The organism is Kribbella swartbergensis (assembly GCF_054784135.1).
Genome location: NZ_BAAGPM010000017.1, coordinates 55,755 through 166,326 on the forward strand (window position 1 = coordinate 55,755; position 110,572 = coordinate 166,326).

Genomic DNA, 110,572 nt, shown 5'->3' on the forward strand with positions numbered 1-110,572 from the left:
CTGTGTTGCACTGGCTCCAACTGCTGAACCTTCAGATTCTGCTGACGTTGGCATGTGCCATCGGCATCGCCTCGGTGCTCTTCGACGTCAGCTGGATGTCGTACGTGCCGACGCTCGTCAAAGATCCCGCGCAGTACGTCGAAGCCGGCGCGAAGCTGAGTATGAGTTCATCCGCTGCCGACGTTGCCGGTCCAGGTCTCGCAGGTTTGCTGATCGGCGCAGTGACAGCACCGGTTGCGCTGCTCGTCGATGCCGTCTCCTATCTGGTTTCGCTGGTGTCCCTAGTCTCGATCCGTACCCCGGAACCTCGTCCGGCAGTGAAGAGGAGGCGGGTCAGAGCGGAACTCGAGGACGGCCTGCGCTGGGTTTTCGGCAACCCGGTACTTCGAGCCCTGGCCTTGATCGGATTCTGCTGCAACTTCTCCATGATCACCGTCTGGACGATGTTTCTCCTGTACGGCACTCGCGACCTGGGGCTGACCTCGACCGTCATCGGCGTCATCTTCGCCAGTGCCTCGGTCGGTGGTTTGATCGGAGCCGCGCTCTCCGGCCCTGTCATCCGGCGGTTTCCGCTCGGTCGCGCCTACCTGTTCACTCAGTCGATGCTCCTGCTCGGGCCGATTTTGTTGCCGTTGGCTACCGGTCCGGCGCCTCTCGCGGTCGCGCTGTGTATCGCGTCGTTCTTTCTGACCTACCTCGGCCTCGGCGTTGCCGGCGTGATCATCGTCAGCCTTCGGCAGACTGTCACTCTCCCGTCCATGATGGCCCGAATGACAGCTGCCTTCCGCACGCTCCTCTTCGGCGGCGGTGCTCTTGGAGGACTTGCCGCAGGCATACTGTCCGACGCGATCGGTCCTCGATCCGCCTTGTTTGCCGCAGCCGCCGCGTCGGCTGCCGTCCTCGTACCCCTCTTCCGCTCCCCGGTAGGCCGGTTGACCGCCCTTCCTGAGCCGGTGTCTCAACTGAGCCGGGATGCGGCTTCGGTCAACTCCGACACGGATGCCGCGGCGGCGAAGTTGAGTCGTAAGTAGGCGCCGGGGGACTCGGCGGGGAAGAAGCGGTCGCCGGCATCGACGAGTACGCCGCGGGCTCGGATCGCGTCGGCGGCAGCACGCGCCTGGTGGTCATGAGGCAGCCGTACCCAGAGATGCAGTCCGCCGTCCGGGACCTTCGTGATGGTGAGGTCGGGCGCCGCCTGCGCCAAGGCGTTGACCAAGACGGTGCAACGGGCGCGAAGTGCGGCCGACAGAGATCTCAGGTGTCGATCCCACGCCGGAGTACTGAGCAGTTCGACGGCTGCCTCCTGCAAGGGTCTGGCGGTGAAGAAGTCATCGACGTACCGCATGCCGAGCAGGCGACGCATCACAGGGCCACGGGCGATCACGGCGCCGATGCGCAGGCTCGGCGAGGCGGGTTTGGTCAGCGAGGTCAAGTAGACGATCGTCCCGTCGTCGTCGTTGTCGACGAGCGGCCCGGGAACCGTGCGGCCGTGGCTGAGGTATCTGGCGAAGTCGTCCTCGATGACGAACGCGTTGGCCGACCGGGCGACCTCGATGATCTGGCGGCGCCGGTCGGGGGCGAGCACGACTCCGGTGGGGTTGTGAAAGGTGGGCTGGCAGTAGAGCAGTTTGGCGCCGCTCATCTCGAAGGCGTCGGCCAGCAGGTCGATCCGGATCCCTTCGTCATCCATCGGGACGGGAAGAGGCCTGAGCCCGGCGGCCCGCGCCGCCGTCAGAGCGCCGGGGTAGGTGGGCGATTCCACCAGCACCGGTCCGCCCGGTGCGACGATCGCGCGGAACAACATCGACAATGCGCCCTGACCGCCACCGGTGACCAAAACGTCCTGCGGGGTGACCGTGCCTCCGGCCATCCGGGCGAAGACGGCGCGCAGTGGCTCGAGACCGGCGGTCGGGGCGCGGTGCCATGCGTCCGGGCGGCGGGCTGCACGGGCAAGAGCGGTACCCAGCGATCTCGTGGGCTGCAGCGTCTCGTGAAGGTAGCCGCCGGACAAGGAGATGCCGCCGTCGGCCGGTGGATGAGCTGCCTCGACAGCGTTTGCGGGGTCGTACTCGCGGCCGGCCAAGGCGACCTCCTGCCACGAGGTGTCGCTGACGACAGCTTCCCGGGACACCTGTGGTACGACGAAGGTGCCCACGCCGGCGCGGGTCACCACGGCGCCTTCGGCGGTCAGAACGGCGATCGCACGCGAGACCGTGCCTGGTCCGACTCGGTAGCGCTCCATGAGTTCGCGGCTGCTCGGTAGCCTCGTCCCGGGCTCGAGACCGGCGACGACCGCCCGGAGATGCGTCAGCAGCGTTCCAGTAGTGCTACCAGCCTGCATGGTCAACCATGGTAGCTCTACGGTGCCACCTCACCGACCCGTGGCTACGTACGGTCGACAGGCGAGTTGGGGACGGTTGCTGGATAGGGTGCAGAGTCGTGGAGATTCAGGAGTTGGGACGACGGATCTATGCGGCATCTCATCTGACCGGCGAGTTCGTACTGCGGTCGGGGCAGACGTCGGGGGAGTACTTCGACAAGTACAGGTTCGAGGGTGATCCGGTGTTGCTCGACGCGATCGCGGAGGCGATGGTCGCGCTGGTGCCGGCGGACACCGAGGTGCTGGCCGGGCTGGAGATGGGCGGGATTCCGGTGGTGACGGCGCTTGGTCGTCATACCGGCTTGCCGTGCGCGTTCGTACGCAAGCAGGCGAAGCCGTACGGAACGCGTCAGCTCGCCGAAGGCGCCGAGACCGCCGGCCGTCGCGTCACCATCGTCGAGGACGTCGTCACCACCGGCGGACAGATCGTCCTCTCCACCCAAGAACTCCGAGCCCAAGGCGCCCACATCACCCACGCCCTCTGCGTCATCAACCGCAACCCCACCACCCCCAAAACCCTCACCCAAGCCGGCCTAACCCTCCACCCCCTCCTAACCTCAACCGACCTTTCCCCCCAACCCCACCCCACCTAACCACCGGCACACCGACACCCCACCCCGGCTGACCACCGTCGTCCCGTCGCCCCGCCCGAGCCCGACGTCTGCCCCGCCCGGCTGAGTACCCGCACCATCTGCCCAATCCTGTCCGGCTCAGCACCGGCACACCCACAGCCCAACCCGACTGAGCATCGTCGCCCCGACGCCTGCCCCGCCTGGCTGAGCACCTGCACCCATTCCCCCAGTCCTGTCCGGCGCAACACCGGTGCTGGGTCAGGCCGCTGATGCGGGCCGGGCAGGACGTGCCGCCGGAGGCCCATGGCCAGCCGGGCAGGGCCTGGGCGGGGTGCGCGTTGATCGACGTACCTGGATGGTGCGGTTGGGTGATCGGGTGCCTGGGCGGTCGGCGTGGCTGTTTGCCCGCTGTGGGTGGGCGCCGGGGTGTCGGGTGGTGTGCCGGATCAGGCAGTGAGGTTGAGCAGGACCAGGGTCCCGGCGGTGGCCGGTGGGGGCTAGTCCTGGTTGTCGGCGGTTTCGCGTTCTATTTCGAAGCGGAGTTGTTTGCCGGAGCGGATGCGTTCGATCGCGGCCAGGCAGGCGGCTTCGCTCATGCTGACGCCGATCTCGCCGAGTTTGTGGCGCAGTACCAGGGCTGCGTCCTCCGCGGACCGGGAGCTGGACTCGTTGATGGCCTCGATGGTTGTCGCGGTGAGCTTCTCGCGGATGTCCGGGTGAACCTCGTGGATCTCGTGCGTGATTCTGAACTCCGTCATCGCGACTCGCGCTCCCTTCGCCCGTGTGGACCTGCCGCTGGTTCCAAGCGTAGTTCCTGGTACCCACTCCGGAAGCTAGGCGAGAACGCGATTTACGAATCCTTCAAGTCGCGTGGCCAGCCGCTCGGCCCGGACCTCGGGGGAGGCGGTTTCACCCTGCGGAACCTCCACCTCGCGAAGACCGCGCAGGTACAGCGAGCAGGCGAGATCCGCGCAGATGTACGTGCCTACGGTGTTGCCCTCCCGGCCGGCCGCGCCGGCTCGCCGGGCCGCGAAAAGTGCTACGTCGGTCACATGGTGGGCGGTGTAGCACAGATCGCACAGCCCCGTGCCTCGACGCGGTTTGCCGGTGGCCTGGGTGTTCAACGCGATGCCGGTGACGCCGCCTTCTCGCGGTACGACGAGGTACCCGCGGTTGGGCGCCTTCGGGTCGCGCCAGCCGAGGAAGTCCAGTGACTCCCACGGGAGTTCCGCGAACCTTTGGGGCAGCGTCATCGCCTTGACCTGGCTCTTGGACGAGTTGACGAATGAGCGCCGGATCTCTTCGACGCTGAGCGGTTGCACGACAATCCTCCGATCCTTCGACCACACATCACACCTGGCGGACCGGCGTACCGCAACCAAATATCCCGCTGGTTGCCAGCGGCAACGGTCGGCCGTCGGCGGCGGGTGGTGCGGGTCTCGTCACGGTTGCGGAGGGGTGGACATCCGAGCGCATTGGGTGAAGAGTGGACTATGCAAAGTTCAACTATACCTTCCTCTGGAGGAGTGCTTCATGGCTAGCGAGTACGCCGCTCTGACCGGTGACTACACCATCGACACCGCGCACAGCCGCGTCGGGTTCGTCGCCCGGCACGCGATGGTGACGAAGGTGCGGGGGTCGTTCAACGAGTTCGAGGGGACCATCCACCTCGACGGGGAGAACCCGGAGAACTCGTCGGGACGGGTGACGATCCAGGCCAAGAGCATCGACACGCGCAACAGCCAGCGGGACGAGCATCTGCGCAGCAACGACTTCCTGGACATGGACAACCACCCGGAGCTCACGTTCGTGTCGACGTCGGTCAAGCAGAACGACGAGACGACGTTCACGGTCGTCGGCGACCTCACGGTGCGCGGGGTGACGAAGTCGGTCGAGATCCCGTTCGAGTACACCGGCTCGGCCACGGACCCGTTCGGCAACCAGCGGGTTGGCCTCGAGGGTTCGGTGGTGATCAACCGCAAGGACTTCGGCGTCAACTGGAACGCGGCCCTGGAGACCGGCGGCGTACTCGTCAGCGAGAAGGTCACCCTCGAGATCGAGATCTCGGCAATCAAGAACACCTGATCACCGAACAGCCGATCAGCCGGAGCGGTTGCCGGTCGGCGACAACGGCTGACGACCAGGTGCGGCTGGTGATGAGGAAGAGCTGATCAGCAGGCCCGCCCGTCCGGACAGCGCTCGACGGGCGGGCCTGGCTGGTCAACGGGTTCGGATGGTCGATAAGACAGTTGACGGATCGCTAAGCAGCCTGACAGCGGGAACGCTGGACTGGCGCGAGTGCCTGGGGAGGGGCATCGGCTGGGACTCCGGGGCTGGGGAGCAAGCCGCTCGCCGGAGCCCACGAACAGGTCGAGGTGGCTGGCGCGGATGGCTCGTTGGCTGGGGTGGCCGTCTGCGCGGGCTGGGGAACAAGCCACTCGGCGGAGCCCGCGAACAGGTCGAGGTGGCTGGCGGGGATGGCTGGTTGGCGGGGACGGCCGGTCTGCGCGGGCTGGGAGCAAGCACCCCTTGGCGCGGCTGGCGAACAGGTCGTGGTGGCTGACGAGAGTGGCTGGTTGGCGGGGGTTGGCCGGTTTGCGGGGCTGGGGAGCAAGCCGCTCGGCGGTGCCTGCGGACAGGTCGAGGTGGCTGGCGGGGATGGCTGGTTGGCGGGGTGGCGGGTCTGCGGGGGCTGGGGAGCATGCCGCTCGGCGGAGCCCGCGAACAGGTCGAGGTGGCTGGCGGGGATGGCTGGTTGGCGGGGGTGGCGGGTCTGCGGGGGCTGGGGAGCAAGCCGCTCGGCGGAGCCTGCGAACAGGTCGCGGTGGCTGGCGGAGTGGGGTGGCTGGCGAGGGTGCCTGGTTTGTGGTTGATGGGTGCGAAGGCTTGATGTTGTGTGTTGGAGGATTCCTCGGGGGCTATTGGTCGCCACGGGGGGTCCTCTTGTTTTGGGGGTTTGTGGAGGTGGGGTCACGATCGGGGCGGGGCGGTTGGGTGGTGGGGCGGAGTGGGGAGACTGGGGGTAAGTGCCGGCTAGGTCGAGGGGTCCGCCGATGATCGACACGAGGTTGGGGCGTTGGTTGGCGCCGCTGTTCGGGCGGCGGCGTGGTGGACGGCGTACGCCTGAGGCGTTCCGGCCGCGCGGGACGAGTTCGCGGGTGAGCCGGTTGGCGGCGCGGTACGACGCCGACGTCGATGCGGCCTTGCGGCGGCTTTGGCCGAAGGCGCGGATCTACCGCGACCGGGAGTTCACCCGGGACCGGGCCGACTTCCTGCTCGTGGTCCGCGGACGTGGCGTGATGGTCGAGACGAAGGTGAAGAGCGATCCCGGGGTGTTCCGTGGTTCGACGCTGCCGCCGCTGCTCGATCGGTTGCAGCGGGACGGCCGCCGGCTGGTCGTCGTACTGAACCAAGGAGATCCGACGCCGGCTCGGGAGATGGTCGCCGGCAAGCTTGGTGACAGAGGCTGCGTCGTCGTGTGGTCGGGGCCGGAACACGACGACGATCTACGTCAAGCAGTCGAGGCAATGCTCAATCAGACGGTCCGCCACCACCCGTGAGCTGACCAGGCAGCTAGGGCGATGCGGCGCGGTGTGCGGCCGCGCGGAGACGTGGTCGTGCCGCCCTGCCGCCGACTGACGCTGTCGTGCCCACTGCCGCCGCCGGACGTCTCGTGCTTACTGCCGCCGACGGGCGTGTCGTGCCGTCTGCTTCTGCCGCCGACTGGCGTGTCGTGCCCTCTGCTGGCAACTGGCGTGGCTGCGGGCGCGGCTACGGCGTGGGGGCACGGGGCAGGCGGGCGGTGGGTGTGGGTTAGCAGGCGTTGGGGGTGGTGCGGCCGCCGTCTACTACCCAGCGGCCTTGGAGTTGTTGGACTCGCATTTCGTCGAGCCAGCGGGTGGGGGTGGTGGCGGGGAGGACGGAGCGGCCCTTGGCGTCGACCGTGCGGGCCGCGGTGGTGTCGTAGCAGGCGCTGACGATGACGCCGTTGGAGGCGAGGGTGCGTTTGGCCCAGAGCACCTTGGTGACGCCGGTGTTGTGCAGTTTCTTGGTGCGGAAGTACTTCGCCTGCGCGCTGATCGACTGGAACAGGGCCGGCGTCATCACCGGCGCGAGTTGCTTCGTCTTCCGGCCGCCGCTGCGCATCATCTGATCGAGCGCGATCCGGTACTCGTAGTACGCGTTGACGACCGGATCGGCCTGGCCGGCGGTGCCGATCTGCTCGGTGAGGCCGTTCTTCGACGCCTTCTTGGCGCCGGGGGTCGAGGCGGCGACATCGGACGACGAGTCGTCGCTACCGCATCCGGTGAGCATCAAAACCGGGATCAGCGTGGCGGTCACCGCCAGGTTCCGAATGCGCATGGTGTCCGAACCTCCTGTCGGGCGCGGCACGGCCGCTTGCGCCGTCGGGCACCCAGGATGCACTGAAGCAGTACACGCCGTCCGGCACTGACCGTGTAACGGCGTGAAACGGACGGTGGTCACTGTGAGCTGGGTCACAGGCTGCCCCTACCGGGGTACGGGGTGCGGTTTGGCTCCGTGGCCGGATGTACGGCGGACCGCTGATTCCTAGCCTCGATCTCAGGCGATGAGACCTGAGGAGACGATATGGCGGACACTCGCACGCTGCGCCGGACCGGCGCGGGCGGACCGGCATACGGGACGTTGACGGCCCGGCTGCTGCGGTCGATCTGGTACGACGTACGGCTCGTATGGCTCGGCGCCCAGACGATGGCCGACGCGGTGACGGGTCAGGAGCGTACGGCGGAGGCGCGGTGGGAAGTGTTGGCGAGGTCCCAACGACTGGACCGCGCCAAGGCGCGGCGCGCGAAGGTCGGGCGGGAGGCGGGGGTGGTGTTTGGGCATGGGGTGGTCAGTTCGGGGCTGGGGGTGGTGAGTTGGTTCTTGGTGGGGTTGTTGGTGATGGCGGTGGTGCGAGGGCCGCTGTACGGGGTTGTGGAGCATGGGCCGGTCGGGGCGGGGACGTGGGGTGGGCCTACCAAGGCGGGGGCTTGGGCGGTGCATGCGGCGGTTTCGGTGCCGATCGTGCTGGGGTTGCTGTTCGGGTTGCGGGGGATCCAGGTGCTGCATGAGGCGTTGGTGCGGCGGCTCTACGGGATGGCTGGGCCGTGGGTGCTTCCGGCAACCATCACCGTGTGCGGCGGTGGGCTGGTGCTGATGTGGTCCTGGATCCAGCAGCTGTGACCAGCTCGCGGACTAGGGTCCGGAACGTGATCGCCAATGGATGGCCGCGCGGGCGTTGGGCCTCGGGTGCCGTCCTGGGAGTCGCGGCCCTGGCGTTCCTCACGGTGCTGGATCTGGCTCAGCACTATCGCGCGCCGCTCGGCGCCGTACTCGGGCTCGGCCTGGCGCGAGGGCTAGGGCTGGCCCTGGTATGGGTCCGACCTCGGGCGGCGCTGCTCGTGTCTGTGCTTGTCACGGCGATCACGGCTGCGACGACGGTACCGGTGTCAGCGAGTGAGCCTTGGCCGTGGGGTACGACGGCGGCCTTCGGTACGTCGTTCGTGGTGGCGATCGCCGGTGCGCGCGGGGTGGGCCGGGGTGAGTTGCTGACGTGGTGGCTTGTCATACAAGCGCTCGGAGTTGCCGCGATCGCTTGGGCACCTGACCGGGGTGACTGGGGTGGGTTGCTCGTCATGGCGGCGCTGTCGGGCGTCGCTGTGGTGGTCGCGGATCTGCTGAGGTCACGGGCGGATACGCGTCGCAGGTTGGCTGAGCAGGAGGTCGTCGGCAAAGAGGAGCGGGCTGCGCGGGCGCGGCTGGAGGAGCGGGCGCGGATCGCGCGGGAGCTCCATGATGTCGTCGCACATCATCTCTCGGTCGTCGTGGTTCGCGCGGACAGTGCGCCGCATCGCTTGGCTTCGCTGCCGGACGACGTACGGGAAGAGTTCGCGGAGATCGCCGATGCGGCGAGGGCGTCGTTGACGGAGATGCGGCGGGTGTTGCGGTTGCTGCGGGATCCGTCCCCCACGCAGCCGCCGCTGGGTGAGCTTGGGCCGCAGCCAGGGTTGGAACAAATCGAGGAGCTTGTCGAGACGACGAGGCAGGCCGGCGCGGATGTGCGGCTGGACGGCGGGGTGCCGAGTGGGCTGGATCCTGCGGTGGAGTTGGCGGCGTACCGGGTGGTGCAGGAGGCGTTGACCAATGCGGTGCGGCATTCGCCGCGGTCGGTCGTGCGGGTGACGGTACGGCGAGACGGCGGTGAGCTGACGCTGAGGGTGTGGAACGGGCCCGCGGCGGCTGGTGGGGAAAGTGAGGGCGGGGCGGCAGAGCAGGTGGCCCGGGATGGGCATGGGTTGGTGGGGATGCGGGAGCGGGTGGGCCTGCTGGATGGGACGGTGAGGGCGGGGGCGACCCCAGGAGGGGGTTATCTGGTGGAGGCTTTGATTCCGGTCGGGGAGGAGGTGGTGGGTGGTGATCAGGGTGTTGGTGGTTGACGACCAGGAGATGGTCCGGGCCGGGTTCGGTGCGTTGCTGGATGCGCAGGCTGACATCGAGGTCGTCGGCCAGGCCGCGGACGGCGCCGAGGCGGTCGAGCTGGCGGCGGAGTTGCGTCCGGACGTGATCCTGATGGACGTGCGGATGCCGGTGATGGACGGGCTCGCCGCGACCCGCCGCATCCTTGCCGCCGATCCGCCGGACGGGGAGGCATCGGCGGTGCCGCGGGTCGTGATGCTGACGACGTTCGATCTGGACGACTATGTGTATGCCGCTCTGCGGGCGGGGGCGAGCGGGTTTCTGCTGAAGCATTCGACGCCGGACGAGTTGGCGAGCGCGGTTCGGGTCGTGGCGGCTGGGGACGCGTTGCTGGCGCCGTCGGTGACGCGTCGGCTGGTGGAGGACTTCGCGCGTGCGCAGCCCGTGGTGCCGATCACTCCCGTCCACCTCACGCCGCGGGAGACCGACGTACTGCGGCTGGTCGCTCGCGGACTCTCCAACCGGCAGATTGCCGACGGACTCGTGCTCGCCGAGCAGACCGTGAAGACACACGTGAGCAACATCTTGACCAAGCTGGATCTGCGGGACCGCGCGCAGGCCGTGGTCTACGCCTACGAAGCCGGCGTCGTGACCCCTGGTCCGCGCCACTGAAGGAGGACATATGGAGGCGCTGGAGCGGTTGCGCGAAATCTGTCTGGCGCTGCCGGAGACGACCGAGCGGCTCAGTCACGGGGAGCCGACCTGGTTCGTCCGGGACAAGAAGGTGTTCGTGATGTTCGCGAACCAGCACCACGACGACCGGGTCGCGCTCTGGTGTGCCGCGCCGCCGGGCGTCCAGGAATCGCTGGTCGAGGAGGACGCGGAGCACTTCTTCAGGCCGCCGTACGTCGGTCATCGCGGCTGGCTCGGCGTCTACCTCGACGTGGAGGACGTGGACTGGGACCACCTCGAGGATCTGGTCGAGAGCGCGTACCGGCAGATCGCCCCCAAGACGCTGATCGCCAAGCTGGACGAACCCCGCCCATAACCCGGTCGGGACATCACAGCCGGCCCTGGCGAGCGTGACCGTCGGCAACTCGCCGTACGGGTGCTTCAGTAGAGTGAATTCGGTGAGGCATTCCGTGGTCGTCGTCGCCCATCCCCGCCCCGCAGCTTCGTGCACGCCCTGGCCGAGACGGCCGCGTCGGCGCTGATCCACTCACCACGCAGTACCGTCACGAGCTCGCCACGGCCGACACGCTCGTGGTGGCCCATCCGAACTGGTGGGGCAAGCCGCCCGCGATCATGGCCGGCTGGATAGATCGCGTCATCGTGCCCGGAGTTGCCTACGAACTGGTCACCGCCGAAGGTGAACCGACGTGTCTGCTTCGGCTACGCCGACTGGTGGTGCTCAACACCGGCGACACGCCCCCGGAACGCGAAGCCGAAGTCTTCGGCGACCCGCTCGCAGCGATCTGGGAACGCTGCGTCGGCACCTACCTCGGCGACGCCACCGTCGAACGACTGCTCGCAACCCCCTTGGGCGGTTCCACGCCCGAACGACGCCAGGCCTGGCTCGACCAAGCCCGTCGACTGCTGGCAGAGCCATCAGCCTGATACCGGAGGTCGATGTCGGCTGAGGCCGACCAGCGCCGCCGCCTGGCCGACCGTCAGCTCGTCGTGTTCGGAAGTCACCGCGTCAGTCTGGCGGGGCGACGTCGACTGCCGAGGGTCGCTCGCAAGTTCGTACGCCGACGTGTGCAACCGAACGAGTGGTGGTTGGACCGACAGATAGGGTGACGCGGTGAGCAACGGGCATGTGGGGTCGCGGCTGGCCATCGGGTTGGCGTTCGGCAGTTCGGCGGCCGTGATGGTGCTGGAACTCGTTTCGCTGCGGCTGGTGGCGCCGTACATCGGCCTGACGCTGGAGACGAACACCGCGGTCATCGGTGTCGCCCTGGCAGCGATCGCGACCGGTGCCGCGCTGGGCGGCCGGTACGCCGACGCCGTACCACCGCGCAAGACGCTGGGCCCGCTGGTGCTGATCGCCGGGGCACTGGTGATGCTGATCCTCCCGGTCGTGAGGTGGACCGGTGAGTCGCTGCGTGGCGGCGGCACCGATCTGGTGTTCCTGGTCCTCGCGGTGGCGCTGTTCGCTCCGGCGTCGCTGCTGGCGGCGGTGACACCCATGGTGACGAAGCTGCGCCTGGCCACGCTGGCGGAGACCGGTACGGTCGTCGGCCGCCTCTCGGCGTACGCCACGGTCGGTGGGATCGCTGGGACCGTGCTGACCGGGTTCGTGTTCGTGTCGAAGGTCCCGGTGAGCACGATCCTGCTGACCCTCGGCGGCCTGCTGGTGGTGTCGGGTGCCGCGCTGACCGTCGTACTGCGTGGTGCTCGATCGGCTGTGAAGCCGGTGGCCCTGGCACTCATCGGTGCGACCTTGACCCTGGTCGCTCCCCGGCCGTGTGAGGTGGAGACGGCGTACCACTGCGCACGGGTGGTGGCCGACCCCAACCGTGAGAGCGGGCGCACGTTGTACCTGGACCAGTTGCGGCACTCGTACGTCGACCTCAAGGACCCGACGTACCTGGAGTTCGACTACATCAAGAACTTCGCCGCCGCGATCAACGGCACCTGGCCGGACAGCCGGCGGCTCGACGCGCTGCACATCGGTGGCGGCGGCCTGACCATGCCGCGCTACCTGACGGCTACCCGGCCGGGCAGCCACAACAAGGTGTACGAGATCGACGGCGCGGTCGTCGATCTCGACAAGGCGGAGCTCGGCGTACGGACCGGTCCGGAGCTGGACATCACGGTCCGCGACGGCCGGCTCGGGATCCGGGACGAGGCGACCGACAGCGACGACCTGATCGTCATGGACGCGTTCAGCGGGGTGTCCGTGCCGTGGCACCTGACCACGCGTGAGCTGGTCTCCGACATCCGCCGGGTACTCCGTCCGGACGGCATCTACCTGGTCAACGTCATCGACTTCGGCAACCTGGCCTTCGCCAAGGCGGAGATCAGGACGCTGCAGGCGGAGTTCGCCCACGTCGCAGTGATCGCCCGCGCCGACGAGCTCGCGGGGCGGGCCGGCGGTAACTTCGTCCTGGTCGGCTCGGACCGGCCGATCGACGAACGGTCGATCGCCTCGCGCCTCGGGCCGGGCATGGAGATCCAGGGCCGACTGGCCGATTTCGTCGGCGACGCGCCGGTGCTGACCGACGACTACGCCCCGGTCGACCAGCTCCTGACGCCGTACTCCAGCTGACCGCACCACCCCCGGAGTTGTGATCTCGGGCCGGGGATTGTTGCATGTCCCCATGCACCCACGCGCAGGTCAGCCCGCTCAGCCCGAGGACCTCGTCGACGTCGACGCGCTGCTGAAGGCGTACGACGAGATCACCCCGGACGTGCAGAACCCAGCTCAGAAGGTCGTCTTCGGTACGTCGGGACACCGCGGATCGAGCCTGGACGGCGCCTTCAACGAGGCGCACATCCTGGCCATCACCCAGGCGATCTGTGAGTACCGGGCCGGCGAGGGGACGTCCGGCCCGCTCCTGGTCGGCCGGGACAGCCACGGCCTGTCCGAGCCGGCCTGGCGGACCGTGCTCGAGGTGCTCGCGGGCAACGACGTCGAGACGCTGGTGGACAGCGCCGACCGGCTCACGCCGACCCCTGGCGTCTCGCACGCGATCCTGCGGCTCAACCGCGGTGCCGGGGCCGGTGCGGACGGCATCGTCATCACGCCGTCGCACAACCCGCCGCGGGACGGCGGCATCAAGTACAACCCGCCGCACGGCGGGCCGGCCGACTCGGACGCCACCGGCTGGATCGCGGCGCGGGCCAACGAGTTGATCGCGGGCGGCAACCGTGAGGTACGGCGGAAGCCGTTCGAGCGGGCCCGGTCGCAGGCGGGGGAGTACGACTTCGTCGGCCACTACGTCGACGACCTGCCGTCGGTGCTGAACCTGGACGCGATCCGCTCGGCCGGGGTGAAGATCGGCGCGGACCCGCTCGGTGGGGCCAGCGTCGACTACTGGGCTGCGATCGCCGAGCGGCACCGCCTCGACCTGACCGTGGTCAACCCGGCCGTCGACCCGGCCTGGTCGTTCATGACGCTGGATCACGACGGCAAGATCCGGATGGACTGCTCGTCGCCGTCCGCGATGGCCTCGCTGGTCGCGCAGCGGGACCGGTACGACGTGGCCACTGGCAACGACGCGGACGCGGACCGGCACGGCATCGTCACGCCGGACGCCGGGCTGATGAACCCGAACCACTACCTCGCCGTCGCCATCTCGTACCTGTTCACCAACCGGCAATGGGGTCCGGACGTCGCGGTCGGGAAGACGCTGGTGTCCTCGTCGCTGATCGACCGTGTGGTCGCGGACCTGGGCCGGCGGCTGTGGGAGGTGCCGGTCGGCTTCAAGTGGTTCGTACCGGGCCTGATCGACGGGTCGGTCGGATTCGGCGGCGAGGAGTCGGCCGGAGCGAGCTTCCTGCGTTTCGACGGGACGGTGTGGACCACCGACAAGGACGGCATCCTGCTGGCGTTGCTGGCCAGTGAGATCACCGCGGTGACCGGTGAGACGCCCTCACAGGCTCACGCCAAGCTGGTCGAGCGTTTCGGTGCGTCGACGTACGCGCGGGTGGACGCACCGGCCACGCGCGAGCAGAAGGCCAAGCTGTCGGCCCTGTCCGCCGACGCGGTCACGGCGACCGAACTGGCCGGTGAGCCGATCGTGGACCGGTTGACGAGTGCCCCGGGCAACGGAGCCGCCATCGGCGGGCTGAAGGTCACCACGGAGTCGGCGTGGTTCGCGGCGCGCCCGTCCGGGACCGAGGACCTCTACAAGATCTACGGTGAGTCCTTCAAGGGTCCCGAGCACCTCGAGCAGGTTTTCGCCCAAGCCCGGGAAGTGGTCTCCACAGCGCTGGAGAGCTAACGCACGAAGGCGTCGAGCAGCCGGTCCAGGTCCGCGGCGGGGTCGTTGGTGAGCCCGCTGTGGATCGGACCGGGGTGTACGACGGTACTGCGGGGCGCGGCCAGCCACCGGAAGCGCTCGCCGATCCCGGTCGCCGCGGCCGGGCCGCCGTCCGGGTCGCCCGCGCAGATGGCCCGGATGTGCTCCAGCGACGCGCACACCACGTCCACGTCGACCGCGGGGTCGAGTGCCTTGAGCCTGCTCGGCTCGACGTCCCAGGCCGCGCCGAGGAAGTCCAGCGCGCGGCAGTACAGGACCGCGCCGACGTTGACGAACTCCCCACGGTGGATCCGTGGCGCGGCCCGCAGGATCACGTAATCGAACGGCACAAGCTCCGCCGTCACCGCACACCTCCCGGCAGCCAGGCGGTCCGGTTCTCCAGCCGGGCGACCAGATGACCGAGGTAGCGGTCCCGATCCCCGTCCTCGATCCACTCGTCGGGAACCAGCCCGATGACTTCCCGCAGCAGTGACGGCGTGATCGCGGCCGCCAGGTCAGCGTCCACAGCCGGTACGTCGGGTCCGGCGACGGAGAACACGTGGTCGGAGGCGTCGTACGGGAGCGCGGCGAACTTCTCCGCGGACATCCAGGAGTGGTGGAAGTACAACGCGGCTCCGTGGTCGATCAGCCAGAGGTTCTTGTGCCAGACCAGCATGTTGGTGTTCCGCCACGACCGGTCGACGTTGGCGACGTACGCGTCCAGCCAGAGGATCCGGGCCATGCCCTCGTCGCCCGGGTTGCCGGCCGAGCCGTCGTACCCGAAGGCGCCGGGCAGGAAGTCGACGGCCAGGTTCAGGCCGGCGCTGCGGAGCAGCAGTTCCTGGATCTCGAAGTCGGGCTCGGACTTGCCGATCGCGGGGTCGAGCAGCATCAGCTTCAGCTCGGGGACGCGCAGTCCGAGCCGGCGGAACAGTTCGCCGACGATCACCTCGGCGACCAGCGCCTTCGGTCCCTGGCCGGCGCCGTGGAACTTGAGCACGTACGTGCCCAGATCGTTGCCCTCAACAACTCCCGGGAGCGAGCCGCCCTCGCGCAACGGCAGCACGTAGCGGGTCGCGGTGACGGTCGGAAGGCTCACGTCGCAGAGCCTAGTGACCTCGTTTCCGCGACCGGCCGACCGGGTACCGGCGAACGAGTGAAGCACCCCTCTTTCGGAGTCGAAGAAGAGCTGTTGCTCGTTTCCGCCACCGGCGATCCTCTGCCGCGCAGCAAGGCTGTGCTCGAGGATCTGGACGACCTGGACGTGGCACTGGAGCTGACCAGGGCTCAGGTCGAGATCAACAGCCCCGTCTGTCGGACCGCCACGGAACTGCACGGTCACCTGACCGAGATGCGCCGCAAGCTCGCTGCCGCCGCCGAGGAGGAGGGCGGCCGATTACTCGCTGTCGCAGTACCTCCGTACGGCAAGGCGATTCAGTCCATCACCAGGAAGCAGCGCTACCAGGAGATGGCTGCACGGTACGGCCAGTTGGCGCGTGAGCAGGCGGTGTGTGGATGCCACGTGCATGTCGACGTCCCCGACAAGGAGACGGCGACGCGGGTCAGCAACCATCTACGGCCGTGGCTGCCCGCTCTTCTGGCCCTGACGGCCAATTCACCGATCTATCTGGGCGAAGACACCGGGTTCGCCAGCTGGCGATGGCTGATGTGGACGCGGTGGCCGTCTTCCGGCCCGCCGCCCTACCTGGAGTCCGCCGAGCACTATGACGCGCTGGTGGCGATGCATCTGGCGGCAGGCACTCTGATGGACGAGCAGATGGTCTATTGGGACGTCCGGCCGTCGTCACATCTGCCGACGGTGGAGGTTCGGGTCAGTGACGTCCCGCTCACTGTGGACGAGACGGTGCTGATGGCGACGCTCGTCCGCGCTCTGGTGATGACGGCGCTGCAGGACGGCACAAAGGGCCCGACCTTGGAGCCCGAGATTCTGAAAGCCGCGTACTGGCTGGCGGCACGAGACGGGATCACAGCCGACGGGTTGGGAGTCCGGACCGGTGAGCGGCAGCCGATGCCACAGATCCTGCAGGCGCTGCGCCGACACGTCGAACCGGCGCTGCAGGAACTCGGCGCCGCGGACTCGGTTGAAGAGGGGCTGCAACGGGTAATGGCTGACGGCAATGGAGCCGTCCGCCAGCGCAAGGCCTTCCGTGAGGGCGCCAACCTCATCGCCCTCACGGAAGTCAAACCCTGAGCCTCAGCTGCGCAGGAACGCCTCCAGGCCGTGCAGGTCGTCGGTGTTGATGTGGTCGACCTCCGCAGCCTCCAGCTCGCTCCATAGCGCCTCACGTGCCGCTCCGCGCACGTCCGGCGTCGCCCAGAAGCGCACCCGGTAACCGGCGTCGTGAGCCGTCTCCACGATGTCGCGCAGCTTCGTCCGTTCGGCGGCCGGCATCGGGCCGACACCGGTCCAGGTGAAGTGCTTCGTCCAGTTGTCGCTCACCAATGGCATGAGTGACGCGGGCATCCCGGAGTGCAGGTCGGCGAGCCGCCCGTCGTAGCCGGCGTACCTGACCTTCTGCGCCTTCAGGACCTCGAGCGGCCGGTTCCCGCTGATCACCGACGTCACCGCGCCCTTCAGCACCCGGCCATTGATGAAGATCGTGCTGATCCCGCGGTACTTCGTCAGCACCTTGTCGATCGCGGCGTACGTCGTCGGGCCGTCGCTCTTGATGTCGATGAGCAACTGGAAGTCGCGTCCGTGCTTGTACACCCGCCCGTGGTTCTCCCGTACCCGGTCGGCCAGCGGCTTCAGGTACAGGCTCTCCAGGGTGCGGCCGGGCACGGTGTCCTCCAGGTCGTGCGCGACCCGCAGCTCGCCGTCGACCAGCCAGACGTCCGCCTCGACGCTGTTGAACCCGCGGTCGAGTGCGTCCTGCAGCGGCCGCCGGTGCTCGTAGTCGTTGTGCGCGTGCGCCGCCGGCAGCGCCCGTACGGCGGGAGCGTCGTACGACCGCGGCAGCTTGAAGCCTTCGGAGCGTACGACGTCACGCAGCCGGTCGGGGTAGTCGGTGATGATCCCGTCGACACCCTTGTCGATCAGCGACTCCATCGTCGCCGGGTCGTTGACGGTCCACGGCACCACCTTCATGCCGGCCTGGTGCGCGGACTCGACCATGTCCGCCGTGACGTACGGGCGGTAGTCCGGGTCGGTGATCTTGCCGCCCTGCGGGAAGCCGTGCACGGGCGAGATGGCGGAGGCGCCGAACGACTGCGTCGCCTTCACCAGGTCGCCGCCGAAGTCGTCGATGTCGAGTCCGCCCAGCCACGGCGACTTGCCGGGCTGCCCGACCTGCAGGAAGTCGTAGTTGGTCAGGGCGACCAGCGGCAGCTCGGGCGCGACCTGGCGCATCCGCATCAGCGCGCCCCAGTCGAAGCTCTGGATCGTCACCTGCCGGGCGATCCGGGCCGTGCGGACCTCCTGGGCGACGACCTGGACGAACTGCTCGCGCGGCGCGGTCTCGGACGGCGCGCCGGCTTCGACCTTGGTCTCGATGTTGAGCTTCACGCCGTACGCGTGGAACCGGTGCACGAGCGCGAAGACGTCGCGCAGTTCCGGCATCTGGGCGCCCGGGTCGGGCTGCTGGCCGGGGTAGTTCGGCAGCGTCTGCGAACCGCAGTCGAGCTGCTTGACCTGCTTCAGCGACAGCGTGTTGATGTACTTGCCGACGTACGGGTATTCGGGATCGCCCGGCGTGTACGGCGCGGTGTCCTTGCACTTGCTGCCGGAGATCCGGCGGTCGTGGGTGACGACCACGTGACCGTCCTGGGTGATCTGGACGTCGAGCTCGAGCGTGCTGACGCCGAGTTCGAGGCCGCGGGAGAACGACGCGATCGTGCTTTCCACCGTGAGTCCGAGGCCGCCGCGGTGGGCCTGGATGTCGAAGTCCCCGCGGGAGGCCGCGGCCGGTGTGGCCGGCAGCAGCCCGGAGACCATCCCGGAGATCATGGCGAGCGGAAGCAGCGCGCGGGTAAGGCGGCGCATGAGGGTGTCCTTCCGGAGGGTGTGGGCGGATGACCCCGAGGCTGTCGGCCTCAGGGATACCTCTGCCTTCGAGAAGGTAACCCAGAAACGGCCGCCCGGTGACTGCCGCGTGTCGCACGCCTCGGGAGGGTCAGATCCAGCCCCGTCACGCAGACCCTGACCCGTTTCTACGGAATCCGCTAGAAACCGGAAACGCCCCGGCCGACCGGCCGGGGCGTTTCACACAGTCACAGGCCACGAGGACCGGTGTGAAGGCTGTGGCGTCGGACCGGGAAGCGCCTCACGGCGCGTGGCCGCTCGTAGCGGCTATTTTTGGGACCCGGGGCTTACGCCGGCCCGACACCTCGAACAGTGTAGCGGGTGGCGAAACCCCTTGTCCTGTGGGGATCTCGGACCGCAAGACGTCATAGCATCCGCTGCCGGAGTCCGCAACTACCAGAGTTGCCCGGCGCGTTCCGTGCGTGCCGCGGTCTGCAACTGATCTGCCATCTCGACCAGTTTCGACGCCGCCAGCACCTGGTCGTGGCCGTCGTCCGCGAGGTGCACCCGGCCGGTCGCGACGATCCGCGCGAACGCAGCCGCCCGGTCCAGGGTGGTGGCGAAATCCCCGGTCGCGACACCGCGCAGTACGGCGTCGACCATGTCCCGCACCTCGGTCGGGCCGGGCGGCTCGGCGACACCCGCGACCACCGCGTGCACCTCGGCGTACTTGCGCCCTGTCGCGAACTCACGGGACACCTGCTCGGCGTTCGTGTGCACCCACGACCGCAGCAGGTACAACCGCCAGAGTGAACCGGGCAGCGAGTCGGACGGCGCGTCGGACCAGAGCTCCGCGAGTTCGTCGAGGCCGTAGTCGTCGGCCAGCTTGACCACCCGCGCGTGCACCTCGGCATCCTCGGAGTCGCGGGCGCCGCGCACCAGCAACTCGGCGGTCCGGTGCGCGACCTCGGTGGCGACCGCCGGGTCGACGGCCCCGGGGAGCGACTCGAACAGCTTGTTGCCGGGCATGATCGGACGGCGCGGGTTGGGCGTGGTCACGCGCTCCATGGTGCCTGACACGGCGAACCTTCGCATGCCGACCCGGCACAGTCAGTACGCTCGGCTGTATGGCAACGGCAGGTGGCGGACGGGGCAGGCTGGCCAAGAACCTGATCAAGTACGGCGTGCGCTACGGCCCGCTCGCGGTCGAGGCGGTCAAGCACGGCCGCGAACCGGCCCAGCAGGCCGTCCAGGCGGCGATGGCGAAGCGCTCGGCCCGGAAGAAGGCGATCGAGCATGCGCTGACCGTCCGCGACGGCTCCTTGCTCAAGGTGATCAAAGACGGTCAGGCGATCTTCTTCGTCTTCTCCGGCGACGCGATCGTCACCACCTACCCGCCGGTCCCGCCGAACACCTACCCGGAACTGCTCCGCCACGCCGACCTCGACAAACGCGAGCCGGCCGTGGCGCTGGCCGCCCGGCGGCCGAAGATCGGTCCCCGCCTGCCCAAGATGCGCCGCCGGTAGCCCGATCACCGGCGGCACGGAAGGTTGACGCGGGCGTAACATTCCGGACCCGGTTGGGCAACACCTCCACCGCAGAGTGGAAGGACGTTCCAACGAGGGAGGGCGTCCGCATGCTCTGGAAGATCAGGACCGAACTCGCCGATCGGCCCGGTGCGCTGGCCGAACTCGCTGCACGCTGTGGTGCGGACGACATCAACATTCTGAGCCTGGAGGTGTTCACCACCGAGACCGGCGCCGTCGACGAACTGGTGGTGTCCACCGGCGTCGGCTGGACCGCGGCCGACCTGACCGCACTGGTCGCCGAGGCGGGCTGTGTGCGGACGACGGTCCGCCCGTGCCAGGCCGACGTCCTGAGTGACGGCCCGACGCGCTACCTGCGCGCAGTACTGCGGCTGATCGACGACCCGGTGTCCGTCGACGAGGAACTCGGCAACCTGCAGGGGTTCGAGGAGTACACGCCGGCCGAGTGGGCCCGAGCCGACGCCCTCGTGGAGATCGCCGGCCGGCTGGCCGAGCGGTACGAGGGGGCCGTGATGGACGGTCCGCGTCCCGGCAGCGGCCTCCCGGACCTGCGGAAGGCAACGGTCGAGGACGCCGAGGCGGTCGTCGCCATGCACGAACGGTGCTCGTACGAGAGTCGCACCCGGCGCTACCACGTGCCGATGCCGAAGCTGACGACCCGGACCGCCCGGCACCTGGCCGCGCCGGCCGGCGGGATCTCGATCGTGGCGGCCGTCGACGACGCCGTCATCGGGATGGCGACGGCCGCGCCCTGGGAGGAGCTGGGCAGTACGACGATGGAGGTCGCCGTACTCGTCGAGGACGGATGGCAGGGACAGGGCCTGGGCCTGCAACTGCTCCGCCGGGTGGTGATCGAAGCCCGGGCGCTGGGAGCCGACCGGGTGGTCTGCGTTGTCCAGCCGGAGAACCAGGCGATGCTGCGCACCCTCGAGCGGTTGCGGATGCGTTCCCGGGTCGACCAGGACGGCGACAACCTGATGGTCACCGTCGCGCTCTCCGACCAGAGCCTGTCGCATTCCGTGGATCGACCACCGGTGCAATATCGTCGGACTCGTGCCACCCCTTCCCATCGGTCGCAACCCGCACGGGCTGCTGGTCAACCTGCCCGCGAGCACTCGCTCGCCGCTCTTTCAGCTGTTCCTGCGGTTCCTGGTCGCCCTGGGGCTGCTGACCCTGATGGTGCTGATCGTGGTGGTCGACCGTGACGGCTACAAGGACAGCTACGACGGCACTGTCGGCCTGATCGACGCGATCTACTACGCGACCGTCACCCTGACCACCACCGGGTACGGCGACATCACTCCGGTGACGCCGACGGCCCGGCTGGTGAACGCGTTCGTGGTGACGCCGTTGCGGATCTCCTTCCTGGTGGTCCTGGTCGGCACGACACTGGAAGTCCTGGCAACCGAAGGTCGTCGCATCATGCGCGACACGCGATGGAGGAAGCGCATGAAGGACCACACTGTCGTTGTCGGCTACGGCACCAAGGGCCGGTCCGCCGTCCAGACGCTGATCAGCAACGGGGTGAAGCGCGAGAACATCGTCGTGATCGACCCGCGCGCGCAGGCGATCGGTGACGCGGGCAACGACCAGATGGCCGCGTTCCACGGCGACGCGACGAACCGGACCGTGCTGCGCCGCGCCGAGGTGATGACGGCACGCGAGGTGATCGTCACAACGGACCGCGACGACGCGGCGGTCCTGGTCACGCTGGCGGTCCGGCAGCTGAACCCGGACGCGCACATCGTGGTCGCGGTCCGCGAGGAGGACAACGTCCCGCTGCTGCGGCAGAGCGGCGCGGATGCGGTCGTCACGTCGTCCGAGGCGGTCGGCCGGCTGCTCGGCCTGTCGGCGGTCAGCCCGAACCTCGGTGAGGTGATGGAGGACCTGCTGACGTACGGCGAGGGCCTCGAGGTGGCCGAACGGCCCGTGCTCGGCCGCGAGGTCGGCAAGCCCCCGTCGGCCGTGCCGGACCGGGTGGTGTCGGTGGTCCGCGACGGCAGGGTGCACCGGTACTACGACTCCAGCGTCTCGGTTCTTGCCGCCGGCGACAAACTCATCGTCGTCCGCCCGGCCAAGGAAACCCCGTGGGCCGAGCGTCCGGGCGCCGACGAAGACGACGAGTGAGCTCTTCCGCTGGACGCGTGTGAGTGCTTCCCTCGGATGAGGCGGGGACGGAACCCGCCCGAGGGGTGAGGCATGATGCGGTGGAAGAAGACTGTCGGTGTGGCTGCCGTCGTACTGTTGCTGTGTTCGGGAACGACCGCGGCGCAGAGTCAGGCGATCTCGCCGGGTAACGAGTGGGTCGGTCCGTGCACTCCCCATGACGCCGGCGCGCACGCGCGCGGCGGACCGGAGCGGGAGCCGGACCTCGGACAGGTGCACGAGGATCTGCCGGCCTCGGCGAAGGGGAAGGCAGGGCCCGGGTTCAAGGTGACCGTGCCGGTGTACTTCCACGTGGTCACCGACGGATCGATCGGCGCGGTCACGACCGCCCAGATCAACGCGCAGATCGCCGTACTGAACAACACCTTCGCGGGTGGTGAAGGCGGCGACCAGAGCGGCTTCAGCTTCCGGTTGGCCGGCGTGACGCGAACCGACAACGCCGCCTGGTTCTACGCGAACCCGGGCGGCACGAACGAGCACAGCATGAAGCGGGCGCTGCACACCGGGGGACCGGGAGCGCTGAACTACTACTCCACGACCGCGGGTGCCTACCTCGGCTGGGCCTACCTGCCTGACATCGTCACCAAGCCCGGGCAGGCCTATCTCGACGGTGTGGTGGTCGACTGGGAGTCCATGCCGGGTACGTCGACGACGTACGAGGGCCGCTACGACCAGGGCGAGACGGGGACGCACGAGGTCGGCCACTGGCTGAACCTCGAGCACACCTTCTACGGCGGATGCAGTGCGCACGGCGACTACGTCGACGACACCCCGGCGCAGAAGACCCCGACCAACGGCTGCCCCGAGGGCAAGGACACCTGCAAGGCACCTGGACTGGACCCGATCCACAACTACATGGATTACTCGTACGACTCCTGCTACACCGAGTTCACTCCCGGCCAGTCCCAGCGGATGGCCGACGCCTGGCTGCATTACCGAGCCGGCTAGCCGGTAGCAACCTCGGACACCATCCCGGGACCTCGGACATCTGGTCAGATGTCCGAGGTCCCGTTTGGTGTCACGGCTGCCCGGGACGAGTGGTCACGGTCCGGTTTCGGGGTGTGGTCGGCGCCCGCGCGGTGTTGACGGCTACGGGAGGGCGACTTTAGTGTCTGATCTGTAAACGATTACAAGAACGATTACAGGAGGCGGGCGTGAGCCGTCCGACGATCGCCGGAGTGGCCCGGGCAGCCGGGGTCTCGGTGGCGTCGGTGTCGCGCGTGCTGAACGGGTTGCCGGCCACGGACGAGATGGTCGAGCGGGTGCAGCGGGCGGTCGAGGAGCTCGGGTACGTGCCGGACGCGCGGGCCCGGTCGCTCAAGGTCGGGCGGACGTTCCAGCTGACGCTGGCGGTCGCCGATGTCGGCAACCCGGTGTACGTGACGATGATGCGGGCGGTCGAGGAAGTGGTCTCGGCGGCCGGTTACCGCCTGGTGGTGACGACGACCGGGCCGGACGTGGTGGACGAGGTCGCGCTGGTTCGGGGGATGGCGCGAGGGTACGCCGACGGTCTGGTGATCAGCCCGCTGCGGGTCGACGACGACCTGATCAAGTCGATCCGTGAGTGCGAGGTGCCGGTGGTCGTCGCCGGTAACGTCCCGGCCAGGGCGGGTGTCGACACGGTCCGGGCGAACTCCCCGAAAGGCATCATGCTCGCCGTCGACCACTTGGTCGCCCGCGGCCGCCGCCGGATCGCCTTCCTCAACGGCCCCGCCGACACCGTCCCCGGCACCGCCCGAGCCAAAGGCTTCGCCGACGCCCTACGTGCCCACAACTTGCACCCGGCCGCGCTCGCCGAAGCAACAGACTTCACCTTCCCCGCAGGCCGCGCCGCCGCCCCGGCCCTGTTGGCCGCCAGCGGCCTGGCCTCCAGCCAGTCCCCCCGGCGACCCGGCGCTACCGAACCGGCCAGTTCCCGCCCGGAGGGCGGTGCTGTGGCGCCAGCTTCCACCGGTTCCCGCCCGGAGGGCGGTGCTGAGGCGCGGGCTTCCGCCAGTTCCCGCCCAGGGGGCGGTGCTGGGTCGGCTTCCACCGGTTCCGGCCCGGAGGGCGGTGGGTTTGATGCGGTGATTTGTGCGAATGATTTGTTGGCGGTGGGGCTGATGCATGAGTTGGCGGCGGTGGGGCTCGAGGTGCCTCGGGACGTGGCTGTGGTCGGGATGGACGACAGCGAGCTGGCCGAGCAGAGTTTTCCGCCGTTGACGAGTGTGAATCTGGGTTCGGCCGAGCGGGGGCGGCGGGCCGCGGAGTTGCTGCTGGCAAGGATCGAGGACAGCACCCGGACACCCCGGCGCATTGTCGTCCAGCCGTCCCTCAGCATCCGGAGATCCACACCATGAGCGCGACCTTGACGGCGCCCCCGCAGACCCCGGCAAAGAACACCGGCAGGCCGAAGCAGAATCGGGAGGCGATCTTTCTGTTTCTGCCGGCGCTGCTGCCGGTGCTCCTGCTCAGTGTCTACCCGCTGGTCCGCGGGATCGCGCTCGGCTTCACCGACGCCCGCGCCGGCCTGAACGTCGACACGAACTTCATCGGCTTCGGCAACTTCGAGAAGCTGTTGCAGAACGACCTGTTCTGGTCGTCGTTCCGGATCGGCGTGGTCTGGACCCTGTCGGTGACGATCCTGCAGTTCGTCGCCGCGCTCGGCCTGGCCCTGCTGCTGAACACGAACATCAGGTTCCGCGGCGTGGCACGGACGCTGGCGCTGATCCCGTGGGCGATGCCGCCGGTGGTCGTCGCGATCATGTGGCGGCTGCTGCTGCACCCGACCAACGGCCCGGTCAACGAGGTGCTGCAGACGCTGCGGCTGACCGACCAGCCGATCAACTTCCTGGGCGACTTCGGTACCGCGCTGCCGGCCGTGATCGTGGTCGGCATCTGGGTCGGCATGCCGATGACCACGGTGACGCTGCTGGCCGGGATGCAGAGCATCGACCGGTCGCTGTACGAGGCGGCCGCGGTCGACGGCGCCGGCGCGTGGAGCCAGTTCTGGAACATCACGCTGCCGCAGCTCAAGACCGTGATCGTCGCGATCACCAGCCTGGACATGATCTGGAACTTCAACTCGTTCGGCCTGGTCTACGTGCTGACCGCCGGCGGTCCGGGCGGCAAGACGATGCTGCCGATGCTGTTCGCGTACAACGAGGCGTTCCGGTACGGGAACTTCGGCATGGCCGCCGCGATGGGTGACGTGATGGTCGTGATCATCATCGTGTTCCTCGGCTTCTACCTGCGCAACCGGCTCAGGAGCCAGGCATGAGAACCCGTCCGCTCGCCCGCGTCCTGCAGTACGCCGCCGTCGTCTGCTACCTGATCTTCCTCGGCTTCCCGCTGCTCTGGCTGATCTCCAGTTCGCTGAAGTCGCCGCGGGAGTTCGCCAGTGTCACGCCGACGCTGTTCCCGAAGGACCTCGACTTCTCCAACTACACCGCCGCGCTGGAGGAGCAGGGCCTGGTCAGGTCGATGGGCAACAGCCTGCAGATCTCGGTCGCGAGCACGATCCTGGTGCTCATCGTCTCGCTGCCGGTCGCGTACGCGCTGGCCCGGTTCCGCAGCCGGCTGCGGCCGGTCACCAACGGCTGGATCCTGGTCAGCCAGGTGTTCCCGGTGATCCTGATCGTGATCCCGCTGTTCATGATCCTGCGGCCGTTGCACCTGACCAACACGATCCCCGGTGTGGTGATCGTCTACATGGTCTGGTCGATGCCGTTCGCGTTGTGGATGCTCCAGGGGTACGTCGCCGCCGTACCGCGGGAGCTGGAGGAGGCCGCGTCGGTGGACGGGGCCGGGCGGCTGCGCACGATCGTGTCGATCGTGATGCCGCTGCTGCGGCCGGGGCTGATCGCGACCGCGATGTTTACCTTCATCTCGGCGTGGAACGAGTTCTTCTTCGCTCTGGTCCTGTTGCAGGACCCCGAGCTCAAGACGCTGCCGCTGGTCCTGGCCCGCTTCGTCGGCGCCGAGGGCCAGGTCCAGTTCGGTCCGCTCGCGGCTGCGTCCGTCCTGGCCACGGTGCCGAGTCTTGTCTTCTTCGCCTTCCTGCAACGAAGGCTTACATCCGGCCTGCTGAGCGGCGCCGTCAAAGGCTGAAAGAACAAACAAAAAACGTTGTAGTGGGCAATGAGGAGAAACCATGAAGAAAGTAGTGACCGCACTGCTGGCGGCCGGCGCCCTGGTGACGCTCGCCGCCTGCGGTGGCAACAGTGACGAGGGCTCCGGCGACTCGGGCTCGTCCACCGAGAAGGTGACGCTGAAGTTCCAGAGCCTCGCCTTCCAGAAGACCACCGTCGCCGCGACCAAGAAGATCGTGGCGGACTGGAACGCGGCCAACCCGAACATCCAGGTCGAGTACGTCCAGGGCAGCTGGGACTCGGTGCACGACCAGCTGGTCACCCAGTTCCAGGGTGGTACGGCGCCGGACATCATCCACGACGAGTCCGCCGACCTGAGCGGGTTCATCAACCAGGGTTACCTCGCCGACCTGTCGCCGTACCTGAGCCAGCAGACGAAGGACGCCGTACCGCAGGGTGTCTGGGACACCGTCTCCAAGGACGGCAAGGTGTACGCCGCGCCGACCCTGCTGCAGTCGTACGTCGTCTTCGGCAACTCGGCGCTGCTCAAGCAGGCCGGGATCACCACGACCGGTGACTCGCTCAGCTGGGACGACCTGGCCGCGAACGCCAAGAAGCTGACCGCCGCCGGCAAGTACGGCCTCGGCTGGGGGCTGAAGAGCCCGACCGCGACCGTGCTGAACCTGGGCATGAACTTCGACGCACAGTTCTTCGAGGGCTCCGGCCGGGACGCCAAGGCGAAGATCGGCGACGCCGAGCTCGAGGTGCCGAAGCGGATCCACGCGATGGCCTACACGGACAAGTCGATCGACCCGACCTCGCTGACCCAGAGCGGTTCCGACGTGCTCCCCGGCTTCTTCGCCGGCAAGTACGCCATGGTTGTCGGCGGCAACTACGCCGCGCAGCAGATGGTCGAGCAGGCGCCGAAGGGCTTCCAGTGGGAGGTGCTGCCGCCGCTGAAGGGCACCAGCACCAAGCAGGCGGCGAACCCGCAGACCCTGTCCGTGCCGGCCGAAGGCAAGCACATCAAGGAGGCCGCGCAGTTCATCGACTACTTCATGAAGGCCGAGAACCTGGCCGCGGTCGGTCAGGGCGACTGGCTGATCCCGACCACGCAGGCGGCCCGGGACGCGATCCTGAAGGCGACCGGCGGCAAGAACGGCTGGGAGCAGACCCTGGCCGGCGCGGTTGAGCTGACCAAGGCGCCGTTCCAGAGCGTGGAGAACTACCCGAAGTGGAAGGACCAGATCGCGACACCGGCGCTGCAGGAGTTCCTGGCGAACAAGACCGATCTGGCCACGCTGGGCAAGAAGCTGAGTGACGGATGGGGCCAGGTCAACAGCTGATGTCCCTGCTGGAGGAGAAGGCGACAGGTGCCCTCGTCGGTTCCGCGGTCGGTGACGCGATCGGAGGCGCCGTCGAGGGCTGGACCCCGGAGGCGATCCGGGAGCGCCACGGCGGCTGGGTCACCGGCATCGTCGGCCCCTGGTACGACGACTGGCGCACGGCCCGGCCGATCGCGCCGTATCACAAGGGCGACGGGCACATCACCGACGACACCTTGATGACCCACGCCCTGGTCGAGGTGTACGACGAGCGCCGGACCCACCTGGACGCGTACGCGATCGCGGACGCGCTGGTGCCGAAGATGCTGAACGGGCCCCGCTGGGTGCCCGAACTGGAGACCGAGGCGCTGCTGCTGCACCGGGTTTTCCTGGCCGAGAAGTGGCTGGTCACCCGGTTGCACTACGGGCACGTCGATCCGCGCGAGGCCGGCGTCGGCAACATCGTCAACTGCGGTGCGGCGATGTACGTGGCGCCGGTCGGGATCGCCAATGCCGGCGACCCGGAGGGTGCGTACGCCGAGGCGATCGACCTCGCCGGGGCGCATCAGTCGAGCTACGGGCGGGAGGCGGCCGGCGTGTTCGCGGCCGCCGTCGCCGCCGCGATGACGCCGGGGGCAACGGCCGCGTCAGCCGTCGAGGCGGCCCTGGCGCTGGCCAAGGACGGCACGCGGAGGGCCGTCGAGACGGTGGCCGAGGCAGCGCACGGGGTGACGGACTGGGAGCAGGCGATTCCCGTGCTGCGCAAGGCGATCGAGCCCTACGACACGGTCGGGCCCGACTACCGGGACCAGCCGCTTGATGCCCGGCGGCCGAGCCGGACCAAGGCGATCGAGGAACTCCCGGTGGCGCTCGGTTTCGTGCTCGTGTCGGAGGGCGACGTACGGCGTGCGGTCCTCGGCGGCACCAACTACGGCCGGGACGCGGACTCGATCGCCTCGATGGCCGGTGCGATCACGGGCGCGCTCAGTGGCCTGGCCGGTGTGCCGGCGGACTGGGCGGCGGATGTCGCCGAGGCGAGCAAGACCGACCTGGAGCGGCCCGGGCGCGTGATGGCGTCGGTGGCCGTGGACATCCGCGCGGCCGACGCCGAACGCTGGGCGCGGCGGACGGCCGCCTTGGACGCACTGGTCTGAATGTCACGTGCTGTAGGCCTCGAGTTCGACGATCCGGGAGTACCCGTGGTCGTTGGAATCCCGGATGACAACGCGTACTGCGTCACTTGCTTGACACGACGCGACCGCGATCGTCAGCGCGGGCTGCTCGGTCGGCGCGGGCGCTGTTCGCGTACGGCCGACCGGGCTGATCTGACCGTTGGCGCGGAAGCGGTAGAAGTAGTGCCGCCACGGACGCAGGCCGCGGACGTCGACGTGCACGGTGTGTGCGTACTCGGGACGGGCATGCGCCGTGCCGCGTCGTACCACTCGGCGGAACGACTCGTCCTCGGCGACCTCCCAGTCGACCTTCACCATGCGGTCGTCCATCCCGCCGAACGGCTCCAGCGGTCCCGGTGCGAGGCGAGTCCAGATCACCACGGCCTCCGGCATCGGGTCGCCCGATGCGACGCCCAGGGTGAACAACGGCCGATTGTCGGTGCGCTGCGGTATTCCTGTGGGACCAAGTTCAGGGAGGTTGCCGGTGAGCGCGAGAGCGGCGGCGGCGCCGGTCGCGGTGAGGAAGCTGCGGCGGGTGGGCATGTGACGGAGTATCGGGCGCGTGCGACACGAGGTTCCAGGGACGCGTTTCGCCTGCTGCAACAAGGGAAGGAAGGACCCGGATGAGACTGACCTGGGTGCAGCCGGAGGATCTGCTGCCACACCAACTGATCCAGTCGCGCGCCGAGGGTGTGGACGTCGCCGACGTCGAGGCGCGCTGGCGGGAAGCCGGTGGTACGACGGACGCCCCGGCCTCGGGAGCCTCGGACGAACCTGCCTCACCAGAGCTGCGGTCCCTCGCCCGCGAGCTGATCGCGGAGCTGGACGCGCGGGCGGGGGAGTGGCGGGAGCCGGGGATCCCGGAGCTTCCGCCGGTGCGGCCGGCCGGAGATCTCGAGCAGCGGACGCTGAACGCCTGGCTCGGGCGGGCCGCCGGGAACCTGCTCGGCAAGCCGGTGGAGAAGATCCCGCGCGAGGGCATCCGGGAGATCCTGCAGACGTCGGGCCAGTGGCCGCTGACGCAGTACATCACCGCGGCCGGCGTACCGGACGAGGTGCGGAAGCGCTGGCCGTGGAACCGGCGGTCCGAGCCGACCAGCCTGCGCGAGAACATCGACGGCATGCCCGAGGACGACGACCTCAACTTCGCGATCCTCGCGCTGCAGTTGCTCGAGCGGCACGGCTCGGCGCTGACCACCGAGGACGTCGCACAGGCGTGGCTGAGCGACCTGCCCGCCGGCCGCGTGTTCACCGCCGAACGTGTTGCCTACCGCAATCTCCTCGAAGGCGTCGAGCCGTCCCGTGCGGCGGTGGTCGGCAACCCGTTCCGCGAGTGGATCGGCGCGCAGATCCGCACCGACGCGTACGGCTGGGCGCATCCGGGCGACCGTACGGCGGCCGCCCGGCTGGCGCTCGTCGACGCGCGGTTGAGTCACACCGGGGCAGGTGTCGACGGCGCGCTCTGGGTCGCCGCGATGTCAGCGGCAGCGATGATCCTGGACGATCCGCGCGAGGTGGCCGTCGCCGGGCTCGAGGTGGTCGCGGCCGACGGCGCAATCGCACAAGCGGTTCGGTTCGGACTCGCCCTCGCGGACACCGGGCTGGACGAGGCGCTCGATGCCTTGCACACGGAGTACGGCGACCTGCACTGGGTGCACGCGGTGAACAACACGGCGCTGACCGCGTACGCTCTGACCGCTCCGAGCTTCGCCGACGCGATCGGTCGCGCGGTGATGGGCGGGTGGGACACCGACTCGGTCGGCGCCACGGTCGGTGCGGTGTTTGGTGCCGTCCGCGGGGTTCCGGCAGAGTGGTCTGCACCACTGAAGAACCGGGTGGCCACGAGCCTGCCGGGGATGAACCAGATCGCGATCGACGAACTGGCAGCAAGGACTGTGGAGGTGGCCCGGGGTGGAGCCTGATGTCGTCCCTGACGTTGTCGTCGTGGGCAGTGCGAACGTGGACCTGGTGCTCCCGGTCCAGCGGATCCCGCGCCCCGGCGAAACCGTGCTCGCGGGGGTGATGAGCCGCGGTCCGGGCGGTAAGGGAGCCAATCAGGCGGTCGCGTCGGCGCGCGCCGGTGCACGAAGTGCAATCGTTGCCTCACTCGGCGTGGACGACGCCGGTGAACTCCTGCGCGACGCGCTGTCCGGCTCCGGCGTCGACCTCTCCCTGGTCTCGTCCTCGGCCGGCACTCCGACCGGTACGGCGATCATCACCGTCGACGAGTCCGGCGAGAACTCGATCGTGGTCGCGCCGGGTGCCAACGGCGAGCTCACCCTGTCCGCGGACGCGGTCGAGGCCGTCGGGAGAGCGAAAATTGTGCTTTCCCAACTGGAGATCCCGTTCGGCACCGTCCAGGCGGCGGCCGCGGCGAGTTCGTACTTCATTCTCAATGCGGCTCCGGCGGCCGAGCTGTCCGACGAGTTGCTCGCGCACGTCGACCTGCTGGTGGTGAACGAGACCGAGGCCGAGGTGATCGCCGGCGCCGACCGGTCCGCGCTGCTGAAGCGCGTGCCGGCCGCGGTGGTCACGCTCGGCGGTGCCGGAGCCGTGATCCTGACCCGCGGGCACGACGAGATCGTCGTTCCCGGCGTACCGGTCGACGTGGTCGACACCACGGCCGCGGGCGACACGTTCTGCGGGGTGCTGGCGGCAGCATTGTCTGCCGTGTCAGCTGTCGACGCGATCACGCCGAGCGACCTGACGAATGCGGTCCGACGCGCTAACGTTGCTGCTTCATTGAGTGTTCAGGCCGCGGGGGCGATTCCCTCGGTGCCTCACGGGGATGCAATCGACGCGCGTTATGCGGAGGTGTACCTGTGAATCCGCTCGAGCCGCGGCCCATCGATCTGCCCGCCACGGTGGATCTCGGCCTGCGGCGTGATCTGTCGTACCTCGACGACGCCAAGATCCTCGGTGCGCCGGAGGATCCGGCCGACCTGCCGCGGTGGCGCGGCAAGCTCGCCGAGTGGCTGATCGGTGCGTACGACCGGACGCCGTACGACGGCTCGCACTACGAGGTCCCCGGCCGGGAGTGGACCCAGACGGCGTACTCGGTGGCGCTCATCTGGCTCTGGGACGACCTGCTGTACGACGTGGAGACCGGGAGGTTCACCCCGGAGAAGTTCGTCCGGCACGGGGTCGACGAGTTCGGCGGGTACGACGCGGTGGTGCTGTGGCACGCGTACCCGGTGATCGGGATCGACTCGCGCAACCAGTTCGACTTCTACCGCGACGTACCGAACCTGCGGGAACTGGTCGACGACCTGCACCGGCTCGGCCTGAAGGTGTTCTTCGACTACAACCCGTGGGATGTGGGCACGCGTCGGACCGCGCGGTCCGACGCCGACGAGTTCGCCGCCCTGGTCACCGACTACGCCGTCGACGGCGTCTTCCTGGACACGCTGAAGGAAGGCGACCCGGCCTTCACACGCGCGCTGCACCAGGCGAACCCGGCGATCGCGCTCGAGGGCGAGTCACGGTTGCCGCTGGCAAGGGTCGGCGACCACGCGCTGTCCTGGGCGCAGTGGTTCGCCGACACCAGGGCGCCCGGCGTGCTGCGGGCGCACCTGTTCGAGCGCCGGCACATGATGCACCACACCCGCCGCTGGAACCGCGACCACAGCGACGAACTGCAGTCCGCCTGGGTGAACGGCGTCGGCATGCTGGTGTGGGAGTCGGTCTTCTCGTCGTGGGTCGGCTGGAACGCGCGGGACCGTGCAACGCTGCGCCGGATGGTCGCCGCGCAGCGCGCGTTCGCGCCGGTGCTGATCAACGGCGACTGGATCCAGCTGACCCCCGAGGTCCCGGACAAGGCCCGTGACCACGGCGTCTACGGTTCGCGGTGGGACCTGGCCGACATCACCTTCTGGACGCTGATCAACCGCGACGAGGAGGACTTCGAGGGCATCGTGCTGCGTTCGGAGGACCAGGTCGGGGACTGGTACGACGTGACGTCCGGGGTGCCGATCACCGCGGACGACGACGGGGTTCACCTGGTCGTGCCGGGGCGTGGTGTGGCCGGGATCGTCCGGGTCGGCGCGACCGCCGGCGCGAGTTGCCGGGCGACGGCGCGGCGACTCGGCACGATGCCGCGACCCCACGTCAAGGACTCCGCGTTCCCCGCCGCACCGGCCCGGCGGGTCGAGGTGCCGGCCGTTTCCGGTGACGCCGAGATCGGCCCGGCGGTCGACGTACCGGCGGGGGAGCGGGAGTTGGTCGTGCGATACCGGCGGCGGGAGACCGGGCTGTACGACCAGGCGCCGTACGTGGAGGAGTGGAAGCCGCTGCCGCCACGGCTGCACGACATCCAGACCATCACCCGGTCGGTGAGCCTGCCGGGGATCTCGGTCGCGGTGTCCGAGGTGACCAACGCGCAGTACGCCGAGTTCCTCGCCGCGACCGGCTACCGGCCGCGCGTGGCGAACCGGTTCCTCGCGCACTGGGCCGACGGTGCGCCCGTCCCCGGGACCGAGGACCAGCCGGTGACGTACGTCGACCTGCCGGATGCGCGCGCGTACGCGGCCTGGCGCGGCGGGCGGTTGCCGACCGAGGACGAGTGGCAGGTCGCCGCCGAGCTGGACGGATTCACCCGGGCCGAGCCGCTGGTGTGGAACCTGACCGAAAGCGAGCACCGCGACGGCCGCAGCCGCTTCTGCATCCTCAAGGGCGGGTCGCATCATGTTGCCGAGGGCTCGGACTGGTACGCCGACGGCGGACCGAAGGACCCGGACGTGAGTTTCAAGCTGGTGCTGACCGGAGGTGGTCTCGATCGCGCCGAGACCATCGGTTTCAGGATTGCGGGATGAGGACTGCTCCACTCGACGGCGTGAAGGTGCTGGAGGCGGCGACCCTGTTCGCGGGACCGCTGGCGGCGACCTTCCTGGGTGACTTCGGCGCCGACGTCACGAAGATCGAGCACCCGGCCCGGCCCGACGCGGCCCGGACGCACGGTGCCTCGAAGGACGGCGTCGGCCTGTGGTTCAAGACGCTCGGCCGGAACAAGCGGCTCGCGACCCTCGACCTGTCCCGCGGCGGCGACGTCTTCCTGGAGTTGGTGCGGCAGAACGACGTACTGATCGAGAACTTCCGGCCGGGGACGCTGGAGCGATGGGGGCTCGGTCCGGACGTCCTGCTCGAGGCGAATCCGCGGCTGGTGATCGCCCGGGTGACCGCCTTCGGGCAGGTGGGTCCGTGGTCGAGGCGGCCCGGGTTCGGGTCACTGGCCGAGGCGATGAGCGGCTTCGCCGCCGTGACCGGTGAGCCGGACGGCCCGCCCACGCTGCCGCCGTTCGGGCTGGCCGACGGGATCACCGCGCTGGCGACGGCGTACGCCGTGATGGTCGCGCTGCGCGAACGGGATCGGTCCGGCCAGGGCCAGGTGATCGACATGGCGATCATCGAGCCGATCCTGATGATGCTCGGCGGTGGCATCACGGCGTACCAGCAGACCGGTTACGTGCAGCCGCGGCTGGGGAACCGCTCGTCGAACAACGCGCCGCGCAACGTCTACAAGACCGCCGACGGCCGGTGGGTCGCGGTGTCGACGAGTTCGCAGAGCATCGCCGAGCGGGTGATGACCCTGGTCGGCCGGCCGGACCTGGTCGAGCAGCCGTGGTTCCGGACCGGTCGTGAGCGGGCCGAGCACGCCGACGAACTCGACGACGCGGTTGGGTCGTGGATCGCGGAGCGGTCGCTCGACGAGGTGATGGCGGCGTTCGAGAAGGCGGAGGCGGCGGTCGGGCCGGTGCACGACATCCGCGGGATCATGACCGACCCGCAGTACGCCGCTCTGCACACGATCGTCGCCGTGGACGACGAGGAGCTGGGGGGACCGGTGCAGATGCAGAACGTGTTGTTCCGGCTGTCGGAGACGCCGGGATCGATCCGCTGGGCCGGCCGGCCGCACGGCGCGGACACCGACCAGGTGCTCGCGGAGATCGGCGTGACGGCCGAGCAGCTGGCGGCGCTGCGCGAAGCCGGCGTGGTCTGAATGCTGACCGCGCTGTATGTTCCGGCGAACCGGCCGGACCGGTTCGCGAAGGCAGTCGCCGCGGGCCCCGACCTGGTCGTGTTCGACCTTGAGGACGCGGTAGGCGTCGACGACAAGGCGGACGCGCGCGGCTGGGCGGTGGCGTGGATCGCCGCGAACGCCTCGGGTCCGGTGGAGGTTCGGGTCAACGCCCCCGGCACGCCGTGGATCGAGGACGACCTGGCCGCGGTCGCCGCCCTACCCCGGATCCGGATCCGGCTGCCGAAGGTGGAGAGCACGGCCGATGTGCACGCCGTCCTCGAGAAGGTGCCGTCGGCAAGGATCACCGCGCTGATCGAGTCACCGCTCGGGCTGGAGAGGGCGTTCGAGATCGCGTCGGCGGATCCGCGGGTCGTCGCGGTCGCGCTGGGGGAGGCGGACCTGGCGAGTTCACTCGGGGTGGACGGCCCGGCCGGACTGGCGTGGGCCCGCGGCCGGCTGGTGTCGGCGTCGCGAGCCGCCGGCTTGGGCGCGCCGATGATGTCGGTCTATCCGCACGTGAACGACGTCGAAGGGCTGCGGCGGACGAGTCTGGAGGGCCGCGCGCTCGGCTTCGTCGGACGGACGGCGATCCACCCGAGGCAACTCCCGACGATCGTCGAGTGCTTCACCCCGACCGCCGTACAGGTCGCCGAAGCCGAGGCTCTGCTCGCGGCCGTCGAGAAGGCCGGGGTGTCCGAGGGCGGCGTCATCGTCCTCCCGGACGGCCGTATGGTCGACCCCGCGATGGTGGGGCGCGCCAGGGAAGTGAGCACCCTCATGCGGCAGATAGAGGCCCGGCAGAGTTAGGGATGCCACCCGATCCCTTGCGTGTTGCGCGGCACCTGCTCGCGACTGCACGGGATCGGGCGGCATGCCCTAAGGTCGTAGGCATGCTGCCGCGCAGTGTTGATGCCGTGGTGATCGGGTCGGGGCCGAACGGGCTGGTGAGCGCCATCACTCTCGCCGACGCGGGCTGGGACGTGCTGGTGCTGGAGGCCGCGGAGGTCCTCGGCGGTGCGGTCCGGTCGACCGAGAGTGACGGCTGGATCAGTGATCGTTTCAGTTCGAACTACCCCCTCGGCGTGGCGTCACCGGTGCTGCGCGCGCTGGAACTGGAGAAGCAGGGCCTGAAATGGGCCTACGCCCCGCTCCCGATCGCCCACCTGATCGACCCCGACGGTGGCGCGGTCGCGATCCATCCGGACCCCGAGGACACCGCGAAGTCGATCGGCGCGGACCACCCCGGTGACGGCGAGGCCTGGTTGCGGCTCTACGAGCAGTACGTCCACATCCGCGAGCCGCTGCTGAAGGCGCTGCTGACGACCTGGCCGCCGATCGTGCCGGGGGTCAAGCTGGCGCGGAAGCTGGGTTCGGTCGGGGAGTTGCTGCGGTTCGCGCGGTTCATGGCGATGCCGATGCACCGGATGGGACAGGAACTGTTCGAAGGTCCGCGCGGCCCGGCGTTGATCGCCGGCAACGCGCTGCACGCCGACGTGCCGCTGTCCGGCAGCGTGAGCGGCACCATGGGGTGGCTGCTGGTCATGCTCGCGCAGGACGTCGGGTTCCCGGTGGTGGCCGGTGGCTCCGGCGGGCTGTCGGCTGCTCTGGTCAGCCGCGCCGAGCGCGCCGGCGCCCTGCTCGTCTCCGGGACGCCGGTGACCGCGATCGAGGTGTCGTCCGGACGCGTGACCGGCGTACGGACGGCCTCCGGTGAGACGGTCGTGGTGAAGCGCTCGGTGGTCGCCGACGTGTCCGCCCCGGACCTCTACACCAAGCTGTTGCCGAGTGCGACGATTCCGGCCGGGCTGCGGCGGGACCTGGACGAGCGGTTCCAGTGGGACTACCCGACGGTCAAGGTGAACTTCCGGCTGAACGGCCCGATCCCGTGGCTCGCGGCCGAGGCGCGGTCCGCCGGCGTCGTCCACCTGGGCGGGACCGCGGACGACCTGGTCCACCTGTCCGCCGATCTCGACACCGGCCGGATGCCGTCGCAGCCGTTCATGCTGATCGGGCAGACCACCAAGTCCGACCCGAGCCGCTCGCCGGAAGGGACCGAGGCGGTCTGGGCGTACTCACATCTGCCGCGCGGCATCGGGGACGACGAGTCCGCGGTGCGGCTGGCCCATCGGATGGAGCGGGCGATCGAGCGGCACGCCCCCGGTTTCACCGAGCTGATCATCGACCGTGACGTGCAACGGCCGACCGACCTCGAGTCCGGCAACGCGTCCCTCGGTCTCGGCGCGGTCGGCGGCGGCACGATGCAACTCCAGCAACAGCTGGTGTTCCGCCCGACCATCGGACTCGGCAGCCCGCGCACCTTCGTCTCCGGCCTCTACCTCGGCAGCGCGGCGATCCACCCCGGCGGCGGCGTCCACGGTGCCTGCGGTCACCTGGCCGCCCGCACCGCGCTCCGCGACGCCTCTGTCATCGGCCCACTGACCCGGGCTCTCCCGACCGCGGCGCTCCGGCACCTGCAACGCTGACGTGCGACTCGACGAAGCCGACTGCAGGGCGCGCGTCGCGGCGGCGCGCGTGGGGCGGCTGGCGACCGTCGGGGCCGACCTGCGGCCGCACGTCGTACCGGTGACGTATGCGGTGCACGCGGACGAGGTGTTCGTCGGGATCGACCAGAAGCCGAAGACCACCACCGCGCTGAAGCGGGTGCGGAACATCGCGGAGAACGAGCGGGTGGCGATCCTGGTCGACGAGTACGACGAGGACTGGACGCATCTGTGGTGGGTTCGGGTCGACGGAGTCGCGCGGGTGCTGCCCGAGCTGCCGGCCGCGGTCGAGTTGCTGCGCGCGAAGTATCCGCAGTACGACGATGATCCGCCGCGCGGGCCGGTAATTGTCGTCCGCGCGGACGGCTGGTCCGGCTGGTCCTACGCCTGACCGGGGGAGGCCTAGGGTGGAGGGGTGCGTGTGGATGACGGAGTGAGCGTGGAGGGGACGCTGCGGGAGTTGGCGCCGCAGGTGCTGGGGTTCCTGGCGCGGCGGTACGGGCAGTTCGACCTGTGTGAGGACGCCGTACAGGAAGCCTTGCTGGCGGCTGCGACGCAGTGGCCGGTGGACGGCGTACCGGCCAATCCGCGGGGGTGGTTGATCACGGTCGCGACCCGGCGGCTGACCGATCAGTTCCGTAGCGAGAACGCCCGGCGGCGGCGTGAGGACTCGGTCGCCGCGATGGCCGGGCCGGAGGAACTGGTTGCCCCGGGCGCCGACGCGGACGCGACGCCGGACTCCGACGACACGCTCACGTTGCTGTTCCTGTGCTGCCATCCCGCGGTCACGCCGGCCTCGCAGGTCGCGCTGACGTTGCGCGCGGTCGGCGGTCTGACGACGGCGGAGATCGCGCGGGCGTTCATGGTGCCGGAGGCAACGATGGCGCCGCGGATCAGCCGGGCGAAGAAGAGCATCAAGGCGGCCGGGAGCCGGTTCGTGATGCCGCCGGAGGAGGAGCGGGCGGACCGGCTGCGCGTCGTGCTGCAGGTGCTGTACCTGATCTTCAACGAGGGGTACACGGCCAGCTCCGGTGCGGAGTTGCAGCGGATCGAGCTCACCGCCGAAGCGATCCGGCTGACCCGGATGCTGCACGACCTGCTGCCTGACGACGGCGAGGTCGGGGGCCTGCTGGCGTTGATGCTGCTGACGGATTCCCGTCGCGCGGCGCGTACGACGGCCGACGGCGGACTGGTCCCGATCGACGAGCAGGACCGGACCCTGTGGGATCGCCGGCAGATCGAGGAAGGCGCCGCGCTGATCCTGCGGACCTTGCCCCGGGGTGAGGTCGGGCCGTACCAGCTCCAGGCGGCGATCGCGGCGATCCACGCGGAGGCACCGAGCGCCGAGGACACCGATTGGCGCCAGATCCTCGGTCTGTACGTGCTGCTCGAGAAGCTCGCGCCGAACCCGATGGTCACGCTGAACCGCGCGATCGCCCTCGCCCAGGTGGAAGGACCCGAGGCCGGTCTCGACCTGCTCGCCACCCTCGACGACGACAAGAACCTCACCGAGACCCACCGCCTGGACGCCGTGCGCGCCCACCTGTTCGAACGCGCCGGCGACCTCGCCAAGGCCCACGAGCACTACCTGGCCGCCGCCCGCCGCACCACGAGCCTCCCTGAACAGCGCTACCTGACCACCAAAGCCGCCGCCATCTCGCAGCGAACCGGCAGCTGAACTAAGGCATCAGGCGGTAGAAGCGTAGGTAGTCGTGGGGGATCGACAGGGTCTCCAGCTCGCGGAAGCCTGCCTCGATGGCGTAACGACGCAGAGTGGACGGGCGCATCACCGCTCCGGTCGCCGCAGTCTGCGGGTCGCCCATCGCGTCGGGAAGGCAGGACAGGACGCTCCAGCTGTAGTGGTATCGCTCGGTCTCGGGGGCCGGAGCGGTGAACTCGTCCGCGACGAGTTCGTCGGCGACCAGGACGGTTCCGCCCTCGGCCAGCATCGCCCGGACGGCTCGCAACACCTCCACCGGGCGCGACATGTCGTGCACCGCCTCGATGATCGTCACGAGGTCGTAGCCGCGAGTCTGTGGCAGCTTCGCCGCGTCCGCGACGGCGAAGCTCACCCGATCGGTCAGACCGGCCTCCTCGGCATGCTCCCGCGCCGCGACGACAGCGTCCTCGTCGAGATCGAACCCGTCCACCGCGACCTGCGGATAGGCCTGCGCGATGGCGATCGTCGCCCAGCCGGTGCCGCAGGCCACGTCGGCGACCCGGGCCGGTGGGTTCGCCCGGAGCCGGCGATCGATCTCCGGGATCGCGGGCAGCCAGTGTTTCGCCAGCAAATTCAGGAAGAGCGGCCGGTTCCACTCGGCCCGGCCTTCCGGTTCCCAGGGAAGCGGAGGCGGCGCGCCGCCGGTCCTGAAGGCCTCGACCAGCTCGGGCAGACGTCGCCCGGCGCGGGCGATCTCGACGCCCTGGTGGGCCTGGTACCGGACGTCGTCGGGGTCGGCCAGGACCGGGACGTGCTCGGACGGCAGGCTGTAGCGCCGTACCTCGGGTTCGGCCGAGGTGTCGTCGACGTCGATCAGTCCACTGGCCGCGTGGTGCTCGAGCCATTCCCGCAGGTAACGCCGGGCGACGCCGGTGTGTTCGGCCAGCTCCGACTCGGTGGCGGGACCGCGGTCCACGAGCGCCTGGTACAGGCCGAGTCGTTCGCCGAGATAGATCGTGTAGAGCTCCAGGGCCGCGCCGGCGTTCCGGAGGAGCCGGTCGGCGAGGGCCTGCGTTCTGTCGTCCGAAGCCATGGTTGGGATGGTAGTGGTCTCTATCACGTGACCTGGGTTGTAACTTCGGTTTACAGTAGCGGGTATGAGCCTCCAGGAACGGACCAAGGGCCGGCGGGACGCGATCGGGGTCGGTGTGGCGCTGCTCAACCGGCTGGCGAACTCGCGGGCGATCGACCGGCTCGGCCTGCGGAAACCCACCGAGCGGGTCGTGTTCGAGGCGACCAAGACCGGTTTCCGGACGGCCGGCGCGCTGACCCGGAGTTTCGCCGCCGCCGCCAAACTGGCACCGAAGCTCGCCACACCGGCGCGACTGCCCGCGGCGAAGGGGACCGGACGGTTCGACCTGACGCCGACCGAGGACCAGCAGACGGTGGTCGAGGTCGTGAAGGAGTTCGCCGCCGAGGTACTGCGTCCGGCCGCGGCCGACGCGGACACGGCCTGCGCGACCGACCCCAAGGTGCTCGGGCAGTCCGCCGAACTCGGCTTGAGTCTGATCGAGGTCCCGGAGGAGCTGGGCGGCATCGTCACCGAGCGCTCCGCGATGACCGGCGTACTGGTTGCCGAGGCGATGGCGCACGGTGACCTCGGACAGGCGGTCGCGTGCCTGGCGCCGGCGGCGGTGAGTACGGCGATCTCGTTGTGGGGTGACGAGACGCAGCAGGCGACGTACCTGCCCGCGTTCACCGCCGGCGCGGTGCCGGCGGCCGCGTTGGCGATCCTCGAACCGCGGCCGCTGTTCGACCCCTTCGACCTGAAGACCAGGGCGACGCGGCAACGAACCGGCCATCTCCTGAACGGCGTGAAGTCGCTGGTCCCGCGAGGCGCCGAGGCCGAGCTGTTCGTGATCGCGGCCCAACTGGAGGACCAGGGGCCGGCGTTGTTCCTGGTCGAGTCCGAGCATCCCGGCGTGACGATCGAGGCCGAGCCCTCGATGGGTCTGCGCGCCGCGTCGCTGAGCCGGGTGATCCTCGAGGACGTGCCGGCCGTCCAGCTGGGCACGCTCGACGACTACGCCGAGTGCGTGCGGCTGTCCCGGCTCGGGTGGTGCGCGTTGTCCCTCGGTACGGCGAAGGCCGTGCTCGACTACGTCACGCCGTACGTGAACGAACGGACCGCGTTCGGTGAGCCGATCAGTCACCGGCAGTCGGTGGCCTTCATGGTCGCGAACATCGGGATCGAGCTGGAAGGTATGCGCCTGGTCACCTACCGGGCCGGGTCGCGGGCGGAACAAGGACTTCCGTTCGCCCGCGAGGTCGCGCTGGCGCGGCGGCTGTGCACCGACAAGGGCATGCAGATCGGCACCGACGGCGTCCAGCTGCTCGGCGGACACGGGTTCGTGAAGGAGCATCCGGTGGAGCGCTGGTACCGCGACCTGCGGGCCATCGGCGTGATGGAAGGCGCGGTGCTGGTCTGATGATCAACCTCGAGGTCCCCCGCAAGTTCCGGGCGTTCGTCAACCAGGCGCACCAGGTCGCGGCGGAGATGCTGCGGCCGAACTCGCGCAAGTACGACCTGGCCGAGCACGCCTATCCGGTCGAGCTGGACATGCTGGCCGCGATGGTCGACGGATTGGGTGCCTCGGGCACCGGTTCGGGTGCCGGTGCCTCCGGCGTACGGCGTACTGACGACTCGGCCGACTCCGGATCGGTGAAGAACGGGTCCAACCTGTCGTCGGTGCTGTCGATCATCGAGATGTGCTGGGGTGATGTCGGGCTGCTGTTGTCGATGCCCCGGCAGGGTCTCGGGAACTCGGCGATCGCGTCGGTGGCGTCGGACGAGCAGCTGCGGCGGTTCGAGGGGCTGTGGGCCGGGATGGCGATCACCGAGCCCGGCTGCGGATCCGACTCGGCGAACATCCGGACGACGGCGCGGCGCGACGGCGACGACTACGTCATCGACGGCGAGAAGATCTTCGTCACCGCGGGCGGTCGCTGCGACGCGGTCGTGGTGTGGGCGACACTGGACACGTCACTCGGCCGGGCCGCGATCAAGTCGTTCGTCGTACCGAAGGGAACCCCCGGGATGACGGTCGAGCGGCTCGACCACAAGCTCGGCATCCGTGCGTCCGACACCGCCACGATCCGGTTCGAAAACTGCCGGGTGCCGGCCGCGAACCTGCTGGGTTCGCCCGAGATCGACACGGACAAAGGCTTCGCCGGCGTCATGCAGACCTTCGACAACACCCGTCCGCTGGTCGCCGCGATGGCAGTCGGCGTGGCCCGGGCCTCGCTGGAGCTCACCCGGGACTTGCTGGCAGAAGCCGGTGTCGAGGTCGACTACGACCGGCCCGTCCACCTCCAGCCGGCCGCGGCGGCGTCGTACCTGGCGATGGAATCGGACTGGGAATCCGCCTACCTGCTGACCCTGCAGGCCGCCTGGATGGCCGACAACGGCCAACCCAACTCCCTCCAGGCCTCCATGGCCAAAGCCAAGGCCGGCCGCACCGCCAACGACATCACCCTGCGCTGCGTCGAACTCGCCGGCACCCTCGGCTACTCCGAACACCACCTGCTCGAAAAATGGGCCCGAGACTCCAAGATCCTCGACATCTTCGAAGGCACCCAACAGATCCAACAACTGATCGTGGCCCGCAGGCTCCTCGGGAAGACCTCAGCCGAGCTGAAGTAGCCTTGGTTTGCAGGGTTTTGCGAGTGCTGCCTCTCCGCTCAGACCAATCCCGGACCGTGATGGAGGTCCTCTGGATCCGGGCCGATTTCCGTCCTGCTCCGTGACTGCTCCGTCAGCCGTCGAGCAAGTCGCTCAAGACGCCGGTCGACTGCCTGCCGGGCGCGGTCGTAGGACGACGGGAGCATATGCGTGTACATCTGCAGCGTGAACCCTGGGTCGTGGTGCCCGAGGTACTCGGAGAGCTCCTTGATGTTGACGCCGTCCGCCAGGGTGATGCTGGCGAAGTAGTGGCGTAACGCGTGCAGACCGGTCGTCCGGTCGGTCTTGAACCGTTTACGCCCGCGGCTGTCCTTGTACGGCGGCGGGATCACGCCGGCTGCGGCGAGTGCAGGCTTCCACACGAGCTCGTCGTACAGACGCGCCTGGAGGTGTCTGCCGTCTGGCCAGCAGAAGATCAGGTCATGCTCTTGGACTTCCCCGTCCAGCCGCTCCCACGGCAACGAGACGGTGGTCGCTCCGAAGCGCTCGATGTGGCTCTTGACTGCCTGCGCCAGCACCGGCGACATCGGTACGAAACGTTCCTTGTCGCTCTTGGGCAGCGCGTAGACGAACTTCTTCCCGAGTCGCTTCACCTGGCGCCGAACTCTGATCAGCATCAAGCCGAAGTCGAAGTCGTCTACCGACAGCCCGAACATCTCGCCCTGACGAAGGCCGGACGCCGATCCGATCGTCGGAAGCAGCCTGAACCGCTCAGGATGGGCCTCGACGATGCGCTCCACCGTGTCGTCCGACCAGGCAACGACCTTGGAGAACTGCCTGCTCGGCTTCTTGACGATCTTCGACTGACCCGGGTTGCGCTTGATGAGCTCATCAGCGACCGCGAGTTCAAAACAACCGTTGAGCACCAGGAACGCGCTTCTGGCCGTCGACGGTCCGTAGGCGCACATGAGCTCGGTCAACCAAACCCCAACCTCCGACGGCAAGATGCTCTTGACCATCCGCCGACCGAACGTGGGCTCGACGTGCAGCCGCCACTTCGACTCGTAGTGGATCTCACTGGCCGGATCGATCGTCCGGGACTTCAGCCACCGCGGCCAGATCTCCTCGAGCCGCACCTTGCCTGCGTTCGGATCGAGATAGTCACCCCGATCCCGATCCGTCTCCTTCCCCGTGGCGTACCGAAGCGCCTCAACTTTCGTGTCGAACGCCTTCGACCGCTCGTCCCCGTTCGGATCAGTCCAAACCCCCAACCACCGCTTCCCCCGCCCCCACCGCTTCTCGTTCCGCTCTCGAGTCACCTTCCCATCGGGTTGAGTGACAGCCTTCGTCCACTGATCCTTCGCAAACGCCACCTCTGCCCCCTCGGCCCAGAAACACAGACCGAGATCAACGTTTGAGGCCTCGAGACTTCGGGTTAGCAGTCGCGACGGTCGCAGCCTATCGAAGACTCGGGGGTTGATCGGCGAGCCGAGACTCACGTCAAGCGTCGAACCCGAACCCGCTGATAATCGGGCTGATCTACTCGACGATGCGCCTTGTCGCTCGGAAGCCCTTTATTTGGAGGGCATCGGCGGCGTGGTGGTCGCTCGTCGCTGCCGCCCGGCTCCGGTCATTGCCGTTGAATCCCGCCCCGTAAGTCGTCCCAATTTCATCGTGGCGCTTGTCTCACATGGCCGGGCCCGCGTCGAGTTCGGGCGGTATCTCTCCGTGCAGGTCTCGGTAGGTTCGGGTGACCTCAGACTGGGTGGTTCGAACCGTACGGATCGCGTCGGCGGTGGCGGCGAGAGCGGCTTGGCGGGTCGGCGCTGTCGGGTCTTCATCGTTGGACTCTGCCAGGGCGAGTTCTTTGATCCGGCCCGTCAGTTCTGCATTGCTGTTGGCCCAGGCGAAGAGGGCATCTCTGAGGCTCGGCTGGGACATCTGTTCCACCTATGGTCGTCGCCGGTCGTCCACAGTCTTAAGTTGACAGCTACGTGTCAACTGTCCGGCCAGACTTCGACCGGAGGGTTCTCGTCACGTCAAGCCATTACGTTCACCGCTCTGAGGCCGAGCACGCCTAGCGGCGAGCGCGTGAGCTATTCGGATCGCGCGAGCGATTCGGATAGAGAGGATCTAATCCGATACCGAACCGCGGGCGCCGCCGCAGCGTGTCTCTTACTAGTCGGGTTAGTCCCTAGGTGAGCGGAACGCGTCGCCCGACGCCCATCTCCCCGGCCTCGTCATCAGTGACGATCGCGAAGACGCCCCGCGGAACGCCGGGGAGTGCCGCCACGTCCGCGGCCACGGCGAGAAGGGCCTCTTCGCTGGCGCCGGTAATGAAGTAGAGGTACGCGTCGCCGAATTCTTCGCCCTCGTCATGTACCTCGATTCCACCCTCTTCTGCGCGCTCGGCGAGGTACTCATCGACCTCAAAGATCCATGGACAATCGAAGTCGTCCGGGATGTCCGCTGAGCTCCTCGGCCAGGTGGTGCCGACTGGTGCCCCCGTAGAAACGAGCGGAACGTGAATCTCAACGACAAGCTGCGCCATAGCAGAAGTATGGGTGTTGGCCTGGTCGTAGGGCGGCTTCGTTCAGGCGCGCCAGAACAGGCGACGAGATCCTGCGACCGGTGAGCCGGCCGCTGCCGACCCGGCTCCACTGTTGCTCGACGCTCGCCTAAACCTGACTTACCCCGCAGATCTTCCGCGCTTGGTGGGGTGGTGTGCGACGGACTGTCGGTCTATTGGGAGGTGAGTTGAGATCTGGCGTCGATCAGGGGTCCGGTGATGGCGATGCCGGCCGCGCTGTGCTGCTCATCTCATACCGCTACTCCATCGTGCGAGCTGCGGACCGCCTCTGCGTAACGCGCGACGGCCAGATCGTCGACCACGGCGGCCCCGACGAACTGATGGCCGCGGGAGGTCACTATGCCGAAGTGTCACCCTCCAAGCTGCCGCCTACACCAACAGCAAGCAGCAACGCACCCCCGACGAAGACCTCACTTCATCGACATCATCACCGGCCCTGCTTCGGTCGTCCCGTGACTTGACTCCGTAGCTGGGACCGGGGTTCACGATGGATACATGCGTACGCGCAGCTCGTCAGCTAGGCCGGACTGATCCGGAGGCGCTGCGCTACTACAAGCGTCGCGGCGGTCGAAACGGGCGCCGCGCACCGGTCGCTACCCGACGATCCGCCTATCACGGTGGAGCTGCACTTAACCAAACGCTCGCACGAGCGCGGCTTCATCCTCGACGAGCTGGTGCACCCGAACCACAGCGGGACCAGACAGCTGTGACGCGGCGCGGACGCTGGCCAGGCCACCTGGCCGATCTGGAGGTCAGGCAAGTGAGCAAAGCCGTGCGCGTGATTCAACGGCGGCCGGGTATGGAGCACCGGCGGGGCTGTTTCGGAGGTGGGTACCGGAGCCGCGGAAGGGCACCGCCATGACCGATCCTGACGTTACGGGTATGCAGTCCAGTCATCACAAGGTGGATCCAAGGACGGTCACCAAGTTGCCGCTCCCCAGCCATGTGACGGTGTTGGTTGATGGCCGCTGGCGGCGGGGTTGGCTGATCGGCAGATCCCACGAGCCCGGCGGCTGGGTGGGGTACGTCCAGTACGACGACGACCAGGGACGTGAAGTCACGGCGGAGATCCCTGCCGACCACATCGCTCCAGCCGAATGCTGGCTCCTCGACGATTGACCGGGACGGGCCGGTCAATCGCCGAGGCATCGCGGGTAGTGGCGGGCCGTCGTAGTGCTCTGCCGGTCCTGCCGGGCAACGCACCGGTGTGGTGGCTCACAGTCGCGGCGCGGGCCAGCAAAATGTGTGCGGTGCCAACGCCAGGTTGTGTCACCGGCCGTCAGTCGTACCGCCGTCAGTGAAATGGGGCCAGTAGAGCTGGATGGCCAGCGCGTAGCCGAATGCTTTGGTCGCCGTAGAGACAGCCCTGCCCAGTAGTCATGTCTCCCCGGTGTTTTCGACGACCACGGCCGGGCCATCAATTGGTGCGTAGGGTCTCGAACCAGTGCTACGGCGTCGGGTGGGTCCAGGTGCCGGTCCGGAGATGGACGAAGCAGACGACGCTGCCGTGGTTAACGGCGTTGAAGACATGCGAGACAGGGCGCCGGCGGGATCATTCCAAAAGATGATCACCCGAGCTCCGTCGCCGGCGGCCGCCAGAGTCCGGATGATGGCGTGGACGCCGCCGATCGTCTGCCATCGGGCGCCCAGCATGGCGACCGCGTCGGCGATGCGCCTACGCCAGTCCCCAGTGAAGATGTCGTTCGGTGTGCCGAAGCCAAGCGTGGCATCGGCGTCGCGTCGTCGCCGCGGAGCACGCGCTCGGCAGTCACGCAACATGCCTGGTAGTTGTTCCACCACTCGGGTGTGCGGAAGCTGTATCCCAGATTGCGGCCAGTCAGGTCGCCGAACTCGCCATCTACGATCGACACCCTGTCGATGTAGTAGTTGCCGAAACAGCTGGCCACCTGCACCCGCGGTTGATGCCCGCTCCCGCCTGGCCGTGGGTTTCCGCATCGCCCCGCTAGCAATCATGGGAGGGGGGTCCGGCCCGGCGCGCGTCAAGGGGCCTCCGGCGTCGCAAGCGATCGAGCAAGCTCGACCCTTGACTCAGGGCCAGCAGCTATCGGGGCGATGCGGGAGGACTGCCCACGCGCTTGACACGTAGCCGTCAAGCGCTACGAACTTCTGGGCGCGTTCTGCTTCTCCTGGCAGCGAAGGCCCGCCACGGTGATGGCACCTGCGGCTGAGACGAACGCGACGGCGAACCATCCTGCGGCCCGTATCACCGAATTGTTTGCTTCGATTGCCTGAGTGGAGAACAGCGACAGAACGACGCCCAGGATGGTGAAGCATGCTGCGGCCCGGGGCGCGATTTCGATTGCCTTCGGCTGTCGTGTTGCTGCCTTGGGCTGTCGTGTTGCGAGATAGAGCGGCAACCCCTGGAACGGGAGCACATATCCGATCGCGACGAACACCGACGTTGCCCCAAACGCAAGGTAGGCAGGAGCGTCGAGAACGACGGCCATCACGCCCAGGACAGCTGCACCGATCACACCGGCAGCGAGAACCACCATCTTCTGAGGCACACGGCAGACGGTACGTGTCATCCCGGCATGTCGCCAAGATCGAGCCGCGACGTCACGAGCTGGCAGGCCACCGGACCGCATCCATGAGGGCGAAGGTGCCTCGTGGTAGGGAATGAGCACCGTCCCGCGTAGGCCATCAATCCGACCCCCGCCCATGGCGTGGAAGGAGTCAGGGATGATCGAAGCGACGCGGAGAGCTGCCGCGATGCTCAGACGTGACGTCGGTTTGTGGCGCGAGTCCCCGCAGGATCGGTCACAACTAGCCTCATGCATTGGTTGCTCCGGGCTTGGCGACGCGGCTGGTTGGCCCCGGTCTTCCTCGGGGTTGCCGCAGTTGCATTGGCCGGTGGATTCATGGTCAACGTCATAGACGAGTACGACGCACGATCAATCCTCAGGGCCAGAGGCCAGCCGGTGACGGCCACTGTAACGGAGGTGACCGCGTACAGCAGATCAAAGCAGTCGCTTGCCGTTCGCGCAGCCCTGCCGGATGGCCGGCTAGTCGATGTGGACTTCGCCGAGAGCAACCAACTCGGCGCCACGGTCGGACAGCCCGTCCAGGTCACAATCGACCCCCGTGACATACGCACCAGCATGCCCACTGACCAGTTGAACAACGGGCAATCCTTCGCGACCGGGCTGGCTGCGGCAAGCGGCCCCTGGGCTGTCTTCGCAATCGGCTGCTTTGTCTTCGCCTTCATCAGAGCCAAGGAGGCAGCCCGCCGCACTGCTACGTAGGCGTGCGCTATCGCTGGACCGACCGCCGACCAGGGGTGCGGGCTCGGCCCTGTAGCTCAGTCCTCTCGGTTGCAATTCCGGTTGTAGTTCGGCCGCGTTCAGTCTCGTTCGGCAAAGTGCAGTGCAGGCGGCGGAGGCCACGAACCCCTGCGGATCGCGCCGAACACCGCCAGGTCGAACTCGAACCTTGCGGCCGAAAGGCATACGGTTCGAATCCCGTCCCGGGCACATCACCGCTTGACCTGCGTGGATGTTGCAACGGAAATTTTAGCCACATCCTGATGAGTCGGAGAGTGGAGTTGCGGCTATGACCGGCTTTACGGGTCGTCCTGCAGATCGCAGACGACATCCGCAGCCACCTCGAGGGCACTCTCGAGGCTGGAGACCAACTGCCGAGCGAGCCAGGCTTCATGGCCGACTACGGCGTCTCTCGAATTGTGGTCCGGCAGGCACTAGATGTGCTGCGTTCTGAAGGTCTGATCGTCAAGCACCAGGGGCGCGGTTCGTTCGTTCGCGCACTCCAGCCCCGAAGCGTCGAGTGTTAAGCAGTCTTTACTCTGAGCGCCCAACATCATCGCCCTTCGCGGCTGCTGCATCGGCCGACGCCCAGGTCCCGGAGTGGACTACCAGAGTCGACGTATGACTGCATCTAAGGCTATTGCCGATCGACTCAACATCCAGCAAGGCGATCCTGTGATGCGCACCAGCTATCGCTTCATGGCCGACGGAGAACCTGTGATGCTCTCCACGTCATTCGAGCCTCTGCGCTCACAGGTGGCACGCCGATCGAGAATCCCGAAGGTGGTCGATCACAGGGGTAATCCCCAGGATGCACAGCATCGGAGTGCACATCACCCACGTGGGGGAGGATGTTGCGGGTCGCGCTGCACGTCGGCACGAGGCTGAAACTCTGACAGTGCGGGCTGGAGTGCCAGTGCTCGTCATCGAGCGCACCTACTACGAGCGGGACCCGCCTGGTAGAGACAGCGGACATCGTGGTCTCGTCTGAGCGGAACGTGCTGTCTTATCGCTTGCCCATCCCTGGTCGGTAGTCGCCCTACACGGCTCGTTACTCCTCCATTGCCGACATGGACGCTGCAATCGACTCGCGCGAGGTGATCGCCTCCACGAACCAGAAGATGCTGCCCGACTCATCTTGGATCGGGCCCGCACTCAGGATCCGATTGGCGTCGCGGGCATCCTCAGGAATTGGCAGCGTCAACTTGTCCGGCGTGGGGTGGATTGATTGAGAACGGCGGTAGGACGTTGCGGTTAGCCACATTCCGGATCCATTGCGCAGGGGCCCAAGTCGCGAGTTGTCGCGCAGCGAATCTTCCCCAGCGGGCCAAATCGGCTGGTCGTAGGAGACGACCAGGTCGAGATCGGCGGCTTCATCGGGTCGTAACCGGATGCGAATTGCCCTGCCTGATCGATTGCCCGAGATATCTGGCAGAGGACCAGATACCGCCGCATGCTGGAACTCCGGACGTTGCAGATCTCCAAGCCAGCGTACACGGGCGACGCGAAAGACGCCCGGTGCGAGTTCTTCACCGTCGACAGGGTAACCCTCCGGGGGAAGGCTGTGCAGTATGAAGTCGCCCCGGGCCCTGATGGCGTCAATCGCCTGCTGAGCAGGCTTGATGTGGAAGCGGTGTCCTCCAGGTTGCGCTCGTTCGGACCGTGGACCGAAAGATGGAAAGCCCCATTGCGGCTGCGAGTATCTAAATAGAAGTCCGTCTTCTTGGCCGTAATGCGCCAAATGTGTCCGAGCGCCGCTGGGTCGTCAGAGGTGAACGCAACAAGGATCTCCTCCTTTGACTGGCTTTCCTGAATCCCGGTCGTCTGGCGATCGTTGTTCACTCGACTAGAGTAGGCCGAAGGGCCCCCCATGTCCCTGTCCCGAGCGATCAACACACGAGATCCGCCCATCTCGGCGAACTGTATCCGCCAACACATGCGCGACACATGTCTGCCAACTGATGTGCGACATGTGGGCTAGGAAATTGAGGTTGCGATCCGCGGTCGCTGGGCTCTGATGCTACGCCGGTGAGGGAGTGGACAGCGCCACTCGGACTTGTGCGGTGACCCATAGGTCGTCTGGGTTGATCTGTGTCACGGCCTGCAGCGTGACCGACGTCGGTTCGGTGAGAAGTGTGTGTGCCTCGCGGTATTGGTATCGGAGGTGCTGCGTCCAGGCCGTGGATAGAGCTGCCTCGACCTGTTCGGCGGTGACGCCGGGCTTTGCGGTCGCCGAGGCGTCTATCAGCCACTCGCCTCCTTCGTTTCGCTGGACGACGGCGTCGTCCCACAACTTGTGTGGTTGGTCGGCGTAAGTCGTGTCTCCTAACCAGGCGAGAAAGTCGATCTCCATGCCCAGGAGGTCGTCACCCTCGCTGGGCGGTCCGGATCGGCAGATCACTCGTCTTTGCTCGGCGAAGGCCGCTGGGCTCAACATGCCCAATAGTCTGCCGGGTTCGCGTGACAGGTGGGCCTACGAGTTGGGCGTCGCGGTGCGGGGTCGCTGGCCTTTGATGCTGCGCACTGGCTGGGTGGTGGTGCGGCGGACGATCTGGGTGTCGGTGTCGGGGAGCTCGATGGCGAGGGTGGTTTCGGAGACGAGCACGGTGACGGTTTGGTGTTTGTGTGCGCGGCCGAGGGCGACCTTTTGGCCGCAGACCATGATCACGCCGGAGTTGCTGGCGCGGCGCTGCACGCGGACGGGCTCGAGCGATGGTCGTGGCGGTGGGCCTGCGGGCCGGCTGCCGCGGAGTCGGTGGGCCTGGTCCATGGCCAGTGGGTTGGGCCGGACGCGGAGCAGTTCGCGGGTGTCGAGGTCGTAGAACATCAACACGTTGGGTTCGATGCGGATCCCGACCCGGCAGCCGCCGAGGATCTCCGCGGCCAGCAAGACGTGTCCGGCCAGGGATACGGTGCCTGCGCGGGACACGATCCGCTCGACCTCGATCGCATCGCTGCCCTCGATCTGGGGCAACGGTGAAGGACCGGCGTTGACCGCGCCGTTGGCGAGGAGGCTCGCGAGGTCGTTCACGGTGAGGTGCGAGCGGACGGTCTTGATCCTCGCGCCAGCGACGAGCAGGTGGATCAGGTCGAGATCCGCCCAGAACCGCAGCGTCTGACCGGCCCGATGCGGGCCGAGCCAGAACTGTTTCCCGGCAACGGCCAGGTTCCCCGACGGTGGGACGACTCGGTCGAACTCGATCGGTCCACCGGCCCAGAACTCTCGCACCGGCAAGAGGTCGGCGTTCCCGCTGCTGTCGGTCGCGTCGGTTACGTCTGCTTCGGCGACGGTCGCCAGTTGCGGCGGCAACCACAGCTCGACCAGTTCACGTTCCTTCGACGGCACGGGCCGGAACCTGTCGGCTGGTGTCACCGGCGTGTTCTGGTCGAGTGCTTGGTGCGGCCGGTTGGTGTTGTATTCGGCGACGTAGGTGTCCACTGCTGCCTGTGCCAGTTCAACCGAGGTGAATGGATCCGCGGCGTCGAGGAAGTCGGGACGGAAGGTGCCGTGGAATCGCTCCACTTTCCCGTTCTGGTTCGGTGACGCCGGCGCGGTGAGCCGGTGGGCGATCCCGTTGCGGCGGCAGATCTTGTCGAACAGCACCTCGCCGTTGCGGGCGCCGTTGCGTCCGAATCGGTCGGTGAACTGCTTGCCGTTGTCAGTGATGATCTCCTCCGGCACCCCGAACCGCACCAGCGCCTCAGCCAGGGCCAGACACACCGCCCGCGCGGTGGCCCGCTCGACGACCTTCGCGATCACGCAGTACCGGGAATGGTCGTCGACCGCGGTGACCACCTTGGCCTCACGCAACTCGCCCGTGAGCGTGTTGACCAGCTGGATGCCGCCGACGATGTCCATCTGCCACAGCTGCATCGGTCCCGGCCGTTCGTACCGCACATACGAGTCCCTGGGCCGCTTGCGAGGACGAGACCGCAACAGGCCATGCCGAAACAGGATGCGGTCGATGGTGCGCTCCGACGGGACCGCCAGCTCTTCGTTCGACCATGGGCCAGGCCTGCGCAGCATCTCCAACCGGATCCGCCGCGACCCCCACCGCGGATGCTCTCTGCGCATCTCCGCGACCGCAACCTCCACCACCTCGGCCACCTGAGCAGGCGACACGTGCGGGCGACGAGAACGATCGGCCAGACCCGCCAACTGCTCGGTCAAATACCGCGCGATCCAGCGATGCAGCGTGGACCGGTGCACCCCCACCCGCGCAGCGACATCGATGACATCCGCCCCGGCAAGCACCGCACGAACCGCGTCAAGACGTTGCTCGACCACCGACAAGACAACCAGCGCCAATCCCGGCCTCCCCAGTCCCGGACGCCCCGCGGAGACGTCAGAACCAGACTGCCGAACCAGCCACTGTCGCAGATCACCTGGCGGACGAGTGTCGCGCATGTATCGACGGAGGACACCCATCTCGGCGAACGGTGCCTGACAAGTTTCTCTACGTCTTCAAGGCGGGCCCCGTGGGCCCGAAGCGCGCCGCCACCGGAGGGCGGGACGCCTGCCCACCACTCCGCTTCGCTGCGCTCGGGGCGCGTCCCTTGGCTTGGCGCACGTGCCAACAGGGTGCCGAGCCGAAGACAACAGAACTCGCCGCCAACGCTCGACACCCTGTCGATTCCGCACTCGCTGAAACGGCCGGCCACCCGCCGTCCGCCGTTTGCTGTACGCTCCCGTCTACCGGTGGGCTCCCGCATCGCCTCGCTAGCAATCATGGAGGGGACGGTCCGGCCCGGCACGCGTCAAGGGCGCCTACGGCGTCCCTCCGGGATCTCCGACCCTTGACCCGCACCGCACCGAACCTAAGGTCGGCAGCTATCGGGACGATCGCGGGAGGACTGCCCGCGCACTTGACACGTAACCGTCAACTGCTGCCATCAGGTGACTCTTCGCCGGACTCGTCTGCGGCATCGGCAATCGCTTTGTCCGCATCGGTGGGCTCTGACACCTCGACTATAGATTCATCCCCAACTCGACGCTTAAGTCCAGCTGCATCAAGAAGGATTTGCACACATTCATCGACACAACGGGCCTTATAGACAATTCCGAGATCGATTGGTTCGTTGAAGCTCGCAATTAATGCAGTGTCTACGACTTCAACCTTGCCGTCAACTCGGCGCGTGTGCACTGCGGCCAATACTCCAAGAAAGATGGCCCGGGAGCCAATCACCGATGCGCCCTTGCGATCGGTGTACATGCCCCAATTGGCGATGAATACTGGGCTTCCGCTAGATCCGCCGAAGACCGAGGCATCAATCAAGAATGCTGGCGCACCCTGATAGTCCACCTCAATCGGAGTTGCTGTAGTACCCCGCCTTGCAATGGGGAGGAGGTTAACTCTGTCGTAGATGCCATTCGGATACCCGATAAAGGTCACCTGTTCGACGGCGTCCAACTCTGGCTCAATAGCCACGCCGTAGACTATGTCGGCGCCAACAGCGCGAAAGAAGGGCGTCTCGTCCAGCTTGATCATCTCGTCTAGGATGCTGTAGAACGGCATGACGGCAACATCAACCAAATCATTAGGGTGACCAACCCAAATTGATGCGTTGAAGTTGGTGATCCGCATCCGCGAAGGAGTACCCAAGAGCGGACCTCCGTCAGCGTCGCGTCGCATCATCTGAATGACGAGTTCATTCGCGCCCGCAAGGACATGCTTGTTCGTCACCAGAAAATGAGCAGATCCACGGGTGGTATCGACGGAATACAGAAAGCCAGTTCCTGTCCAACCATCTCCGTTGCTCTTGATTGCCTGCAGATGAACGGTGGTGAAATACAATTGTTCGGCGAGTGATTCGACCTTCACGCTTCCCCCTCGTAGATCCGTGCTCGCGAATTGCTGCGGCTGAGCTGGCGTTGAAGCGTAGCCCAGAACGCTCTCGAGGCGAGTCGATGACGTGGACGACCTCCTCGACGCCTCTAACCTGTCGAAGCCGAGCCCTCGGCGGGCTGTAGGTCGGTGCCCACCAGGTAGCAGACGGCGCACCTCGTCCGGACGATCAGCACCCGATCCCCCGATCCACACGCGAGGACCGCGCGGTTGCAATTGTGGTTGCAGTTTCGGCACGTTCGCTCTCGTTCGGCCGGGTCGCCCCGCTGGGCGGTGAGGGCTACGTGAACCTTCGCGGATCGCGCTGGACACAGCCTGGTCGAACTTAAACCTCGCGGCCGAAAGGCATACGGGTGGCTGCGGAGGTTTCGTCCGACACCGCTTGTTGGCGAGTTCTGACACCGCCGGGCACGTGTCGGTGCCGCGGATGTTGGTTTGCGTCGACACCGCTTCCGCGCCCGACGGGTGTCAGGTTGTCCGCTGCTTTGTGGCTTGGGCCAGACGGTAGGAGTCGGTGCCGGTCTCGAGGATGGTGCCGCCGAAGGTGAGTCGGTCGACGATGGCTGCGCATAGCCGGGGGTCGGTGAAGGTCTTGGTCCAGCCGCCGAAGGACTCATTGGACGCGATCGCGACCGAGGCCTTCTCCTCACGCTCGGTGAGGACCTGGAAGAGGAGTTCCGCGCCGCGGCGGTCGAGTTGCATGTAGCCGAGTTCGTCGATGCACAGCAGGTCGACGCGGCCGTAGCGGGCGATGGTCTTGGCGAGTGCCATCTCGTCGGCGGCCTCGACGAGCTCGTTGGCAAGCTGGGTCGCCAGGGTGTACTTGACCCGGTAGCCGGCCATGGCGGCCTCGGTGCCGAGCGCGATCAGCAGATGGGATTTGCCGGTGCCGGAGTCCCCGATCAGACACAGCGGCTGGCCCTTCTGGACCCATTCGCACTTGGCGAGGGTGTGGATCACGGCGGGGTCGATGTTGGGATTGGCGTCGAAGTCGAAGGCCCGCAGGGACTTCTCGCGAGGGAACTTGGCTGCCTTGATCCGGCGTTCGGACCGGCGTCGGGCGCGATCGTCGCATTCAGCGAGTAGTAGTTCGGCGAGGAACCCGCGGTAAGACATCTGCTCCCGCCCTGCCGGTCGGCGTAGTCGGTGGAGGAGTTGCGGATGGTGGGCATTCGCAGCATCCGGCAGGCCTGGTCGATCGCGGCGTCGGCTGTTTCTTCGGTCATCCCTCGGCGCTTGGTGGTCACGGTGCGGCTCCTTCGTTCGGGGTGTCACGTCGGCTGGCCAACAGCTGGTCGTACTTCTCCACGCTCGGCAGCGGCCGAGTGTCGGCCGGGATGTGGGCGCGGAGCCGGCGCTCGGTCAGCGATCGCACGGCAGGGATCTCGCCTTCTCCGCGTGCCCTGTCGCCGCTCATCAGGGACTGGTGGTCCGCTGTCGTGTCGTCGGCTCCGCCATCTGCTGTGTCGTTGTACTTGCGCGCTTCCAACGCGACAGCGTCCGCGGTGAGCGCGCCTGCACGCAGCGCCGTCGCGAGTCAAGCGACGACGTGGTCGTGTGGAAGGTGCCGGTGCAGCATCAGGACCTCAATGAGGGCACGGGTGCCGTCGGCGTCACCGTGGGCCTTGCAGGCCGCGGCCCACCAGGCGTCGTGAACGGGCGTGAACCGCCCGGATGCCCTGGCCTGCTCCAGCGCTTTCGCACCGGGTAGCGCGCCCGGTTTGCGGAGGAGGACCTCGAGATAGTGGTCCAGGTCGACCCGGGTCGAGCCCTTGGTCATGAGCCGTTCGTGGCGGGCGATCTCGGTCCTGCCGTCGAACACGACCAGGTCGCTGGCGTTCAGGAGCACCCGGGCTTGACGGCCGACCATGCGCGCGGGCACGGAGTACTTGTTCATCCGGACCGTGACCTGGGCGTACCGGTCCACGCGCGGGGTGAACCAGCGGCCGGTCTCGAACGGCTCGGTCGGAAGGGGCGCGAGGAGTGGCTGCTCGGTGGCGAAGTGTTCCCCGACCGTGCGGGCGCGGGACCCGATCCGCCGGGCGTCGTCGGCTTCGTCCCAGGCGTCGACCATAGCGTTGAGCTCGTCTAGGGAGTCGACTTCTGGGATGGGGACGAGGTGGTTGCGTCGGAACCAGCCGATCTGCCCCTCGACGCTGCCCTTCTCGTGCGCACCTTGGATTCCGGGCTGACAATAGAAGGCTTCGATGCCGTAGTGGGAACGGACGGCGGTCCACCTGTCGGCCTCGACCCGCTGGCGGGAGAACCCGATCACGCTCGCGACGGCGGCCTTGAGGTTGTCGTAGCGGATCTTCCCGGTCGGCACCCCGCCGAGCACGTTGAAGGCGTGGACGTGACCCTCGAAGAAGGCTTCCTGCCCAGCCGAGGCACTGACCCTGTGCACGGCCTTGCCCGAGTAGGAGAGCCGAAGGCTGAACAGCGCGCAGGTTACGAGCTCGCCGCGCAGGTGGATGGCGACGTCGCCGAATTCAACCTCGGCCCCGCGGCCCGGGAGGTGTTCTTGCGGGATGAACGCGTTGGCAGGTTCCCGTCCGACCTCGACGCGAATCTCACGGCGTCGGGTGGCGACGTACTCGCGGACCATCCAGTACGACACCACCCCGGCCCCGTCATGTTCGTCAAGCAGTCGATCGAAGATCCGCTTCGCCGTGTGTCGCTGCTTCCGCGGCGCGTCGAGGTCCGAGCGCAGCCAGTCGTCGATCACCACTCGGTACGCGTCAAGCCGTGAGCCGCGTTTGGGCGGTTGCTTTCTCTCCTTCGGCCATGCAGATTCCAGCGCCGCTGTCACGGTTCGGAAGCCGACGCCGTGCTTGCGCTGCAGCGCGCGGTTGGACATCCCAGATCGGGCATCCCGTCGGATCGCCGCGTACAGGTCGACCCGGGAACGCGGCTGCGTCATCGGTGGCACTCCTGACGTGAGCACGCCGTGGGCACGACTTTCGGCACCGGGCCACCGCCCGGGAACGGTGACCGCATGCGACCACAGCCCGGAATCACTGGCCCTACCGAGGTGCCTGGTCATGTGCTGCGCAGGGCTTCGGTGGGCGGTATTGAGTCGGCCCGGAGTGCGGGGTACGACCGACGACGGAGCCGATGAGCAGCGAGTAGGCCAGGTCGAGTCCCACTGAAGCCCAGGTCAGTACGACGGCCCGGCCTTGCGTGGTGACGAAGACGTTGGTGACGAGCACGCCCAGGATCAGGCCTGTGATGCCGCCGACGACATCAACCTCGACACCACCTGTCCGCCCCGTGTCCCTGGCGCGACGAAGATCTGCTTGCGCGGTGTCTAATCGGTCTTCCCGCAACACCTCGCGGGCCCCTCAGTGTTCGCTGCTGAAGAACCGTAGCAACAGCGGGCCGACGGTCTGTGGGTCGACGACGTGATCCGGCCCTTCGAGGGTCTCCCGTTGAGCGTGGGGTAGTAGGTCTGCAAGCGCGTCGGCTGCGCGGTCGAAGAAGTCCGAGGGCAGGCCTGCCAGGTAGGGGGACGAGATCGGTCCTCCGGTGATGACCAGGACCGGTTGGGTGACCGTTGCCAGGCGATCGGCCGGCAATTGGTAGCGGTTGAGGAAGACGCTGTCGTGGACCAGCGTGGGTGCGAGGGCGACCGAATGCGCCCAATGCGGCGTCTGCTTTGCCGCGGTCGACATTCTCGAACGCATCATCGCCCCTGCCGCGATGTCGTCGTCGGAGGCGCCGGTCACGCGCATGAACAGTTCGAGAACCTCCTCGTCTCGCCCGGCGTCGAACGCGCGTCGGGTGTCCGCGATGTACTTCTCGAATCGAGGGCGTATGTCATCCCCGACCGCGTAGGGCACGTCCCACACGGCGATCGTGTCGATGGTTGACCCGGCCGCGGCGGCTTCCATCGCCAGCGCACCACCAGAGGACGCCCCGAACAGGTGTGCCGAGCCGCCCGCCGCCGCGATCAACGCATCCAGGTCCTCGATCTCCCTTTCCACGGCGTAGGGCTCGATGAAGCCGCTCGCGCCGCGTCCCCGACGGGCATAGTTGTAAACCGTGAAGTGCTCGGCGAGAGCAGGTACCAAGGGAGCGTTCTCGGCTCCGTCGTCCAGTCCGCCGCCTACCAGGACGACAGCCGGGCCGCTTCCCTTCCGGTCGTAGGCGATGGCGGTGCCATCGTTTGATGTCACGCGAAAGGCCATCTCGTTCATCTCGCATCTCCGTTCGAGAGGTTTGTCTCAGCGCCTGAGCAGCGTGCCGACGACGGCCTCGGTGCGCGTCCACCGCGCCCTTGCGATCACGGCCGCCACGACGAGACAGGCGAGCGGCAGCCAAGGGCTCTGCTCGAGCACGAACTGATCGGTGATGACAGCACCGGTCAGCAATGCCGCCAACGCGAGACTGGCCAGGCCCGCCAGTGCCGGGATCAGAAGTCCAACCCCTCCCGCGACCTCCAGCGCTCCGACCAGGTACCGGAGCCACTGGCCAGCCCCGATGTCGGCGAACATGTCCACCATGACCGGGTCGCCGGCGAGCTTCGAGATTCCGCCGCCGGCGATTATCGCCGCCAGCACGACTTGCAGAATCCAGACCCCGATGCTGCTCGCCCGCCCGGGCGTGTGCGCAACGGTTTCCGGGTTGTTCTTGGGGATGGTGCTCATGCGTCTCTCCTTGTCGTGTCCGGGCCTGGTACCGGTGATGGCGTTGGCCGAGTGGGCCGGATTGTCGGAGTTGATGTCGACCAAGTGCTCGCGGTAGCGGGATCTATTTCTTGTTGCGGTAGAGGACCATGGTGATGGGACCGAAGACCGCGACGAGAAGTACGGACGAGACGAGCACCCAGCCGATTTCCCCGGCGGGCACCGAGCCGTGCATCAGGCCGCGTACCACGGTCGCCAGGTGGGTGATCGGGTTGACCTCGACGACCGCCTGAAGCCATCCGGGCATCGTCTTCGGGTCCACGAAGATGTTGCTCACGAACGTCAGTGGGAACATCACCATCATGCTGACTCCCGCCACCGAGTTCGGCGTGCGCAGGATCAGGCTGAGCATCGTCCACAGCCACGACAGGCAGAACGAGAACACCAGCAGCAGCACCACCGAGAGCACCACGCCGACGGCGCCACCCTCCGGCCGGAACCCTAGGACCAGGCCGAGCGTGATGACGATCGCCGACCCGATCGAGTAGCGCATCACATCGCCGAGCAGGGCGCCGACCAGCGGGGACGGTCGCCACACCGGAAGTGACCTGAACCTGTCGAAAACGCCTTTCTGGATGTCGGTGTTCAGCGTGATGCCCGTGTTCATGGTGATCATGACGTTCGCCTGCACCAGGATGCCGGGCAGCAGGAACTGCAGGTATTCCTGCGTCGACCCGGCGAGCGCGCCACCGAACAGGTAGGTGAACATCAGCGTGAACATGATCGGGAACATGGTCACGTCGACGAGTTGCTCCGGGACGTGTTTGATCTTCAGCAAAGCGCGCCAGCCGAATGTCAACGAGGTGAGCACCGGACCGGGGCTAGACGGCCGCTCGCCGGCCAGCACACCGCGCAGCGCGTCCTCGGTGACCGGCGGCGACGCCTGCTCCGCGGACGTGGCATTCATGTGGCATCCTCCTTGGGTGTCTCCTCGGCGGCGTGTCCGGTCAGGGCGAGGAACACCTCGTCCAGTCTCGGCTGACCGAGCGCGAACTCGGTGACGTCGATGCCGCTGCGGGACAGCTCGGCGAGGGAACGGGCGACCCGCTCGGGGTCGGAGATCCTTGCGGACAGCGCGGCCGGGTCGGCGGACGGCTCGGCCGGCACGTCGAGAGCGGCGGCGAGGACCCGTTCGGCCTCGGCCCGCTGCTCGGGCGCACGTAGCCGTACGTGCAGCGAGCCGGCGCCGACCGATGCCTTGAGCTGGCCGCTCGAGCCCTCGGCGATCACCTTCCCGTGGTCGATCACCGCTATCCGGTCGGCCAGCTGGTCGGCCTCGTCGAGGTACTGCGTGGTCAGCAACACGGTGGTGCCCTCGGCGACCATGCCCCTGACGATCTCCCAGACCTGGTTCCTGCTGCGCGGGTCGAGCCCGGTCGTGGGCTCGTCGAGGAAGATCAGTTCGGGGGTGACGACCAGGCTCGCCGCGATGTCGATGCGCCTGCGCATCCCGCCGGAGTACTTCTTCACCTGCCGGTCGGCCGCCTCGGCAAGACCGAACGCGTCGAGCAGGTCGGCCGCCCGCTCCCTGCCTCGGCGGCGTGAGTAGCCGAGCAGCCTGGCGAGCAGCAACAGGTTCTCCACCCCGGTGAGGTCTTCGTCGACCGACGCGAACTGCCCGGTGAGGCCCACCCTGCTCCGCACCGCCCGGGCGTCACGCACGACGTCGTAGCCGAGCACTTGCGCCTCTCCGGCGTCGGGGCGCAGGAGCGTGGCGAGCATGCGGATCGTGGTGGTCTTGCCCGCCCCGTTCGGGCCGAGCACGCCGTACACGCCACCGGCGCTCACGGCCAGATCCACACCGGCGACCGCGTGGGTCTTGCCGAAGCTCTTCTTCAACCCTCTCGTCTCGATCGCGAGCTTTCCCATGGGTTCGAGTCCTTCTCTCGGTGTTGCGAACGGATTGGTTGAGCTAGTCAAGTTTGACTACTTGGCCAGAGTGCACGAGCAGGAAACGTCTAGTCAAGGTTGATTAGAAGCGCATCTTGAGGGGATCGGGGACCGTTCGCCACGAACCCGGATCATCGGCCATGGTGTAGGCGCCCTCAGACAGTCGTTTGCTCAGGTTCTTCGCCCACTCCAGTTCGGTGCGTGCGTGTCCCGCCCACAGTTCGGCCTGATCGCGGACGTGTTCGGGAATGTCGGGGTTCGGGTTCTCCCACCCCTTGGCCTGCCCTACGAGCTCCGCTTCCAGGCGCGCGACCCGCTCGTTAACGTGCGCGATGGCATCTGTCCTGGTCAGCATGGGCAACATGGCGATGGCCGCGTTGAGCATGGCCGGGTCGTGGGTGCGCCGCAGACCGTCGCGGACCAGTTCGACTATCTCGTCACGTCCCCGAGCTGTCGCGCGGTACAGAACGCGCTCCGGCCCGGAGTTGCCCGGCTCGGCGTGTTCGGTGAGGAGGCCATCAGCCGCCGCCTTTTTCAGCGCGTGATAAATCGAGCCGGGCTTGATCTTGGCCCAAATCTCCGCACCCCAGCTCTGCAGTTCGGACCGCACCTGGTAGCCATGCGCGCCGCCGGAGAGGTGCACGATACCGAGTACCAGGAGCTTCGTCGCCGACATGCGCCCACCTCCGCTCAACCTGCTTGTCTCGATCGCGAACTTTCCCATGGGTTCGATTCTTCTCTCGGTGTTGCGAACGGATTGGTTGAGACTAGTCCAGTTTGATTACTTGGCCAGAGTACGCGAGGAGGAAACGTCTAGTCAAGGTTGATTAGAAGCGCATCTTGAGGGGATCGGGGACCGTTCGCCACGAACCCGGATCATCGGCCATGGTGTAGGCGCCCTCAGACAGTCGTTTGCTCAGGCTCTTCGCCCACTCCAGTTCGGTGCGTGCGTGTCCCGCCCACAGTTCGGCCTGATCTTGGACGTGCTCGGGGGTGTCCCGATTGGGGTGCTCCCCGCCACTTGACCTGCTCTACGAGCTCCGCTTGCGCGCCCGCCAGGGTGGTGTCAACTCCCACCAACACTAGGCTGCCCTCCTGGTCCGGGTGGTGTCAGCACTGACCTACAAACGGTGCTGGTGGAGACCTCCAAAATCATCAACACAATCATCAGGCACCGCAGAGATGCCCGATGCAGATGCGACCATCGGTTCCATGGGTGAGCAGCAGGAACCGGAGTACCGGCAGCGGCCAACCTCGACCGAGGTGATCGCGGCACTGCGGGACGCGGGATGGCTTCTTGAACAGGACACCGCTAGGACTCTGGAAAGGAGCCGCTTCCATGTAACGACAGCCAAGGCATTCCCAGATCCGGACGATCCGTCCGTTTCCCGCGAGATCGATGTCCATGGGTATCGAGAGGTGTTCCGCAGTGATGAACTCAGCTTCAGCGTCGGCGCGAGGATCCTTGCCGAATGCAAGCAGAGCTCGATGCCGTACGTAGTCGTGGGAGGTCCGGCCACAGCGCACGACCTGGATGAGGCTCGTCTAGAACAACAGTTCCGTTTTCCAAGCGTCGAAACTGGGCGCACGGAGCTAGGCGATGGCCGGTCGCTGCTTCACCAGACCTCCGCCCGGCAGTATCTCGGTCTGGACGCATTGCCGGGTAGCCCTTGGGACGGTGGCTTCCTCGGCAACCAGATGACCCGGCTGGACCGGAAGAAGACTTGGCTCGCCGACAATCGGGGAATCTTTACATCACTCGTGTACCCGCTGGCGAAAGCGCTCACCTACTTCCGTTCGCAGTCGAACCGGAGCTCCTACGTCATGCACAGGCCTGGGCAGGAATGGGCAATGATCCAGTTCTACTACCCGCTTGTCGTTACTTCGGCGCCCCTCTTCGCCGTCGATGTGACTGCGACTGATCTGGAGGCGGTTGAAGTGCCGTGGGCGACAACAGCACGCGAGATCAAGTCGGCCAAGATCGATGGCCGATTCCGTATCGATGTTGTCAACTCCGCCTCGCTCGGGCAGTACCTCGACGAGCGAGTCAATACCTTCATGTCCGCCGTCGGGGCACTCGCCGCGGGAGACCCGAGGCGCTTCGTCACCCACCAGGATCACGGCTACAACCGGCCAGGTGAGTCGGATGACGGAGAACGTCAGACACCGTAGGTGAACAGCTCAAATGCGAGCCGACGTTGCGGAATGTCGGGGACGCCGGGCTCATCACAGGCGGTCTTGTTGAGTCGCAGGCGACCGCAATTGGTGCACCTGTGGATGGGGACCCAGCGGTCCGCGCCGCGGACCGTAACCGCGATCGGTTCCTGCCGCCGTAGTAGTCGGCGTTGCGATCGCCCGGCACATCGGGTCCAGGTGGCGCGATCACAGGCAACTCGGGCAATGGTCGCGATGGGTGATTCCGGGGGCGTCGAGGGAAACCCTCCACGCCACTGTGCTCCCAGCTGAACGAACGTGCGAATGCCAAGCCGAGGATCTTTCAGAGCACAGCTGCAGGACAGAACAGACATCCCAGTCCACCTTCCGGTGCGCGGCGGCCCGTCCGGCGCACCTCCGCACAGCAGATCTGCCCGTCGCCGACCGTCAATCGATTAACACCCCGTCCAGACGGCTTGACCTTGACGCGGGGTCAACCCCGCAGGCTGATGCGCATGACAGTTCAATCGATCGCAGACCCGGCGATCCACGTCCGCGGTCTGGAGAAGTCGTACGGGAAGAAGGCCGTCCTGCGCGGCGTGGACTTCGACGTCGCGCGGGGCAGCATCTTTGCGTTGCTCGGCTCCAACGGGGCAGGCAAGACCACGACGATCAGGATCCTCTCGACACTCCTCAAGTCGGATGCGGGGACGGCCGCCGTCAACGGTTTCGAGGTTGCCACGCGGCCGGCCGACGTACGGGAGTCCATCAGCCTGACCGGGCAGTTCGCCGCCGTCGACGAGATCCTGAGCGGCCGGGAGAACCTCGTCCTGGTCGCGAAACTGCGGCACGTCGAGAATCCGCGCGCGGTCGCCGACGAATTGCTTCGTCGATTCGCGCTGACCGATGCGGCCGCTCAGCGCGTGTCGACGTACTCGGGCGGAATGCGCCGCCGCCTGGACATCGCGATGAGCCTGATCGGCGACTCAGCGGTGATCTTCCTCGACGAGCCGACCGCGGGGCTCGATCCCGAGGCACGGATCGAGGTCTGGCACACGGTCAAAGAACTCGCTGGCCACGGTACGACGGTGCTGCTCACCACGCAGTACCTGGAAGAGGCCGAGCAGTTGGCCGACCGGATCGCCATCCTGCACAACGGCCGGATCATCGTCAACGGCACCCTCAGCGAGCTCAAGCAGCTACTTCCACCCGCGAAGGTCGAGTACGTCGAGAAGCAGCCCACTCTCGAGGATGTCTTCCTCGCCATCACGAGCACCGAGGTCCAACGATGACCACCTACTTCTTCAGCGACGTCGGCGCTCTCACCGGCCGGACGCTGCGCCACGTCACCCGCAGCCTGGACACCATCATCACCACCGTCCTCACACCGATCGCGATGATGGTGATGTTCGTCTACGTCTTCGGCGGCGCGATCGACACCGGCCCGGACGCGTACGTGAACTACCTGCTACCCGGCATCCTGCTCATCACGGTCGCGTCGGGCGTCGCGTACACCGCGTTCCGAATCTTCATGGATCTGAAGAGCGGGATCTTCGAGCGGTTCCAGTCCATGCCGATCGCGAGGTCCGGCGTGCTCTGGGCGCACGTCGTCACCTCACTCGTCGCCAACCTGATCTCGCTCGCGGTCGTCGTCGGCGTCGCGCTGATCATGGGCTTCCGCTCGGGGGCGAGCGTGCTGGACTGGCTCGCTGTCGTCGGAGTCCTGTTCCTGTTCACGCTGGCCCTGACCTGGATCGCCGTGATTCCCGGCCTGTCCGCGGCGACCGTCGAGGGCGCGGGCGCGTTCGCCTACCCGCTGATCTTCCTGCCGTTCGTCAGCTCGGCGTTCGTCCCAACGCAGACGATGCCCGGCCCCGTGCGCTGGTTCGCCGAGCACCAACCGGTGACGTCCATCGTCGACACGATCCGGAACCTGTTCGCGCAGCAGCCGGTCGGCGACGACATCTGGACCGCGCTGGCGTGGTGCGTCGGCGTCCTGGTCGCGGCGTACGTCTTCGCGATGGCTGCCTATCGCCGGAAGGTCGCCTGAGGCAGGCTGAGACCTATGCTCACGATCAGCCAGCTGGCGGCGTACGCCGGGGTGACGGTCCGGGCGGTCCGCCACTACCACAAGATCGGGCTGCTCCTGGAGCCCGATCGCGACCGGTCCGGGTACCGCTCCTACAACGCGGCCGCCGTCGTACGACTGATCCGGATCCGCACCTTGGCCGATGCCGGCGTACCGCTTGCCCGGGTGCAAGAACTCCTCGACGCCGCCCCGGACGAGTTCTCCGACGGCGTCGAGGAGATCGACAAGCAGCTGCGCGCCGAGATCCGGCGGTTGCGCGACACCCGCAAGCGCCTGGCCAGACTTGCCGCCGGCGAAAACCTGACCCTGCCGCAGAGTGTCGTGGACTACCTCGACCGGCTGCGCGGTCTCGGACTCGACGAGCGGTACATCGAGATGGAGCGAGACGCCTGGATCATGGTCGCCGCCCAGATGCCCGATCTGGTCGAGGCCGTGATCGTGAAGAAGCATGAGGCGCTCCAGCACCCCGACATGATCAAGCTCTACAGCATCGCGAACGAAACGCTCGACGCGCCTCTGGACGACCCGCGGATCGTCGACCTCGTCGACACCCTGGAGCGCCTGATGATCGCCGCTGTGCAGGCCGGTGAGGCGGGCACGTACGGCCTCGACGACAAGCTGGTCGCGCTGATGGACGCGGCCGTCCTCGAGTCCTCCCCCGGCGCCGAACGCATCCTGGCCCTCCTGGAGGAACGAGGATGGAAAGGCTGGACCCGCATCGAACGAGTTCCCACAGACAGGCTCGACGAGCTGAGCCGCTGACAACTGCTCCTGTTCGCGAAGCAGCACGACGTCGATCTCCCGGCCGACAGCAAGTGGCTGGTCTACGAGACCTGACGCGGCGCGCGGGCGTTCAGGGCCAAGGCGGTGAGCAGACCGATCGTGATCACCGAGTCAGCCAGCAGGATGAGCCACATCGGGGGCTGGAAGAACACGTCCAGGAACAGGGCCGCGGCGTAGCCGATCGGCCAGGTCAACGTGCCGATCAGCTTCCAGATCGCGGTCCAGCGGTTCGAGGTCCAGAGCAGTCCGACTCCGATCGCCCAGCCGATCACGGCCACCAGCCAGCTGAGCGACAGCAGGTACGGCGCGACCAGCAGCAGTCCGAGCGCGACGAAGTCCCGCGGGCGCAGCCGCGGCGGGAGCTCGACCCGCACCAGGCCGTCGGTGGCGGCGGCAACGATCTCACTCGGCCGGCCGAGCCGCTGCAGCACCTCGCGGAGCTCGTCCTCCGACGTCGCACCGCCCGCGCGCGCCTCGGCGATGTGCGCCTTCAGGTCGGCGAGCAACTCGTCGCGCCGCCCGGCCGGCAACTCGGCAGCCGCGGCGGCCAGCTCGTTCAGGTACGCGTCGACCAGGCGATCGCTGTCCAGTTCCCTGTTCATCCCCGTCTCCCACTCTGCAAGATCTTGTCCACCGACAGGCAGAACCGTTGCCAGTCCGCGGTGAACTCGGCCAGTGCCCGGCTACCTTCGGGCGTCGATGTGTAGTAGCGCCGCGGAGGGCCGGACGCGGACTCCTGCCAGCTCGTCTCCACCAGACCCTCACGCCGCAACCGCGCGAGAAGCGGGTAAATCGTGCCTTCGGTGGTGATCAGTCCGTCGACCTCACCGAGCGCCTTGACCAACTCGAAACCGTAACGGCGCTCTCCCTGCAGCAGCGCGAGCACGCAGTACTCCAGCGTCCCGCGGCGCAGCTGCGTGAACACCTTTTCCGCTACCATGCGACACAAGGTACCTGTTCGCGCCATGATCCGGCAAGAATGCCCTCTCAGGTGTGGGCTTCGGGCCGGTGCCCGATAGACGGTGCGGCAGCGACGGAGCGAGATTGGTGATGCTGAGCAAGGACGCGATCGCCGACGTCATCGAGACGTTGCGCGGCACGGACTTCTACCGCCCGGCGCACGAGATCGTCGTCGACATCATCACAGACCTGTGCGCCGCCGGCCGACGCGATCACGGTCGCGGCCGAGCTGAACCGCCGGGGCGAGATGGCCCGGATCAGCGGCGCGCCGCACGCCGCGCCATTCGGGCCGTCTCCACCCCTCAAGCCGGTGCAACGGGGGCCGCCGGCAGGCGACGGCAGACCCCCGCGGTCCACTAGCTTGGCCGAGGTGATCAGCTGGATGCGCGCTGGTCTATCAGTGGGCTTCGGCGGCCTGCTTCAGTGTGGTCAATGACTCCGCGAGGACATCGTCAAGCTTCTTGTTGTTGAAGAAGAGCCCGAGCAGCGGGCCTGCCATCGACTCCTCGACAACCACGCGTGTGGACTCGTCGTCGATCGGCTCCAGCAGGAACCGGTGTACGACCTTGGCGCCGAAGGCACTGCCGGTCCAGGCGATCTCATGCGGCGCGTCGATGACGGCAAAGCGGGCCCGCATCCGCGCTCCGCTCCGGGTGCGGGTGAAGCGGCCGTCCACCGTCACTCCCTCGTCCAAATGGATGTCTCGGACACCGGGTTCGAGGTTGTCACTCCAGCGCGGGACATCGGAGAGCAGTTGCCAGACTCGCTCGATCGGCGCCCCGATCCGGATCCCGCGGTGGCCCTGGATTGCGGCACGGTCATCGATGCGGTGCTTCTTCGCGTACTCCTCATGCAGCAAGGTGATCGACGGGCCGGTGTACAAGAGCGAACTGAACATCTGCCATCCTCAGGTAAATGCAACTTGCTGTTGCGTTTACGATAGTGCCACCCCGATGCAGGCCGGCACAAATGACGTGGGAGGTCACGTGAGCAACACCGGCTCCGCTCGCCCCGGCGGCCGGACCGCACGTACCCGGGCGGCGGTGTTCGAGGCCACCGTGGCCGAGTTGGCTGCGATCGGCTACGACCAGACCAGCGTGGAGGCCATCGCGCAGCGTGCGGGCGTGCACAAAACCACGGTCTACCGGCGCTGGGGCAACAAGGACCAGTTGGTGGTCGAAGCGCTGGAGGCGGCTGCCGAGGTCTTCATCGACATCCCGGACATCGGGAACATCGAGTTCGACCTGCGAATCCTCGCCCGCAACGTCAGGGTCCTGCTGGCGAGCACGGTCGGTGTCGCCGCCGTGCGGGCGCTGGTCTCCGGGGCCCAGTCGTCACCGGCCGTCGAGCAGGTGCTGCGACGCTTCTGGGCCAGTCGCTTGGCCCGGGTCGCTCCGATCGTGGAACGCGCGGTCGCTGATGGCCAGCTGCCGGCCGGAACCGACCCGCTCGAGGTGATGAAGCACCTGGCGGCGCCGCTGTTCCACCGTGTGCTGGTCACGGCCGAGCCGGTGACGGAAGCCGATGCGGACCGTGCGGCTGCCGCCGTACTAGCCGCTGCCCGAGCCGGGGTCTTCTCCGCACGATGAACCGTGCCCCGGCGGTCGGCGCCACGGCAGGCGAACATGGCCGGCCACCTCGGCCACCTCGACGCCATCCGCGAGATCCTCGAGGGGTGCACTTGGTTCGGCCAAGACGAACTTTTCAGACCGGCGACGATTGCCCCCACTGCAATCGGAAAACGCGATGGTCGTCAGGACTCGTCATAGCGATCATTAACGGCGCTTCAGGGTCGACGTTTACAGAGCCTGGCACTTCGCTGGGGCGGACGCCCACTGCGCCCACGGAAGGTCGAGTTCCATCCTCAGATTCTCAAGGCACGCTGGCAGCGACGTGTTGCTGGTTGAGCAAACGATCGATTCTCAACACCTCATCGCGACCGGACTTGTAGTCCGGCCATCGGATCTTCACCGGGAGTGCTCAGGTCGCCGGCATTTCCGCAGGTCACACCGAAGACGGGTTTCCGGTCGCCGGTGAACGCGCGGCCAGATCACTCTGGCGGTGATCACCGCATTGATCTCACCCGATCCCAACCAGTCGGCTGTGCCACTGGCCGCCCTCGTAGTACGTCTCGACGTCGCCGGTCGGCACGGCGATCTCTCCCCGGCGGGAACATGATGGCGTACCTTGAAGGTCCCCCCAACGTGTGGCGCCTTACCCCCCGGCCCACACGGGACGGGTGCCCCGACCCCTAGGCCGGGGCACTCCGTTCGCACGGAGGCCAGCGGAACGCGCCTCTTGTCCGGAATCCGACGCCGCCCATGTCGGAGTTCCGGTCATGTGTGGGCCCCGGCGCTGCATCGGTTGAACGCCGGGGCCTCAAGCATCCGGGTTCTCGAATACCCGGGGCTCGTGCCGGTCCGGTACCCGCTGGTGATGATCGACCGGCCCCGCGGTGTTGTGAAGTCGAGGAGCAAGCCGCACGATCCGGCATGGTCACCTTCCGCGTCCCGGTCCCGGTCCGGCTCAAAGAGCCTCCGTCGCCGTCTCCGGACGACCCAGCGGTGCCTGTGTTCCGCGACAAGCCGGATCTTGGTCAGAGGTTGCTCGATGCCTTGGGCACGTTCGCACTGTTCGGTTCCAGCGCTCCACCGAGCAGCCCTCCGATCTCATGGATCGACGAGCTGAGCTTCCATGTCTACGTCGTCATCCCGGCGGCCGGCACGGTCGGCGTCGGGACGACTGCGGTGAGGCCGCCCGCTCCGCACGAAGGCCGCCGAAGTCTTCCGGTCATGGAGGAGATCCCCCGTCACACCTACCAACTTCTAACGAAGAGGCCTCGGCGTGCGGCCCGGATGGCAGACGAGTGCCTTGGCCAAGCAATGTCTGGCTCGGAGTCAGCGTTGAGTCCACGGATCAGCTGTGGCGGATTGATGGACGTGGTCGCTGGTGCCTTCAGGTGAGGTACGCGGTCACCCGCGTTCGCACGAACGTGCAGCCTCGCCAGCTCCGTCACTGCTCCGTGGGAGGGTGACAAGCGTCGATCAGCGTCGGGTGTCGTTGAGATGTAAAACCGCAGGTCAGGGTGCAGATTGATGGTTCCGGCTGCTCGTGGTGGTGAGCACCAAGAAGATCCTCGACATCTTCGAAGGCACCCAACAAATCCAGCAGTTGATCGTCGCCCGCCGCCTCCTCGGCAAGACATCTGCTGAACTGAAATAGCCATGCGGAAGGGATTCCAGCTGGTGCCAACGCGACTTCCACCCTCGAGCACTGGGATGTCGTTCAGCGGTCGCGCCATCTGAAGTCGCAAATGACCGGTCGATGGTCGGAGGGAAAAATGCCATCGACGGCTTGATCCATGGTGACGGCCGCATCGACGTTGACAAGCTGGTCCTCGTGTCCGGGGCGGTAGAAGATGTGGTCGATCCGCTGGTCGACGAGTTCCGGACCCGCCTCAAGGGGTGCGGACGGATGGGTGGACGGCAGCGTCACGGTGTCCGGCCTGCCGTTGCCCGCAGTCCAGGCGTCGGTCAGTACGTCGCGCAATGGGCGGAGTACGGCGCTGTCGGGCGCGGCGTTGAGGTCGCCCATGACCAGCGACGGACACGGTCCATCGTTGTTCGGATCGGTGGCGAGGTCGGCCAGTTGCGCGGCTTGAGCGATGCGATCGTCGCTGTAAACGGTCGCGTACTCGAGGCAGGCGACCTGTATGGACAGGGGTCCCGCAGGATGCTCCACCGTGGCGCTGAGGATCACTGGCTCCCAGGCGCGATGGCGCGCGGGCATCACGATCGTCTCGCGTCTGGTGATGGGCCATCGACTGATCAGTCCGATGCCGAGATCGACCCCTTCCTGATCGGGGTCGTCCGGCGCGTCCGGTGGGGATGGGTACGACGGTGACGCGAAGGCGGCCTGGAAGCCGAGAGCGTTCGCCCACTCCTCGGCTTGGCTCGTCCCCTCCGCTGCCCAAACCTCCTGAAGTGCGATGACGTCCGGGGAGAATCGCTCCAACGTGGCGAGCAGTCCGGGCTGGCGTTCGCGCCATCGAGGGCCGAACCGCCACCACACGTTCCAGGTCATGGCTCGAAACTGGTGTTCCGGCACAAGTCTCCCTTCCTGGCCCAGCGGTCTGCGGATGGTCCTGAGTTGCCGTCTTGGTGCCCGGAACTCCGCGACCTCATGCGCCACTGCTTGGTCGTGCGCGACCTGACCGGGGACGAGTTCGGTCCCCTCGTACCGACATGTACACCTCATCGCCGTCATGAACCGCAGGCTCGATGGCTTGGCGTGCGGCAATCCGACAAGGTGATGCACCTGGCGCTCGGGTTGCGTTTCGCCACGGCTCCGCTCGTACTGGCGCCATCAGGGGTCCGTCATCGCAGCGAAGGGTTGCTGCGGCACACTTGGCTGATGTTGATGAAGCCTGGCCCTGGTGAGCCCGTCGCTGGTCCTTGGGTGGCCGTTGGTTTGGACGACTTCGCCGCGACGATCGTCGACGCCGCGGGGACTTCCACAGCGCGTCCGCGCATCGTGGCAGTCGACGGCCGGAGCGGTGGGGGCAAAACCACCCTCGCGAAGCAGCTGATCAGCGCTGTGCCGCGAGCCGCGGTCGTTCACGTCGATGACGTGGCGTGGAATGCCCCGATGTTCGGATGGGCCGACCTCCTGGCAGAGGGTGTGCTCGAGCCCCTTCGACGCGGCGAGGCGGTGTCGTACCGTCCACCCGCCTGGGATACGCATGGCAGGCCCGGTGCCGTCGAGGTACCGGCTGGTCTCGACCTGGTGGCCGTCGAAGGAGTCGGCGCCGGACGACGCGAACTCGCCGATCTCATCGATGCGCTGGTGTGGGTCCAGTCCGACTATGCCGAGGCCGAACGCCTCGGAATCGCCCGCGATATCGCCTCTGGCGTGAACGGCGACGCACAGGCGTCCGTGGACTTCTGGCACGACTGGATGGCAGCCGAGATCCCCTTCTTCCACCGCGACCGGCCCTGGGAACGCGCCACCATCATTGCCGCCGGCAACTCCAAGCATCCGAAACAAGCCGAAACCATCCTGATCGCGCCGCCGCCGAACGGGAAACGATCCCGGATAACACGCGCCCGCTACTGACCTGTTGCGTGTGTGCGCCACCTTCACATCGTCGTCGTCGTGGGTGGAGCCAGGGGTCAGGCGGCGGAGCGTTCGGCGACGAGTCGGCGGCGCAGGCTTACGTTTGTTATGGCCGGGGGTGTGTAGGCCGCGTCGTTGGGGCCGGCGTCGGTGCCGGGGGGTGCGATCTGGTCGATCTGGTCGAGGATGTCGTCGTCGAGGGTGACGTCGGCGCCGGCCAGCAGGTCGTCGAGTTGTTCCATGGTGCGGGGTCCGATGATTGCCGACGTGACGCCGGGGTGGGCGATGGCGAACGCCATTGCGAGGTGAGTCATGGGCAGGCCGGCCTTGTCGGCGAGCGGGATGAGCTGCTCGACGACGTCGAGCTTGCGCTCATGCGTGAAGTGCTGCGGCATCAGCTCGGCTCGATGGGTGGCGCCGATCTGGTCTCCCTTGCGGTGCCGTCCGGTGAGCAGGCCCTGGGCCAACGGGCTCCAGACCAGGGTGCCCATCCCGTAGCGGCGCGCCACGGGCAACACGTCGCGCTCGATGCTGCGGTTCAGAATCGAGTACGGCGGCTGCTCGGTGCGGAAGCGCTCCAAACCGCGTCGTTCCGCTACCCACTGCGCTTCGACGATTTCGGCGGCGGGGAAGGTCGACGACCCGATCGCCCGGACCTTGCCGCTGTGGATCAGGTCGGACAGCGCCGACAGCGTCTCCTCGATGTCGACCGTCGGGTCCGGGCGGTGGATCTGGTAGAGGTCGAGGTGGTCGGTTTGCAGGCGGCGCAGGGAGTTCTCGACCGCGGTGATGATCCAGCGCCGCGAGTTGCCGCGGTGGTTCGGATCGTCGCCCATCGGGTAGTGCACCTTGCTGGCCAGCACGACGTCGTCGCGGCGGCCCTTGAGTGCCTTGCCGACGATCACCTCGGACTCGCCGACGGAGTACACGTCGGCGGTGTCGAGGAAGTTGATCCCCGCGTCCAGGGCCCGGTGGATGATCCGGATCGATTCATCGTGGTCGGGGTTGCCCATGGCTCCGAACATCATGGTGCCAAGGCTGTAGGGACTGACCTGAATTCCGGTGCGTCCCAGCGTGCGGTACTTCATGCCACTTCTCTCCCCGAGCACAGCGGCTCGGCACTCGAATAGTTGTTGCGAGTCACTGCGCCCGGCCGGCCGCCGCCTGGATTTGTGGGTCGTCGAACACGATCTCGACCAGTGGGCTGTGCGCCAGCCACACATTGACGTCCTGGCGAGGAACGCCGCGCGCCGCGTAGGCAGGCCGGTCCTGGAGGGCGACCACAGCAGGGATGACTCGTTGCCGGGTCTCCTCGTCCACAGCGACCGCCGTCGCCGGCAGATCCGCTGTGACACCTCGCTTGAGGTGGACCACGAACTTCGGGTTCTTGCGAAGATTCGCGTACCAGCTGCGCCGCACCGGCATCCCGGTGAGATAGAAGCGGCCGTCGACGCGGTGGAACCAGATCTCGATGCGCCGCAACAGCCCGGTACGAGCGCCTGTCGTGGTGATGTCGATGACGTGATCATCGGGCGGTGAGTCCGGCCGAAGCGTCAGAGCTCGGATCACGGCCTCGTCCACACTCATCTCCACGCCTCCAGCACGGCGGAAACACGCTCCGTCATGGTCCTCTTCTCCGTTCTGGGATCGCCGCAGCCGACGATCATCCGTAACCGGAACAACGTTCCGATAGGATGCGATACTATGTCGAACGTTGTTCCACTTACAACCCGGAGGGGGAGCGTTGACGTCGACAGGAGGCTCTTCGAACGGCGACCGGCCGTTGCGAGCCGACGCGAAGCGGAATGTCGACGCCGTGCTCGAGGCCGCGAAGACCGCGTTCGCCACGACCGGCGTCCACACGCCCGTACGTGAGATCGCGGCCATGGCCGGCGTCGGCACAGGGACGCTCTATCGACACTTCCCACTTCGCGCCGATCTGGTCTCCGCGGTGTTCCGGCGCGAGTTGGACGCCTGCGCCGAGGCGGCGGCCAGTTTGGTCTCGACCTACGAACCGATCGAGGCGCTCGAACGCTGGCTGGCGCAGTACGTCGAACTCCTGAGCACCAAGCGCGGACTGATCACCGCGATGCATTCCGATGCCCCGGCGTACGAGTCACTGACGGAGTGTTTCCAGGATCCGCTACGGCCCGCACTGAGGCTGCTCCTGGACAACGCCAGTCGCGCAGGCGTCATCCGGCCGGATGTCGAGACCGACGACCTGCTCCAAGGCGTGGCCGCGCTGTGCCTCCTGGACACAGCTCAAACCCAGCGAATGGTCGCACTCCTCGTCGCCGGCCTACGCAACCACAACTCCCCGCACCAGTGAAGCCCCATCCCACTTCTACCTACGGAGGGAAGGACCAAGGCCAGCTGCGTCGAAGGCCTCTTCGTCAAGACTCACCCGCATAAAAATCAGTGGGCAAGCCTGACGGCCTCGACTACGTCGTTGACACAGAGCTCGTGCATCGTCGCTTGCCACTCGGCGCGGCGACCGTAAACGCTCGGGTCGAAGATGGTCTCCCACGACCGCTCGATCTCATCGCGCAGGTCCTTCGGCCAGTCGTGTACCGGCGCGGTTTTGACGGCGGCTGCCTCGAGACGAGCCTCGAACTCGTCGCGGGTCGTCTCCCAGCGACGCTGGTAGTCCTCGTCAGACTCACCGGGCACGGACCGGACACAGAGGGCACGCATCAAGACGAGGTGCCAGTCATCGAAGTGGGACAGCAGGACGCGGTCGCGTGGCACACGGCAGGTCAACAGCACCTCGCCTCTGGACCGGCGACAGAGATCAACCAGGTCGCGACGGCGGATTCGCGCCCACAGCCATAGCGCGCTCTCTCCGTGCGTAGGCAACCGCGCTGCCATCTGCCGCAGCATCCACTCATACGCGTCGGCGAAGTCCTGCTCGGCCCGTGCCGGATCCGCGATCAGCGATCCTGTCGACAGCAGCGCGTCGAACGCCTCAGCCGTCTGGACGGTATGCAGCAACAGCCGATCCGCCCTGAGGTCGTAGCCCATACGGCCCCTCGGCACCGCCTGCTCCGCCTTCGAGACCCGAATAGGAAACGGCACGCTCACGCCACCCATCATCGCCGATGACCAGCACGGCTGATGACGCGGCCGTTGGGTAGTTGCCGCCCAGTGAGGCGTGGTTTGGATTGCGGCGGCTGTAGCTGTGGAGCCGCGAGGTAGGCGAAGGCGCGGTGTTGGCTGCTGGTGAACGAGCGGGTGGCCGCGACCGGGGCGTGACTGCCGGGGTTAGCCTTCCTCACGTTCGCGGCGGAGGCGCCGAGGCCGTAGTCGGGACGAAGGCGGCGAAGGGGCTGGTGCCGAACCAGTTGGGGAACTGGCGGGTGAGAGTTGGAGGGCCGAGCAGCTCGAGTCGGGTTTCGCGGAGCGCCGTGGCGTAGCTCAGGCGTTTGAGGTGCAGGTCGACGAGGGTGGCGGAGTCGGTTCTGCAAACGACGTCTTCCGAGTATCCGCTGGGGCGAGTGCAGAGCTCGGACTGTGGGCGGCGCAGGAGCAGCCAGTACCCGTCCCGCGGCCGGTCGCGCAACTCGAACCGGACAACGGTCGTGTCCGCAGGAATCCGGTTGACGTCGACGAGCTTCAGGGTGGCCCACAGCACGTATCCCGGGTCGAGGTGGCTCGGCTGGATTTCCAGCCACTGCGCCCCCCACTGACCCATCGCGTCGAGAACTGCGCGCAGCGCCAGACCCATCTCTGTCGGCTCGTATCTGACCCCGCGGCCGCTCGGTCCGACCGTACGCCGAAGAACGCCGTGGCGCTCGAGGGCATCCAGACGCTGAGTCAGCAGAGCCGTGGAGATCCCCGGCGCTCCCTGCCGGATCTCGTTGAAGGTCCGGCAACCGTTCAGCAGATTCCGCACGATGATCGGCGTCCACCGCTCCGCCAGCAGCTCAGAGCTCCTGGCGATCGGGCAGAACTGGCCGTACTCGCGCACCCCTCCAGCGTCGTCCTCGCGAGGCTCGCTGGCAACTTCAGAATCTGATGTTGCCACCGGCGGCGGATCGGCGGGACGGTGAGAGCAGCTGAGCCGGTGTCGCGCCGGCGGACCGAAGGTGGTGGGGTGATGATCCAGACCGGACGGGCACATGTGGTGACCGGGACGGAAGGACGCTCGGTGGACCTGGGCGTGGCCAGGATGCGAGTTCTCGCCGACGGTGTGGTCGGTGGAGCGTTCTCGTTGACCGAGTTCGCCGGGACGGCCGAGGGTCCCTGGACGGTCCCGCATCTGCATCGTGGCTTCGAGGAATCGTTCTTCGTGCTCGACGGCGAGTTCACCTTCACGGTCGGCGACGAGGCCGTCGTCGCAGTCCCGGGAACTTACGTTCTCGTTCCGCGCGGCACGTCGCACAGCATCAGCGCGGCGGCCGGCGGTGGACGGTTCCTGACGCTGATGGTGCCAGGCGGCTTGGAGGAGATGTTCTTCGAGCTTGGCGAGCTCCCTCCGAACGCGATCAAGGATCCGACCGCCCGCCGCGCCATCTCGGCGCGCTACGACTCCATCCCCTTGTGAGGATGCGAGTCAGCGCCTCCGGTCCGGCGCCCATTAACTGAACACCGAGTCTTGCGGATCGGACAGGAAATTTCGTGTCCGTGCTAGCGGGAGGCGGCGCGGGCTGCTCGGCGCTGGGCGGCTTGGCGGCGGCTCTTCAGGACGTTTCCGCAGTAGCGCATCTGGCACCAGCGCCTGGAGCCGTTCCGCGTCGTGTCGACGAAGAGGACCCAGCACCTGTCACCGCCGCATTGCTTGACTCGGCTGATCTGAGGCCCGGTGAGCAGGCTCATGGCGGACGCGGCGATGGGATGCAGGGCTTCGGTCGGGTCGTTTTCGGCCGACCAGAACCATTGCCACCCGTCCGGATCGGCGGACAGTGAGGCCGCGGACACCGCGCCGGCGTAGGCCTTCCGCAGTACGTCGATTTCGGCCGGACGCGGCTGTGTTCCGGTGGCCACCGCTGTGAAGACCTTGGTGATGGCCGACCGCAATTGGCGCGCGGCCCTGACGGTAGCGGCCGACCTGGCCGGGTCGGCTCTCAGCACCTCCTGCTGGCGATCATCGAGGATCCCCGCATACCGGAGCCACGCCAGCAACCCGTCGTAGTCCACCTGTCGCCGGTCGGTTCCCAGATGGTCGCGATCCTCGCCGTTGGCTGCCTGGGGCTCGAGCGTGTTGGCGAAGTTCAGGCACAGTGCTCCGGCGTTGAGAGCCGGGTATTGATCGGCCAGCTCATCCATGACTACCATCAAAAGCGTTTTTGTCGGCAGTCGCGACACAGTGCTCACGCCATCTCACACCTGGCGGGAGGCCCGGATGAGCAGCCACGATGCGCACGCCGTACGACGTCATGGTGCCAAGCTTGGCACGGCGGCGATGTTCTTGCTGACCGGGCTCGTCTTTGCCACCTGGGCCGCTCGCATCCCCGCGCGGCGGGCGGAGCTGGGGCTCAGCGAAAGCGGGCTCGCTGTCGCGTTCGTCGGTCTGAACGCGGGCGCTGTCATCGGCTTGCAGGTCGGCGCGGTGGTGGTTTCCCGGTGGGGGAGCCGACGGACGTTGACCGTCGCGTTGCCTGCCTTCGCCCTGTCACTGGTGCCGATCGCGTGGGCGCCAGGGATTGTCAGCCTCACCGTGACGCTGGCGCTGTCGGCCGTCTTCAACAGCATCGTCGACGTCGCGATCAACGAGCAGGGCGTCGGATTGCAGCAATCCAGCGGCCGATCGTTGTTGTCTCGCTTACACGCGATGCACAGTCTCGGCGGTGTGGTTGGAGGCGTCGCAGCCGGTGCAGCCGCGGCTGTCGGGATCACGGTCGCCGCGCACTTCCTCATCATCGCGTTGCTGGCCGCCCTGGCCGGGGTGGTGGCGAGCCGCCGGCTGCTGCCGACCGACGACCTGCACGGTCCTGGCGCCAGTGCTGCCCCACGCCCCAGCCTGCTGACCGGCTGGTACGGACGGTTGTTGCTGTTGGGTGTGCTGGCGTTCGTCTTCACCTTGGCGGAAGGCGGTGCGCTGGACTGGGCAGCGGTCCTGCTGCACGACAACCTTGGCTCCTCCGCGGCCGTCGCGGCGGTAGGCGTCGCGACTTTCCAGGGTGCGCTTACGGTCGGTAGGTTCATCGGCGATCGGCTGGTCGATCGCCTGGGGCCGGTCACCGTCTTCGGCGCGGGCGCTCTGATAGCCGGCGGTGGGATGACAGGCGGGCTGCTGCTCGCTTCCCCCTGGACCGCACTCGTCGGTTTGGCCGCGCTCGGTCTCGGACTTGCGAACCTGTTGCCGATCTCCATCACCGCCGCGGGCGCTCAAGCACGGCTTCCGGTGGCTGTCGCGGTCGCCCGCGTATCTGCCCTGGGCTACCTCGGGTCGTTCACCGGCCCGGTGCTGATCGGTGCGACGAGCCAGGTGGCAGATCTCCGCATTGCGCTTGTGGTGCCGGCCCTGGCTGTCGCGGCCACAGCAATCGCCGCCCGGGCCGTGCAACCACCTCAGCACACCGCGTCGCGCACGGCGCACCACACCGCGGACGACACGTCCGGGAACGGCGAAGTCGGCTAGGCGGATGACGAACACGGTGACGGAGAATCACTCGGCGCATATGCAGTCGGATGTCTCCAACAGGGTCGGTCCTCCGACCGGTTCGCCGGGCTGTGTCGCGGTTCTTCTCCCGGGCGTGGTGCGATGAGCAGCCGAGCCTGAACGGACGTACGGCGGTGCGATCGGCTACCGGTGATACGTGGGACGTCAGGACAGCGGCGAAACCTGGGCTGGACCCGATTTGCGGGCGCGCCCGACTGGTGGCGGATCTCGGTGGATCGGTTTGGGTACCGGGATGGCGAACAGGGAGGCGAGTCATGAGCAGAACCAATCCGATGCCGCCGGTTCCGCCGACCGATCCGGACAACCCGGATGTGACCGATCCGCGGCCGACCGGGGACGATAATCCGTCCGAGTCGCCGGACGCAGAGCCTGAGTGGAATCCGGACGAGGACCCCAACCAACAACTGCCTCGGGAGTGAGATCCTGCCCCACGGCGTATCTAATGGTGGGCTCCTACCGCTGATCGGTTGACAACGATGCCGGGTTGGCGAGTCTTCGATTGTTGACATCATCACCGAGGCGGGTCAGCCCAGCGGGGTTGCGCGCAGGGAATGAACTATCCGCACGGCATGACCGTTCGCGAGTTTGCTGTCGGCCAGTCAGAACGAGGACCGGGTCTCGCACGTTCCGGCTCACCGGGTGATCACGTCGCCGGTCATCGTCGCGGATTGTCGCCCGGTGTCGCGGGCTGTGCGGGCCGTCGTACGTCGTCACAAAGTTTGTTGCCCACGGCATGAGCCGGGTGAATGACGCTTGGTCCGCCGGATCTGTCCCATTCCGTTGCGCTGAGCATCCATTGCGTCTGTTGACTGCGTTCCCTTGTGCTTGGGCTGTGGGGTCAAAACCGTTCATTGCAGGCCGGACACCCACATTCGGCGCTGGGGTGCGGTCTACGTTCTCCTCGTGTTATTCCTCGGTTCCTGGCTGGGACAGTTCTTCGCCCAGCTGAGCGAGTTCCGTAGCGAGCAGGAGGAGCACAATCAGGCGTTCGCCTGGGCCGACTTCTTTCCGGCCTTTCTCTCCAGCATGTTCGAGAACTGGCAGAGCGAATGGCTGCAGCTGGTCTTCCAGGCGATCCTGCTCCTCGGCGCCAAGCACCTGATCTTCCGCGTCGACGCCGAGGACATGGAACGCCTCGAAGCCAAGGTCGACAAGATCAACCAGCAGCTCGAGGAGACCCAACGCGCCTGAGGCAACCACCCGGGGTAGAAGGCCTTCGGCGGCTTCGGCTGCCGGGGGTGCGTCCGGGAGGATCAGTTCCGGTCGGTGCATGAACGCCTAAGCGCACCCGGTCTGCGGAGCTGACCCGGGACAGCCGGCCCATCGGCCGGTCCAGGTTCAGACCGAGACTTCGGCCAGCTCCGTTCGGCACGTCGCGGAGCATCCGCGAACGGAGGTGCAGGTGCCGGGTACGTCGCTGGCCTTGATTGCTCCAAGTGATAACGGGGATCGTCCGTTACGACGGGTTCGTCGGCGCGTGGGGGTTGACGACGAGGGGTACTCCGAAACGAGCGGCGTTGAGCGTGGCGCCGGCCGACCACGACGAGACGTGCCGACCACGGATCCGTCGGCCGGCGCGGAGAGGAAACGAGATGACAGACAGTACTGAGGAATCGCACCCGGGTGAGACTCTCGAAACGACCGATCACGACACCATCAAGGACTGGGCCGAGCGCCGCGGCGCGAAGCCGACGATCGTGGAGGGAACGGAGGAGGGGGCCGGTGCGGGTGTGTTGCGGCTCGATTTCCCGGGGTACGGCGGCGACAACCTGCGCGAGGTCTCCTGGGACGAGTGGTTCGAGACGTTCGACCGCAGTGGGCTGAAGGTGGTTTACCAGGAGCACAAGGCGGGTGGTGAGGACAGCAACTTCATCAAGCTGGTCAAGGCGGACGACTGACCCGTCGGCTGACGTAACGGGTCGATTGGCTCGCCGGTCCCGCGGCGCCCCACGGCGATCCCAGGGGCGCAGCGGGTCTCCTGCCGAGTGGTCACCGGTGGCCGTGGTGAGCGAGGTTTTGCTCCGCCACGGCTCCATGGGCCGTTGGGAACGGCCGATCAGCTGGGAATCGATACGCCGCGTGGATGGGCCCGACCCGCGAGCCCGGGTACGTCGCCAGTAGGCAGGTACGGCGATGTCCGTCATCGGATCCGGACTGTCGTTCCGATAGCCAGTGGGTTCAGCCTCATCGAGGCCGTGGCTCCACCGCGGGGCTCGGACAGGCATCGTTTGGCAGACGCATCATCGCCCGATGCGTCCCGCCCGACCGCGCGCCCGCGCCTGCCGTAGTCGTTCGGTTATCGGACGAGAGCTTCGCAACGAACCTGTGGGAAAGTTTGCCGGGGGGTTGCCGCCACCTTTGGCGCGTGCTTATGTATGCGTATGCACTTGAACTCTTCCGACAAGTCACGCATCCCCGGATCGTTCACCGTGGTGAAGGAGCCGCCGGGGCCGGACGCTCCGGCGCAGCAGGACCCCAAGGTCGCGGCCCGGGTCTCCGAAATGCTGATCGACATCGAGCGCAACGGGCTCGACGCCGTACTGCGGTATGCCGCCGAGCTCGACGGCTTCGAGGGGAAGTCCCTCGAGGTCACGCCTCAGGAGCTCGAGAAGGCGTCCGCGGACCTGCCTCAGGCCCTTCGGGACGCCCTCGACGCGGGCGCGGAGCGCACCCGGCGGTTCGCCGCGTTGCAGCGGGAGCGGCTGGTCGACTTCGAGGCGGAAGTGATCCCCGGTGTCGTGTGCGGCCAGCGGTACGTGCCGGTGGAGAACGTCGGCGCATACCTGCCCGCCGGGCGGTTCCCGCTGCTGGCCGGAGCGTTCATGACGGTGGGCGTGGCCCGGGTCGCGGGAGTGCCGAACGTCGTGACCTGCACGCCGCCGAGCCTCAACGGCGCGGCGCATCCTGCCGTTCTCTACGCGGCGCAGGCGTCGGGAGCTGAGCTGATCTACGCCGTCGGCGGGGTCCAGGCGCTGGCCGCGATGGCGTTCGGTCTCCTGGACGGCGTGCCGTCGGACATGATCGTCGGTGCGGGGAATGCCTACGTCGCGGAGGCGAAACGTCAGCTGTACGGCCGCGTCGGAATCGACGTCCTGGCAGGCCCGTCCGAGGTCGCGGTCATCGCGGACGACTCCGCCGATGCCGCGATGATCGCGGCCGACCTGCTGGGCCAGGCCGAGCACGGCCCGACGTCGCCGGCCAGCCTGGTCACCACCTCCGAGCGGCTGGCCCGGGAGGTCCCGGTGGAGATCGAACGTCAGTTGGCGGGTCTCGCCACTCGCGAGATCGCCGGCCCGGCCTGGAGCAACTTCGGCTCGATCTACCTGGCGGACAGCCGCGAGACGGCTGTGGCGATCATGGACATCCTCGCGCCGGAGCACCTGGAGGTGCTCGCGGAGGACCTGGACTGGTACCTGGCGACGTTGCGCAACTACGGCTCCCTGTTCCTGGGTCCCTGGTCGACGGTGGCGTACGCGGACAAGGGGATGTCCGGGACCAACCATGTGCTTCCCACCGCCCGCGGTGCGCGTTTCACCGCCGGCCTCTCGGTCGCCGGGTTCCTCAAGCCGCTGACCTACCAACGAGCCACCCGCGAGGCGACCGGGGCGCAGGCCGAGCCGGTCGTCACCGTGTCGGACTTCGAGGGACTCGTGGCGCACCGGGACTCAGCCCAGCTGCGGTTGGATCTACTCGGTCGGCATACGTATAAACAAACCGGGTCGTCGACCCAAGGATGACAGGAGCCCCAGATGTCTGGAAGGCGAGGCGCCGGATGGGCCAGGGTGGCGCTGTGCGTCACCGTCGCGGCCACGCTGGCCGCGTGTGGAGCTGGGTCGCGCACCGGCTCGGAGACGGCCACGAAGGTGGCCTGCGACTTTGACAAGCCCGCTCAGCCGGTGACGGTGAACGTGCTGGCCTACAACTCCTCGGCGATCGATCCGTACACGAACACCATGGTCGCGAGCTGCTCGAGGGAGGGTGTGACCGTCAAACACGAGCCGATCGACTTCGGTGGCCAGGTGCAGAAGACCACCGCGACACTCGCGGGCGACTCGGGCACCTACGACATCATCGAGACCTACGGGTTCGTCATCCCGCAGTTCGCGTCCGGAGGCAAGCTTCAGCCGCTGAACGACCTCTTCGACAAGTACAGCGACAAGTACGCGCTCGACAAGATCAACAAGTCCATGCGCGACACGATGTCGTACGACGGCAAGCTGTACGCGCTGCCGATGCAGGCTCAGATGTACGTGCTCGCGTACCGCAAGGACATCTTCGACAAACTGGGCCTGCAGCCGCCCACCACCTTCGCCGAGCTGCGGTCGGTTTCGCAGAAGATCCAGGAATCTGGCGACATCAAGTACCCGTTGGCCCTTCCGTGGCTGGCCAGCGCCGACATCATCACGGCCTACGACGCGGCGCTGGGCTCACTCGGCGTGAACCTCACCGACCCGAGCAAGAAGACAGCCAACCTCGACACACCGGAGTCGAAGCAGGCGCTCCAGGAACTGCTGTCCCTCAAGCCGTTCATGGATCCGGAGGTGACGACGTTCGACCAGCCGGCCGTCCAGCAGCAGCTCTTCAACGGCAGCGCGGCGATCGGGATCATGTTCTCCGGGCGGATGGCCGATCTGGTGGACAAGTCGAACACACGCTTCTACGACAAGTTCGCCTTCGCGCCGCCTCCAAGAGTCGTCGAGAATGCTCCGCATCAGTACAGCGCGCTCTCGGTGGACGGCTGGTCGATCCCGCGGAACGCCAAGTCCGACCCCGACCTGCTCTTCCAGCTCATCGCCTCGTCGGTGAGCGAGGAGGCCTCGAAGGCGTCGATGCCCGCGGCGTATCCGGCTCGCGACGGCATGGTGGAACCGAACAGCAGCCCGTACGCCGCGGCGGCGAACGACGCGATCAAGAACGCGCCGCCCGCGGAGCCCTTCCCCTGGACGTCGATGATCAGCAACGACATCCGGCCCATCGTCGCCGACGTGCTGCTCGGCAAGACACCGGTGGACCAAGGGACGCGGCAGATGCAGCAGATCGCGACGAAGATCCTGGCCGGCCAGCAGTGAGCAGATGACCACTCCGGGCGGCCGGATCGCAGGCCCGGCCGCCTGAGCCTCGGAAGGAGGTTGCCATGCGCAAGCGAGAGTTCTACGCCCTGGTCGCACCCAGCTTGCTGGTGATGTTCGGATTCCTCGTGCTACCGCTCTACCGGACGGTGGAGTGGAGCCTCGAGCGGGTGAACTACGGGGAGCCCGGCACCTTCGTCGGGCTGGCCAACTACCAGCAGGCGCTGAGCGATCCGAGGTTCGGGCGCGCGGTCCTGTTCACGGTGGGCCTGACCCTGGCGGTCACCGCGATCCTGGTAGCCGGTGGTTACCTGTTGGCGGTGGCCGTCAACGGGCTGGGCAGGTGGCGGCCGGTCGTGCTCGGCGTACTGCTCGTCTCGTACGTCGTCCCGCAGCTCGTGGGCGCGACCATGTTCTCTTGGCTGTTCGACGAGAACTTCGGTGGTGTCTTCAACCACCTGCTGAGCTCGGTCACCGGTCAGGAGTTCCTGTGGTACACCGATCCTTGGCCGAACCGGCTGCTCATCTGGCTGGACCTGGTGTGGCATCTGCTGCCGTTCGCGATGCTGGTCATCCTGGCCGGCCTGCAGGGCGTCCCGGACGAGATCATCGAATCCTCGAAGATGGACGGCGCGAGCACCGTGAAACGGCATTGGCACGTGATCGTGCCGAGCCTGCGGGGTGTGCTCGGTTTCGTCGCGCTCATCAGCATCATGGACGTGCTGCGGACGTTCGACGCTCTGGTTCCGCTCTCCCCGCAGGCACCGCAGATCGGCAACGAGTCGATCATGCTCTACATCTTCAACGTCGCGTTCCGGGACGGTGGCCAGCAGCTCGGGGTGGGCAGCGCGATCAACGTGCTGATGATCCTGCTCATCGTGATCCTGCTCTTTCCGTTCATCCGCGACATCGCCAAGGAGACGCGCAGCGCATGACCGCCACGACGCTGATGGAGACGTCCGTCACCGAGCCGAAAACGCCTTCCCACGAACGCAGACGGCGCCGGCCGAGTACGGGCCTGGTCGTCGGGCTGATGCTGCTCGTCGTGTGCTTCCTGATGCTGAGCCCGGTCCTGTGGACGGCAGCCTCGGTGACGAAGCCGACCGACGTCGCGTTCCTCAATCCGCCCGTGTTCAGCTACCAGCCGACGTTCGACGCGTTCGTCAACCTGTGGGAGACGACGAACTTCTACAAGTATCTGGCGAACACGTTCGTGGTCGCGATCATCAGCACGGTTCTGGCACTGGTGATCGGACTGCCGGCGGCGTACGCGCTGTCGAGGTTCCCGTCGTGGATCTCCGCGGTGCTGCTGATCCTGGCCCTGATCTTCCGCGCGCTGCCGCGGTTCGCCGTGGTGTTGCCGATGTACGACATCTCCCGTGCGCTCGGCGTCTACGACACGACGTACGCCGTCGCGGTGGCACTGGTCGCGATCAACCAGCCGTTCAGCATCTGGCTGCTGCGCAACTTCTTCGCGGAGATCCCTGCCCAGCTCGACGAGGCGGCGATGCTGGACGGCTGCTCGAGGTTCCAGGTGCTGCGGCGGATCATGGTTCCGCTGATGGGACCGGGGATCATCACCGCCGGCATCTTCGTCTTCCTGTTCGCCTTCCAGGAGTATCTGACGGCCCTGATCCTCACCGATGTCGACGCTCGTACCGTCCCCGTCTTCATCGCCACCCAGTTGGGCCAGACGCTGCCGATGCTGCAGCAGGCGGGCGCTGCGGCGATGTTGCTGACCCTGCCGGTGTTCGCGTTCGCCTTCATCGCACAGCGCTACCTCGTCGCCGGCCTCAACGCCGGCTCGGTCAAGGGGTGATCAGAGCCGGATGCGAGAACCGCTGGTCCTGCTGCCCGGCATGAACTGCACCGAGGCGCTGTGGCGGCCGGTCGCCGAACGGTTAACGGCTCAGCAGCCGGGGATCGAGATCCGGTACGAAGGGTTGTCCGAGGCGTCGGTGGACGGCTGCGTGACCGACCTTCTGCAGCGCCTGCCGGCGCGGTTCGCGCTGGCAGGCCTCTCGCTGGGCGGAATCATCGCCATGGCGATGGTCCGTCGCGCCCCGGAGCGGGTGAGCCGGCTGTGCCTGATGTCCACCAACCCTCGGCCGCCGACGGCCGCACAGCACGAGAGCTGGTCGAGATATCGCCGCCAGCTGACCCGAGGACGTACCGCACGAGATGTGCAGGCCGAGCTCCTGCCGGTCCTGCTGCACAAGCCGAACCGGACTCCCCAACTCGACGAGCTGGTCCTCAGGATGGGGGAGGAGACCGGCTCCGAGCTGCTGATCCGTCAGCTGGCGGCCCAGGCGACGCGGATCGACGAACGCCCAGGCCTGCGGCGCATCAGCGTGCCCACTCTCGTACTGGCCGCGGCCGCGGACGATCTGTGCACGCTCGACCGGCACGAGGAGATGCACCGGCTCGTTCCGTGCTCTCGCCTGGAGGTGCTCGAGAGCGTCGGCCATCTCTCCACCCTGGAGGCTCCGGAGCGGGTCGCGGCAGCGATGTCGGCCTGGTTGGACTCCTGACCGCTGCCCGCGGGCTCAGCTCACGCCGAGCGCCCGCGGGCGTCTTGTCCGCTCTCGACCCGAAGCTCTCTGAACAGTGTCATCAGTACTTGGGTGAGGTTGTAGACGACCAGCTGAGCGCCGTCCGCGAGGGAGGCGCGCGCTGCGGCGGGATCCGAGACGAGGTCGCACCGCACTGCGCCGGTCCCATCGGCAGCTTCTCGGATCGATCGAACGGCCTCCGCGACCGGAGGATCGACGCTGGTGGAGGACGCGCGGAGGTCGGCGGCTCCGATCAGGTAGCCGTCCACGCCCGGGGTGCGCAGAATCGCGCTCGCACTGGTGACGGCGACCGGAGACTCCAGCATGGCGATCACGAGGGTCGACTCGGCGGCTCGGCGCAGGTGGTGGTCGGGCGCGACGGTGCCGAACCGCCCGGCACGCGGGTAGGTCGCGAATCCTCGCTCACCCAGCGGTGGGTAGTGCACAGCACCGACGAGCGCCGCGGCGTCCTCGGGGGAGTCGACATGCGGGGCGACGATTCCGTCCGCGCCCTGGTCGAGTGCCCGGAGGGCAAGTGCGCTCTCGCCGGAACCGATGCGGACCAGGACACCCAAGCCGTACAGCTCGGCGATCGTGAGGTGGTGCCGCAGCGCGATGACGTCGGCGGGACCGTGTTCGCAATCGATCAGAACGAAGTCGAAGCCGGCCACGCCGAGCATCTCGACGTTGTCCTCGGCCGGCATCCGCACGAGAGCGCCGAGGAGTTGCTCACCGGCAGTCAGACGCGCCTTGAGGCTGGGCTGGGAGCGGTCCACTCAAGCCACCATCCCGGCCGACAGGTCGACGTCGGCACCGGTCAGTCCCGGCATGGCGAGCATCGCGAGTGCGGCTCGGCCGACCTCTTCGGCGGTGACCATTCGTGCCATCGCCGCCCGGCTGACGAACGCATCGCGTGCCGCGTCGTAGGAGGTGCTGGTCCGCTCGGCCTCGAGCCGGAAGTTCCGATCCATCCGTTCGCCTTCGACCGGGCCGGGAGACAGTGTGTTGACCCGGACGCCGTACGGGCCGACCTCGAAGGCGAGCGTGGACGTCAGCCCGATGACCGCCATCTTGGAGGCGCAGTACGGCGTACGCCGGACCAGCGGGCGCTTTCCCGAGACCGAGGCGACGTTGATCACGTCACCGTCACGCCGGTCCACCATGGCGGGCAGGAACGCCCGGCAGACGAGGAAGGTGCCGCGGACGTTCACCGCGAAGACCTCGTCCCAGTCGTCCGGATCGACGGTCGTCAACGGCGCGACGGGTCCGGCGATCCCGGCGTTGTTGACCACGATGGAGATCTCCCGATCGGCCAGGCGAGCGGCCAGAGCATCGACGCTCCGCGGGTCGGCGACGTCGACGGTCTCACAGCTGGCAGCCGGTCCGAGCCGCGCGCACGTCTGCTCCAATGGCGCGGTCCGGCGGGCGGCCAGCACGACCTCCGCTCCGGCCCCTACCAGTTGAGTGGCGATGGCGGCACCCAGCCCGCTGCCACCGCCCGTCACCAATGCCGTTCGACCGCTGAGGTCGATCATGCGGGCTGTCCCTCACCGACGGCCTCCTCGATCCAGGCGAAGCGCTCGCCACCGTGCCGCCACGCGCGCACGTCACCGGACCGGGCATGGCCCTCGAATAGTTCCACCCGGGACGCCCGGCCACAGACCCGACCGAGGTCGGCGCTGCTGTCGGGGTTCCGTACCTCCTGGTACGTCACCGTCTTGAGGTACTTGCCCACCCAGAGACCACCGGTGTACCGCGCGGCGCCGAGGGTGGGCAGCACGTGATTCGTGCCGATCACCTTGTCGCCGTACGAGACACACGTCTTCTCGCCGAGGAAGAGGGCCCCGTAGTTGCGCATCCGTTCCAGGGCTTGCCTGGGCTCGGCGGTGAAGACCTGCACGTGCTCGAAGGCCAGGGAGTCGCCGATCCGCCAGACTTCGTCCATGTCGTCGCAGACGATGATCTGTCCGTGGTCGCGCCAGGCCGGCTCGGCGAAGTCCTTGGTCGGCATGCCCGGCAGGATCCGGTCGATCAGCCGCGCCACCTCTGCGCCGAGCGCCTCGCTGGTGGTGACCAGCACGGCCGGCGAGTCGGGCCCGTGCTCGGCCTGGGACAACAGGTCGACCGCGGTCGTGAACGGATCGGCCGTCTCGTCGGCGATGACCAGGATCTCCGTGGGACCGGCGAACAGGTCGATGCCGACCTCGCCGTACAGTTGCCGCTTCGCCTCCGCGACGTAGGCGTTCCCGGGACCGGCGATCAGGTTCACCGGTGCCATGAAATCGGTGCCCACGGCCATCGACGCGATCGCCTGGACGCCACCCAGCAGGTAGATCTCGTCCGCGCCCGCCATCCTCATCGCCGCCACCGTCGCGGCGGGGATCTGGCCGTGGATCGGTGGAGTGCATGCCACCACCCGCGGCACGCCCGCCGCCTTCGCGGTCACGATCGTCATGTGCGCGGAGGCGGTCAGCGGGTACTTGCCGCCCGGAATGTAGGCGCCGACGGCGTCGATGGGCACGTGACGATGGCCGAGAATCACGCCGGGAAGGGTCTCGACCTCGACGTCCGCGAGCGATTCACGTTGCACCAGCGCGAAATCGCGCACCTGCTGTTGCACGAACCGGATGTCCTCGATGACCTGGCGTGGCAACGAGTCCACGAGCGCATCGATCTGGGAGTCGCTCAGCCGGAAACTCTCGGGTTCCCATCGGTCGAACGTCGCGGAGTACTGCCGGACCGCCGGCTCACCTCGCTCCCGGATGTCGCCGATGATCGACCGTACGCGGTCGGCGACGTCGTGCTGGGCACGGTCGGCGAACGTTTTCGGGGTCGCCTTCTTCAGGAAGCGGGGCATCGAAACTCCTTGGTAGCGCGACATACGTATGCCACAATGAAGCCAGAACACGGTTCCTACGTCAAGATGTCCGGAGCTGGGCTTGCTCCGGTGGCGTGACTATGCTGCGCCGACGTCCCTGTCGATGCGGGGAGCAGATTGAGGAGGATTCATGGCCACCAGCCATGACGTAGCCAGGCTGGCCGGTGTCTCGCAGCCGACCGTTTCGCGGGCCCTTCGGGACGACCCGAGAGTCTCCGAAGCCACCAAGCAGCAGGTGCGCGCGGCGGCTGAGGCTCTCGGTTACGCTCCGAATGCCATCGGGCGCGCGCTCTCGACGGGCCGGTCCACGCGAGTCGGGCTCGTCGTGACCGATCTGCACAACCAGTTCTACCAGTACATGATCGCTCCGATGCACGAGGAGCTGACGAAGCTCGGCTACGAGCTGGTCCTGATCACCGAGTCGTCGGAGTCCGCGCCGGTCGCCGACCATGTCGTCGCGAACGGACTCTGCGGTGTGGTGCTGACCACCACGCTCCTCGGCTCGGTGTTGCCCGTGCGTCTGCACGACCGGCACGTGCCGTTCGTGTACTTCAACCGGATCGCCCGGAACGTCGAGGCCGACTCGGTCACCGTGGACCCGGTGCCAGGGGTCACCGAGTTGGTCGAGGCGGTGGCTGCCTACGGACACACCAAGGTCGGTGCGATCTTCGGCCCCCGAGACACCAGTACGGGTGAACTTCGCGAGTCGGTCGTTCGCGACCTCCTGCAGGACAAGGGCATTTCGTTGCTGAACCGCAACGTCGTCCACGGGTCGTTCGACTTCGATACCGGTCATCGCGGAGCCGGCCAGTTGCTGGCCCAACCGGATCCACCGACGCTGATCCTGTGTGCCAACGACGTCGTTGCGCTGGGTGCGCTCAACGCCGCCGCGGAGCGAGGGGTCGACGTCCCCGGCAGGTTGTCCATCGTGGGATTCGACGACCTTCCCTCGTCGGCCTGGGCGCTGGTGCAGCTCAGCACGGTGGCCTACGACCTGGACGAAATGTCCCGCGAGGCGGTCCGGCTGCTGGTGGCGCGAGTCGAAGGCCGTGGCGCCGACACGCCCCAGCACACGGTGTTCGGCACCTGGTACGTGCCGCGGGCGACGCTCGGTCCGGCAGCGGGCTGATCTCACGTCGAATCACCCGGCCGACCCTTGCGCGCCAGCGATGCATACGCATACATTGAGCGAGGCGGCTGGTGCGCCGGCCGCGGACGATCGCATCGACGGAGGAGATGAAGATGGCGTTGGACCCAGTCGCGTACAAGCCCTACAAGGACCCGGACGACTTCATCCGTGAGGTGACCGACCTGATCTGGGTGGATCGGGACATCTCCTTCATCGTCGACAACTACCAGCCCGACTCGATCGTGCACGGCGCGCTCGGTACGACGAACGGTCGCGACGGTGTCATCGAGGGCAGTCTCATGCGGATCGCCCGGAGCCCGCACCGCGTCGGACAGGCCGAGGACGTGGTGTGGGAAGCCAGGGGTGACGACGCCTTCCTCAGTTCGCACCTCGTGTTCTCCGCTGACCGCGAGCTCGTCGACGGGAAGCTGACTCAGACCCGCAGCCGCACCGTGGCGAACTGCCTCTACCGGCGCGGACGGATGGTCGAGGAGTGGGTCGTCCGCGACCGGCTGGCGAACTGCCTCCAGCTCGGCCAGGACCCAGACGAAGTCGCCCGCCAGTTGCCGTTCCTCGGCTGGACCGGCTCGATGACCCGGCCGGCCAAGCCCGACGTCCTGGCCGAGGGCGACAGCGGACCCCGGCCCGACGAGTTCCGCCCCGAGTGCGAACTGGTGCTGGAGTTCATCGACGAGGTGTGGAACCAGCGCCGGCTGAACCGCGTCCGCGACTTCATGGTGCGCGACCTGTTCCTGCACACCGTGGGAGACCAGAGCTTCGTCCGCCCGGACGGTTACCAGCGGGAGCTGCTGCGGATGCTTGCGCCGTTCCCGGCCGGGCAGTTCGAGGTCCGCGACATCCAGACCAATTACCACGAGCGCTACGCCGGCCTGCGGATCGCGGTGCTGTGGAAGTTCCACGGTGCGTACAACGGCGCCGATCATTTCGGTCCGCTCACCGACCAGCCCGTCGACCTCCTCGGCGTCTCGCAGTTCCTCATCCAGGACGGCCGGATCGTCCGCGAGATCAGGGTGTACGACGAGGTCGCGCTGCGAGCCCAGATCAACAGCACCCGCGGTGACGAGGCCGTTCCCAACACCAACATCTACTGACGGTCCGCCCCCGTCGAAGGAGCAAATCATGCACGACGTCATCGTGTCTGCCGAGGAGGTCCAGCGCCGAACGATCCTGCGGCGGGACTGGGTTCCCTGCAAGGCGGCATTCATCGACTGCCGGACCCCGGGGTCGGACAAGAAGGACAACTACTCCTTCATCGGCAGCGGCGTCTCGCAGAACGCCCAGCAGTTCGTCAACCTCCGGGAACCGCACGGCTTCAACCTGGGCGCCGCCGGCATGCCGAACGGAACCGTCAACAGCTTGCACCTGCACTTCACCGCGGAGGTGTTCATCAACTTCGACGGTGAGTACCAGCTCCGCTGGGGTGCCGACGGCACCCAGGGCGAGTACCTGTCGGGTGACGGCGACGTGATCTCGGTGCCTTCGTGGATCTTCCGGGGGTTCACCAACGTCGGCCCGGATGACGGCATCCTCCTCACCGTGCTGGGGCGGGACGACACCGGCGGCATCATCTGGGGCCCGAGCGTGCTGAAGGAGGCCGAGGCTTACGGCCTCCACCTGACGGCCGACAATCAGCTCATCGACACCCTGGCCGGCGAGGTGGTGCCCGAGGGCGCCGAGCTGATCAAGCCGATGCCGCAGCCGGAGATCGATCGGCTCGATGTGTTCGACGCCGAACAGTTCCGTGCCCGGGTCACGCAGTACGCCGACCGCCGCTGGATCGATCGGCCGTTCCTCTGTTCCGAGCTGCCCGGCGGTGGCGCCGCCCTCAGCCTTGTGATCGGCTACGGGATGAGCGAGGACCGGCGGGCTGTTCCCCGGCTGCACGAGCCACACAGCTTCAACCTGGCCTGGCTGCGTGCCACAGCCGGCGAGGGGATGCTGACCCACCGGCATGCGGAGTCCCAGGTGGTGACGGTCAAGGCGGGCCGTTGGCAGGTGCGGCTCAACCGCGGGGAGGACGAGCAGGTGGTGGAGCTCGGCCCGCGCGACTCCTTCTCGGTGCCCCGGAATGCCTGGCGTTCTTTCACGCTGATCGATCCTGAGCCCGGTCGCGCGGCGGACGAAGACACCGGGGAGCTGATCGTGGTGAACAGCGGCGATGGCAGGGTTCGGCTGGAATGGGACGATGACGTGGTACGGCAGGCACGCACACAAGGCTGGGTCCTGGATGCGAACGGCTACCGCGCGCCCGCCGCGGTCCTTGCGACGGCCACCGAGGACGATTGACCTGCCATGGACGTGCGAGTCGCTGCGTGCCAAACCGCGGCAGATGTCGACAGGCCCGATTCCGCTGTTGTCGTGGCCGCGGTTCGGCGCGCGGCAGCCGCAGGTGCCCGTCTCGTCGTGCTCCCGGAGCAGGCGGTGTCCGGTTGCTGCTTCCACGACGCCGATGAAGCGCGGGCAGCTGCGGAGCCACCGGACGGGCCTACCGTGCAACTCCTACGGTCCCTGTCCGCGGAGCACGACTGCGTTCTCGTCGGCGGGTACTGCGAACTGGGCGAATCCGGGCAGATCTACAACAGCGCAGTCGTCGTGGATGGCGGTGAAGTCCTGCACAACTACCGCAAGGTGCATCTCTGGGGACGGGAGGCCACGTGGTTCACACCCGGATCCCAGCCGCCGGCGGCGGTGGACACTCGGGCCGGGCGTATTGCGGCCATGATCTGCTATGACCTCGAGTTCCCGGAGTTCGTCCGGCTCGCAGCGCTCGACGGGGCGGACATAGTCGCCGCACCCTGCAACTGGCCACTGCTACCGCGACCCGTCACCGAGCGGCCACTGGAGCTGATCAAGGCTCAAGCCTCCGCCGGAACCAACAAGGTCCACATCGTGGTGGCAGACCGGTGCGGGGCTGAGCGCGGCACGGAGTGGATCGGCGGCAGCGCGATCATCGACGCCTCCGGATACCTGCTCGCCGGCGCCGGCACGCCGTACGGCGCAACGGCCGAGGAAATCGTCCTCACCGCCGACCTCGACCTCGCGTCGGCACGCGACAAGAGGTTGGGGCCGCACAACGACGCCTTCGCCGATCGGCGTCCGGCGTTGTACGCCGGTCTGGCCTGACGAGCTTGGCGTGCCGGCTTGGCATGGGCGGGGGTACTGGGCCGGCATGTTCGAAGGGTTTGCGCTGGAGGAGTTAGAGGTTGACGGGCACCGTGTTCGGGTCCGATACGGCGGGTCCGGGCCGGCGGTGGTGTTGCTGCACGGGCATCCACGGACTCATACGACGTGGTACGCCGTCGCGCCGCAACTCGCGGCGGCCGGGCTGACGGTGGTCTGCCCGGATCTGCGCGGGTACGGGAAATCGGCCAAGCCACAGACGGACGCGGACCATACGCCGTACTCGAAGCGGGCGATGGCGGCCGATGTCGTCGGCTTGATGGAGATGCTCGGACAGGACCGATTCGCGGTCGCGGGCCATGATCGCGGATCGTACGTCGCCTACCGGACCGCTCTGGACCATCCGGAGCGGGTGACGAAGCTGGTGGTGATGGACAGCGTGCCCGTGGTCGAGGCGCTCGAGCGGTGTCGCGCCGAGTTCGCGGCGGCGTGGTGGCACTGGTGGTTCTTCGCGCAGTCCGAGAAGCCGGCCGAGCGGGTCATCTGCGCCGATCCGGAGACCTGGTACGGCGCCTGGACCACGAACGCACCGCAGAAGCTGGGACCAGAGAACCACGCCGACTTCCTCGCCGCGATCCGCGACCCCGCCACCGTGCACGGGATGCTGGAGGACTACCGCGCCGGCTTGGGCATCGACCGACGCAACGACGAGGCCGACCGGGCCGCCGGGCGCAGGATCGAGTGCCCGACGCGTGTGTTGTGGTCGACCGAAGACGACATGGAGCAGATCTACGGCGACGTCGTCGCAGTCTGGCAACCGTGGTGCCGGCAGGTCGACGGCCACGGCATCAAGTCCGGCCACCACGTCGCCGAGCAAGCGCCTGACGACCTCGTCCAAAGCCTCCTCGACTTCCTCTGACCTCAACGGGAGCGGCCTCTCGTGTACCAGGTCGAGGGCTGATTGAGGCAAGCTTTCACCATGGCGGGGACTTTGGGTCAGGAGGAGGATGGCGACTCAGGCGTGACCGCTCACCGTCTGAGACTGACACCGGCCCACCGTTTTCCGCCGCACGCCCACAGCACGTGGTCGTTCGGAATCGTCTGGACGGGATCGGTCCAGTTGCGGACGGCCACGACCTCTTTCGACGTAGGGAACGGTCTGGCAACGGTTCTGCCACCTGGAGAAGTCCATGAAGGCATCGCCGACCGGCAGTCGGGTCTCAGCTATGCGGCCATCTCGGTGGCTCCTCGACTGATTGCCGAGGTCATCGGTCGCGAGGACACACCCGACCTCCGAACGTTGGGTCCGGCGGCCTCTGTCGGCGGTCTGCTGTCCGCTGCGACGTCCGCTGGTGCAGAGGACAGACGCGAACTGATGGTCAATGCCATCGCAGACGTGTTTTCCGGCAGCGGCAGCCGGGCCGACCCGATCCGCCTGTCGACGTTGACCAGGGCGGCCCGGCGGATCCTGGATGAAGAGTTTCTCCAACCTGTCAACGTGAAGACCGTCGCCGAGCGGCTCGGTGTTGCACCGGCAACCCTGATCCGCCGCTTCCGGCGGGAGTTGGGGATTCCGCCGTACTCGTATGTGGTGTCGCGGCGGGTCGACTTCGCTCGCCAGCTGCTGGACAGTGGGATTGATTCCGTTCAGGCTGCCCAGCGTGCGGGCTTCTACGACCAGGCTCACCTGACGCGGTACTTCGCTCGACTGGTCGGCGTATCGCCGGGTCGTTATGTCCGCAGCTGAGGTCACTATCGTCCAAGACGGAGGCGTCCGAGTCTTGCCAGGCTCACCTCATGGAGGACGAATCCTTGATGACCCTGAGCCTCGCCGAGATGCAGCAGCTGGGCACCGCGGCGATCGAGCTGATCAGCCGGCGGTTGGTCGATCTCGGCGATCAGCGCGTGGCGGCACGATGGTCGCGCGGTGAGCTCGAGCAGAGGCTGATGGAGCCGGTTCCGACCGGACCTCAGGACCCGTTGGACGTACTCGCCCGGGTCGCCGCCGACGTCTTGCCGGCCTGTGCGGCGACCGATCATCCGAGATTCTTCGCGTACGTTCCGGGACCGGGGAACTTCGTCGCGGCGGTCGCTGATTTCATCGCGGCCGGTGCCAACGTCTTCGCCGGCCACTGGCTGGTCGGTGCCGGCGCGGCCGAGGTGGAGCTCGTGGTCCTGGCGTGGCTCCGCGAGCTCTTGGGCTTGCCGGACACGGGCGGCGGTCTTCTGACCAACGGTGGTACGTCGGCATCCCTGATCGCCGTCCACGCGGCACGTCACCGCCGCTTCGGTGGCCCGTCGGCGGACGCTGTCATCTACGTCAGCGACCAGACGCATGCGTCCGTCGTTCGCGGCCTCGAATACATCGGCTTCGGCACCGGTCAACTCCACCGCATCCCGGTCAACGCCGACCTCGTCATGGATCTGGACCATCTCAGACAAGCAGTGGGCACCGACCTCGCCCGCGGTGCGGTGCCGTTCTGCGTCATCGCGACGGCGGGCACCACGAGTACCGGTGCAGTCGATCCGCTGACCGAGCTTGCGGACATCTGCGCCGAAAGCGATCTGTGGTTGCACGTCGATGCGGCGTACGGCGGCGCGGCTGTCCTCGTCGACGACGGCCGGAAACTGCTCGCCGGGCTCCCTCGAGCGGACTCGATCGCGATCGACCCGCACAAGTGGTGGTTCCAGCCGTATGAGGCAGGATGCCTGCTCGTGCGCGATGCCGAGGCGCTCCGAGCGGCGTACTCGTTGCATGCCGGCTACCTGACCGAGACGCTCGCGGCGGACCCGGTGAACTTCTATGACTACGGCCCGCAGCTGACGCGCAGCTTCCGGGCTCTCAAACTCTGGATGACGATCCAGGTGTTCGGCCTGGACGCGATGCGTGCGGCCGTCGACCACGGAGTCAAGATGGCCGAGTACGCCGAGTCGTTGCTCAGGAACCGCACCCAGTGGACCGTCGTCACGCCGGCGCAGCTGGGCATCGTCACCTTCCGCCCGTCGCTCCCGGAACGCAAACGCTCGGAGGTCGACGAGATCGTGCGTGACCTTGCCGAGGAGATGCTGAACGACGGCTACGCCTTGGTGCTGACGACCGACTGGGGAGATGGTCCGGTCCTGCGGCTATGCATGACTCACCCTCGAACCACCGAGCTGGACGTGGTGAGCACCCTCGATCTACTGGACCGCATGCTGCACAAACGGCTGTCGTGAACCACAACCGGCGTCAGCTGTGGTTCCCGACGAACGTCTACGGCTGAGCGGGGCGGGTGGCGATGAAGCGTTGGCGGACGAAGATGTTGCCGTCGGCGTCTTCGTCCTCGTTGCGCCAGTGGAAGCCGGTCTCGCTGATGTCGGTGAAGATCCAGCGGGTCTTGGCGGCGAGCGGTTCGCGGGAGTCGAGGGTGATCGAGTTGTCGCCCGGGTGACCGATGAACGTCATCACGAAGGCGTTCTTCGGGCCCATCCAGGTGGAGCGGAAGGCCTGCAGTTCCGGGTCGTGGATGCGGACGGTGAGACCCCATTCGCCGTCGCCGTCGGTGGGACGGGCGGCCCGGCTCGGGGTGATCCAGATGTCGGCGACCGCGCGGCCGTCGAGGGCCCAGGCGAAGTGCCACTCGCCCTTCGTCTGCCGGGTGACGTTGCCGTCCTCGTCGTACCAGCTGACGTCGAGGTCCCAGCTGCCGATCAGCGGCGCGAACGGCTGGAAGGCCTTCTCGAACTCGGGCCGCGGCCCGTCGGACACCATCAGACCGGCAAGGACTTCGGCGGCCGCCACTCCATCTGTCATTTGCATAAGGGCTATTTACTCCTGACGATCGAGGGTCTTGTCAAGTCTCCGGCGGGGGATCGGTGCCTTTGCATCTGCCGCCGCCGAGAAGGAGGGTGGACCCGTTGGGAATAACTGGACACGCTGTCCGGTTATGCTCGACACGTTACCCCACCTCTTCAGGAGCGAACCAGATGAGCCACCTGTTGCACATCGACTCCAGCGCCCGGCCGGAGTCGTACTCACGTCGCGTCGCAGCCGCCTTTGCCGACGAGTGGCGGCTGGCCGTGCCCGACGGACGATTCTCGTACCGGGATCTGGCAATGGACCCGGTGCCGCAGATCACCGCCGAGTGGACCGAGCTGTGCGCCTACGCCCAGGAGCACGGCATCACCGATCCGGCCAGACTCCACGAGACGGCGCGGACCCCGGGCCAGCGGGCGGCCTGGGCGATCGTCGAGCCTCTGCTCGGGGAACTCGTGAGCGCCGACGTCCTGCTCTTGGGCGTTCCGATGTACAACTACTCCGTCCCGGCCAGTCTGAAGGCGTGGATCGATCAGGTCACCTTTCCCAGGGCACGCCTGGATCTGACGGTGGTCGTTGCCTCGTCGCGGGGCGGCAGCTACGCCGCAGGCGCACCACGCGCGGGGATGGACCATCAGGAGAGCTACCTCCGTGCCTTCTTCGACGGCCATTTCGGGGTCACCGACATCCACTTCGTCCACAGCGAATACGCCAACGCGACGGTGGATCCGTTGCTCGCCGACCGTCTGGATGCCCACGAGCGATCGTTGTCCGAGGCATACGACGCTGCCCGGGAACTGGCTCGCAAGCTGGCGGCCATCCGGGGGAACTGATGGGCTGGGTCATCCTGATTGTGGCCGGTCTGGTCGAGATCGTCTGGTCTCAGACCATCAAACCGACCGAGAACTTCACCAAACCGCTCCCGACCCTGGTGTGCATCGTCCTCGGCGCCACCTCGGTGTACCTGCTGTCGCGTGCGATGCAGACCGTGCCGGTCGGAACGGCGTACGCCGTCTTCACCGGTATCGGTGCCGTCGGCGCCATTACGCTCGGGATCTTCGTGCACAAGGATCCGGTCAGCCTGGCCAGACTGGCGGCGTTGAGTCTCATCCTGGGTGGTGTGGTGCTCGCGCGCGTCACCACGCCGGCAGGATGATGGCAGCATGGAGCCGAGACGGGATCTGCTGAGCGGCGCGCCCGCGAACGCCGACGTCAATGAACGTGCGGACGCCGCTCGGAACCGTCAGAAAGTGCTCGAGGCTGCGGAGGCTCTGTTCGCAGAGGGCGACCCGCGGTCGGTAACCATGGACGACATTGCTCGTCGTGCCGGCGTCGGACGGGCGACCCTCTACCGGCGCTACCCGAGTACAGCCGCGATTGCCACGGCGCTACTCGATCATCATGAGCGTCAAGTGCAAGAGCAGATCCTGCGTGGGGCGCCTCCACTGGGTCCTGGGGCGCCCCCGCGGGAGCGATTGGTGGCCTTCTATGAGGAGATGGTCGAGCTTCTCGAACAGCACCTCCCGCTGACGCTCGGGGCCGAGACTGGAGCCCGCCGATATGCAACCGGCGCCTATGGTTTCTGGCGCCTTCACATCGCAACCTTGCTCGACGCCGCCGGGCTCGCCGGCGGCGACGTACTGCCCGACATGTTGCTCGCGCCGCTGGCCCCTGACCTCTACGACCATGTGCGGAACGTCCGCGGATTGTCTGCTGCCGACGTCACCACGGCTCTCACCGCGTTGGCACGGCGCGTGATGCCCGAGCAATAGCCGGCCCGTCACACGCTAGTGCTGCTGTCGCCGTGCTCCCCAGTCGTGGGCCGCGTAGAGCCCTGTGGCGATGAGGCACGACCAAATGTAGACGTTGCCGATCAAGCTCTCCGGGAGCCAGTGGTTCCACACCGAGTCGTCGTCGAACGGCCAGATCATGCCGCCTATTCCCCTGCCGATCGCGAACAGGACCAGCCGGATGGCGTACCAGCGAATCCAACCCGGTCCCCTGAGATAGAACGTGTTGATGTCGAGCTGATGTGCGGTATGGCTTGGAGGACCGATCGCCGTCGCCGCTCGGCTTGGCTCAGGGAGGCATGACCACCTGCGCATGCATGGCCGGGGTTCCGGACAACCGGCGAGCGATTCGACTCTCTTCGAATGGTGGTCATGGTTTCTGAATATCAGGCGGACAAGTCGTCGATCCCACCGAGCGCGCAGGTGCCGGCCAAGTCCGCGACGACCGGGATCGCGTTCGGGATGCGTGTTCTGCCGGTGGCATAACCGCCTTCCGGTCCACGCTCGTGGAAATATCGTTGCGGCATGCCTTCACCAGTTGCCGGAACAGCCGCCGGCGTGCCGTTCACCGCTCTTCCGCCGGCCGGGGACGGCCCGGCGCCGCTGATCGTCACCTGGCACATGCTGGACGCGCCGAGGTCGGACGCGGCGTTCGCCGCCGCGTTGCCGATGAACGACGTGCCCGCGTGGCGGGTCCACCTCGGCATGCCGATGTGCGGGGCGCGCATGGTCAACGGCAGCACGGACGCCATCGTGGAGCTGATGCGCGAGGACCCTCTGATGTCCTATCTCTACCCGTTCGTCCAGCAGGCGTCCGAAGAGTTCCCCGCAGCACTGGCGTCGATCCGTGCGCAACTGCCGGTCGACGACGGCCCGATCGGTGTGCTCGGCGGGTCGCTGGGCGGCGCCGTGGCGCTGCGGATACTGGCCGACACCGAGATCCCGGTGTTCGCCGGCGCCGTCGTGAACGCCGCCATCCGGATGCGGTCAGTCGTCGACCTCTTCCCGGTCGACTACCGGTATGACGCTGAGTCCGAGAAGGCGGTCGACAGCCTCGACTTCACCGCCAAGGCGGACGTCATCGCCGGTCGCGCGCCGCTGCTGGTCGTCAGCGGCGAGCTCGATCACCCGGCGCTGCGTGCCGATGCGGTCCACCTCGTCGACGCCCTGGGGAAACAGTCCGAGCTACTGTCGATCCCCGGGCTGGCGCATCCGCTGGCCGAGGAGCCCGGCATCGAACCCGCACCCCAACTGCCATTGGCCCGCGAGGTGGACGCCGGTCTGACCAGTTGGTTCCGACACCACATCACACGTGCGCGCTAGCCCTATCCACACACCTCGGGCAATCAGCCCCGGCGACCTGATGTATGAACCTCCTGGCATTTCGTGTCCCCTGATCGCGCCGGCGGACGAACCGGGCCGGATGGCCCGACTCGTCGTTGCCGACGGCACCTAGCTAGGCAGCATCCTGGCCACGACGGCAGGCCTTTCCCGGGATGACTACGACGCTGGTCCATCGGCCTTTCGGCAGAGCGCACCTGCCTGCGCCGTCGCTGGAGTTCGGCGGCGTCAGGCCGACCGGCGGCAGCACCAGGTCGGCTGTTGCCGCCGCGGCAGCTTGCCCAGTGGGTGCGCCTTCGGCGCGGTGTCGTGGAGCAGGTTCTCGGCCAGATGACCGGAGCCGCAGAGAACGGTTGTGAAGGGCAACAGCTTCGCTCGAGAGCCCGGCGTCGGTGTCAGGTGGGGGTGCGTGCGTGCCGGTGGGTGGAGGTGCGGCGGGCGAGCCAGGCGATTGGGAAGAAGAGCCAGAAGCCTGAGACCGGGCTGAGCAGGACGCCCCATGCGCCGGCCACGAGCATGACCCAGGCGAAGCCGCGGGGTGCGCCGTCGCCGCGCCGCTCGGCCGCCAGGACCATCGATCCGACGAGTCCGAGGAACAGCCCGGACGTGAGATACCAGAATGCGGCGCCGCGAAGCGTGGCAAGCCCCGGATCCTCGTCGACGGCTCCGAGCACGCCTCCGGCCAGGATGCTCCGCACCGAGTCGCCGTAGAAGAAGGAGGTCGTCAGGACGTGGATCAGCGCGAGCAGCACCGTCCAGAAGCCGGAACATCTCACCAGTTTCATCCCCACGTCCTCCGTTCGACGGCGCATTAGACCATACCATACCGCATGGTATGCCGATGAACTACACCCGCGCCTACCGCGCCGTCGCCCGGCTCGTCGATGGAGTCGGGCGACGGCGGTGGGGAGGGCTCAGGTGGATTCGATGTCGCGGTGGCGGAAGGCGGTATTTCCGGCGAGCGCGAGGACGAACGCCAACGCCGCGAGTACGACGAGCGGCGCAACCGGGAGCTCCGCGAGGGGCATCGCGGTGGTGTGGGCGAAGGGTGACAGGTCGACGATCCAGCCGGGGACGTTCAGGAGGGCGCCGAACATGCCGAAGAGGACGGCATAGGCGACGACGAGCCACGCGAGCGACGAGAACGCCGGACGAAGGCCGAAGAGGGCCGCCGCCAACACAGCTACGACGGTGACGGCGGGCAGGAAGCCCAACGTGCCGATCGTCACCTCGGCAACCGTGCCGGGACCGGCGTCTCCGGTCGCGGCTCCGATTCCGACACCGAGTCCGCTGACGGCGAGCAGTCCGGCGGAGGCGAGGACGGAATAGCCGAGCCAGGCGAAGTACCAGCGCGACCGGCTGACCGATGTGGCAAGTGTTGCTTCGGTGTGTCCGGTGCGTTCCTCGGACCGCAGCCGGAGGACCGAGGTAACTGCGAAGGCGCTGACCAGGAGGGCGAAGAACAACGCCATGGTGGCGTAGAACGCGTCGAGGGGGTCCTGGCCGTTGGCGGTGAAGATCTCGCCCATCCGTGGGTTGTCGGCGACCGCATCGGTGACGGAGTCGCTGAGCGATCCGGTCGGTACGGCGAAGACGAACAGGCCGGCCGCCCAACCGATCAGACTGGCGCGCTGCTGGCGGACGGCCAGGCGGAAGGGTGTGGAGAGTGAGGGTACGGCGTCGGCCCTGCCCAGCCTCGGTGGTACGAGTCCGGCACCGACGTCCCGTCGTACCGACAGGGCGTAGCCCACCGCGACCGCGACGAGGAGGACCGCGATCGAGAGCAGCAACGGCCACCAGCGCAGGTCGACGAAAGGTCGGGCCTGTTGGGTCCAGGCGAGCGGTGACAACCACGACAGGACGTTGCCGCCGGGCTGGGAGACGTCGCCGATCGCGCGCAGCAGGAACGCGGCGCCGACCGACGCCATCGCCAGACTCGACGCTGCGCGGGAGTGTTCGGTGAGCTGAGTGGTAACCGTGGCGACGCCTGCGAAGGCCAGACCGGTGAGGCCGATACCTGCGCCGACGGCGAACGAGTCGGCAACGGCGAGGTCGCCGCTGAGCATCGCGAGGGCGGTGAGCAGCGCGACGCCGAGGTTGGCGATCACGGCGACGACGAGCGCGGCGGTGGCGGCCGCGTGCCGGCCGACGACCGCCGAGCGGACGAGTTCGGCGCGGCCGGTTTCCTCCTCGGCCCGGGTGTGGCGAGTGATCAGGAAGATGCTCATCATCGCGGCGGGGATGGCCAGGTAGAGCACCATCTCGTTGGTGATCATGGCGCCGAGTGTGTAGTTGTCCAGGCCGTAGCCGGGTCCGGACATCATCGTGGCGGCGGGGGAGTCCATCAGCTCGGCCCGAACCTGCCGTTCCTCCGGGGTGCCGTACACGGCCGGCAACGCGCTGACGGCGTACAGCATGCCGAGTCCGATCCCGCCGATCCAGATCGGCAGTTTCACTCGGTCGCGGCGGAGTGCGAAGCGGACCAGGGTGCCGGTGGCGGTGAAGCTCTCGCGGTTGCTCATGCCTGCGCTCCGGCGAGTTCGTCGCCGTACTGGCGCAGGAAGAGTTGCTCCAGTGACGGGGGAGCGCTGTGCAGACTGCGTACGCCGAGCTGCCCGAGGGACTGGATGACGGCCGGCAGGTGGTCGGCGTCGACGTCGAAGACGACCTGGCGGTTGTCGTACCGCAGGTCGTGGATGCCTTCGACGGTCGCCAACTCGGTGGGGTGGCGGTCGATGGTGGCGGTGATCGTCGTCCGGGTCAGGTGCCGCAGTTCGGCCAGGGTGCCGGATTGGACCGCACGGCCGTTGCGGATGATGGTGACGGTGTCACACAGCTTCTCCACCTCGGCGAGGATGTGGCTGGACAGCAGGACCGAACGCCCGGCCGCCTTGGCCTCGGCGATGCAATCCTGGAAGACCGTTTCCATCAACGGGTCGAGGCCCGAGGTGGGCTCGTCGAGCACGAGCAGCTCGACGTCGGCGGCCAGGGCGGCGACGAGAGCGACCTTCTGGCGGTTGCCCTTGCTGTAGGTGCGTCCCTTCTTGGTCGGGTCCAGCTCGAACCGTTCGAGCAGTTCGGCCTTGCGGGTCTTGTCCGCGCCGCCACGCAAGCGGGACAGCAGGTCGATCGCCTCGCCGCCGGTCAGGTTGGGCCACAGGCTCACGTCACCCGGGACGTAGGCGAGCCGCCGGTGCAGCGCGACGGCGTCGGTCCAGGGGTGGCGGCCGAGGACCGCGATGTCGCCGTCGTCGGCCCGGAGCAGACCGAGCAGGATCCTGATCGTGGTGGACTTGCCGGCTCCGTTCGGGCCGAGGAATCCGGCCACCTGGCCGGTCGGGACGATCAGGTCGAGACCGTCGAGTGCCTTCACCTGGCCGAAGGACTTGTGCAGTTGCGAGATCTCCAGGGCAGCAGTCATCGCTGTACCTCTCAAGAGAGTTTTCCGGGATGTCCCGGCGTGATGTCGTCGTGAGGACGTCGGTCGAGGACGTCGTCTCCCCGTACTACGGCTGCGCTGGACCGGCCGGCGGATCGGGGACATACATCAGGTACTCGTCGAGCATGGAGCGGGACGTGAAGAGGCCGTCGGTGAAAAGCTCGAGCGCGGGAAGGGTGATCTCGTCCGACAGGCGGCGCAACTCGGCGCGGAAGTCGTCCAGCTCCAGCGAGCCCTGGTGGAGTGACATCCACAGCAGGAGCGAGCCCATGCCCTGGTAGGTGAGATAGCGGGCCCGGCCGGCCGGGTCGCGGCTCGGCTTGATCATGCCGGCCTGGACGCCGGCCTCGAGGTACTGCTCGGCGTCCTTGCACATGTGGTCGACGAACGCCGTACCCAGCTCGCCACCGGCCTGGACGCTGCGCAACGCGTAGAGGGCGTACGGCGCGTACTCCTCGACCTGGGCGAGCTGAACGATGCCGCTCATGCTGCCTGTGGTGGCCTTCATCTTCTCCGAGCGGATGAAGTCGAGCACATGCGCATCACACGCCTGGCGGAGCCCGTCCTTCGACCCGAAATGGTGCACGACGAGGCCCGCGGTCACTCCCGCGTCCGCCGCCACGGCCCGCAGCCCGGCCGCGAACCCGTCCCGCCCGAACCGCACCAGAGCCGCATCCCGGATCCGCGCAGCCGTCGCAGCCCCACCGGTCGGTGGGTGGGCATCAGGGACCCGGGTTGAACACACGTTCAAAGACTAAACGAGTGTTCAACTCACTCGCAACCTTCGGAACTATGGGTCGGCTTTCAGCGGGTTATGGAGGTCTGCTGGTCCATGTGCGACAGCTTTTCGGGGTTGCGTACGTGGTAGGCGCCGGTGACGTAGCCGTTCTCCACCCGGGCTGCCACCACGCCGTCGATCTCGCCGTTGATGCGGACGAGTAGCCCTGGGCCGCCATTGATCTGCACCAGCTCCACAGACCTTTCTGCGTCCCGCTTCCACCAGCCGAGGGCCAGCAATCGAGCGACGTTGTCAGCTCCCACAACGGGGCGTAGCAGGGCGTGCTTGACACCGCCGCCGTCGCTCAGCGCAACGACGTCCGGCGCGAGGATGTCGAGCAGGCTCTGCAGTTCGCCGGTTTCGACCGCCCGCTGGAAAGCCTGGAGTGCGGCGCGGTGCTCGGCAGCAGATCCGGTGCCGCGTGGCCGGCGCGCGGCGACGTGGGCCCGGGCCCGGTGGGCGATCTGGCGCACCGCGGCCTGGGTCTTGTCGACGGCTTGGGCGATCTCGTCGTACTCCAGCTCGAACACCTCGCGCAGTACGAACACCGCCCGCTCGGTCGGCCCGAGCGTCTCGAGCACCAGCAGCATCGCCATCGAAACGCTGTCGGCCAGTTCGACATCCTCGGCCACATCAGGCGCGGTCAGCAACGGCTCGGGCAGCCACGGCCCGACGTAGGTCTCCTTGCGCCGGTCCAGTGTGCGCAGTCGTTTCAGCGCCTGCCTGGTGGCGATCCGGATCAGGTACGCACGCCGGTCCAGCACCGTGTCGAGGTCGACGCCCGTCCACAGCAGCCAGGTCTCCTGCAGGATGTCCTCGGTGTCGGTGGCGGAGCCGAGGATCTCGTAGGCGAGGGTGAACAGCAGGTTGCGGTGGGCAACGAACGCCTCAGTGGCCGCGTCCATGCCGCGCGCTGTGGCCGTCGGTTGCTCAGTTCGTTCGGTCATCGCTGGTTCCTGCCTGTTCGTTCGCGACCGTGCCTTGTCCATACGATCCCGGCCCGAGCCGCCTTGTGACGCCGCCGATCAGTGGGCTACGTCACAGAGGTCGCGCTGTCACACCGAGCGGGACGCCGGGATCTCTTGCTCGTACTGGCACACACCACGAGTAAGGAAGTCCGAGCATGTCCATACCCCCGACGACCAACCTCCGGTCGCGCATGCCCAACCCTCTCCCGTTCCTCCCCGAACTGGCGGAGGTCGCCGCAGGCCTGCACAAGGCTCTGGAGAACAGCCCGATTCCGCCGACCACCACCGGCCTGCTGCAGCTGCGCGCCGGGCAGATCCTCGGCAGCACGTACTTCACCATTCGGGAAACCGGCAACCTCCGCAGGCTCGGGGAGTCGGAGGAGCGGATCACCGCCGTGGCCACCTGGCCCGACGCCACCTGCTTCACCGACGCCGAACGGGTCGCGCTGGAGTTGGTGGAGGCTGTCCTCACCCCGAACCCGTCAGGGGAGCGAGTCTCCGACGAGTTGTACGCCAAGGCTTCCGCGTACTACGACGACAAGGCGATGTGGTCGCTCGTCATGGCGATCGCCCACATCGGCTTCTTCACCCCCGCGGCTCTCATCGCGAAGCCGATCCCCGGCATGCCCCCCGGTCAGAACTACAGCGAGCGAGAAGGGCACACAGCGTGAGCAGCACGAAGTTCGCGGTGGCGGGCGCGACCGGGCGGCTGGGACGCCACGTCGTCGACGTCCTCACCGAACGCGGGCACCAGGTCGTGCCGATGTCACGAGCCACCGGCGTGGACATCATCACCGGTGAGGGTCTGGCCAACGCCCTCACCGGAGTGGATGTGGTCATCGACGTCGCCTCGTGGCACGGTTCCGAGCAGGAGGCGGCGACGGAGTTCTTCCGTACGTCGGCCCGCAATCTGCAGGAGGCGGGCGAGAAGGCGGGAGTCGCCCGGATCACCGTGGCATCCATCATCGGCGTCGACAATGCCACCGCCGGTTTCCTCGCCGCCAAGAAGGTGCACGAGGAGCTGCTCCTGTCCGGGCCGCTCGCCGTACGCGTTCTGCGGGCAGCGCAGTTCCACGAGTTCGTCGGTCAGCTTCTGGACTGGCAGCAGGGCGACGTCGCCTACATCCCGGCCCTGCCCACCCAGCTCGTGGCCTGCCGCACCGTGGCCGAGGAACTGGTCGACCTGGCCCTAGACCCCGGCGAGCCCGCTCCAGGAACGCCGATCCCCGAGATCGCCGGACCCCGGCAGGAGACCTTGGCGACGGCAGCAGCACTCCTCGGCGCCCGCCGAGGCATCAAGGTCGTCGGCATCGACGGCTCGGGCATGCCCGATGCCGAGCTTGCTGCCAAGGGTGCGTTCCTGCCAAGCCCGCATGCCAGGCTCGCAGGACCGACGTTCGAGGAGTGGATCGACTCCCAACCCTGACCCGTCGTACGGCCCGCCGCTCGGTCGTCATGGGGCGAGTAAGCGGGCGCGGTCTCGCCAGGCGCGCTCCCATTGGCGGGTGAGTGCCGGGTAGATGATCAGGTAGCGGAAGGGCGCGATGAAGGCCATGTAGAGCCGGCCGAACAGGCCGTTGGCTTTGACCAGGGCCGCCATGCGGAGTTCGTATTCGCCGTCGCCGGTCGGCACCCAGCCCAGGTGCATGATGTCGTGGACGGTCTTGTTGGCCAGTTCGCGGGCTGCTTCGTTGTCGAGCAGGTACACCTCGGTGAACGGGTCGGTGCAGGGGGTGGTGGCGTCGCGGGCGGTCTCTGCGAGGTCGCGGGGGAGGCGGTCGCGCAGCGAGTCAACCCGCCCGCCCAGGCCGGCCTCGGGCGAGTCCCAGCCGAGCAGGCCACCGAGCATCCAGCGCACGGCGAACAAGAAGCGGACGGCTACAGGCTCCTTCCGGGTGTCATAGGCCGCCTTCAGCGCGTCGAGCATCACGCGGAAGTCGTCGGGACCGGCGCCGGGGGCGCGAAAGGACCACACGTCCTCGATCCGGAAGTCACGGGTGAACTCGTGGATCCGCCACGGCTGTGCGGTGTGAGCGGACTTCGGGATCCGCATCGGTCACTCACTCCCATCTGTGGCGCGCTGCCGGTGGGCTTTGCGGAACTGTGGGTTCCGATACCTACGGTTCCGTATGATGCCCTTATGCCAGCTCGAACGCAAGACCGGAACCCCGGGGGACGTCCCCGCGACAGCCGCGTCGACGACGCCATCGCCTCCGCCGTACGAGACCTGCTGGCCGAAGTGGGGTACGCCCGCCTCACGACGGACGAGGTGGCTGCACGTGCCGGCGTGGGCAAGGCGGCGATCTACCGGCGCCACGCGAGCAAGCAGGAAATGATCTTCGAGGTGCTCGTGCCGGGCCAGTTCCTCGCGGTGGCGCCCGACCGCGGGTCGCTCCGCGCCGACCTGGCCGCCGTGCTCAGCGAGATCGCCGACAGCATGGTCGCTCCGCCGCCGGGGGCGGTTCCCGGCCTGCTGGCCGACGTCCACGCCGACCCAGCACTCCTTGACCGGTTCGACGCGAAGTACCTCGTCGCCCAGCGCCGGACACTCACCGAGATCCTGGACCGCGCGGCCGCACGCGGCGAACTCGCCACACGGCCCGACCCGGCAGTCCTCAACGCCCTGCTCGTCGGCCCGGTCTTCGCCTGGTTGTTCCTGCTGTCCGAACACCCCGACCAACTTCCCGCCCTGACCTCCGCGCTCCTCGACGCGGTTCTCGCCCTCACCGGCTCCAAGCAGGTGTGACGTCGGCTCTGGTCAGCGGAGGTCGAGGCGCATCAGGATGCGGGGGTGGCCGGCCAGGACCGACGTGGTGTCGGCGACCTTGGTGAAGCCGGCCCGCTCGAAGTTCTTGCGGATCCCGGCGTACGCCATCGTCAGGTCCACCTTGGCGTCGCCGTTGTCCAACGGGTACGCCTCGACGGCCGGTGCACCGTGGTCGCGGGCGAACTCGACGGCGCCGGCGATCAGCGCGTGCGAGATCCCCTGCTTCCGGTGACCGGGACGGACCCGGACACACCACAGTGACCAGACCGGCAGGTCGTCGACGTGCGGGATCTTGCGGTTCCGCGCGAACGACGTCTCGGAGCGGGGCGCGACCGCGGCCCAGCCGACCGGCTCATCCCCGTCGTAGGCGAGCACCCCGGGAGCGACGTCCGCGCGGCACAACTCGGCGACGTACTCACCGCGGGCCGGACCCCGAAGCTCGTTGTTGAGCTTGGACGGGATCCGGTAGCTCAGACACCAGCAGACGTTGGCGTCCGGCGACTTCGGGCCGAGTACGGCGCGAACATCCTCGAAGACCGACGCCGGACGAACCTCGATGGCCATGGCCCCACGATCTCAGACCGGTCAGTGGGGTTTGCCGAGTGGGTACAGGCGGAGGAATCCGGCGGAGTTCGACGGTTGACCGCGACACTCCACTGAGCATCGGGAGGAATCGTGGACGCTCTCTACTGGGTTGCCGCACTGGTCGCCGTGGTCGCGGTCTGGCGCTACTGGATGGCGGTGTCGGCCGGCGAGCTGAGGCGAAAGACGCGCCGGCACTGACCTCGCCCGACCTGGATTCCCCTCAGGCGTCTGACCGGAGGGTCCTGGTGTAGGCGGTTGCTGCCTGCAAGGACTTCTCGTCGGCCCAGGACCAGTGGGGGTGTGGGGTGGCCGGACCTTCGTACGGCTGGTCGGCGTACTGGCGTTGGAGGTCGGCGAGCCGTTGGCTGAGGGATGCCCGGATGGCGGCGTACGACGGGTCGTCGGCGACGTTGACGAGTTCCTCCGGGTCGGTGCGTAGGTCGTACAGCTCCCACTCCGCTTCGAACAACCGGTCCGAGGAGCCGGGGACGCCGAGGCCTGCACCGTAGTAGTGGATGAGCTTGAACTCCTTCGTCCGTACGCCGTAGTGCGCCGGCGCGTGGTGGATCGGGTCGTCGTGTTCCCAGTAGCGGTAGTAGACGGCGTCCGGCCAGTCGTCCACGGTCTCACCTCGCAGCAACGGCAGGAAGCTGCGGCCCTGTGACGTGGGCAGCGCCTGAGCGGGATCGAGCCCGGCCATGTCCAGGAACGTGGCGGCGAAGTCGACGTTGGTGATCATCGCGTCGCACGTGCCCCCGGCCGGGACGTGCACCGGCCAGCGGATCAGCATCGGCATCTGCAGGGACTCGTCGAACATCAGCCGCTTGTCGAACCACCCGTGGTCGCCGAGGAAGAAGCCCTGGTCTGAGGTGTAGACGACCACGGTCGACTCGGTCAGGCCTTCCTCGTCGAGGACGTCGAGCAACCGGCCGACGTTGTCGTCGATCGACTGCACGCACTGCAGGTAGTCGCGCAGGTAGCGCTGGTACTTCCACCGCATCCGTTCGACCCGGTTCTCCGGTCCACGGAGGTCGTCGGGCAGTTCCTCCCCGAGTTCGTCGGAGCCGAGGTCGTCCGCGACCGACATCCGGACACCACGCACGGCCCGGCTGCGGGTGCTGTGGTCGTCGAGGAGCGTGCTCGGCTCAGGGATGGAACCGATCGGGTACAGCTCCTTGTGCTTCTCGTCCGGCACCCAGGGCCGATGCGGCGCCTTGTGATGGACCAGCAGCAGGAACGGCCGGCTGGGGTCGCGGTCCCGGATCCAGTCGATGCTCTGGTCGGTGACGATGTCGGTGGCGTACCCGGGAACGGTCTCGGTCCCGTCCGGCCCGATCATCACCGGGTCGACGTACTCACCCTGACCGGGGAAGACCTTCCACGCGTCGAAGCGCCGCGGCGCCGCTTCCGGCCGTTCGCCGAGGTGCCACTTGCCGAACAACGCGGTCTGGTAGCCGGCGTCGTGCAGTACCTCGGCGAACGTCGGCACCCGGTAGTCGATCTCGGTGAAGATCGACGCGACCCCGTTGACGTGGCTGTAGGTGCCGGTGAGGATCGACGCGCGCGAGGGCGAGCAGATGGAGTTCGTGCAGTACGTCGCATCCATCCGGACACCCTGGGCGGCCAGCCGGTCCAGGTGCGGTGTCCGGTTGACCCTGCTCCCGTACGCCGAGATCGCGTGCGCGGCGTGGTCGTCGGACATGACGAAGACGATGTTGGGCAACGGCGTCATGTGTCCAGCATCGGACATTGGCGGGGCGGGGGCGGGGTACCTGGCTTAAGTTTGTTGCTCATGGCCATGTTCGACCTTTCGCTCGACAAGCTGCGGGATTACCGGCCCGAG

Annotated in this window: 117 protein-coding genes and 1 pseudogene (2 of these 118 only partly in view); 69 read left to right on the top strand and 49 right to left on the bottom strand. The window is 67.5% G+C overall.

Going from position 1 to position 110,572, the window contains the following annotated elements:
• Window positions 1-1,031: the 3' portion of an MFS transporter gene (locus tag ACYVOK_RS12050; RefSeq protein WP_460662426.1), read on the top strand. 274 nt of this gene lie to the left of the window's left edge; 1,031 of the gene's 1,305 nt are visible here — the last part of the coding sequence; the start codon falls outside the window, past its left edge; the stop codon is at window positions 1,029-1,031.
• Here ACYVOK_RS12050 and ACYVOK_RS12055 read toward each other — a convergent pair.
• Window positions 959-2,341, bottom strand: coding sequence for an aminotransferase-like domain-containing protein (locus ACYVOK_RS12055; RefSeq protein ID WP_460662427.1), 1,383 nt, complete (start codon window positions 2,339-2,341; stop codon window positions 959-961). The two genes, ACYVOK_RS12050 and ACYVOK_RS12055, sit on opposite strands and share 73 nt — an antisense overlap.
• Before the next feature lie 98 nt (window positions 2,342-2,439).
• Between ACYVOK_RS12055 and pyrE the strand changes: the two genes are divergently transcribed.
• The gene (gene pyrE, locus ACYVOK_RS12060; protein WP_460662428.1) at window positions 2,440-2,973 is read left to right on the top strand and encodes an orotate phosphoribosyltransferase; all 534 of its coding nucleotides are present in this window, start codon (window positions 2,440-2,442) and stop codon (window positions 2,971-2,973) included.
• Between the two features lie 476 nt (window positions 2,974-3,449).
• On the opposite strand, the gene ACYVOK_RS12065 is transcribed toward pyrE, so the two are convergent.
• The gene (locus ACYVOK_RS12065; protein WP_460662429.1) at window positions 3,450-3,710 is read right to left on the bottom strand and encodes a hypothetical protein; all 261 of its coding nucleotides are present in this window, start codon (window positions 3,708-3,710) and stop codon (window positions 3,450-3,452) included.
• 75 nt (window positions 3,711-3,785) lie between these two features.
• Entirely contained in the window at window positions 3,786-4,274 is a 489-nt protein-coding gene (locus tag ACYVOK_RS12070; RefSeq protein ID WP_460662430.1) for an FBP domain-containing protein, read from the bottom strand.
• A gap of 211 nt (window positions 4,275-4,485) precedes the next feature.
• Here ACYVOK_RS12070 and ACYVOK_RS12075 point away from each other — a divergent pair, with 211 nt between their 5' ends.
• Window positions 4,486-5,037, top strand: coding sequence for a YceI family protein (locus ACYVOK_RS12075; RefSeq protein WP_460662431.1), 552 nt, complete (start codon window positions 4,486-4,488; stop codon window positions 5,035-5,037).
• Between the two features lie 968 nt (window positions 5,038-6,005).
• Complete coding sequence (locus tag ACYVOK_RS12080) at window positions 6,006-6,512, top strand: hypothetical protein (protein ID WP_460662432.1); 507 nt, start codon at window positions 6,006-6,008, stop codon at window positions 6,510-6,512.
• Window positions 6,513-6,765: 253 nt separating this feature from the next.
• Here ACYVOK_RS12080 and ACYVOK_RS12085 read toward each other — a convergent pair whose 3' ends face one another.
• Window positions 6,766-7,314, bottom strand: a complete 549-nt coding sequence (locus ACYVOK_RS12085; RefSeq protein ID WP_460662433.1) for a hypothetical protein — start codon at window positions 7,312-7,314, stop codon at window positions 6,766-6,768.
• Window positions 7,315-7,560: 246 nt separating this feature from the next.
• Between ACYVOK_RS12085 and ACYVOK_RS12090 the strand changes: the two genes are divergently transcribed.
• From ACYVOK_RS12090 to pgm, 7 genes are all read left to right on the top strand, one after another.
• The gene (locus ACYVOK_RS12090) at window positions 7,561-8,157 is read left to right on the top strand and encodes a hypothetical protein (protein ID WP_460662434.1); all 597 of its coding nucleotides are present in this window, start codon (window positions 7,561-7,563) and stop codon (window positions 8,155-8,157) included.
• Between the two features lie 26 nt (window positions 8,158-8,183).
• Window positions 8,184-9,410, top strand: coding sequence for a sensor histidine kinase (locus tag ACYVOK_RS12095; protein ID WP_460662435.1), 1,227 nt, complete (start codon window positions 8,184-8,186; stop codon window positions 9,408-9,410).
• Window positions 9,385-10,062 (top strand): response regulator, encoded by a 678-nt coding sequence (locus ACYVOK_RS12100; protein WP_460662436.1) that lies wholly within the window; start codon window positions 9,385-9,387, stop codon window positions 10,060-10,062. The genes ACYVOK_RS12095 and ACYVOK_RS12100 overlap by 26 nt, the downstream gene beginning before the upstream one ends.
• A 10-nt stretch (window positions 10,063-10,072) precedes the next feature.
• Entirely contained in the window at window positions 10,073-10,438 is a 366-nt protein-coding gene (locus tag ACYVOK_RS12105) for an MmcQ/YjbR family DNA-binding protein (RefSeq protein WP_460662437.1), read from the top strand.
• A gap of 110 nt (window positions 10,439-10,548) precedes the next feature.
• Window positions 10,549-11,007, top strand: a complete 459-nt coding sequence (locus ACYVOK_RS12110; protein ID WP_460663066.1) for an NAD(P)H-dependent oxidoreductase — start codon at window positions 10,549-10,551, stop codon at window positions 11,005-11,007.
• A gap of 187 nt (window positions 11,008-11,194) precedes the next feature.
• Window positions 11,195-12,661, top strand: a complete 1,467-nt coding sequence (locus ACYVOK_RS12115) for a fused MFS/spermidine synthase (protein ID WP_460662438.1) — start codon at window positions 11,195-11,197, stop codon at window positions 12,659-12,661.
• 52 nt (window positions 12,662-12,713) lie between these two features.
• Entirely contained in the window at window positions 12,714-14,339 is a 1,626-nt protein-coding gene (gene pgm / locus ACYVOK_RS12120) for a phosphoglucomutase (alpha-D-glucose-1,6-bisphosphate-dependent) (RefSeq protein WP_460662439.1), read from the top strand.
• Here pgm and ACYVOK_RS12125 read toward each other — a convergent pair.
• The gene (locus tag ACYVOK_RS12125; protein WP_460662440.1) at window positions 14,336-14,722 is read right to left on the bottom strand and encodes a DUF3037 domain-containing protein; all 387 of its coding nucleotides are present in this window, start codon (window positions 14,720-14,722) and stop codon (window positions 14,336-14,338) included. The two genes, pgm and ACYVOK_RS12125, sit on opposite strands and share 4 nt — an antisense overlap.
• Window positions 14,719-15,456 (bottom strand): HipA family kinase, encoded by a 738-nt coding sequence (locus ACYVOK_RS12130; protein WP_460662441.1) that lies wholly within the window; start codon window positions 15,454-15,456, stop codon window positions 14,719-14,721. Before ACYVOK_RS12130 ends, ACYVOK_RS12125 begins: the two co-directional genes overlap by 4 nt.
• A 57-nt stretch (window positions 15,457-15,513) precedes the next feature.
• Between ACYVOK_RS12130 and ACYVOK_RS12135 the strand changes: the two genes are divergently transcribed.
• A complete protein-coding gene (locus ACYVOK_RS12135; protein WP_460662442.1) occupies window positions 15,514-16,569 on the top strand; it encodes a carboxylate-amine ligase in 1,056 nt (351 codons plus the stop codon).
• 3 nt (window positions 16,570-16,572) lie between these two features.
• Here the strand turns inward: ACYVOK_RS12135 and ACYVOK_RS12140 are convergent, their stop codons facing one another.
• Together ACYVOK_RS12140 and ACYVOK_RS12145 are read right to left on the bottom strand one after the other, a co-directional pair.
• Entirely contained in the window at window positions 16,573-18,360 is a 1,788-nt protein-coding gene (locus ACYVOK_RS12140; protein WP_460662443.1) for a glycerophosphodiester phosphodiesterase family protein, read from the bottom strand.
• Window positions 18,361-18,792: 432 nt separating this feature from the next.
• Complete coding sequence (locus tag ACYVOK_RS12145; RefSeq protein WP_460662444.1) at window positions 18,793-19,398, bottom strand: hypothetical protein; 606 nt, start codon at window positions 19,396-19,398, stop codon at window positions 18,793-18,795.
• A gap of 68 nt (window positions 19,399-19,466) precedes the next feature.
• Here ACYVOK_RS12145 and ACYVOK_RS12150 point away from each other — a divergent pair, with 68 nt between their 5' ends.
• The 9 genes from ACYVOK_RS12150 to ACYVOK_RS12190 all read left to right on the top strand — a co-directional run bounded on the left by ACYVOK_RS12150 (window position 19,467) and on the right by ACYVOK_RS12190 (window position 28,601).
• Window positions 19,467-19,865, top strand: coding sequence for a hypothetical protein (locus ACYVOK_RS12150; protein WP_460662445.1), 399 nt, complete (start codon window positions 19,467-19,469; stop codon window positions 19,863-19,865).
• Between the two features lie 110 nt (window positions 19,866-19,975).
• On the top strand, window positions 19,976-21,091 hold the full coding sequence (locus tag ACYVOK_RS12155) for a GNAT family N-acetyltransferase (protein ID WP_460662446.1): 1,116 nt from the start codon (window positions 19,976-19,978) through the stop codon (window positions 21,089-21,091).
• Entirely contained in the window at window positions 21,063-22,013 is a 951-nt protein-coding gene (locus tag ACYVOK_RS12160; RefSeq protein ID WP_460662447.1) for a potassium channel family protein, read from the top strand. The genes ACYVOK_RS12155 and ACYVOK_RS12160 overlap by 29 nt, the downstream gene beginning before the upstream one ends.
• Before the next feature lie 75 nt (window positions 22,014-22,088).
• Entirely contained in the window at window positions 22,089-23,000 is a 912-nt protein-coding gene (locus ACYVOK_RS12165; RefSeq protein WP_460662448.1) for a zinc metalloprotease, read from the top strand.
• A gap of 206 nt (window positions 23,001-23,206) precedes the next feature.
• A complete protein-coding gene (locus ACYVOK_RS12170; RefSeq protein WP_460662449.1) occupies window positions 23,207-24,391 on the top strand; it encodes a LacI family DNA-binding transcriptional regulator in 1,185 nt (394 codons plus the stop codon).
• Window positions 24,388-25,311 (top strand): carbohydrate ABC transporter permease, encoded by a 924-nt coding sequence (locus ACYVOK_RS12175; protein ID WP_460662450.1) that lies wholly within the window; start codon window positions 24,388-24,390, stop codon window positions 25,309-25,311. The genes ACYVOK_RS12170 and ACYVOK_RS12175 overlap by 4 nt, the downstream gene beginning before the upstream one ends.
• Window positions 25,308-26,141, top strand: coding sequence for a carbohydrate ABC transporter permease (locus ACYVOK_RS12180; RefSeq protein ID WP_460662451.1), 834 nt, complete (start codon window positions 25,308-25,310; stop codon window positions 26,139-26,141). The genes ACYVOK_RS12175 and ACYVOK_RS12180 overlap by 4 nt, the downstream gene beginning before the upstream one ends.
• A gap of 43 nt (window positions 26,142-26,184) precedes the next feature.
• Window positions 26,185-27,468, top strand: coding sequence for an ABC transporter substrate-binding protein (locus ACYVOK_RS12185; protein WP_460662452.1), 1,284 nt, complete (start codon window positions 26,185-26,187; stop codon window positions 27,466-27,468).
• Window positions 27,468-28,601: an ADP-ribosylglycohydrolase family protein gene (locus ACYVOK_RS12190; RefSeq protein WP_460662453.1), complete on the top strand. Its 1,134-nt coding sequence runs from the start codon at window positions 27,468-27,470 to the stop codon at window positions 28,599-28,601. The genes ACYVOK_RS12185 and ACYVOK_RS12190 overlap by 1 nt, the downstream gene beginning before the upstream one ends.
• Before the next feature lie 3 nt (window positions 28,602-28,604).
• Here ACYVOK_RS12190 and ACYVOK_RS12195 read toward each other — a convergent pair whose 3' ends face one another.
• Window positions 28,605-29,162 (bottom strand): alkaline phosphatase D family protein, encoded by a 558-nt coding sequence (locus tag ACYVOK_RS12195; protein ID WP_460662454.1) that lies wholly within the window; start codon window positions 29,160-29,162, stop codon window positions 28,605-28,607.
• 80 nt (window positions 29,163-29,242) lie between these two features.
• Between ACYVOK_RS12195 and ACYVOK_RS12200 the strand changes: the two genes are divergently transcribed.
• The 8 genes from ACYVOK_RS12200 to ACYVOK_RS12235 all read left to right on the top strand — a co-directional run bounded on the left by ACYVOK_RS12200 (window position 29,243) and on the right by ACYVOK_RS12235 (window position 38,814).
• Complete coding sequence (locus ACYVOK_RS12200; protein WP_460662455.1) at window positions 29,243-30,541, top strand: ADP-ribosylglycohydrolase family protein; 1,299 nt, start codon at window positions 29,243-29,245, stop codon at window positions 30,539-30,541.
• The gene (locus ACYVOK_RS12205; RefSeq protein WP_460662456.1) at window positions 30,531-31,445 is read left to right on the top strand and encodes a ribokinase; all 915 of its coding nucleotides are present in this window, start codon (window positions 30,531-30,533) and stop codon (window positions 31,443-31,445) included. The genes ACYVOK_RS12200 and ACYVOK_RS12205 overlap by 11 nt, the downstream gene beginning before the upstream one ends.
• The gene (locus ACYVOK_RS12210; RefSeq protein WP_460662457.1) at window positions 31,442-33,430 is read left to right on the top strand and encodes an SUMF1/EgtB/PvdO family nonheme iron enzyme; all 1,989 of its coding nucleotides are present in this window, start codon (window positions 31,442-31,444) and stop codon (window positions 33,428-33,430) included. Before ACYVOK_RS12205 ends, ACYVOK_RS12210 begins: the two co-directional genes overlap by 4 nt.
• On the top strand, window positions 33,427-34,614 hold the full coding sequence (locus ACYVOK_RS12215) for a CaiB/BaiF CoA transferase family protein (protein ID WP_460662458.1): 1,188 nt from the start codon (window positions 33,427-33,429) through the stop codon (window positions 34,612-34,614). Before ACYVOK_RS12210 ends, ACYVOK_RS12215 begins: the two co-directional genes overlap by 4 nt.
• Window positions 34,615-35,442, top strand: coding sequence for an HpcH/HpaI aldolase/citrate lyase family protein (locus tag ACYVOK_RS12220; RefSeq protein WP_460662459.1), 828 nt, complete (start codon window positions 34,615-34,617; stop codon window positions 35,440-35,442). It abuts the gene before it with no gap.
• Between the two features lie 83 nt (window positions 35,443-35,525).
• Window positions 35,526-37,118, top strand: coding sequence for a phytoene desaturase family protein (locus ACYVOK_RS12225; protein ID WP_460662460.1), 1,593 nt, complete (start codon window positions 35,526-35,528; stop codon window positions 37,116-37,118).
• A 1-nt stretch (window position 37,119) separates the two neighbouring features.
• Window positions 37,120-37,527 (top strand): TIGR03668 family PPOX class F420-dependent oxidoreductase, encoded by a 408-nt coding sequence (locus ACYVOK_RS12230; protein WP_460662461.1) that lies wholly within the window; start codon window positions 37,120-37,122, stop codon window positions 37,525-37,527.
• A 24-nt stretch (window positions 37,528-37,551) separates the two neighbouring features.
• The gene (locus ACYVOK_RS12235) at window positions 37,552-38,814 is read left to right on the top strand and encodes an RNA polymerase sigma factor (RefSeq protein ID WP_460662462.1); all 1,263 of its coding nucleotides are present in this window, start codon (window positions 37,552-37,554) and stop codon (window positions 38,812-38,814) included.
• 1 nt (window position 38,815) lies between these two features.
• On the opposite strand, the gene ACYVOK_RS12240 is transcribed toward ACYVOK_RS12235, so the two are convergent.
• Complete coding sequence (locus ACYVOK_RS12240; RefSeq protein ID WP_460662463.1) at window positions 38,816-39,889, bottom strand: methyltransferase domain-containing protein; 1,074 nt, start codon at window positions 39,887-39,889, stop codon at window positions 38,816-38,818.
• A 64-nt stretch (window positions 39,890-39,953) separates the two neighbouring features.
• On the opposite strand from ACYVOK_RS12240, the gene ACYVOK_RS12245 reads away from it, so the two are divergent.
• Window positions 39,954-41,285 carry an acyl-CoA dehydrogenase family protein gene (locus ACYVOK_RS12245; protein ID WP_460662464.1) on the top strand — a complete coding sequence of 444 codons (1,332 nt, stop codon included), beginning with the start codon at window positions 39,954-39,956 and terminating at the stop codon, window positions 41,283-41,285.
• Window positions 41,285-42,499: an acyl-CoA dehydrogenase family protein gene (locus tag ACYVOK_RS12250; RefSeq protein WP_460662465.1), complete on the top strand. Its 1,215-nt coding sequence runs from the start codon at window positions 41,285-41,287 to the stop codon at window positions 42,497-42,499. Before ACYVOK_RS12245 ends, ACYVOK_RS12250 begins: the two co-directional genes overlap by 1 nt.
• A 38-nt stretch (window positions 42,500-42,537) precedes the next feature.
• On the opposite strand, the gene ACYVOK_RS12255 is transcribed toward ACYVOK_RS12250, so the two are convergent.
• From ACYVOK_RS12255 to ACYVOK_RS12265, 3 genes are all read right to left on the bottom strand, one after another.
• Window positions 42,538-43,977 carry a tyrosine-type recombinase/integrase gene (locus ACYVOK_RS12255; protein WP_460662466.1) on the bottom strand — a complete coding sequence of 480 codons (1,440 nt, stop codon included), beginning with the start codon at window positions 43,975-43,977 and terminating at the stop codon, window positions 42,538-42,540.
• Between the two features lie 187 nt (window positions 43,978-44,164).
• Window positions 44,165-44,419 carry a hypothetical protein gene (locus tag ACYVOK_RS12260; protein WP_460662467.1) on the bottom strand — a complete coding sequence of 85 codons (255 nt, stop codon included), beginning with the start codon at window positions 44,417-44,419 and terminating at the stop codon, window positions 44,165-44,167.
• Window positions 44,420-44,672: 253 nt separating this feature from the next.
• On the bottom strand, window positions 44,673-45,029 hold the full coding sequence (locus ACYVOK_RS12265) for a hypothetical protein (RefSeq protein WP_460662468.1): 357 nt from the start codon (window positions 45,027-45,029) through the stop codon (window positions 44,673-44,675).
• 897 nt (window positions 45,030-45,926) lie between these two features.
• Here ACYVOK_RS12265 and ACYVOK_RS12270 point away from each other — a divergent pair.
• Window positions 45,927-46,187 carry a hypothetical protein gene (locus ACYVOK_RS12270; protein WP_460662469.1) on the top strand — a complete coding sequence of 87 codons (261 nt, stop codon included), beginning with the start codon at window positions 45,927-45,929 and terminating at the stop codon, window positions 46,185-46,187.
• Between the two features lie 998 nt (window positions 46,188-47,185).
• Here the strand turns inward: ACYVOK_RS12270 and ACYVOK_RS12275 are convergent.
• Window positions 47,186-47,596, bottom strand: a complete 411-nt coding sequence (locus tag ACYVOK_RS12275) for a hypothetical protein (RefSeq protein WP_460662470.1) — start codon at window positions 47,594-47,596, stop codon at window positions 47,186-47,188.
• Between the two features lie 267 nt (window positions 47,597-47,863).
• On the opposite strand from ACYVOK_RS12275, the gene ACYVOK_RS12280 reads away from it, so the two are divergent.
• From ACYVOK_RS12280 to ACYVOK_RS12295, 4 genes are all read left to right on the top strand, one after another.
• Entirely contained in the window at window positions 47,864-48,334 is a 471-nt protein-coding gene (locus ACYVOK_RS12280) for a hypothetical protein (protein ID WP_460662471.1), read from the top strand.
• 335 nt (window positions 48,335-48,669) lie between these two features.
• Entirely contained in the window at window positions 48,670-48,879 is a 210-nt protein-coding gene (locus ACYVOK_RS12285; RefSeq protein ID WP_460663067.1) for a GntR family transcriptional regulator, read from the top strand.
• 94 nt (window positions 48,880-48,973) lie between these two features.
• Entirely contained in the window at window positions 48,974-49,240 is a 267-nt protein-coding gene (locus ACYVOK_RS12290; RefSeq protein ID WP_460662472.1) for a hypothetical protein, read from the top strand.
• Window positions 49,164-49,343, top strand: coding sequence for a UTRA domain-containing protein (locus ACYVOK_RS12295; RefSeq protein WP_460662473.1), 180 nt, complete (start codon window positions 49,164-49,166; stop codon window positions 49,341-49,343). The genes ACYVOK_RS12290 and ACYVOK_RS12295 overlap by 77 nt, the downstream gene beginning before the upstream one ends.
• A gap of 60 nt (window positions 49,344-49,403) precedes the next feature.
• Here ACYVOK_RS12295 and ACYVOK_RS12300 read toward each other — a convergent pair whose 3' ends face one another.
• From ACYVOK_RS12300 to ACYVOK_RS12355, 12 genes and pseudogenes are all read right to left on the bottom strand, one after another.
• Window positions 49,404-50,093: a hypothetical protein gene (locus ACYVOK_RS12300; RefSeq protein ID WP_460662474.1), complete on the bottom strand. Its 690-nt coding sequence runs from the start codon at window positions 50,091-50,093 to the stop codon at window positions 49,404-49,406.
• Between the two features lie 279 nt (window positions 50,094-50,372).
• Window positions 50,373-50,789 carry a hypothetical protein gene (locus ACYVOK_RS12305; RefSeq protein WP_460662475.1) on the bottom strand — a complete coding sequence of 139 codons (417 nt, stop codon included), beginning with the start codon at window positions 50,787-50,789 and terminating at the stop codon, window positions 50,373-50,375.
• 36 nt (window positions 50,790-50,825) lie between these two features.
• Window positions 50,826-52,661: an IS481 family transposase gene (locus ACYVOK_RS12310; protein ID WP_460662476.1), complete on the bottom strand. Its 1,836-nt coding sequence runs from the start codon at window positions 52,659-52,661 to the stop codon at window positions 50,826-50,828.
• Window positions 52,662-53,232: 571 nt separating this feature from the next.
• Window positions 53,233-54,174 carry a trypsin-like serine peptidase gene (locus ACYVOK_RS12315; protein WP_460662477.1) on the bottom strand — a complete coding sequence of 314 codons (942 nt, stop codon included), beginning with the start codon at window positions 54,172-54,174 and terminating at the stop codon, window positions 53,233-53,235.
• 492 nt (window positions 54,175-54,666) lie between these two features.
• Entirely contained in the window at window positions 54,667-55,314 is a 648-nt protein-coding gene (gene istB, locus ACYVOK_RS12320) for an IS21-like element helper ATPase IstB (protein ID WP_460662478.1), read from the bottom strand.
• Window positions 55,315-55,441: 127 nt separating this feature from the next.
• Window positions 55,442-57,118, bottom strand: a pseudogene (gene istA / locus ACYVOK_RS12325) (IS21 family transposase).
• Between the two features lie 103 nt (window positions 57,119-57,221).
• Window positions 57,222-57,407, bottom strand: a complete 186-nt coding sequence (locus ACYVOK_RS12330) for a hypothetical protein (protein ID WP_433513450.1) — start codon at window positions 57,405-57,407, stop codon at window positions 57,222-57,224.
• Between the two features lie 132 nt (window positions 57,408-57,539).
• Window positions 57,540-58,394 carry an alpha/beta fold hydrolase gene (locus ACYVOK_RS12335; protein ID WP_460662479.1) on the bottom strand — a complete coding sequence of 285 codons (855 nt, stop codon included), beginning with the start codon at window positions 58,392-58,394 and terminating at the stop codon, window positions 57,540-57,542.
• A 27-nt stretch (window positions 58,395-58,421) separates the two neighbouring features.
• A complete protein-coding gene (locus tag ACYVOK_RS12340; protein WP_460662480.1) occupies window positions 58,422-58,844 on the bottom strand; it encodes a DoxX family protein in 423 nt (140 codons plus the stop codon).
• Between the two features lie 103 nt (window positions 58,845-58,947).
• Window positions 58,948-59,790, bottom strand: coding sequence for an ABC transporter permease (locus tag ACYVOK_RS12345; RefSeq protein WP_460662481.1), 843 nt, complete (start codon window positions 59,788-59,790; stop codon window positions 58,948-58,950).
• Window positions 59,787-60,752: an ATP-binding cassette domain-containing protein gene (locus tag ACYVOK_RS12350; protein WP_460662482.1), complete on the bottom strand. Its 966-nt coding sequence runs from the start codon at window positions 60,750-60,752 to the stop codon at window positions 59,787-59,789. Before ACYVOK_RS12350 ends, ACYVOK_RS12345 begins: the two co-directional genes overlap by 4 nt.
• A 103-nt stretch (window positions 60,753-60,855) precedes the next feature.
• The gene (locus tag ACYVOK_RS12355; protein ID WP_460662483.1) at window positions 60,856-61,449 is read right to left on the bottom strand and encodes a PadR family transcriptional regulator; all 594 of its coding nucleotides are present in this window, start codon (window positions 61,447-61,449) and stop codon (window positions 60,856-60,858) included.
• A 536-nt stretch (window positions 61,450-61,985) separates the two neighbouring features.
• On the opposite strand from ACYVOK_RS12355, the gene ACYVOK_RS12360 reads away from it, so the two are divergent.
• Entirely contained in the window at window positions 61,986-62,945 is a 960-nt protein-coding gene (locus ACYVOK_RS12360; RefSeq protein ID WP_460662484.1) for a hypothetical protein, read from the top strand.
• Here ACYVOK_RS12360 and ACYVOK_RS12365 read toward each other — a convergent pair.
• On the bottom strand, window positions 62,933-63,301 hold the full coding sequence (locus ACYVOK_RS12365) for an RNHCP domain-containing protein (protein WP_460662485.1): 369 nt from the start codon (window positions 63,299-63,301) through the stop codon (window positions 62,933-62,935). The genes ACYVOK_RS12360 and ACYVOK_RS12365 overlap by 13 nt on opposite strands.
• Window positions 63,302-63,442: 141 nt before the next feature.
• Here ACYVOK_RS12365 and ACYVOK_RS12370 point away from each other — a divergent pair, with 141 nt between their 5' ends.
• From ACYVOK_RS12370 to ACYVOK_RS12380, 3 genes are read left to right on the top strand one after another with little or no spacing between them, the layout of a single operon-like run.
• The gene (locus tag ACYVOK_RS12370; RefSeq protein ID WP_460662486.1) at window positions 63,443-64,219 is read left to right on the top strand and encodes an ABC transporter ATP-binding protein; all 777 of its coding nucleotides are present in this window, start codon (window positions 63,443-63,445) and stop codon (window positions 64,217-64,219) included.
• A complete protein-coding gene (locus tag ACYVOK_RS12375; protein ID WP_460662487.1) occupies window positions 64,216-64,977 on the top strand; it encodes an ABC transporter permease in 762 nt (253 codons plus the stop codon). Before ACYVOK_RS12370 ends, ACYVOK_RS12375 begins: the two co-directional genes overlap by 4 nt.
• Window positions 64,978-64,992: 15 nt before the next feature.
• A complete protein-coding gene (locus ACYVOK_RS12380; RefSeq protein ID WP_460662488.1) occupies window positions 64,993-65,778 on the top strand; it encodes a MerR family transcriptional regulator in 786 nt (261 codons plus the stop codon).
• Window positions 65,779-65,840: 62 nt separating this feature from the next.
• Here the strand turns inward: ACYVOK_RS12380 and ACYVOK_RS12385 are convergent, their stop codons facing one another.
• Window positions 65,841-66,401 (bottom strand): HAAS signaling domain-containing protein, encoded by a 561-nt coding sequence (locus ACYVOK_RS12385; protein ID WP_460662489.1) that lies wholly within the window; start codon window positions 66,399-66,401, stop codon window positions 65,841-65,843.
• Complete coding sequence (locus ACYVOK_RS12390) at window positions 66,398-66,739, bottom strand: PadR family transcriptional regulator (protein WP_460662490.1); 342 nt, start codon at window positions 66,737-66,739, stop codon at window positions 66,398-66,400. The genes ACYVOK_RS12385 and ACYVOK_RS12390 overlap by 4 nt, the downstream gene beginning before the upstream one ends.
• A gap of 110 nt (window positions 66,740-66,849) precedes the next feature.
• On the opposite strand from ACYVOK_RS12390, the gene ACYVOK_RS12395 reads away from it, so the two are divergent.
• Window positions 66,850-67,119 carry a hypothetical protein gene (locus ACYVOK_RS12395; RefSeq protein ID WP_460662491.1) on the top strand — a complete coding sequence of 90 codons (270 nt, stop codon included), beginning with the start codon at window positions 66,850-66,852 and terminating at the stop codon, window positions 67,117-67,119.
• 37 nt (window positions 67,120-67,156) lie between these two features.
• On the opposite strand, the gene ACYVOK_RS12400 is transcribed toward ACYVOK_RS12395, so the two are convergent.
• The gene (locus ACYVOK_RS12400; protein WP_460662492.1) at window positions 67,157-67,657 is read right to left on the bottom strand and encodes an SRPBCC family protein; all 501 of its coding nucleotides are present in this window, start codon (window positions 67,655-67,657) and stop codon (window positions 67,157-67,159) included.
• Window positions 67,658-67,745: 88 nt separating this feature from the next.
• Here ACYVOK_RS12400 and ACYVOK_RS12405 point away from each other — a divergent pair, with 88 nt between their 5' ends.
• Window positions 67,746-68,348, top strand: a complete 603-nt coding sequence (locus ACYVOK_RS12405; RefSeq protein WP_460662493.1) for a TetR/AcrR family transcriptional regulator — start codon at window positions 67,746-67,748, stop codon at window positions 68,346-68,348.
• Window positions 68,349-70,044: 1,696 nt separating this feature from the next.
• On the opposite strand, the gene ACYVOK_RS12410 is transcribed toward ACYVOK_RS12405, so the two are convergent.
• A complete protein-coding gene (locus ACYVOK_RS12410; RefSeq protein ID WP_460662494.1) occupies window positions 70,045-70,842 on the bottom strand; it encodes an endonuclease/exonuclease/phosphatase family protein in 798 nt (265 codons plus the stop codon).
• 117 nt (window positions 70,843-70,959) lie between these two features.
• On the opposite strand from ACYVOK_RS12410, the gene ACYVOK_RS12415 reads away from it, so the two are divergent.
• Complete coding sequence (locus ACYVOK_RS12415) at window positions 70,960-71,874, top strand: uridine kinase family protein (RefSeq protein ID WP_460662495.1); 915 nt, start codon at window positions 70,960-70,962, stop codon at window positions 71,872-71,874.
• A gap of 56 nt (window positions 71,875-71,930) precedes the next feature.
• Here the strand turns inward: ACYVOK_RS12415 and ACYVOK_RS12420 are convergent, their stop codons facing one another.
• Both ACYVOK_RS12420 and ACYVOK_RS12425 read right to left on the bottom strand, forming a co-directional pair.
• The gene (locus ACYVOK_RS12420; protein ID WP_460662496.1) at window positions 71,931-72,962 is read right to left on the bottom strand and encodes an aldo/keto reductase; all 1,032 of its coding nucleotides are present in this window, start codon (window positions 72,960-72,962) and stop codon (window positions 71,931-71,933) included.
• Between the two features lie 52 nt (window positions 72,963-73,014).
• On the bottom strand, window positions 73,015-73,461 hold the full coding sequence (locus ACYVOK_RS12425) for a nitroreductase/quinone reductase family protein (RefSeq protein WP_460662497.1): 447 nt from the start codon (window positions 73,459-73,461) through the stop codon (window positions 73,015-73,017).
• Window positions 73,462-73,618: 157 nt separating this feature from the next.
• Between ACYVOK_RS12425 and ACYVOK_RS12430 the strand changes: the two genes are divergently transcribed.
• Window positions 73,619-74,203, top strand: coding sequence for a TetR/AcrR family transcriptional regulator (locus tag ACYVOK_RS12430; protein WP_460662498.1), 585 nt, complete (start codon window positions 73,619-73,621; stop codon window positions 74,201-74,203).
• Window positions 74,204-74,289: 86 nt separating this feature from the next.
• Here the strand turns inward: ACYVOK_RS12430 and ACYVOK_RS12435 are convergent, their stop codons facing one another.
• Window positions 74,290-74,955, bottom strand: coding sequence for a DUF3841 domain-containing protein (locus ACYVOK_RS12435; RefSeq protein WP_460662499.1), 666 nt, complete (start codon window positions 74,953-74,955; stop codon window positions 74,290-74,292).
• A gap of 190 nt (window positions 74,956-75,145) precedes the next feature.
• Window positions 75,146-75,841, bottom strand: coding sequence for a winged helix-turn-helix transcriptional regulator (locus ACYVOK_RS12440; RefSeq protein ID WP_460662500.1), 696 nt, complete (start codon window positions 75,839-75,841; stop codon window positions 75,146-75,148).
• Between the two features lie 129 nt (window positions 75,842-75,970).
• Here ACYVOK_RS12440 and ACYVOK_RS12445 point away from each other — a divergent pair, with 129 nt between their 5' ends.
• A complete protein-coding gene (locus tag ACYVOK_RS12445; RefSeq protein ID WP_460662501.1) occupies window positions 75,971-76,417 on the top strand; it encodes a cupin domain-containing protein in 447 nt (148 codons plus the stop codon).
• A gap of 83 nt (window positions 76,418-76,500) precedes the next feature.
• On the opposite strand, the gene ACYVOK_RS12450 is transcribed toward ACYVOK_RS12445, so the two are convergent.
• On the bottom strand, window positions 76,501-77,178 hold the full coding sequence (locus tag ACYVOK_RS12450; RefSeq protein WP_460662502.1) for a CGNR zinc finger domain-containing protein: 678 nt from the start codon (window positions 77,176-77,178) through the stop codon (window positions 76,501-76,503).
• Between the two features lie 37 nt (window positions 77,179-77,215).
• On the opposite strand from ACYVOK_RS12450, the gene ACYVOK_RS12455 reads away from it, so the two are divergent.
• The 9 genes from ACYVOK_RS12455 (at window position 77,216) to ACYVOK_RS12495 (ending at window position 86,096) form a co-directional block, all read left to right on the top strand.
• Entirely contained in the window at window positions 77,216-78,454 is a 1,239-nt protein-coding gene (locus tag ACYVOK_RS12455; RefSeq protein WP_460662503.1) for an MFS transporter, read from the top strand.
• Between the two features lie 296 nt (window positions 78,455-78,750).
• Window positions 78,751-78,915 carry a hypothetical protein gene (locus ACYVOK_RS12460; RefSeq protein WP_460662504.1) on the top strand — a complete coding sequence of 55 codons (165 nt, stop codon included), beginning with the start codon at window positions 78,751-78,753 and terminating at the stop codon, window positions 78,913-78,915.
• Between the two features lie 406 nt (window positions 78,916-79,321).
• On the top strand, window positions 79,322-79,687 hold the full coding sequence (locus ACYVOK_RS12465; protein WP_460662505.1) for a DUF6766 family protein: 366 nt from the start codon (window positions 79,322-79,324) through the stop codon (window positions 79,685-79,687).
• A gap of 401 nt (window positions 79,688-80,088) precedes the next feature.
• Window positions 80,089-80,394 (top strand): hypothetical protein, encoded by a 306-nt coding sequence (locus tag ACYVOK_RS12470; RefSeq protein WP_460662506.1) that lies wholly within the window; start codon window positions 80,089-80,091, stop codon window positions 80,392-80,394.
• Window positions 80,395-80,877: 483 nt separating this feature from the next.
• The gene (gene hisD / locus ACYVOK_RS12475; RefSeq protein WP_460662507.1) at window positions 80,878-82,233 is read left to right on the top strand and encodes a histidinol dehydrogenase; all 1,356 of its coding nucleotides are present in this window, start codon (window positions 80,878-80,880) and stop codon (window positions 82,231-82,233) included.
• Window positions 82,234-82,245: 12 nt separating this feature from the next.
• On the top strand, window positions 82,246-83,565 hold the full coding sequence (locus ACYVOK_RS12480) for an ABC transporter substrate-binding protein (protein ID WP_460662508.1): 1,320 nt from the start codon (window positions 82,246-82,248) through the stop codon (window positions 83,563-83,565).
• Window positions 83,566-83,630: 65 nt separating this feature from the next.
• A complete protein-coding gene (locus tag ACYVOK_RS12485) occupies window positions 83,631-84,500 on the top strand; it encodes a carbohydrate ABC transporter permease (protein WP_460662509.1) in 870 nt (289 codons plus the stop codon).
• Window positions 84,497-85,384, top strand: coding sequence for a carbohydrate ABC transporter permease (locus tag ACYVOK_RS12490; protein ID WP_460662510.1), 888 nt, complete (start codon window positions 84,497-84,499; stop codon window positions 85,382-85,384). Before ACYVOK_RS12485 ends, ACYVOK_RS12490 begins: the two co-directional genes overlap by 4 nt.
• A 10-nt stretch (window positions 85,385-85,394) precedes the next feature.
• On the top strand, window positions 85,395-86,096 hold the full coding sequence (locus ACYVOK_RS12495) for an alpha/beta fold hydrolase (RefSeq protein ID WP_460662511.1): 702 nt from the start codon (window positions 85,395-85,397) through the stop codon (window positions 86,094-86,096).
• Between the two features lie 20 nt (window positions 86,097-86,116).
• Here the strand turns inward: ACYVOK_RS12495 and ACYVOK_RS12500 are convergent, their stop codons facing one another.
• From ACYVOK_RS12500 to hisD (ACYVOK_RS12510), 3 genes are read right to left on the bottom strand one after another with little or no spacing between them, the layout of a single operon-like run.
• The gene (locus tag ACYVOK_RS12500) at window positions 86,117-86,893 is read right to left on the bottom strand and encodes an HpcH/HpaI aldolase family protein (RefSeq protein WP_460662512.1); all 777 of its coding nucleotides are present in this window, start codon (window positions 86,891-86,893) and stop codon (window positions 86,117-86,119) included.
• Complete coding sequence (locus tag ACYVOK_RS12505) at window positions 86,894-87,652, bottom strand: SDR family NAD(P)-dependent oxidoreductase (protein WP_460662513.1); 759 nt, start codon at window positions 87,650-87,652, stop codon at window positions 86,894-86,896.
• Entirely contained in the window at window positions 87,649-88,974 is a 1,326-nt protein-coding gene (gene hisD / locus ACYVOK_RS12510) for a histidinol dehydrogenase (protein ID WP_460662514.1), read from the bottom strand. The genes ACYVOK_RS12505 and hisD (ACYVOK_RS12510) overlap by 4 nt, the downstream gene beginning before the upstream one ends.
• A 151-nt stretch (window positions 88,975-89,125) precedes the next feature.
• On the opposite strand from hisD (ACYVOK_RS12510), the gene ACYVOK_RS12515 reads away from it, so the two are divergent.
• From ACYVOK_RS12515 to ACYVOK_RS12545, 7 genes are all read left to right on the top strand, one after another.
• A complete protein-coding gene (locus ACYVOK_RS12515) occupies window positions 89,126-90,124 on the top strand; it encodes a LacI family DNA-binding transcriptional regulator (RefSeq protein WP_460662515.1) in 999 nt (332 codons plus the stop codon).
• A gap of 113 nt (window positions 90,125-90,237) precedes the next feature.
• Entirely contained in the window at window positions 90,238-91,236 is a 999-nt protein-coding gene (locus ACYVOK_RS12520) for an ester cyclase (RefSeq protein WP_460662516.1), read from the top strand.
• 28 nt (window positions 91,237-91,264) lie between these two features.
• On the top strand, window positions 91,265-92,431 hold the full coding sequence (locus ACYVOK_RS12525) for a cupin domain-containing protein (protein ID WP_460662517.1): 1,167 nt from the start codon (window positions 91,265-91,267) through the stop codon (window positions 92,429-92,431).
• A gap of 6 nt (window positions 92,432-92,437) precedes the next feature.
• Entirely contained in the window at window positions 92,438-93,268 is an 831-nt protein-coding gene (locus tag ACYVOK_RS12530) for a nitrilase-related carbon-nitrogen hydrolase (RefSeq protein WP_460662518.1), read from the top strand.
• Between the two features lie 46 nt (window positions 93,269-93,314).
• Window positions 93,315-94,184 (top strand): alpha/beta fold hydrolase, encoded by an 870-nt coding sequence (locus tag ACYVOK_RS12535; protein WP_460662519.1) that lies wholly within the window; start codon window positions 93,315-93,317, stop codon window positions 94,182-94,184.
• 60 nt (window positions 94,185-94,244) lie between these two features.
• Window positions 94,245-95,012 (top strand): AraC family transcriptional regulator, encoded by a 768-nt coding sequence (locus ACYVOK_RS12540; protein WP_460662520.1) that lies wholly within the window; start codon window positions 94,245-94,247, stop codon window positions 95,010-95,012.
• A gap of 50 nt (window positions 95,013-95,062) precedes the next feature.
• Window positions 95,063-96,481, top strand: a complete 1,419-nt coding sequence (locus ACYVOK_RS12545) for a pyridoxal phosphate-dependent decarboxylase family protein (RefSeq protein WP_460662521.1) — start codon at window positions 95,063-95,065, stop codon at window positions 96,479-96,481.
• A gap of 37 nt (window positions 96,482-96,518) precedes the next feature.
• On the opposite strand, the gene ACYVOK_RS12550 is transcribed toward ACYVOK_RS12545, so the two are convergent.
• The gene (locus tag ACYVOK_RS12550; RefSeq protein ID WP_460662522.1) at window positions 96,519-97,058 is read right to left on the bottom strand and encodes a hypothetical protein; all 540 of its coding nucleotides are present in this window, start codon (window positions 97,056-97,058) and stop codon (window positions 96,519-96,521) included.
• Window positions 97,059-97,231: 173 nt separating this feature from the next.
• On the opposite strand from ACYVOK_RS12550, the gene ACYVOK_RS12555 reads away from it, so the two are divergent.
• Genes ACYVOK_RS12555 through ACYVOK_RS12565 form a run of 3 tightly spaced genes read left to right on the top strand, consistent with a single transcriptional unit; the run spans window position 97,232 to window position 98,833 of the window.
• Window positions 97,232-97,894, top strand: a complete 663-nt coding sequence (locus tag ACYVOK_RS12555; RefSeq protein WP_460662523.1) for an FMN-dependent NADH-azoreductase — start codon at window positions 97,232-97,234, stop codon at window positions 97,892-97,894.
• Window positions 97,894-98,217, top strand: a complete 324-nt coding sequence (locus tag ACYVOK_RS12560) for a DMT family transporter (protein WP_460662524.1) — start codon at window positions 97,894-97,896, stop codon at window positions 98,215-98,217. The genes ACYVOK_RS12555 and ACYVOK_RS12560 overlap by 1 nt, the downstream gene beginning before the upstream one ends.
• 7 nt (window positions 98,218-98,224) lie before the next feature.
• On the top strand, window positions 98,225-98,833 hold the full coding sequence (locus ACYVOK_RS12565) for a TetR/AcrR family transcriptional regulator (RefSeq protein WP_460662525.1): 609 nt from the start codon (window positions 98,225-98,227) through the stop codon (window positions 98,831-98,833).
• A gap of 15 nt (window positions 98,834-98,848) precedes the next feature.
• Here the strand turns inward: ACYVOK_RS12565 and ACYVOK_RS12570 are convergent, their stop codons facing one another.
• Window positions 98,849-98,992, bottom strand: coding sequence for a hypothetical protein (locus tag ACYVOK_RS12570; RefSeq protein ID WP_460662526.1), 144 nt, complete (start codon window positions 98,990-98,992; stop codon window positions 98,849-98,851).
• Between the two features lie 384 nt (window positions 98,993-99,376).
• On the opposite strand from ACYVOK_RS12570, the gene ACYVOK_RS12575 reads away from it, so the two are divergent.
• Window positions 99,377-100,174: an alpha/beta hydrolase family protein gene (locus ACYVOK_RS12575; protein WP_460662527.1), complete on the top strand. Its 798-nt coding sequence runs from the start codon at window positions 99,377-99,379 to the stop codon at window positions 100,172-100,174.
• Between the two features lie 413 nt (window positions 100,175-100,587).
• Here ACYVOK_RS12575 and ACYVOK_RS12580 read toward each other — a convergent pair whose 3' ends face one another.
• From ACYVOK_RS12580 to ACYVOK_RS12600, 5 genes are all read right to left on the bottom strand, one after another.
• Complete coding sequence (locus ACYVOK_RS12580; protein ID WP_460662528.1) at window positions 100,588-100,977, bottom strand: DUF6463 family protein; 390 nt, start codon at window positions 100,975-100,977, stop codon at window positions 100,588-100,590.
• 129 nt (window positions 100,978-101,106) lie between these two features.
• Window positions 101,107-102,714: an ABC transporter permease gene (locus tag ACYVOK_RS12585; protein WP_460662529.1), complete on the bottom strand. Its 1,608-nt coding sequence runs from the start codon at window positions 102,712-102,714 to the stop codon at window positions 101,107-101,109.
• Complete coding sequence (locus ACYVOK_RS12590; protein ID WP_460662530.1) at window positions 102,711-103,613, bottom strand: ABC transporter ATP-binding protein; 903 nt, start codon at window positions 103,611-103,613, stop codon at window positions 102,711-102,713. Before ACYVOK_RS12590 ends, ACYVOK_RS12585 begins: the two co-directional genes overlap by 4 nt.
• 85 nt (window positions 103,614-103,698) lie before the next feature.
• Window positions 103,699-104,376: a TetR family transcriptional regulator gene (locus ACYVOK_RS12595; RefSeq protein WP_460662531.1), complete on the bottom strand. Its 678-nt coding sequence runs from the start codon at window positions 104,374-104,376 to the stop codon at window positions 103,699-103,701.
• Between the two features lie 59 nt (window positions 104,377-104,435).
• Entirely contained in the window at window positions 104,436-105,356 is a 921-nt protein-coding gene (locus ACYVOK_RS12600) for an RNA polymerase sigma-70 factor (RefSeq protein ID WP_460662532.1), read from the bottom strand.
• A gap of 212 nt (window positions 105,357-105,568) precedes the next feature.
• On the opposite strand from ACYVOK_RS12600, the gene ACYVOK_RS12605 reads away from it, so the two are divergent.
• Window positions 105,569-106,048: a carboxymuconolactone decarboxylase family protein gene (locus ACYVOK_RS12605; RefSeq protein ID WP_460662533.1), complete on the top strand. Its 480-nt coding sequence runs from the start codon at window positions 105,569-105,571 to the stop codon at window positions 106,046-106,048.
• Complete coding sequence (locus ACYVOK_RS12610; protein ID WP_460662534.1) at window positions 106,045-106,803, top strand: SDR family oxidoreductase; 759 nt, start codon at window positions 106,045-106,047, stop codon at window positions 106,801-106,803. Before ACYVOK_RS12605 ends, ACYVOK_RS12610 begins: the two co-directional genes overlap by 4 nt.
• A gap of 27 nt (window positions 106,804-106,830) precedes the next feature.
• Here the strand turns inward: ACYVOK_RS12610 and ACYVOK_RS12615 are convergent, their stop codons facing one another.
• Complete coding sequence (locus ACYVOK_RS12615; protein WP_460662535.1) at window positions 106,831-107,430, bottom strand: DUF2867 domain-containing protein; 600 nt, start codon at window positions 107,428-107,430, stop codon at window positions 106,831-106,833.
• A gap of 87 nt (window positions 107,431-107,517) precedes the next feature.
• On the opposite strand from ACYVOK_RS12615, the gene ACYVOK_RS12620 reads away from it, so the two are divergent.
• On the top strand, window positions 107,518-108,123 hold the full coding sequence (locus ACYVOK_RS12620; RefSeq protein WP_460662536.1) for a TetR/AcrR family transcriptional regulator: 606 nt from the start codon (window positions 107,518-107,520) through the stop codon (window positions 108,121-108,123).
• 12 nt (window positions 108,124-108,135) lie between these two features.
• Here the strand turns inward: ACYVOK_RS12620 and ACYVOK_RS12625 are convergent, their stop codons facing one another.
• Window positions 108,136-108,708 (bottom strand): GNAT family N-acetyltransferase, encoded by a 573-nt coding sequence (locus ACYVOK_RS12625; RefSeq protein ID WP_460662537.1) that lies wholly within the window; start codon window positions 108,706-108,708, stop codon window positions 108,136-108,138.
• Window positions 108,709-108,949: 241 nt separating this feature from the next.
• Window positions 108,950-110,461, bottom strand: coding sequence for a sulfatase family protein (locus tag ACYVOK_RS12630; protein ID WP_460662538.1), 1,512 nt, complete (start codon window positions 110,459-110,461; stop codon window positions 108,950-108,952).
• Between the two features lie 60 nt (window positions 110,462-110,521).
• On the opposite strand from ACYVOK_RS12630, the gene ACYVOK_RS12635 reads away from it, so the two are divergent.
• Window positions 110,522-110,572, top strand: partial view of an acetylxylan esterase gene (locus ACYVOK_RS12635; RefSeq protein ID WP_460662539.1) — the 5' end (the start) only. The gene runs 963 nt beyond the window's last position; only the first 51 of its 1,014 coding nucleotides appear in the window; the start codon lies at window positions 110,522-110,524; its stop codon lies off the right edge, out of view.

What these genes read in the sequence shown, in the direction of transcription:
- ACYVOK_RS12350 (WP_460662482.1), bottom strand. Translation starts at nt 60,752, where the DNA reads ATGGGAAAGCTCGCGATCGAGACGAGAGGGTTGAAGAAGAGCTTCGGC.
- ACYVOK_RS12410 (WP_460662494.1), bottom strand. Translation starts at nt 70,842, where the DNA reads ATGACCTGGAACGTGTGGTGGCGGTTCGGCCCTCGATGGCGCGAACGC.
- ACYVOK_RS12370 (WP_460662486.1), top strand. Translation starts at nt 63,443, where the DNA reads ATGACAGTTCAATCGATCGCAGACCCGGCGATCCACGTCCGCGGTCTG.
- ACYVOK_RS12270 (WP_460662469.1), top strand. Translation starts at nt 45,927, where the DNA reads ATGACCGATCCTGACGTTACGGGTATGCAGTCCAGTCATCACAAGGTG.
- ACYVOK_RS12355 (WP_460662483.1), bottom strand. Translation starts at nt 61,449, where the DNA reads ATGTCGGCGACGAAGCTCCTGGTACTCGGTATCGTGCACCTCTCCGGC.
- ACYVOK_RS12090 (WP_460662434.1), top strand. Translation starts at nt 7,561, where the DNA reads ATGGCGGACACTCGCACGCTGCGCCGGACCGGCGCGGGCGGACCGGCA.
- ACYVOK_RS12445 (WP_460662501.1), top strand. Translation starts at nt 75,971, where the DNA reads ATGATCCAGACCGGACGGGCACATGTGGTGACCGGGACGGAAGGACGC.
- ACYVOK_RS12420 (WP_460662496.1), bottom strand. Translation starts at nt 72,962, where the DNA reads ATGAAGTACCGCACGCTGGGACGCACCGGAATTCAGGTCAGTCCCTAC.
- ACYVOK_RS12540 (WP_460662520.1), top strand. Translation starts at nt 94,245, where the DNA reads ATGGCGGGGACTTTGGGTCAGGAGGAGGATGGCGACTCAGGCGTGACC.
- ACYVOK_RS12105 (WP_460662437.1), top strand. Translation starts at nt 10,073, where the DNA reads ATGGAGGCGCTGGAGCGGTTGCGCGAAATCTGTCTGGCGCTGCCGGAG.
- ACYVOK_RS12485 (WP_460662509.1), top strand. Translation starts at nt 83,631, where the DNA reads ATGCGCAAGCGAGAGTTCTACGCCCTGGTCGCACCCAGCTTGCTGGTG.
- ACYVOK_RS12575 (WP_460662527.1), top strand. Translation starts at nt 99,377, where the DNA reads ATGCCTTCACCAGTTGCCGGAACAGCCGCCGGCGTGCCGTTCACCGCT.
- ACYVOK_RS12620 (WP_460662536.1), top strand. Translation starts at nt 107,518, where the DNA reads ATGCCAGCTCGAACGCAAGACCGGAACCCCGGGGGACGTCCCCGCGAC.
- ACYVOK_RS12080 (WP_460662432.1), top strand. Translation starts at nt 6,006, where the DNA reads ATGATCGACACGAGGTTGGGGCGTTGGTTGGCGCCGCTGTTCGGGCGG.
- ACYVOK_RS12360 (WP_460662484.1), top strand. Translation starts at nt 61,986, where the DNA reads ATGGGTGAGCAGCAGGAACCGGAGTACCGGCAGCGGCCAACCTCGACC.
- ACYVOK_RS12245 (WP_460662464.1), top strand. Translation starts at nt 39,954, where the DNA reads ATGAGCCTCCAGGAACGGACCAAGGGCCGGCGGGACGCGATCGGGGTC.
- ACYVOK_RS12550 (WP_460662522.1), bottom strand. Translation starts at nt 97,058, where the DNA reads ATGACAGATGGAGTGGCGGCCGCCGAAGTCCTTGCCGGTCTGATGGTG.
- ACYVOK_RS12265 (WP_460662468.1), bottom strand. Translation starts at nt 45,029, where the DNA reads ATGGCGCAGCTTGTCGTTGAGATTCACGTTCCGCTCGTTTCTACGGGG.
- ACYVOK_RS12385 (WP_460662489.1), bottom strand. Translation starts at nt 66,401, where the DNA reads ATGAACAGGGAACTGGACAGCGATCGCCTGGTCGACGCGTACCTGAAC.
- ACYVOK_RS12590 (WP_460662530.1), bottom strand. Translation starts at nt 103,613, where the DNA reads ATGACTGCTGCCCTGGAGATCTCGCAACTGCACAAGTCCTTCGGCCAG.
- ACYVOK_RS12340 (WP_460662480.1), bottom strand. Translation starts at nt 58,844, where the DNA reads ATGAGCACCATCCCCAAGAACAACCCGGAAACCGTTGCGCACACGCCC.
- ACYVOK_RS12220 (WP_460662459.1), top strand. Translation starts at nt 34,615, where the DNA reads ATGCTGACCGCGCTGTATGTTCCGGCGAACCGGCCGGACCGGTTCGCG.
- ACYVOK_RS12600 (WP_460662532.1), bottom strand. Translation starts at nt 105,356, where the DNA reads ATGACCGAACGAACTGAGCAACCGACGGCCACAGCGCGCGGCATGGAC.
- pgm (WP_460662439.1), top strand. Translation starts at nt 12,714, where the DNA reads ATGCACCCACGCGCAGGTCAGCCCGCTCAGCCCGAGGACCTCGTCGAC.
- ACYVOK_RS12400 (WP_460662492.1), bottom strand. Translation starts at nt 67,657, where the DNA reads ATGTTCAGTTCGCTCTTGTACACCGGCCCGTCGATCACCTTGCTGCAT.
- ACYVOK_RS12260 (WP_460662467.1), bottom strand. Translation starts at nt 44,419, where the DNA reads ATGTCCCAGCCGAGCCTCAGAGATGCCCTCTTCGCCTGGGCCAACAGC.
- ACYVOK_RS12150 (WP_460662445.1), top strand. Translation starts at nt 19,467, where the DNA reads ATGGCAACGGCAGGTGGCGGACGGGGCAGGCTGGCCAAGAACCTGATC.
- ACYVOK_RS12515 (WP_460662515.1), top strand. Translation starts at nt 89,126, where the DNA reads ATGGCCACCAGCCATGACGTAGCCAGGCTGGCCGGTGTCTCGCAGCCG.
- ACYVOK_RS12490 (WP_460662510.1), top strand. Translation starts at nt 84,497, where the DNA reads ATGACCGCCACGACGCTGATGGAGACGTCCGTCACCGAGCCGAAAACG.
- ACYVOK_RS12555 (WP_460662523.1), top strand. Translation starts at nt 97,232, where the DNA reads ATGAGCCACCTGTTGCACATCGACTCCAGCGCCCGGCCGGAGTCGTAC.
- ACYVOK_RS12295 (WP_460662473.1), top strand. Translation starts at nt 49,164, where the DNA reads ATGCACAGCATCGGAGTGCACATCACCCACGTGGGGGAGGATGTTGCG.
- ACYVOK_RS12565 (WP_460662525.1), top strand. Translation starts at nt 98,225, where the DNA reads ATGGAGCCGAGACGGGATCTGCTGAGCGGCGCGCCCGCGAACGCCGAC.
- ACYVOK_RS12375 (WP_460662487.1), top strand. Translation starts at nt 64,216, where the DNA reads ATGACCACCTACTTCTTCAGCGACGTCGGCGCTCTCACCGGCCGGACG.
- ACYVOK_RS12160 (WP_460662447.1), top strand. Translation starts at nt 21,063, where the DNA reads ATGGTGCTGATCGTGGTGGTCGACCGTGACGGCTACAAGGACAGCTAC.
- ACYVOK_RS12140 (WP_460662443.1), bottom strand. Translation starts at nt 18,360, where the DNA reads ATGCGCCGCCTTACCCGCGCGCTGCTTCCGCTCGCCATGATCTCCGGG.
- ACYVOK_RS12305 (WP_460662475.1), bottom strand. Translation starts at nt 50,789, where the DNA reads ATGTTGAGCCCAGCGGCCTTCGCCGAGCAAAGACGAGTGATCTGCCGA.
- ACYVOK_RS12470 (WP_460662506.1), top strand. Translation starts at nt 80,089, where the DNA reads ATGACAGACAGTACTGAGGAATCGCACCCGGGTGAGACTCTCGAAACG.
- ACYVOK_RS12155 (WP_460662446.1), top strand. Translation starts at nt 19,976, where the DNA reads ATGCTCTGGAAGATCAGGACCGAACTCGCCGATCGGCCCGGTGCGCTG.
- ACYVOK_RS12200 (WP_460662455.1), top strand. Translation starts at nt 29,243, where the DNA reads ATGAGACTGACCTGGGTGCAGCCGGAGGATCTGCTGCCACACCAACTG.
- ACYVOK_RS12480 (WP_460662508.1), top strand. Translation starts at nt 82,246, where the DNA reads ATGTCTGGAAGGCGAGGCGCCGGATGGGCCAGGGTGGCGCTGTGCGTC.
- ACYVOK_RS12335 (WP_460662479.1), bottom strand. Translation starts at nt 58,394, where the DNA reads ATGAACGAGATGGCCTTTCGCGTGACATCAAACGATGGCACCGCCATC.
- ACYVOK_RS12520 (WP_460662516.1), top strand. Translation starts at nt 90,238, where the DNA reads ATGGCGTTGGACCCAGTCGCGTACAAGCCCTACAAGGACCCGGACGAC.
- ACYVOK_RS12290 (WP_460662472.1), top strand. Translation starts at nt 48,974, where the DNA reads ATGACTGCATCTAAGGCTATTGCCGATCGACTCAACATCCAGCAAGGC.
- hisD (WP_460662507.1), top strand. Translation starts at nt 80,878, where the DNA reads ATGCACTTGAACTCTTCCGACAAGTCACGCATCCCCGGATCGTTCACC.
- ACYVOK_RS12580 (WP_460662528.1), bottom strand. Translation starts at nt 100,977, where the DNA reads ATGAAACTGGTGAGATGTTCCGGCTTCTGGACGGTGCTGCTCGCGCTG.
- ACYVOK_RS12425 (WP_460662497.1), bottom strand. Translation starts at nt 73,461, where the DNA reads ATGAGTGTGGACGAGGCCGTGATCCGAGCTCTGACGCTTCGGCCGGAC.
- ACYVOK_RS12535 (WP_460662519.1), top strand. Translation starts at nt 93,315, where the DNA reads ATGTTCGAAGGGTTTGCGCTGGAGGAGTTAGAGGTTGACGGGCACCGT.
- ACYVOK_RS12165 (WP_460662448.1), top strand. Translation starts at nt 22,089, where the DNA reads ATGCGGTGGAAGAAGACTGTCGGTGTGGCTGCCGTCGTACTGTTGCTG.
- ACYVOK_RS12560 (WP_460662524.1), top strand. Translation starts at nt 97,894, where the DNA reads ATGGGCTGGGTCATCCTGATTGTGGCCGGTCTGGTCGAGATCGTCTGG.
- ACYVOK_RS12585 (WP_460662529.1), bottom strand. Translation starts at nt 102,714, where the DNA reads ATGAGCAACCGCGAGAGCTTCACCGCCACCGGCACCCTGGTCCGCTTC.
- ACYVOK_RS12615 (WP_460662535.1), bottom strand. Translation starts at nt 107,430, where the DNA reads ATGCGGATCCCGAAGTCCGCTCACACCGCACAGCCGTGGCGGATCCAC.
- ACYVOK_RS12380 (WP_460662488.1), top strand. Translation starts at nt 64,993, where the DNA reads ATGCTCACGATCAGCCAGCTGGCGGCGTACGCCGGGGTGACGGTCCGG.
- ACYVOK_RS12085 (WP_460662433.1), bottom strand. Translation starts at nt 7,314, where the DNA reads ATGCGCATTCGGAACCTGGCGGTGACCGCCACGCTGATCCCGGTTTTG.
- ACYVOK_RS12185 (WP_460662452.1), top strand. Translation starts at nt 26,185, where the DNA reads ATGAAGAAAGTAGTGACCGCACTGCTGGCGGCCGGCGCCCTGGTGACG.
- ACYVOK_RS12525 (WP_460662517.1), top strand. Translation starts at nt 91,265, where the DNA reads ATGCACGACGTCATCGTGTCTGCCGAGGAGGTCCAGCGCCGAACGATC.
- ACYVOK_RS12395 (WP_460662491.1), top strand. Translation starts at nt 66,850, where the DNA reads ATGCTGAGCAAGGACGCGATCGCCGACGTCATCGAGACGTTGCGCGGC.
- ACYVOK_RS12530 (WP_460662518.1), top strand. Translation starts at nt 92,438, where the DNA reads ATGGACGTGCGAGTCGCTGCGTGCCAAACCGCGGCAGATGTCGACAGG.
- ACYVOK_RS12605 (WP_460662533.1), top strand. Translation starts at nt 105,569, where the DNA reads ATGCCCAACCCTCTCCCGTTCCTCCCCGAACTGGCGGAGGTCGCCGCA.
- ACYVOK_RS12280 (WP_460662471.1), top strand. Translation starts at nt 47,864, where the DNA reads ATGCATTGGTTGCTCCGGGCTTGGCGACGCGGCTGGTTGGCCCCGGTC.
- ACYVOK_RS12630 (WP_460662538.1), bottom strand. Translation starts at nt 110,461, where the DNA reads ATGACGCCGTTGCCCAACATCGTCTTCGTCATGTCCGACGACCACGCC.
- ACYVOK_RS12625 (WP_460662537.1), bottom strand. Translation starts at nt 108,708, where the DNA reads ATGGCCATCGAGGTTCGTCCGGCGTCGGTCTTCGAGGATGTTCGCGCC.
- ACYVOK_RS12495 (WP_460662511.1), top strand. Translation starts at nt 85,395, where the DNA reads ATGCGAGAACCGCTGGTCCTGCTGCCCGGCATGAACTGCACCGAGGCG.
- ACYVOK_RS12390 (WP_460662490.1), bottom strand. Translation starts at nt 66,739, where the DNA reads ATGGTAGCGGAAAAGGTGTTCACGCAGCTGCGCCGCGGGACGCTGGAG.
- hisD (WP_460662514.1), bottom strand. Translation starts at nt 88,974, where the DNA reads ATGCCCCGCTTCCTGAAGAAGGCGACCCCGAAAACGTTCGCCGACCGT.
- ACYVOK_RS12215 (WP_460662458.1), top strand. Translation starts at nt 33,427, where the DNA reads ATGAGGACTGCTCCACTCGACGGCGTGAAGGTGCTGGAGGCGGCGACC.
- ACYVOK_RS12345 (WP_460662481.1), bottom strand. Translation starts at nt 59,790, where the DNA reads ATGAATGCCACGTCCGCGGAGCAGGCGTCGCCGCCGGTCACCGAGGAC.
- ACYVOK_RS12190 (WP_460662453.1), top strand. Translation starts at nt 27,468, where the DNA reads ATGTCCCTGCTGGAGGAGAAGGCGACAGGTGCCCTCGTCGGTTCCGCG.
- ACYVOK_RS12195 (WP_460662454.1), bottom strand. Translation starts at nt 29,162, where the DNA reads ATGCCCACCCGCCGCAGCTTCCTCACCGCGACCGGCGCCGCCGCCGCT.
- ACYVOK_RS12545 (WP_460662521.1), top strand. Translation starts at nt 95,063, where the DNA reads ATGGAGGACGAATCCTTGATGACCCTGAGCCTCGCCGAGATGCAGCAG.
- istB (WP_460662478.1), bottom strand. Translation starts at nt 55,314, where the DNA reads ATGTCTTACCGCGGGTTCCTCGCCGAACTACTACTCGCTGAATGCGAC.
- ACYVOK_RS12065 (WP_460662429.1), bottom strand. Translation starts at nt 3,710, where the DNA reads ATGACGGAGTTCAGAATCACGCACGAGATCCACGAGGTTCACCCGGAC.
- ACYVOK_RS12180 (WP_460662451.1), top strand. Translation starts at nt 25,308, where the DNA reads ATGAGAACCCGTCCGCTCGCCCGCGTCCTGCAGTACGCCGCCGTCGTC.
- ACYVOK_RS12055 (WP_460662427.1), bottom strand. Translation starts at nt 2,341, where the DNA reads ATGCAGGCTGGTAGCACTACTGGAACGCTGCTGACGCATCTCCGGGCG.
- ACYVOK_RS12460 (WP_460662504.1), top strand. Translation starts at nt 78,751, where the DNA reads ATGAGCAGAACCAATCCGATGCCGCCGGTTCCGCCGACCGATCCGGAC.
- ACYVOK_RS12365 (WP_460662485.1), bottom strand. Translation starts at nt 63,301, where the DNA reads ATGTCTGTTCTGTCCTGCAGCTGTGCTCTGAAAGATCCTCGGCTTGGC.
- ACYVOK_RS12455 (WP_460662503.1), top strand. Translation starts at nt 77,216, where the DNA reads ATGAGCAGCCACGATGCGCACGCCGTACGACGTCATGGTGCCAAGCTT.
- ACYVOK_RS12175 (WP_460662450.1), top strand. Translation starts at nt 24,388, where the DNA reads ATGAGCGCGACCTTGACGGCGCCCCCGCAGACCCCGGCAAAGAACACC.
- ACYVOK_RS12250 (WP_460662465.1), top strand. Translation starts at nt 41,285, where the DNA reads ATGATCAACCTCGAGGTCCCCCGCAAGTTCCGGGCGTTCGTCAACCAG.
- ACYVOK_RS12570 (WP_460662526.1), bottom strand. Translation starts at nt 98,992, where the DNA reads ATGATCTGGCCGTTCGACGACGACTCGGTGTGGAACCACTGGCTCCCG.
- ACYVOK_RS12225 (WP_460662460.1), top strand. Translation starts at nt 35,526, where the DNA reads ATGCTGCCGCGCAGTGTTGATGCCGTGGTGATCGGGTCGGGGCCGAAC.
- ACYVOK_RS12075 (WP_460662431.1), top strand. Translation starts at nt 4,486, where the DNA reads ATGGCTAGCGAGTACGCCGCTCTGACCGGTGACTACACCATCGACACC.
- ACYVOK_RS12240 (WP_460662463.1), bottom strand. Translation starts at nt 39,889, where the DNA reads ATGGCTTCGGACGACAGAACGCAGGCCCTCGCCGACCGGCTCCTCCGG.
- ACYVOK_RS12505 (WP_460662513.1), bottom strand. Translation starts at nt 87,652, where the DNA reads ATGATCGACCTCAGCGGTCGAACGGCATTGGTGACGGGCGGTGGCAGC.